This window comes from Aureimonas sp. OT7, from assembly GCF_014844055.1.
In the GTDB taxonomy this organism is placed as follows: domain Bacteria; phylum Pseudomonadota; class Alphaproteobacteria; order Rhizobiales; family Rhizobiaceae; genus Aureimonas; species Aureimonas altamirensis_A.
Map to the genome: position 1 here is coordinate 2685313 of NZ_CP062167.1, position 115063 is coordinate 2800375.

At 65.0% G+C, this 115063-nt stretch carries 107 protein-coding genes and 4 pseudogenes (2 of these 111 running past the window's edge); 40 read left to right on the plus strand and 71 right to left on the minus strand.

The features are described 5' to 3' along the window. A protein-coding gene (locus tag IGS74_RS12835) for a DUF6886 family protein (protein WP_192386616.1) crosses the window boundary here: on the plus strand, positions 1-6 show its final stretch. Its footprint begins 531 nt before the window's first position; 6 of the gene's 537 nt are visible here — the last part of the coding sequence; the start codon falls outside the window, past its left edge; its stop codon occupies positions 4-6. 30 nt (positions 7-36) lie between these two features. Here the strand turns inward: IGS74_RS12835 and IGS74_RS12840 are convergent, their stop codons facing one another. Then, on the minus strand, positions 37-1518 hold the full coding sequence (locus IGS74_RS12840; RefSeq protein WP_192386618.1) for a sensor domain-containing diguanylate cyclase: 1482 nt from the start codon (positions 1516-1518) through the stop codon (positions 37-39). 265 nt (positions 1519-1783) lie between these two features. Continuing rightward, the gene (locus tag IGS74_RS12845) at positions 1784-2332 is read right to left on the minus strand and encodes a cupin domain-containing protein (RefSeq protein WP_192386620.1); all 549 of its coding nucleotides are present in this window, start codon (positions 2330-2332) and stop codon (positions 1784-1786) included. Positions 2333-2470: 138 nt separating this feature from the next. On the opposite strand from IGS74_RS12845, the gene IGS74_RS12850 reads away from it, so the two are divergent. The 9 genes from IGS74_RS12850 (at position 2471) to IGS74_RS12890 (ending at position 11768) form a co-directional block, all read left to right on the plus strand. Then, positions 2471-3808, plus strand: coding sequence for an aspartate aminotransferase family protein (locus IGS74_RS12850; RefSeq protein WP_192386622.1), 1338 nt, complete (start codon positions 2471-2473; stop codon positions 3806-3808). A 59-nt stretch (positions 3809-3867) separates the two neighbouring features. After that, complete coding sequence (locus tag IGS74_RS12855) at positions 3868-4512, plus strand: hypothetical protein (RefSeq protein ID WP_192386624.1); 645 nt, start codon at positions 3868-3870, stop codon at positions 4510-4512. 30 nt (positions 4513-4542) lie between these two features. Further along, the gene (locus tag IGS74_RS12860) at positions 4543-5595 is read left to right on the plus strand and encodes an NAD(P)-dependent alcohol dehydrogenase (RefSeq protein WP_039193833.1); all 1053 of its coding nucleotides are present in this window, start codon (positions 4543-4545) and stop codon (positions 5593-5595) included. 150 nt (positions 5596-5745) lie between these two features. Beyond that, a complete protein-coding gene (locus tag IGS74_RS12865; protein WP_039193830.1) occupies positions 5746-6558 on the plus strand; it encodes a DUF3100 domain-containing protein in 813 nt (270 codons plus the stop codon). A gap of 10 nt (positions 6559-6568) precedes the next feature. Continuing rightward, on the plus strand, positions 6569-7081 hold the full coding sequence (locus IGS74_RS12870) for a hypothetical protein (protein ID WP_192386626.1): 513 nt from the start codon (positions 6569-6571) through the stop codon (positions 7079-7081). Positions 7082-7107: 26 nt separating this feature from the next. Then, on the plus strand, positions 7108-8268 hold the full coding sequence (locus tag IGS74_RS12875) for a M20 aminoacylase family protein (protein ID WP_192386628.1): 1161 nt from the start codon (positions 7108-7110) through the stop codon (positions 8266-8268). A gap of 12 nt (positions 8269-8280) precedes the next feature. Continuing rightward, positions 8281-9186: a LysR family transcriptional regulator gene (locus tag IGS74_RS12880; protein ID WP_192386630.1), complete on the plus strand. Its 906-nt coding sequence runs from the start codon at positions 8281-8283 to the stop codon at positions 9184-9186. A 148-nt stretch (positions 9187-9334) separates the two neighbouring features. Beyond that, entirely contained in the window at positions 9335-10237 is a 903-nt protein-coding gene (locus tag IGS74_RS12885; protein ID WP_192386632.1) for an NAD(P)-dependent oxidoreductase, read from the plus strand. Then, positions 10230-11768, plus strand: coding sequence for an aldehyde dehydrogenase family protein (locus tag IGS74_RS12890; RefSeq protein WP_039193816.1), 1539 nt, complete (start codon positions 10230-10232; stop codon positions 11766-11768). The genes IGS74_RS12885 and IGS74_RS12890 overlap by 8 nt, the downstream gene beginning before the upstream one ends. 41 nt (positions 11769-11809) lie before the next feature. Here the strand turns inward: IGS74_RS12890 and IGS74_RS12895 are convergent, their stop codons facing one another. Further along, a complete protein-coding gene (locus tag IGS74_RS12895) occupies positions 11810-13507 on the minus strand; it encodes an ATP-binding protein (RefSeq protein WP_246722549.1) in 1698 nt (565 codons plus the stop codon). Between the two features lie 91 nt (positions 13508-13598). Then, entirely contained in the window at positions 13599-14363 is a 765-nt protein-coding gene (locus tag IGS74_RS12900) for a glutaredoxin (protein WP_206688164.1), read from the minus strand. Positions 14364-14533: 170 nt separating this feature from the next. Between IGS74_RS12900 and IGS74_RS12905 the strand changes: the two genes are divergently transcribed. Beyond that, positions 14534-15238 carry an SDR family oxidoreductase gene (locus tag IGS74_RS12905; RefSeq protein WP_192386636.1) on the plus strand — a complete coding sequence of 235 codons (705 nt, stop codon included), beginning with the start codon at positions 14534-14536 and terminating at the stop codon, positions 15236-15238. 26 nt (positions 15239-15264) lie between these two features. Continuing rightward, positions 15265-16122 carry a nucleoside triphosphate pyrophosphohydrolase gene (gene mazG, locus IGS74_RS12910; protein ID WP_192386638.1) on the plus strand — a complete coding sequence of 286 codons (858 nt, stop codon included), beginning with the start codon at positions 15265-15267 and terminating at the stop codon, positions 16120-16122. Here mazG and IGS74_RS12915 read toward each other — a convergent pair. From IGS74_RS12915 to IGS74_RS12955, 9 genes are all read right to left on the minus strand, one after another. Next, entirely contained in the window at positions 16119-16817 is a 699-nt protein-coding gene (locus IGS74_RS12915; RefSeq protein ID WP_192386640.1) for an aspartate/glutamate racemase family protein, read from the minus strand. The two genes, mazG and IGS74_RS12915, sit on opposite strands and share 4 nt — an antisense overlap. After that, positions 16808-18244, minus strand: a complete 1437-nt coding sequence (gene hflX / locus IGS74_RS12920) for a GTPase HflX (protein ID WP_246722550.1) — start codon at positions 18242-18244, stop codon at positions 16808-16810. The genes IGS74_RS12915 and hflX overlap by 10 nt, the downstream gene beginning before the upstream one ends. 12 nt (positions 18245-18256) lie before the next feature. Next, positions 18257-18490 (minus strand): RNA chaperone Hfq, encoded by a 234-nt coding sequence (gene hfq / locus IGS74_RS12925; protein ID WP_039194400.1) that lies wholly within the window; start codon positions 18488-18490, stop codon positions 18257-18259. A gap of 187 nt (positions 18491-18677) precedes the next feature. After that, positions 18678-20054 carry a Trk system potassium transporter TrkA gene (gene trkA / locus IGS74_RS12930; protein WP_192386642.1) on the minus strand — a complete coding sequence of 459 codons (1377 nt, stop codon included), beginning with the start codon at positions 20052-20054 and terminating at the stop codon, positions 18678-18680. 10 nt (positions 20055-20064) lie between these two features. Further along, positions 20065-21426, minus strand: coding sequence for a sigma-54 dependent transcriptional regulator (locus IGS74_RS12935; protein WP_039193794.1), 1362 nt, complete (start codon positions 21424-21426; stop codon positions 20065-20067). Positions 21427-21432: 6 nt separating this feature from the next. Further along, positions 21433-23613 (minus strand): PAS domain-containing sensor histidine kinase, encoded by a 2181-nt coding sequence (locus IGS74_RS12940; RefSeq protein ID WP_245283038.1) that lies wholly within the window; start codon positions 23611-23613, stop codon positions 21433-21435. A 109-nt stretch (positions 23614-23722) separates the two neighbouring features. Beyond that, a complete protein-coding gene (gene ntrC, locus IGS74_RS12945; protein WP_039193787.1) occupies positions 23723-25171 on the minus strand; it encodes a nitrogen regulation protein NR(I) in 1449 nt (482 codons plus the stop codon). After that, positions 25171-26256: a nitrogen regulation protein NR(II) gene (locus tag IGS74_RS12950; protein WP_245283037.1), complete on the minus strand. Its 1086-nt coding sequence runs from the start codon at positions 26254-26256 to the stop codon at positions 25171-25173. Before IGS74_RS12950 ends, ntrC begins: the two co-directional genes overlap by 1 nt. Before the next feature lie 47 nt (positions 26257-26303). Beyond that, on the minus strand, positions 26304-27356 hold the full coding sequence (locus IGS74_RS12955; protein ID WP_192386644.1) for a tRNA-dihydrouridine synthase: 1053 nt from the start codon (positions 27354-27356) through the stop codon (positions 26304-26306). 227 nt (positions 27357-27583) lie between these two features. Here IGS74_RS12955 and IGS74_RS12960 point away from each other — a divergent pair, with 227 nt between their 5' ends. Together IGS74_RS12960 and IGS74_RS12965 are read left to right on the plus strand one after the other, a co-directional pair. Then, positions 27584-28780 carry a bifunctional 2-C-methyl-D-erythritol 4-phosphate cytidylyltransferase/2-C-methyl-D-erythritol 2,4-cyclodiphosphate synthase gene (locus IGS74_RS12960; RefSeq protein ID WP_192386646.1) on the plus strand — a complete coding sequence of 399 codons (1197 nt, stop codon included), beginning with the start codon at positions 27584-27586 and terminating at the stop codon, positions 28778-28780. Further along, positions 28770-29267: a CinA family protein gene (locus IGS74_RS12965; protein WP_192386648.1), complete on the plus strand. Its 498-nt coding sequence runs from the start codon at positions 28770-28772 to the stop codon at positions 29265-29267. The genes IGS74_RS12960 and IGS74_RS12965 overlap by 11 nt, the downstream gene beginning before the upstream one ends. A 3-nt stretch (positions 29268-29270) precedes the next feature. On the opposite strand, the pseudogene IGS74_RS12970 reads toward IGS74_RS12965, so the two are convergent. From IGS74_RS12970 to eno, 11 genes and pseudogenes are all read right to left on the minus strand, one after another. After that, a pseudogene (locus IGS74_RS12970) lies at positions 29271-29405 on the minus strand (type II toxin-antitoxin system RatA family toxin); the annotation flags it as partial. A 133-nt stretch (positions 29406-29538) separates the two neighbouring features. After that, a pseudogene (locus IGS74_RS12975) lies at positions 29539-29688 on the minus strand (type II toxin-antitoxin system RatA family toxin); the annotation flags it as partial. Positions 29689-29807: 119 nt separating this feature from the next. Continuing rightward, positions 29808-30263, minus strand: a complete 456-nt coding sequence (locus IGS74_RS12980) for a type II toxin-antitoxin system RatA family toxin (protein WP_192386650.1) — start codon at positions 30261-30263, stop codon at positions 29808-29810. Between the two features lie 6 nt (positions 30264-30269). Next, a complete protein-coding gene (lipA, locus tag IGS74_RS12985; protein WP_039193774.1) occupies positions 30270-31247 on the minus strand; it encodes a lipoyl synthase in 978 nt (325 codons plus the stop codon). A gap of 39 nt (positions 31248-31286) precedes the next feature. Next, positions 31287-31541: a GlsB/YeaQ/YmgE family stress response membrane protein gene (locus IGS74_RS12990; protein WP_039193770.1), complete on the minus strand. Its 255-nt coding sequence runs from the start codon at positions 31539-31541 to the stop codon at positions 31287-31289. A 104-nt stretch (positions 31542-31645) separates the two neighbouring features. Then, on the minus strand, positions 31646-33097 hold the full coding sequence (lpdA, locus tag IGS74_RS12995) for a dihydrolipoyl dehydrogenase (protein WP_192386652.1): 1452 nt from the start codon (positions 33095-33097) through the stop codon (positions 31646-31648). A 33-nt stretch (positions 33098-33130) separates the two neighbouring features. After that, on the minus strand, positions 33131-34522 hold the full coding sequence (locus IGS74_RS13000) for a pyruvate dehydrogenase complex dihydrolipoamide acetyltransferase (protein ID WP_192386654.1): 1392 nt from the start codon (positions 34520-34522) through the stop codon (positions 33131-33133). Between the two features lie 13 nt (positions 34523-34535). Then, positions 34536-35963, minus strand: coding sequence for a pyruvate dehydrogenase complex E1 component subunit beta (locus IGS74_RS13005; protein WP_192386656.1), 1428 nt, complete (start codon positions 35961-35963; stop codon positions 34536-34538). Positions 35964-35975: 12 nt separating this feature from the next. Then, on the minus strand, positions 35976-37064 hold the full coding sequence (gene pdhA / locus IGS74_RS13010) for a pyruvate dehydrogenase (acetyl-transferring) E1 component subunit alpha (protein ID WP_192386658.1): 1089 nt from the start codon (positions 37062-37064) through the stop codon (positions 35976-35978). 161 nt (positions 37065-37225) lie between these two features. Next, on the minus strand, positions 37226-37534 hold the full coding sequence (locus tag IGS74_RS13015) for a septum formation initiator family protein (protein ID WP_192386660.1): 309 nt from the start codon (positions 37532-37534) through the stop codon (positions 37226-37228). A gap of 54 nt (positions 37535-37588) precedes the next feature. Then, complete coding sequence (gene eno / locus IGS74_RS13020; protein ID WP_039193757.1) at positions 37589-38869, minus strand: phosphopyruvate hydratase; 1281 nt, start codon at positions 38867-38869, stop codon at positions 37589-37591. Positions 38870-39036: 167 nt separating this feature from the next. Here eno and IGS74_RS13025 point away from each other — a divergent pair, with 167 nt between their 5' ends. After that, on the plus strand, positions 39037-41763 hold the full coding sequence (locus tag IGS74_RS13025) for an FG-GAP repeat protein (protein ID WP_192386662.1): 2727 nt from the start codon (positions 39037-39039) through the stop codon (positions 41761-41763). 42 nt (positions 41764-41805) lie between these two features. Here IGS74_RS13025 and IGS74_RS13030 read toward each other — a convergent pair. Continuing rightward, positions 41806-42102: pseudogene (locus tag IGS74_RS13030) on the minus strand (3-deoxy-8-phosphooctulonate synthase); the annotation flags it as partial. Here IGS74_RS13030 and IGS74_RS13035 point away from each other — a divergent pair. Continuing rightward, entirely contained in the window at positions 42074-42238 is a 165-nt protein-coding gene (locus tag IGS74_RS13035; protein WP_192386664.1) for a hypothetical protein, read from the plus strand. The pseudogene IGS74_RS13030 and the gene IGS74_RS13035 overlap by 29 nt on opposite strands. Positions 42239-42280: 42 nt before the next feature. Here the strand turns inward: IGS74_RS13035 and kdsA are convergent, their stop codons facing one another. From kdsA to tpiA, 4 genes are all read right to left on the minus strand, one after another. Further along, positions 42281-43114, minus strand: coding sequence for a 3-deoxy-8-phosphooctulonate synthase (gene kdsA / locus IGS74_RS13040; RefSeq protein ID WP_192386666.1), 834 nt, complete (start codon positions 43112-43114; stop codon positions 42281-42283). 24 nt (positions 43115-43138) lie between these two features. Next, positions 43139-44767, minus strand: a complete 1629-nt coding sequence (locus IGS74_RS13045) for a CTP synthase (RefSeq protein WP_192386668.1) — start codon at positions 44765-44767, stop codon at positions 43139-43141. A gap of 111 nt (positions 44768-44878) precedes the next feature. Continuing rightward, a complete protein-coding gene (gene secG, locus IGS74_RS13050) occupies positions 44879-45424 on the minus strand; it encodes a preprotein translocase subunit SecG (protein WP_192386670.1) in 546 nt (181 codons plus the stop codon). Positions 45425-45510: 86 nt separating this feature from the next. Further along, complete coding sequence (gene tpiA, locus IGS74_RS13055; protein WP_192386672.1) at positions 45511-46269, minus strand: triose-phosphate isomerase; 759 nt, start codon at positions 46267-46269, stop codon at positions 45511-45513. Between the two features lie 147 nt (positions 46270-46416). On the opposite strand from tpiA, the gene IGS74_RS13060 reads away from it, so the two are divergent. The 6 genes from IGS74_RS13060 to lexA all read left to right on the plus strand — a co-directional run bounded on the left by IGS74_RS13060 (position 46417) and on the right by lexA (position 52656). Further along, on the plus strand, positions 46417-48309 hold the full coding sequence (locus tag IGS74_RS13060; RefSeq protein WP_192386674.1) for a peptidylprolyl isomerase: 1893 nt from the start codon (positions 46417-46419) through the stop codon (positions 48307-48309). Further along, entirely contained in the window at positions 48306-49340 is a 1035-nt protein-coding gene (gene trpD / locus IGS74_RS13065; RefSeq protein ID WP_192386676.1) for an anthranilate phosphoribosyltransferase, read from the plus strand. The genes IGS74_RS13060 and trpD overlap by 4 nt, the downstream gene beginning before the upstream one ends. Then, positions 49337-50149 (plus strand): indole-3-glycerol phosphate synthase TrpC, encoded by an 813-nt coding sequence (gene trpC, locus IGS74_RS13070; RefSeq protein ID WP_192386678.1) that lies wholly within the window; start codon positions 49337-49339, stop codon positions 50147-50149. Before trpD ends, trpC begins: the two co-directional genes overlap by 4 nt. Then, positions 50149-50640: a cyclic pyranopterin monophosphate synthase MoaC gene (gene moaC / locus IGS74_RS13075; RefSeq protein WP_039193727.1), complete on the plus strand. Its 492-nt coding sequence runs from the start codon at positions 50149-50151 to the stop codon at positions 50638-50640. Before trpC ends, moaC begins: the two co-directional genes overlap by 1 nt. A 5-nt stretch (positions 50641-50645) precedes the next feature. Beyond that, entirely contained in the window at positions 50646-51845 is a 1200-nt protein-coding gene (gene glp / locus IGS74_RS13080) for a gephyrin-like molybdotransferase Glp (protein WP_192391790.1), read from the plus strand. Positions 51846-51927: 82 nt separating this feature from the next. Further along, the gene (lexA, locus tag IGS74_RS13085; protein ID WP_192386680.1) at positions 51928-52656 is read left to right on the plus strand and encodes a transcriptional repressor LexA; all 729 of its coding nucleotides are present in this window, start codon (positions 51928-51930) and stop codon (positions 52654-52656) included. Here the strand turns inward: lexA and IGS74_RS13090 are convergent. Then, a complete protein-coding gene (locus tag IGS74_RS13090; protein WP_192386682.1) occupies positions 52598-54787 on the minus strand; it encodes a ComEC/Rec2 family competence protein in 2190 nt (729 codons plus the stop codon). The two genes, lexA and IGS74_RS13090, sit on opposite strands and share 59 nt — an antisense overlap. Positions 54788-54959: 172 nt before the next feature. Here IGS74_RS13090 and gltX point away from each other — a divergent pair, with 172 nt between their 5' ends. The 4 genes and pseudogenes from gltX to IGS74_RS13110 form a co-directional block, all read left to right on the plus strand. Continuing rightward, positions 54960-56378, plus strand: coding sequence for a glutamate--tRNA ligase (gltX, locus tag IGS74_RS13095; RefSeq protein WP_192386684.1), 1419 nt, complete (start codon positions 54960-54962; stop codon positions 56376-56378). A gap of 178 nt (positions 56379-56556) precedes the next feature. After that, positions 56557-57846 (plus strand): citrate synthase, encoded by a 1290-nt coding sequence (gltA, locus tag IGS74_RS13100; protein ID WP_039193712.1) that lies wholly within the window; start codon positions 56557-56559, stop codon positions 57844-57846. 159 nt (positions 57847-58005) lie between these two features. After that, on the plus strand, positions 58006-58272 hold the full coding sequence (locus IGS74_RS13105; RefSeq protein ID WP_192386686.1) for a transposase: 267 nt from the start codon (positions 58006-58008) through the stop codon (positions 58270-58272). Next, positions 58269-59183, plus strand: a pseudogene (locus IGS74_RS13110) (transposase); the annotation flags it as partial. The gene IGS74_RS13105 and the pseudogene IGS74_RS13110, both read left to right, overlap by 4 nt. A 5-nt stretch (positions 59184-59188) precedes the next feature. On the opposite strand, the gene lpxB reads toward IGS74_RS13110, so the two are convergent. The 14 genes from lpxB to IGS74_RS13180 all read right to left on the minus strand — a co-directional run bounded on the left by lpxB (position 59189) and on the right by IGS74_RS13180 (position 73474). Further along, positions 59189-60346, minus strand: a complete 1158-nt coding sequence (gene lpxB / locus IGS74_RS13115; protein ID WP_192386688.1) for a lipid-A-disaccharide synthase — start codon at positions 60344-60346, stop codon at positions 59189-59191. Continuing rightward, on the minus strand, positions 60343-61260 hold the full coding sequence (gene lpxI, locus IGS74_RS13120) for a UDP-2,3-diacylglucosamine diphosphatase LpxI (protein WP_192386690.1): 918 nt from the start codon (positions 61258-61260) through the stop codon (positions 60343-60345). Before lpxI ends, lpxB begins: the two co-directional genes overlap by 4 nt. Then, on the minus strand, positions 61230-62042 hold the full coding sequence (gene lpxA / locus IGS74_RS13125) for an acyl-ACP--UDP-N-acetylglucosamine O-acyltransferase (protein ID WP_192386692.1): 813 nt from the start codon (positions 62040-62042) through the stop codon (positions 61230-61232). Before lpxA ends, lpxI begins: the two co-directional genes overlap by 31 nt. Before the next feature lie 8 nt (positions 62043-62050). After that, positions 62051-62515, minus strand: coding sequence for a 3-hydroxyacyl-ACP dehydratase FabZ (gene fabZ / locus IGS74_RS13130; RefSeq protein WP_039193698.1), 465 nt, complete (start codon positions 62513-62515; stop codon positions 62051-62053). Further along, complete coding sequence (gene lpxD, locus IGS74_RS13135; RefSeq protein WP_192386694.1) at positions 62512-63567, minus strand: UDP-3-O-(3-hydroxymyristoyl)glucosamine N-acyltransferase; 1056 nt, start codon at positions 63565-63567, stop codon at positions 62512-62514. The genes fabZ and lpxD overlap by 4 nt, the downstream gene beginning before the upstream one ends. A 42-nt stretch (positions 63568-63609) precedes the next feature. Next, entirely contained in the window at positions 63610-66087 is a 2478-nt protein-coding gene (gene bamA / locus IGS74_RS13140; RefSeq protein WP_192386696.1) for an outer membrane protein assembly factor BamA, read from the minus strand. A 210-nt stretch (positions 66088-66297) separates the two neighbouring features. Beyond that, positions 66298-67437, minus strand: a complete 1140-nt coding sequence (rseP, locus tag IGS74_RS13145) for an RIP metalloprotease RseP (RefSeq protein WP_192386698.1) — start codon at positions 67435-67437, stop codon at positions 66298-66300. A gap of 36 nt (positions 67438-67473) precedes the next feature. Next, positions 67474-68325, minus strand: coding sequence for a phosphatidate cytidylyltransferase (locus IGS74_RS13150; RefSeq protein ID WP_192386699.1), 852 nt, complete (start codon positions 68323-68325; stop codon positions 67474-67476). A 3-nt stretch (positions 68326-68328) separates the two neighbouring features. After that, positions 68329-69045 carry an isoprenyl transferase gene (locus IGS74_RS13155; protein ID WP_192386701.1) on the minus strand — a complete coding sequence of 239 codons (717 nt, stop codon included), beginning with the start codon at positions 69043-69045 and terminating at the stop codon, positions 68329-68331. A gap of 38 nt (positions 69046-69083) precedes the next feature. Continuing rightward, positions 69084-69641 (minus strand): ribosome recycling factor, encoded by a 558-nt coding sequence (gene frr / locus IGS74_RS13160; protein WP_039193686.1) that lies wholly within the window; start codon positions 69639-69641, stop codon positions 69084-69086. A gap of 36 nt (positions 69642-69677) precedes the next feature. After that, positions 69678-70409, minus strand: a complete 732-nt coding sequence (gene pyrH, locus IGS74_RS13165) for a UMP kinase (protein ID WP_192386703.1) — start codon at positions 70407-70409, stop codon at positions 69678-69680. A 139-nt stretch (positions 70410-70548) separates the two neighbouring features. After that, the gene (gene tsf, locus IGS74_RS13170) at positions 70549-71475 is read right to left on the minus strand and encodes a translation elongation factor Ts (protein WP_192386705.1); all 927 of its coding nucleotides are present in this window, start codon (positions 71473-71475) and stop codon (positions 70549-70551) included. A gap of 208 nt (positions 71476-71683) precedes the next feature. Further along, a complete protein-coding gene (rpsB, locus tag IGS74_RS13175; RefSeq protein ID WP_192386707.1) occupies positions 71684-72472 on the minus strand; it encodes a 30S ribosomal protein S2 in 789 nt (262 codons plus the stop codon). Between the two features lie 189 nt (positions 72473-72661). Then, positions 72662-73474 carry a DUF1849 family protein gene (locus tag IGS74_RS13180; protein WP_192386709.1) on the minus strand — a complete coding sequence of 271 codons (813 nt, stop codon included), beginning with the start codon at positions 73472-73474 and terminating at the stop codon, positions 72662-72664. Between the two features lie 71 nt (positions 73475-73545). On the opposite strand from IGS74_RS13180, the gene IGS74_RS13185 reads away from it, so the two are divergent. The 4 genes from IGS74_RS13185 to IGS74_RS13200 are packed head-to-tail and all read left to right on the plus strand — an operon-like array spanning position 73546 to position 76434. After that, positions 73546-74013: a RidA family protein gene (locus IGS74_RS13185; RefSeq protein WP_192386711.1), complete on the plus strand. Its 468-nt coding sequence runs from the start codon at positions 73546-73548 to the stop codon at positions 74011-74013. Then, complete coding sequence (locus tag IGS74_RS13190) at positions 74006-74737, plus strand: glycerophosphodiester phosphodiesterase family protein (RefSeq protein WP_246722551.1); 732 nt, start codon at positions 74006-74008, stop codon at positions 74735-74737. Before IGS74_RS13185 ends, IGS74_RS13190 begins: the two co-directional genes overlap by 8 nt. A gap of 48 nt (positions 74738-74785) precedes the next feature. Continuing rightward, positions 74786-75973: a GNAT family N-acetyltransferase gene (locus IGS74_RS13195; protein WP_192386713.1), complete on the plus strand. Its 1188-nt coding sequence runs from the start codon at positions 74786-74788 to the stop codon at positions 75971-75973. Between the two features lie 35 nt (positions 75974-76008). Further along, a complete protein-coding gene (locus tag IGS74_RS13200) occupies positions 76009-76434 on the plus strand; it encodes an HIT family protein (protein ID WP_039194374.1) in 426 nt (141 codons plus the stop codon). On the opposite strand, the gene IGS74_RS13205 is transcribed toward IGS74_RS13200, so the two are convergent. The 5 genes from IGS74_RS13205 to IGS74_RS13225 form a co-directional block, all read right to left on the minus strand. Continuing rightward, positions 76427-76792, minus strand: coding sequence for an AzlD domain-containing protein (locus IGS74_RS13205; protein ID WP_192386715.1), 366 nt, complete (start codon positions 76790-76792; stop codon positions 76427-76429). The genes IGS74_RS13200 and IGS74_RS13205 overlap by 8 nt on opposite strands. Further along, positions 76785-77513 (minus strand): AzlC family ABC transporter permease, encoded by a 729-nt coding sequence (locus tag IGS74_RS13210; RefSeq protein ID WP_192386717.1) that lies wholly within the window; start codon positions 77511-77513, stop codon positions 76785-76787. Before IGS74_RS13210 ends, IGS74_RS13205 begins: the two co-directional genes overlap by 8 nt. Before the next feature lie 126 nt (positions 77514-77639). Next, positions 77640-80123: an ATP-dependent Clp protease ATP-binding subunit ClpA gene (clpA, locus tag IGS74_RS13215; RefSeq protein ID WP_039193665.1), complete on the minus strand. Its 2484-nt coding sequence runs from the start codon at positions 80121-80123 to the stop codon at positions 77640-77642. A gap of 8 nt (positions 80124-80131) precedes the next feature. Next, positions 80132-80464, minus strand: a complete 333-nt coding sequence (clpS, locus tag IGS74_RS13220) for an ATP-dependent Clp protease adapter ClpS (protein WP_039194371.1) — start codon at positions 80462-80464, stop codon at positions 80132-80134. Between the two features lie 292 nt (positions 80465-80756). Beyond that, the gene (locus tag IGS74_RS13225) at positions 80757-81104 is read right to left on the minus strand and encodes a phasin family protein (protein WP_192386719.1); all 348 of its coding nucleotides are present in this window, start codon (positions 81102-81104) and stop codon (positions 80757-80759) included. A 283-nt stretch (positions 81105-81387) separates the two neighbouring features. Here IGS74_RS13225 and IGS74_RS13230 point away from each other — a divergent pair, with 283 nt between their 5' ends. Next, positions 81388-82959, plus strand: a complete 1572-nt coding sequence (locus IGS74_RS13230) for a D-alanyl-D-alanine carboxypeptidase (protein WP_246722552.1) — start codon at positions 81388-81390, stop codon at positions 82957-82959. Between the two features lie 28 nt (positions 82960-82987). Then, entirely contained in the window at positions 82988-83263 is a 276-nt protein-coding gene (locus IGS74_RS13235; RefSeq protein ID WP_039193660.1) for a hypothetical protein, read from the plus strand. Between the two features lie 2 nt (positions 83264-83265). On the opposite strand, the gene IGS74_RS13240 is transcribed toward IGS74_RS13235, so the two are convergent. Then, the gene (locus IGS74_RS13240) at positions 83266-83703 is read right to left on the minus strand and encodes a DUF1489 domain-containing protein (RefSeq protein WP_039193657.1); all 438 of its coding nucleotides are present in this window, start codon (positions 83701-83703) and stop codon (positions 83266-83268) included. A gap of 80 nt (positions 83704-83783) precedes the next feature. Here IGS74_RS13240 and IGS74_RS13245 point away from each other — a divergent pair, with 80 nt between their 5' ends. Together IGS74_RS13245 and IGS74_RS13250 are read left to right on the plus strand one after the other, a co-directional pair. Next, positions 83784-84494, plus strand: coding sequence for a DUF599 family protein (locus tag IGS74_RS13245; RefSeq protein WP_039193655.1), 711 nt, complete (start codon positions 83784-83786; stop codon positions 84492-84494). Next, positions 84491-84778 carry a DUF3253 domain-containing protein gene (locus IGS74_RS13250; RefSeq protein WP_246722553.1) on the plus strand — a complete coding sequence of 96 codons (288 nt, stop codon included), beginning with the start codon at positions 84491-84493 and terminating at the stop codon, positions 84776-84778. Before IGS74_RS13245 ends, IGS74_RS13250 begins: the two co-directional genes overlap by 4 nt. On the opposite strand, the gene IGS74_RS13255 is transcribed toward IGS74_RS13250, so the two are convergent. Beyond that, the gene (locus IGS74_RS13255; protein ID WP_192386723.1) at positions 84764-85555 is read right to left on the minus strand and encodes a YdcF family protein; all 792 of its coding nucleotides are present in this window, start codon (positions 85553-85555) and stop codon (positions 84764-84766) included. The genes IGS74_RS13250 and IGS74_RS13255 overlap by 15 nt on opposite strands. A gap of 142 nt (positions 85556-85697) precedes the next feature. Here IGS74_RS13255 and IGS74_RS13260 point away from each other — a divergent pair, with 142 nt between their 5' ends. Beyond that, on the plus strand, positions 85698-86660 hold the full coding sequence (locus IGS74_RS13260) for a heparan-alpha-glucosaminide N-acetyltransferase (RefSeq protein ID WP_192386725.1): 963 nt from the start codon (positions 85698-85700) through the stop codon (positions 86658-86660). Between the two features lie 6 nt (positions 86661-86666). Here the strand turns inward: IGS74_RS13260 and IGS74_RS13265 are convergent, their stop codons facing one another. Then, a complete protein-coding gene (locus IGS74_RS13265) occupies positions 86667-87059 on the minus strand; it encodes a MerR family DNA-binding transcriptional regulator (RefSeq protein ID WP_039193646.1) in 393 nt (130 codons plus the stop codon). Positions 87060-87128: 69 nt separating this feature from the next. Then, entirely contained in the window at positions 87129-88532 is a 1404-nt protein-coding gene (gene mgtE, locus IGS74_RS13270) for a magnesium transporter (protein ID WP_192386727.1), read from the minus strand. Between the two features lie 154 nt (positions 88533-88686). On the opposite strand from mgtE, the gene IGS74_RS13275 reads away from it, so the two are divergent. Next, a complete protein-coding gene (locus tag IGS74_RS13275; protein ID WP_192386729.1) occupies positions 88687-89340 on the plus strand; it encodes a precorrin-8X methylmutase in 654 nt (217 codons plus the stop codon). Here IGS74_RS13275 and IGS74_RS13280 read toward each other — a convergent pair. Beyond that, a complete protein-coding gene (locus IGS74_RS13280) occupies positions 89323-90513 on the minus strand; it encodes a CaiB/BaiF CoA-transferase family protein (protein ID WP_192386731.1) in 1191 nt (396 codons plus the stop codon). The two genes, IGS74_RS13275 and IGS74_RS13280, sit on opposite strands and share 18 nt — an antisense overlap. A gap of 361 nt (positions 90514-90874) precedes the next feature. On the opposite strand from IGS74_RS13280, the gene IGS74_RS13285 reads away from it, so the two are divergent. Beyond that, positions 90875-91819: a crotonase/enoyl-CoA hydratase family protein gene (locus IGS74_RS13285; RefSeq protein ID WP_192386733.1), complete on the plus strand. Its 945-nt coding sequence runs from the start codon at positions 90875-90877 to the stop codon at positions 91817-91819. A gap of 5 nt (positions 91820-91824) precedes the next feature. Here IGS74_RS13285 and IGS74_RS13290 read toward each other — a convergent pair whose 3' ends face one another. The 15 genes from IGS74_RS13290 to IGS74_RS13360 all read right to left on the minus strand — a co-directional run bounded on the left by IGS74_RS13290 (position 91825) and on the right by IGS74_RS13360 (position 109727). Continuing rightward, positions 91825-94365, minus strand: a complete 2541-nt coding sequence (locus tag IGS74_RS13290; protein ID WP_192386735.1) for an ATP-binding protein — start codon at positions 94363-94365, stop codon at positions 91825-91827. A gap of 48 nt (positions 94366-94413) precedes the next feature. Beyond that, a complete protein-coding gene (locus tag IGS74_RS13295; protein WP_082016167.1) occupies positions 94414-96597 on the minus strand; it encodes an EAL domain-containing protein in 2184 nt (727 codons plus the stop codon). A 112-nt stretch (positions 96598-96709) separates the two neighbouring features. Next, entirely contained in the window at positions 96710-97885 is a 1176-nt protein-coding gene (locus tag IGS74_RS13300) for a GGDEF domain-containing protein (RefSeq protein ID WP_192386737.1), read from the minus strand. A gap of 79 nt (positions 97886-97964) precedes the next feature. Continuing rightward, complete coding sequence (locus IGS74_RS13305) at positions 97965-98522, minus strand: dual specificity protein phosphatase family protein (protein WP_192386739.1); 558 nt, start codon at positions 98520-98522, stop codon at positions 97965-97967. Between the two features lie 67 nt (positions 98523-98589). Continuing rightward, on the minus strand, positions 98590-99174 hold the full coding sequence (locus tag IGS74_RS13310) for an NAD(P)H-dependent oxidoreductase (RefSeq protein WP_192386741.1): 585 nt from the start codon (positions 99172-99174) through the stop codon (positions 98590-98592). Between the two features lie 100 nt (positions 99175-99274). Next, a complete protein-coding gene (locus IGS74_RS13315) occupies positions 99275-99874 on the minus strand; it encodes a DAK2 domain-containing protein (RefSeq protein WP_192386743.1) in 600 nt (199 codons plus the stop codon). Between the two features lie 14 nt (positions 99875-99888). Beyond that, positions 99889-100887, minus strand: a complete 999-nt coding sequence (locus tag IGS74_RS13320; protein ID WP_192386745.1) for a dihydroxyacetone kinase subunit DhaK — start codon at positions 100885-100887, stop codon at positions 99889-99891. 19 nt (positions 100888-100906) lie between these two features. Continuing rightward, positions 100907-101917 carry an ABC transporter permease gene (locus IGS74_RS13325; RefSeq protein ID WP_192386747.1) on the minus strand — a complete coding sequence of 337 codons (1011 nt, stop codon included), beginning with the start codon at positions 101915-101917 and terminating at the stop codon, positions 100907-100909. Continuing rightward, on the minus strand, positions 101917-103410 hold the full coding sequence (locus IGS74_RS13330) for a sugar ABC transporter ATP-binding protein (protein WP_206688167.1): 1494 nt from the start codon (positions 103408-103410) through the stop codon (positions 101917-101919). The genes IGS74_RS13325 and IGS74_RS13330 overlap by 1 nt, the downstream gene beginning before the upstream one ends. A gap of 65 nt (positions 103411-103475) precedes the next feature. Further along, entirely contained in the window at positions 103476-104474 is a 999-nt protein-coding gene (locus IGS74_RS13335) for an autoinducer 2 ABC transporter substrate-binding protein (RefSeq protein WP_192386749.1), read from the minus strand. 45 nt (positions 104475-104519) lie between these two features. Further along, positions 104520-106013, minus strand: a complete 1494-nt coding sequence (locus IGS74_RS13340; protein WP_192386751.1) for an FGGY-family carbohydrate kinase — start codon at positions 106011-106013, stop codon at positions 104520-104522. Next, positions 106010-107110 carry a M20/M25/M40 family metallo-hydrolase gene (locus tag IGS74_RS13345; protein WP_192386753.1) on the minus strand — a complete coding sequence of 367 codons (1101 nt, stop codon included), beginning with the start codon at positions 107108-107110 and terminating at the stop codon, positions 106010-106012. Before IGS74_RS13345 ends, IGS74_RS13340 begins: the two co-directional genes overlap by 4 nt. After that, positions 107107-108096, minus strand: a complete 990-nt coding sequence (locus IGS74_RS13350; protein ID WP_039193608.1) for an ABC transporter permease — start codon at positions 108094-108096, stop codon at positions 107107-107109. The genes IGS74_RS13345 and IGS74_RS13350 overlap by 4 nt, the downstream gene beginning before the upstream one ends. Before the next feature lie 22 nt (positions 108097-108118). Then, positions 108119-108928 (minus strand): BtpA/SgcQ family protein, encoded by an 810-nt coding sequence (locus tag IGS74_RS13355; protein WP_039193604.1) that lies wholly within the window; start codon positions 108926-108928, stop codon positions 108119-108121. A gap of 37 nt (positions 108929-108965) precedes the next feature. Then, positions 108966-109727: a DeoR/GlpR family DNA-binding transcription regulator gene (locus IGS74_RS13360; protein ID WP_192386755.1), complete on the minus strand. Its 762-nt coding sequence runs from the start codon at positions 109725-109727 to the stop codon at positions 108966-108968. Positions 109728-109936: 209 nt separating this feature from the next. Here IGS74_RS13360 and IGS74_RS13365 point away from each other — a divergent pair, with 209 nt between their 5' ends. Beyond that, positions 109937-111055: an HlyD family secretion protein gene (locus IGS74_RS13365; protein WP_192386757.1), complete on the plus strand. Its 1119-nt coding sequence runs from the start codon at positions 109937-109939 to the stop codon at positions 111053-111055. A gap of 9 nt (positions 111056-111064) precedes the next feature. Then, on the plus strand, positions 111065-112630 hold the full coding sequence (locus IGS74_RS13370; RefSeq protein ID WP_192386759.1) for a DHA2 family efflux MFS transporter permease subunit: 1566 nt from the start codon (positions 111065-111067) through the stop codon (positions 112628-112630). Positions 112631-112648: 18 nt separating this feature from the next. On the opposite strand, the gene IGS74_RS13375 is transcribed toward IGS74_RS13370, so the two are convergent. Both IGS74_RS13375 and IGS74_RS13380 read right to left on the minus strand, forming a co-directional pair. Beyond that, positions 112649-113002: a hypothetical protein gene (locus tag IGS74_RS13375; RefSeq protein ID WP_192386761.1), complete on the minus strand. Its 354-nt coding sequence runs from the start codon at positions 113000-113002 to the stop codon at positions 112649-112651. A 70-nt stretch (positions 113003-113072) separates the two neighbouring features. Beyond that, positions 113073-114716 carry a Na/Pi cotransporter family protein gene (locus IGS74_RS13380; protein WP_192386763.1) on the minus strand — a complete coding sequence of 548 codons (1644 nt, stop codon included), beginning with the start codon at positions 114714-114716 and terminating at the stop codon, positions 113073-113075. A gap of 180 nt (positions 114717-114896) precedes the next feature. On the opposite strand from IGS74_RS13380, the gene IGS74_RS13385 reads away from it, so the two are divergent. Next, positions 114897-115063, plus strand: partial view of an Rrf2 family transcriptional regulator gene (locus IGS74_RS13385; RefSeq protein WP_192386765.1) — the start only. 289 nt of this gene lie beyond the right edge of the window; the window shows 167 of its 456 coding nt (coding positions 1-167); its start codon is at positions 114897-114899; the stop codon falls past the right edge of the window.

A 115063-nucleotide genomic window follows, 5' to 3' on the forward strand; every position in this document is an offset into this window, starting at 1 on the left:
CCGTAAATCGGGCCGATCCGTTAACGAGTTTACAGCCTAGTTGCCCGCGCTCAACTTGCGATGATATTCGCGCTTGGCCTCATACATGGCGTTGTCGGCACGGCGCGCGGTTGCTTCCAGGCTTTCGCCGTCCCGGCTCGTGGCCAGCCCCGCCGACAGGCTCAATCGGGACGATGCCGTGGAATAGAACTGGTTGTTCAGGTCGCACAATCCGTCCAGATCCTTCAGGATCTTGCCGGCATGCACCTCGTCCAGCCCCGGCAGGGTAAGGGCGAATTCGTCGCCGCCGATGCGTGCCGCATGGCCCGGCGCTTCGACCAGCTTGCCCAGCACCTCGCCTGCCCGCCGCAGGAGATCGTCTCCGGCGGCATGGCCCAGCGAATCATTGACCTCTTTCAGGTTGTTGAGATCGATGATGATGATCGATATCGGCTCGGTGCCGTTGCGCTGCAGGCGGTTCAACTCGTCGATGTAGAAGGAGCGGTTGAACAGCTTGGTCAGGGCGTCGTGTTTCCCGAGGAACTCCAGATAGGCTTCGGCGGCCTTGCGCGCCGTGATGTCCGTCAGCGCCACCTGCACCAGGGACCAGTCGTCCTCTGCACCCGGCAGGACGGAAAACTGCAGCATCAGATGCAGTTCGCGGCCATCCAGTGCGTAATTGACCACCTCTCGCGTCTGGAACAAGTGGCCGTTCCAGAGGTCGATCAACTGCTCGCGGAAGGGCTGCACCATCTTGTCGCGGAAGATCCGCCCCAGGCTGTGCAGCAGCACGCGCTTGTCCGGCGCACCGAACAACTTGATCGTCGTATGGTTGATGTCGATGACGCGGATTTCGCTCATGCATCGGTTGACGAATTCAGGGTGCACATCGGTGAACACCCTGAAGTCCTGGATACCGCGAAAGCGAAGCTCGTCCAGCAACTTCTTGATCTCGGAAAAATCCTCGACCCAGAGCGACACCGGCGAATGCTCGAACAGGCCGCGTGCGAATTGTTCGCTGGCGGCCTGCGCGGCGCGCGCGCCTTCCCGCTCGGTCATGTCCTCGGTCACGACCAGAACGAGGCTCCAATCATGCTCGTGACCCGGCATGATCTTGCCGGACAGCTGGATGTCCAGCCTGTCGCCGGCAGCCGTGTAATTGACGGTATGGCTGAAGAACGTACGCTCGCCCTGCCACAGGGCAACCAGCTCCTGGGCGTGTGTCTTCATCATGTCGGCGCTGAATATGACGGAGAGGTTCTCCTCCAACTCGGCAAGGTCTGCGACCTTGTACAGTTGCAACACGCGCTCATTGACCTTCAGGACGCGTATGAGCGCGGAGCAGCGCCGCACGCGCTCCGGATCCTCGGCAAGATACGCAGCCAGATCGGACACACCGGCGTGCCGCCACTCGGCGAAGAGCGCTTTGACGCCGCTGTAATCCTCCAGCCACATGGGCGATGGCGACAAATCGAAGAAATCAGGATCGCGATCGATCTCGTTGTTCGAAGTGGACACCTGGCCCGGGGAGGTCTGCATTCCGATTACACCCGTCGATACGCGCTTGCCCCCTTCGAATAATTCAAGGTTGCGGTCTTTGACAGTCGTAATTTCATTGCTACCGCTATTCACGATCTTGATGGTGCTGTCGTGCATGCTGCGGGCCTCTCCCTGATGGAGGACGCACTTCCGCCCGAAAAGCAAAAGAAAGCGCCCGACCTCCTACCAGAAACTTCATGATATATGATAGCCTGTATCCTGTACTTATCATTTTTATATTTTTTATGTTTTTTAGAAATCATTTCTAGAATGTCGGGGGCGTACAGGCGCTGACCACTCGACAGGGGTTCGGGCCGACGCATCGGAAGCGGTGCGGCCGGCGGCTTTCGAAATAATAGGCGTCGCCGGGGCCAAGGATCCGCCTTTCCCCGTCCACCGTCACCTCCAGGCGGCCGCAAAGCACGATCCCACCCTCCTCGCCGTCGTGCACAAGCGGCACCTTCCCGGTATCGGAGCCGGGCTGATAGCATTCCTCCAGGATCTGGAGACTGCGGCCGAAGAGGTTGTCGCCAACCTGACGATAGGAAATCCCGCCCTTGCCGATCTCCTTGAGTTCATCCGCGCGGTAGAAGGCGCGGGCCGGCTGCTCCGGCTCGAAGGCGAAGAATTCGGCAAGGCCGATGGGGATGCCGTCGAGGATGCGTTTCAACGCGCCGACGGAAGGGTTCGTGCCATTGGATTCGATCAGCGATATGGTCGAATTCGTGACCCCGGCCTTCGATGCCAGTTGCCGCTGCGAGAGCTTATGCTTGAGCCGCAGGCTGCGCAGCCGTCCACCGATATCCACCGTCAAGCCGTTCACTCCGTTCGATATATCGAACATTTGCCTGATGGGCCCGCATAAAACAACAGCTTGGCGGCACCCAGAAAAGGACTTGTTGCGAAAGCGGTTCAAGGCTCCAATGGATGCTCACGCCCCCGGAGCCGATCCATGAACGTTCACGACCGCCCCAACGCCCCCCTCCTCGATAGCTACTGGATGCCGTTCACCGCCAATCGGCAGTTCAAGGCAGCGCCCCGCATGCTGACGGCGGCCGACGGCATGTACTATACCAGCGATGACGGGCGCCGGGTGCTGGACGGCACGGCCGGGCTTTGGTGCGTCAATGCCGGCCATGGCCGGCGCGGCATCGCGGCGGCTGTGGAACGGCAGCTTTCGACGCTCGATTTCGCCCCGTCGTTCCAGATGGGCCACCCCATCGCCTTCGAATTCGCGGAACGGCTTGCCGCCATCGCGCCGGGTCCGGACGGAAGCCGCCTCGACCGGGTGTTCTTTACCGGCTCCGGATCGGAATCGGTCGATACGGCGCTCAAGATCGCGATCGCCTACCAGAGGGCCATCGGCCAAGGCACCCGCACGCGCGTCATCGGGCGCGAACGCGGCTACCACGGCGTGGGCTTCGGCGGCATATCGGTGGGCGGCCTCGTCAACAACCGCCGTGTCTTCCCGCTTCTGCCCGGCGTCGACCACCTGCGGCATACGCACGATCTGGCCCTCAATGCCTTCGTCAGGGGCCAGCCCCGGCACGGGGCGGAACTGGCCGACGATCTGGAAAGGCTGGTTGCGCTGCACGGCGCGGAAACCATCGCTGCCTGCATCGTCGAGCCGGTTGCCGGCTCCACCGGCGTCCTCATTCCGCCGCAGGGCTACCTTCAGCGGCTGCGCGACATCTGCACCCGGCACGGCATCCTCCTGATCTTCGACGAAGTCATCACCGGGTTCGGCCGCCTCGGAGCGCCCTTTGCAACGGACTGGTTCGGCGTCGTGCCGGACATCGTCACCACGGCGAAGGGCCTGACCAACGGCACGATCCCCATGGGCGCCGTCTTCAGCAGCCGTGCAGTCCACGATGCCCTGATGCAGGGCCCGGAAGCGCAGATCGAGCTTTTCCACGGCTATACCTATTCCGGGCACCCGGTCGCCTGTGCCGCAGGCATCGCCACGCTGGACATCTATGCCGACGAGGGCCTCCTGACCCGCGCGTCGGAGCTGAGCGACCACTTCGCCGATGCCATGCACGCCCTGAAGGGCACGCAGAATGTCATGGATATTCGCACGATCGGGCTGGTGGCGGGCATCGAGCTGGCGTCGCTCGAGGGTGCGCCGGGCAAACGGGCCTACGACGTCTTCGTGGACTGCTTCGAAAAGGGGCTTTTGATCCGCGTCACCGGCGACATTATCGCGCTGTCGCCGCCGCTGATCGTCTCCGAAGACGAAATCTCCACGATGGCCGACATGGTGGGGGACGCCATCCGCCGCATCGGATGAGGATTGCACCCGCCGTCATTATTCAATAAGCCCCCGAGATAATTTCCCAGGGGCGCATTATGCAGGCGTTTTACCTTTCACGCGGCTTTGCCCTGCAAGGTCTCGTCATTGCCATCGCGATCCTGATGGCGACGCTCTTCCTGGTGGCTGGGCTGGGTGTCCACGATGCGGCCATCGAGGGCGGCCCGCTGGAGCGCGGGCAGGAAGTGGCGCTTGCGGCGGCGGCCCTGTTCTTCGGCATTTCGGCCGTCTACCAGCGCGGCGCCGGCCGCATGGCGGCCGTCGGCGCCAGCGTGCTGGCGGTGGTCTTCTTTCTGCGTGAGCTGGAACTGACCGGCCACGGCCCGATCGCCTCGATGTTCAATGCCCCACATTTCCGCATCTACGAGGCGGTGGCCATCTGTGCGGTCGCGTTGCCCTATATCGCCCTTCGCTGGCGTCTGATCGGCGAGCATATCGCCTATCTGAAAGAGCTGCGCGGATGGCCGTTCGTCTGCGTGGCGGTACTGCTCATAATCGGCGAAGCCTTTGACGGTCACGCCACCCTTGCGGGAATCGACTATCTGCCGATGTTGATCGAGGAGACCGTCGAAATCTTCGCCTACATCCTGTTTGCAGCCATCGGCCTGCATGTCCTGCGCAATGCCGTCGCGCTGCATCGCCACACCGAAATAGGCTCCGAAAGCCATCACAAGGCGCTATAAGAATCATCCGCACTAACGGGAGGTTGATTCATGGCGATGCAGAAGGCCCTTGTCCTCGAAGAGCAGCACAGGCTGGCGATACGCGACATCGACCTTCCCCTGGCGGTCGGGCCGAACGATGTGCGCATTCGTCTGCACACGGTGGGCATCTGCGGCTCCGACGTCCATTACTATACGCATGGCCGCATCGGCGGCTTCGTCGTCGAGGCGCCGATGGTTCTGGGGCATGAAGCTGCAGGAACGGTGGTGGAGATCGGCCCGGATGTGCGCCACCTCGCCGTCGGCGACCGCGTTTGCATGGAACCGGGCGTACCCGACCCGAACTCGCGCGCCGCGCGCCTCGGAATGTACAATGTCGATCCGGCTGTCACCTTCTGGGCGACGCCGCCGGTCCACGGGGTCCTGACGACCGAAGTCGTCCATCCAGCCAATTTCACCTTCCGGCTGCCGGACAATGTCAGCTTCGCGGAGGGAGCCATGGTTGAGCCCTTCGCGGTCGGGCTGCAGGCCGCGCAAAAGGCGAAGATCGCTCCCGGGGACGTCGGTGTCGTCATCGGCGCAGGCCCCATCGGCATCATGGTGGCGCTGGCCGCACTGGCCGGGGGCTGCGCCAGCGTGATCGTGGCCGACCTGATGGCCGAGAAGCTGGAGATCGCCGGGCGCTATCCGGGCATCGTCCCCGTCGATATCCGCGACGCCGACCTGAAAGCGGCCGTCGACGAAGCGACCGGCAATTGGGGCGCGGACGTCGTCTTCGAGGCGAGCGGCTCGCCGAAGGCGTGGGAAGGTCTTCTGGCCCTGCCAAGGCCCGGCGGCGCGGTGGTGGTGGTAGGGCTTCCCGTGCACCCGACGGCGATGGACTGGGCAACCGCTTCCACCAAGGAGCTGCGATTCGAGACGGTTTTCCGCTACGCGCACCAGTATCCGCGGGCGATCCAGATGATGGCGTCGGGCAAGGTGGACCTGAAGCCGTTGATATCCGCCACCCTGCCCTTCGACAGGTCGGTCGAGGCGTTCGAGCGCGCCGCCGAGGGCCGGCCGACCGATGTGAAGCTGCAGATCGCGATGCCACAGGACGGATAGAGGTCGTCGCGCCGCGGCATATTGCTTGCCGCGCAACGCTCCGTTGCGTAAACCGCCGCTACCGGACGCGCGACACGCCGCTAGGCTGCGTAAAAACTTGTCGGTTGCGGCAAGTGTCCACGGTTTGTGCAACGCAGCACGGGAGACTTCATGAGCCGCGTCCTTTCGAGGGATGCGATGGCATTGCACCTTACGGTGCTGGTCATCGTAATCATCGCCGACCTGATCGGCGTTATCCGGGTGCCGATCGGCATCGCCACCATCATTCTCCTGCCCATCCTGTACGCCTTCGCCATCGGCATTGCGCTCAACCCCACGATCTGCAAGCCGATGTCGCGCGTTCTGACGCCCCGCTCCACGAAGATCGCCGGTGGCATGATCGCCATTGCGATCATGCCCTTCATTGCCCGTTTCGGCACGACGGTCGGCCCTGAGATCGAGGCCATCATCGAGGCGGGCCCGGCCCTGGTGCTTCAGGAACTCGGCAATCTCGGCACCATCGTCGTGGCATTCCCGGTCGCCGTCTTCCTGCTGCGCATGGGCCGCGAGGCGATCGGCGCGAGTTATTCCATCGACCGCGAGCCGAACCTGGCGCTGATTGCAGAAAAATACGGCCTGAACAGCCCTGAGGGCGCCGGGGCCATGGGCGTCTACGCGACCGGCACGCTCATCGGCACATTCGTCTTCGCCATCATGCCGCCGCTGATCCACGCGCTGGGCGTCTTCGATATCCGCGCGCTGGCCATGTCCTGCGGCGTCGGCTCCGGGTCCATGCTGGCGGCCTGCACCGGCGGCCTCGTGGCGGTGGCGCCCGACCAGGAGCAGCTCATCCTGGCGCTCGCCGCCGCCAGCAACATCCTGACCTATGCGACGGGGCTTTATGTCGGCCTGTTCGTCGCGCTTCCGCTGACGGAGTGGCTGTACCGCAAGTCGCGCCCGCACGAATTCGCAACCGCAGCCTGAGGACACAGTCATGAGCAACGCAAGAGACAACAGCGTGCCCGACCTCAGGGACGTGATCGTGGAGGAAGACGAGCGCGCGCTGCCCCTCGCCGAGAAGATGGCGATGCTGGTCGTGGCGGGCATCATCGGCCTCGCCGCCAACTGGGCCGCCACGGGCACCACGGCCATCGAGGCGCTGCCCGGCATGCTGATCCTTCTCGCGGCATCCGCCCTGGGCCTCGTCATCGCCCAGGTGGTGCCGCTGAAGCTGCCTGCCGTGGCGTGGGTTTCGCTGATCGCCATCCTGATCACCATTCCCGGCCTGCCCGGCTCGGCCACGGTGCTGGACGCCGTCAGCCGGCTCAACTTCCTGGCATTGGCGACGCCGGCGCTGGCCTATGGCGGCCTCGCGCTGACGCAGACCGAGTTCCGCATTGCGCGCACATCGGGCTGGAAGATCGTCATCGTCGCCATCTGCGTGATGTTCGGCACCTATATCGGCTCGGTGCTCGTCGCAGACCTGACATTGCGGCTTTTCGGCTGACATCCGACTTGAAGGGGGGCGCTTCCATGTCCGCAATCCTGTCCGGCGATACGATCGCGGAAGCCGTCAACTGGCGCCGCGCCCTGCATCGCCGCCCCGAACTGGCATTCCGCGAAACCGAGACCGCCGACTTCATCGCAACCCGCCTCGAAAGCTTCGGCCTTGCCGTACGACGCGGCTATGGAACCACGGGGCTGGTGGCCACCCTGTCGCGCGGCACGTCCGGCCGCGTCATCGGCCTGCGTGCCGACATGGACGCCCTGCCGATCGTGGAGGCCAGCGGTGTTGCCCATGCCTCGCTTGTTCCGGGCGTCATGCATGCCTGCGGGCACGACGGCCATGTGACGATGCTGCTCGCCGCCGCGCGCGAGATCGCCGCCTTGCCCGATCTCGACGGCACGGTGCATTTCATCTTCCAGCCTGCGGAAGAGGTCGAGGGCGGCGCCCGGGAGATGATCGCCGACGGGCTGTTCCGCGACTTTCCGGTGGACGCGGTCTACGGCATACACAACTGGCCGGGCCTGAAGCCGGGTACGGTGGTGGCGCGCGACGGGGCGATGATGGCCGCTTTCGCGACATTCGAGATTTCCGTTACGGGCCGTGGTTCGCACGGCGCGATGCCGCATGAGGGCGCCGATCCGATCCTGGCTGCAAGCCAGATCGTGACCGCGCTGCAATCCATCGCGGCGCGCAACGTCTCGCCGCTGGAGGCGGCGGTCGTTTCCGCCACCCAGATCCATGGGGGCGACGCCTATAACGTCATTCCCGAATCCGTGGTGATCCGGGGCACGACGCGCTGGTTTGCGCCGGCCGTTGGCGACATGATCGAGGCGCGCCTCGGGGCGGTCGCCTCCATGGTGGCGCAGGCATTGGGCGCCCGCGCGACGGTCGACTACAAGCGCCTCTACCCGGCCACGATCAACACGCCGGCCGCGGCCGGCGAAATCCGCGCCATCGCCGGCGGCACAACCGGCCTGACGGTCGAGGACAGCGCCCCCAGCATGGCTGCGGAGGATTTCGCCTTCATGCTCGAGGAGCGGCCCGGAGCCTATATCTGGCTGGGCGCTGCCCGGGATGGCGACAATCCCGGCCTGCACTCGCCGCGCTTCGATTTCAACGACGCCATCATCGGAGACGGCATCCGCCTGTGGCGCGACATCGCCGCCGCACGCCTTGCCAGGGCGTGATATGACAGGTCCATGGATTTCATCGACGCCAAGGCCCTGCGCCACTTCCTGACCGTCGTGCGCCACGGTTCGTTCCGTGCCGCCGCCGAGCAGCTCAACGTGGCGCCTTCGGCCGTCAGCCGGCAGATCGCCGACCTCGAATACGAGATCGGCCTGCCCCTTTTCGAGCGTACGGCGCGCGGCGCCACGCTGACGCCGGCCGGGTCCCTGTTGCTGGAGCATGGACGCCGCCTGACCGAGGAAGGCGGCCTGCTTGCGGAAGAACTCGACCGGCTGAAAGGCGGTGAGCAGCGCCGTGTGGCCATCGTATGCGGCGAAGGCTTCGTCGGCGACCTGATCGACAACGGCCTGGCTTCCTTCTTCACCGTCTATCCGCACGTCCGCCACGCGCTGCAACTGGCCGGCACCGACGCCATCGTGGACACCATCGCCAATGGCGAGGCGGATATCGGCCTTGTGTACAACCCACCGGCCGAGACGCGGATCCGCTCCATCGCCATCAAGCGGCAACCGCTTTGCATGGTCACACGGACAGACGATGCCCTGCTGAACGCGGGCCGGTCCGACCTCGCCTCCGGCCTGCACCGGCCGCTGGCGCTGCTGACGGAAGGGCACGGCACCCGGCAACTCGTGGCACGGATGGCGGCGGATGCGGGACTTGCCATCGCCCCGGTGCTGGAAACCCAGTCGATAGACGCGCTGCGCCGCTTCGCCATGGCGGGCGGCGTAACCTTCCTGCCCCATTTCGCCGTGGCGAACGAGATCGCCGCAGGTCTGCTGGGCGCATCGGAGCTCGACGATCCGCTGGCGCTGCAAGCCAGTGCGCACCTGATCGTCCGGGCGCATCGCCGCCTGCCCGCCTCGGTGGACAACCTTGCCAGCCACCTGTCGCAGAACATGGCCGCGTTCCGGCTCTGAGACCGGTTTATCGCGGCTGCCGCCGAAGAGCCCCGCCTTACCTTCCGGTGCGTCCAGCGCAACGCTCCGTTCCGGGGTTGATGCCTATCGCCTGGCGGCTGCCCGTCTCACCCTGCATCCTGAAATTGCTGCATCAAGGGGATGATCCATGGACAGGAAAACGCGCGTCGGCGTCGTCGGCCTCGGGGCGATGGGGTTCGGAATGGCGGCCACGCTGGCCAAGGCCGGCTTCGTGGTGACGGGCTACGATCTGGACGCGGGCAAGGCCAAGGCGGCGGCAGAGGCAGGGTTCGGCTTCGTTTCCGAGCCGGGCGAGCTGTTCGCCACCAGTGAGCGGATCGTCTTTTCCCTCCCCACCGCCCAGGACGTAGCGGCGATGCTGGAAGCGCACGCCACCGTCGTCGGCACGCAGGCGGGGGGCCGGGTGATCCTGATCGACACGTCCACGTCCGAGCCGGACGTCAGCCGCGCCCTGGCACGGCGCCTGGCGGATGCGGGACACGGCTTTCTCGACGCGCCGGTCAGCGGCGGCCCTGCCGGCGCGGCATCCGGCAAGCTGACCATGATGATCGGCGGCGACGAGGCGGACCTGGCAGAGGCCCGCACCGTGGTCGAGGCGCTGGCGGCCAAGATCCTGCATGTCGGCCCGAGCGGCGCCGGCAACGTCGCCAAGCTGGTCAACAACCTGCTGGTCGCGGCGCATATGCTGACGACGCAGGAGGCGTTGAAGCTGGCGGTCGGCGCCGGGGTCGACGCCGAGTCGGTCCTGCGTGTTCTGAACGCTGCCACCGGCCGCAGCGCCATCAGCGAAATCCACTTCCCCAACTGGGTCATGTCCGGCCGCTTCGACAGCGGCTTCTCGATGGGGCTGATGCGCAAGGATGTGCGCCTGGCCGGCGCCATGGCCGACGAGTTCGGCGTCGATCTGCCGCTCTGCGGCCATGTGCGCGACATCTGGGCGGCAAGCACCGAGCGCCTCGCGGACGGGCAGGACTTCACACGGATGGGCGACTACGCAGACGATGACGAAAGGGCCAGGAACAATGGATAATCCGCACACCGCACCGGACCAGACCGACCGCATAGAAGAACTCGTCGCCGGCCTGATCCCCGGCGGACGCATCGGCAGCCTGGTCGACGGCGCGATCGAGGACGGCACGGGCGAAACGCTCCATCTGACCGATCCCGCCAACGGCCGGGTCTTCGCCAGTTTCCGCGATGCCGGGCAACCGTTGGTTGATGCGGCGATGGAGGCCGCCAAGCGCGCCCAGAAGCAGTGGTCTGCCCTCACCGGCTCGGCCCGTGGCCGCATCCTGTACGAGACGGGACGTCTCGTCCGCGCCAATGCCGATGCCATCGCCGAACTGGAATGCCGTTCCGCCGGTCGGCCGATCCGGGACATGCGCGGCGAAGCCGTCCGTGTCGCCGAGATGTTCGAGTATTATGCCGGCTGGTGCGACAAGCTGCATGGCGAAGTCATCCCCGTGCCCGGCAGCCACCTCAATTACACGCGGCGCGAGCCCATCGGCGTCGTTACCCAGATCACGCCCTGGAATGCACCGTTGTTCACCGGCGGATGGCAGATCGCGCCGGCGTTGGCGGCCGGCAATGGCGTCGTTATCAAGCCGTCCGAACTGACGCCGCTGTCCACCATCGTTCTCGGGCTCCTGTGCGAGATGGCCGGCGCCCCGCGCGGCCTGGTCAACGTCCTGGCCGGTGCCGGCGCAACCACAGGCGCAGCTGCCGTGGCGCACGACGCGACAGGGCTGGTCGTCTTCGTCGGCTCGGCGGCGGGCGGTGTCGCGGTCGCAACGGCAGCGGCCCGCAAGACGGTGCCGTGCATCCTCGAACTGGGTGGAAAGTCCGGGAATATCGTATTTCCCGATGCCGACATCGACCGGGCGATCCTCGGCGCGCAATCGGCCATCTTCGGGGGTGCCGGGCAAAGCTGCGTCGCCGGCTCGCGCCTGCTGGTGCATCGCTCCATCCACTCGGCGTTCGTCGAGCGGTATGCCAAGGCGGCGGAGAAAATCCCCTTCGGGCATCCGGCGTCCGCCGACACCCAGATCGGCCCGATCAACAATGGCCGTCAGTTCGACAAGATCGGCGAGATGGTCGCACGGGGCGTCGCCGATGGGGCAAGGCTCGCAACCGGCGGGCCTGCGGGCGGCGCACTGGCGCAAACCGGCGGCTATTTCTTCGCGCCCACGATCCTGGACGATGTTAAGCCGGACATGGAGATCGCCCGTGAGGAGGTGTTCGGACCGGTCGTAGCCGTCATCCCCTTCGATACCGAGGAAGAAGCCGTCGCGCTGGCCAACGCAACGCCCTACGGGCTGGCCGGAGCGGTCTGGACGGGCGATGTCGGGCGCGCGCATCGCGTCGCGGCGGCCGTGCGGGCCGGCACCTTCTGGATCAACGGCTACAAGACCATCAACGTCATGTCGCCCTTCGGCGGCTTCGGTCGCAGCGGCTATGGCCGCTCCAGCGGGCTGGAGGCCCTGCACGCCTACACGCAGGTCAAAAGCGTGTGGGTGGAGACGGCCGCAAACCCGCCCGTCGCCTTCGGCTATACGGGCTGACGGGCTATCTCCGGCGGGCACCCCTTGCCCGTCGTCGGTGCTCAGCCTTCGATCATGTCGCGGATGCGTATGGAAAGCGCCGCGATATCGAACGGCTTGGTGATGATCTGCATCCCCGGCGGCAGGCGATCGGTATCCCCCTGCACCGCGGTTTCGGCGTAGCCTGTGACGAACAGCACCTTCAACCCGGGTCTGAGGGCCCGGGCCTCATCGGCCAGTTGCCGCCCGTTCATGCCGCCGGGCAGGCCGATATCCGTGACCAGAAGATCGATGGTCGCATCGGACGACAGGATTTCCAGCGCCTCCGCACCGTCGCCGGCTTCCAGGCCGGAAAACCCGACCTCGGTAACGGCATCCACCAGCAGCATGCGCACCAGCGTCTCGTCGTCGACGACGAGGACCGTGCGCCCCGCTCCCGAAACGGGCGCGACTCCGCCTTGCGCGGCGGGGGCCTCGACGGCGGGCGCATCGCTGCTGCGCGGCAGATGCAGGCAGACGGTTGTCCCGCTGCCCGGATCGGATGTTATGCGCACCTGCCCACCCGACTGGCGCGCAAAGCCGTAGATCATCGACAGGCCGAGGCCGGTGCCGACGCCGATCGGTTTGGTGGTGAAAAACGGCTCGAATGCCTTGGCGATCACCTCCGGCGTCATGCCCATGCCGGTATCGGTAACGCACATCGTCACATAGTCGCCCACCGGCAGGGACAGCTCCCGCGCCGTCGCCTCGTCGACGCTCTGGTTGCGCGTTTCAATGGTGATCTGCCCGCCATCGGGCATTGCGTCCCGCGCGTTGATACACAGGTTCAACAAGGCGTTCTCAAGCTGGTTGGCGTCCACCAGCGTAGGCCAGAGGGCTGCTTCCGGGCGCGCCTCCAGGCCGATCGCCGGACCGACGGTCCGTTGGATCAGATCCTGCATTTCGCCGACAAGCCGGTTCACGTCCGTCGGCTGGGGGTCCAGCGTCTGGCGGCGGGAAAAGGCCAGCAGGCGATGCGTAAGCGCCGCGGCGCGCCGGGCTGCAGACTGGGCGCCCGTCATGTAGCGGTCGATGTCGTCGGTCCGGCCCTGCCGTATCCGCGCCTGCATCATCTCGAGGGATCCGGAGATCGCTGTCAGCAGATTGTTGAAATCATGCGCGATGCCGCCGGTCAGTTGCCCCACCGCCTCCATCTTCTGCGACTGGCGCAGCGCCTCCTCCGTGGTGACGAGATGGGCGGTCTGCTCCGCGACGCGCTGCTCGAGCGTCTCGGCCAGATCCCGCGCCATTTCCTCGCTGGCCTGGAGGGCGGCCTCTGCCTGCTTCCGGCCGGTGATATCGCGGAATAAAACGGAAACCTGCCTGAGGCTCGCTGGCTCCACGCGCGAGGCCGAAACCTCGATATGGCGCCCAACCTCCGCGAAGCGGCGCTCGAAGCGAATGGGCTGTCCGGTCCGCAGCACGGCGCCATACAGGGCCACCCACTCGGCACCCTCGTTCGGGGCCACGTCGTAAACCGACTTTCCCACGATGTCGGAAATACCGGTATGGCGTCCATAGCCGGAATTGGCCTCGACATGGATATAATCGCTGAGCGGCCCGCGCGGCCCGTCGACGAACTCGATGATGCAGAAACCATCGTCGATGGCTTCGAACAGGGCGCGGTATCGCGCCTGGGCCTGTGCCAGCGCATCGACCGGCGCAAGCCCGGTGTCTGCCTCGATTGCCCCGTCACGGGGCTGGAAGTGTATCTCGCTCACGCGGTCGCCCTGTGTCGCGCCATGGATCGGCAAGGAACTACTTGCATGAACTGCGATCAACCGAAAGGTTTCGTTGCCCTGGCAGTGACGGTCATTGTGCGAGGAGCCACGGCTTGAACAGCATCCACAGAGCCATCGCGACCATCATGACATTCTCGGTCAGCGAGACGAAGCCGAGCGGCACGTTGCTGTCGCCGCCCACACAGGCGCATTTCAAGGAGCGCTTGTCGATATAGACGGCCTTGTAGACGGATACCGCGCCGATCGTGCCGATGAACAGGGATACGGGAATGGCCAGCCACATGAGCGCCCCCGCGATCATCAGGACTCCGGCCAGGCCCTCGGCGAACGGATAGACATAGGCATAGGGAACGTACCGCCGCGCCAGAAGGTCGTAACCGAGGAACATGTTCGAGAAGCTTTCGACATCCCGCAGCTTCTGCACGGCCAGAAGACACATGGAGATGGCGATGAACCATTCCCCGGCGGCGATGGTGGCGAGCGACCCATAGGCCGCCCAGCTCGTTGCCAGAGCCATCAGTGCCGCCATGGCGAAGATGGCGATGACCGGCTTGTATGTGACGGCCTTCTTGTCCACGACCGCAAGGCCGAAATGCCGCCGAAGGTCATCGTAGCCGCCCACGCGCCGGCCCTCGATGAAAGTCTGCGGCGTCGTCTTCACGTCGTGCTGCTGCTTGAAGGCATCCGTTTCGGCCCGGTTGGTCAGCTTGTGATCTTCGACGTCGAAACCCTTGCGCTGCAGAAGGTCCAGCGCCTTGAGGCCAAACGGACAGACATGGTCGGGCGTGACCATGCGATACAGAACCGCTCTTTGCGCGCTTGTCGACGTCGTCATGTCTGCAACTCCAGATGCGTTGAACGGGCACAACGGCCCCGATCTTCCCAACCGTCAGATGGGGCTTCCCATGATTGGAAGGTCAAGTCCGGCCCACCATGATTATTTGCGCTTGAGCCAGAGAGCGCACAAACCTAATGCTGGAACAGTTTCCGAGAGGGCCCGTCCGCATGACAGAGTATCGCGTCGCCATCGTTACCGCAGCCGGCAGCGGCATGGGAGAAGCAGCCGCCCGCCGCCTCGCCGAGGACGGATTCAAGCTTGCCATCCTGTCTTCGTCGGGCCGGGGCGCGGCATTGGCCGAAGAGCTGGGCGGCTTCGGCGTCACCGGCTCCAACCAGTCCAACGACGACCTCAAGCGCCTCGTCGACGGTACGATGGAGCGTTGGGGGCGCATCGACGCGCTCGTCAACAGTGCAGGACATGGGCCGCGCGCACCGATCCTGGACCTGACCGACGAAGACTGGCACCGCGGCCTCGACGTCTACCTGATGAACGTGGTGCGGTCCGTGCGGCTGGTCGCCCCGGTCATGGTGCACCAGAAGGGTGGCGCCATCGTCAACATCTCCACCTTCGCCGCCTTCGAGCCCGATCCGGTCTTTCCGACATCCGGCGTCTTCCGTGCCGGCCTTGCATCCTACGCCAAGCTTTTCGCAGACCGGTATGCGGCCGACAATGTGCGGATGAACAACGTGCTTCCGGGCTTCATCGACAGTCTGGCCGAGAAGGCGGAGTTCCGCGAGCGCATTCCCATGGGCCGCTATGGCCGGGCCGAAGAAGTTGCCGCGACCATCTCTTTCCTCGTATCGCCGGGCGGCGGCTATATAACAGGGCAGAACATACGCGTCGACGGCGGCATCACCCGCGCCGTCTGACCACATTTCCAGGATCGGCCACTCTCATGCAGGCTTCACGCGATATCGGCAGGCTGGTGGACATCATGCGTGCCCTGCGCACGCCCCACACGGGCTGCCCTTGGGATCTGGAACAGAGTTTCGATTCCATCGTGCCGTACACGGTTGAAGAAACCTTCGAAGTCGTCGACGCCATCGAGCGGCGCGACGCGGAAGACTTGTGCGAGGAACTGGGCGACCTGCTCCTGCAGGTCGTCTACTACTGTCAGCTGGCCGAAGAAGAGGGGCTGTTCACCCTTGGAGACGTGGTCGAAGGGATCACCGGCAAGATGATCCGGCGCCACCCGCATGTCTTCGGCGACGCGGAAGCGCGTTCGGCCGGCAGCGCCAAGGGGCAGTGGAACCGAATCAAGGCGGAAGAAAAGGCACTACGAGCCGAACGCCGTGCTGCCCGCACCGCATCATCCGCCAGTGGCGAATGGGCCCCCAAACCCGTGCCGGAGACAGCCGGCCTTCTCGACGCCGTACCAGGTGCCCTTCCATCACTGGCTCTTGCCATGAAGGTTCAGGAAAAGGCGGCAAATGTCGGTTTCGACTGGAAAACGCCGGAGCCCATCATTGCCAAGATCCGCGAAGAGATCGCCGAATTCGAGGAGGCGCAGGACGCCGCCGATCCGATCGCTCAGGAGGACGAACTCGGCGATATCCTGTTCAGCGTCGTCAATCTGGCCCGCGCCACGCAGATCGACCCGGACGCCGCCCTGCGCCGCACGACCGCCAAATTCAGAAAGCGTTTTTCCTATGTGGAACAGGGTGTTGGCGGCTTTTCCTCAGAGTCTGGAAGATCTGCCACCCTGGAGCGGATGGAGGCTCTCTGGCAGGAGGCCAAGACCAAGGGGTCTTAAGCCGAGGCCAATGCGGCCTCGACCAGGGCGTCCACATGGATTGCTGTTGTATCGAACACCGGTACGGAACTGTCGTCAGGCCCCACCAGCAGCATGATTTCGGTGCAGCCCAGTATGATCGCCTGGGCGCCGGCTTCCACAAGGCGCGCAATCACCGCACGATAGGCCGAGCGCGATCCGTCGTCGACGATACCGGCAACCAGTTCTTCGTAGATGATGCGATGCACCGTCGCCCGGTCCTCCGCATCGGGGACGATGACGTCGAGCCCGAACCTGTCCGCCAGGCGTCCCTTGTAGAAGTCCTGCTCCATGGTGAAGGCAGTGCCCAGCAGCCCGACCTTATTGTAACCTGCACCTGCGATGCGTTGCCCCGTAGGGTCCGCAATGTGGATGAGCTTGCCCGGTACGGCGACCTCGATTTCGGGGGCAAGCCGGTGCATCGTGTTGGTGCAGAGGGCGATCACGTCCGCACCGGCACGGTCGAGCCGCTCGGCGGCATCGACCATAAGCGCGGCAAGCCCTTCCCAGTCGTCGGCATGCTGTCGCCGCTCTATCTCCGCGAAGTCGAACGACCAGAGGATGCATTGGGCCGACGCCGTCGGCCCCCTCGCGGCGCGAACGCCGCGATTGAGCAGGCGATAATATTCGGCCGAGCTTTCCCAGCTCATGCCGCCGATGAGGCCGATCACGTCCAAGGACGAATCGCCCCGTCGACCGCATCCTGGACGGGGTCGACTGTCTTGAGGCTCGCCCCGATCACCATGCCGGGATGCCGGCCAGCCAGGCGGCGCAGTTCGGCCCTTGCCTGGTCGGTCATGGCCAGGGTCAACGAAACGCCCCCATCCTCGCGGTCTTCGCGCTCCATCACGGTTGCATTGTCGTACAGCCATGGCAGCAGCGTCAGGCCGGATGCCGGCAACTCCAGATGCAGGGGTTGGGCGGCCCCGGCTATGCGTTCTTCGATATCGGCCATGAGTAGGCCGACGCCCTCGCCCGTCAAAGCCGACACCAGGTGCGCCGCATGACCGGGCGCGGACTCGGCAGCGGCGGACAAACGCTCGCGTGCGACCTCGTCCATCAGGTCGGCCTTGTTCCACACTTCGATCACCCGGTCCGTATCGTCGGGATCGACGTCGAGGCTGGACAGGATCTTGCGCACGTCCGACGCCTGCGCCGCCGCCTCGGGATGCGCCATATCGCGGACATGCAGCACGAGGTCCGCCTCGATCACCTCTTCCAGCGTGGCGCGAAAGGCCGCCACCAGGTGGGTGGGCAGGTCCGAGATGAAGCCCACCGTATCGGAGAAGATCACCGGCGTACCGTGCGCGAGCGTGATACGCCGCAACGTTGGGTCGAGCGTCGCGAACAGGAGATCCTTGGCCAGAATGTCCGCCCCGGTGATCGTATTGAACAGGGTGGACTTGCCGGCATTGGTATAGCCGACCAGCGCCACGGTGGGGTGCGGCGCCTTCTTGCGCTTGGCCCGATGCAGCGTGCGCGTCCGACGGACGGCGTCCAGCTCCTTTTCGAGCCGCTTGATCTTTTCCTGCAATTGCCGCCGGTCGGCCTCGATCTGGGTTTCACCGGGACCGCCGAGGAAGCCGGCACCGCCGCGCTGGCGTTCAAGGTGCGTCCACGAGCGCACGAGGCGGCCGCGCTGGTAGTTGAGGTGCGCCAGCTCGACCTGCAGCCGACCTTCACGCGTGCGGGCGCGCCGCCCGAAAATCTCCAGGATCAGGCCGGTGCGGTCCAGCACCTTGCAGTTCAGCTCCTTCTCGAGGTTGCGTTGCTGCACGGGGGTCAGCGGATGATCGACGATGACGAGGCCAATCTCTTCGGCGGCGACGAGCCCCTTGAGCTCGTCCACCTTGCCGGCGCCGATCAGCGTGGCGGGCCGTGCCTTGGCCACCTGCACCAGCTCGGCGGCCACGATGTCCAGGTCGATGGCGGCAGCAAGGCCCACTGCCTCGGCCAGCTTTTCCTCGCCGCCGCGGCGGGCGGCATCGGTGGGGTCGTCGACCGGGGCCGGCTTGCGGACGATCGGAACGATCACCGCCGCGCGGGTGGGTATACGCTTGTGTTCGATGGGCCCCTTGGCCCGTTCACTGGAAAATTCCGTCAATCGGTGTTCCCGTTATTCCTCACCATCGTACATCTGCACAGGCTGAGACGGCATGATGGTTGAGATTGCGTGCTTGTAGACCAGTTGCGAATGCCCGTCGCGGCGAAGAAGGACACAGAAATTGTCGAAGGAAGTGACGATCCCCGTCAGCTTCACGCCGTTGACCAGAAAGATCGTCAACGAAATTTTCTGCTTTCGAACTGCGTTTAGGAATACATCCTGGAGATTCTGCGAGCGCTCGGCCATCGCCTGTCCTGTCACTGTTTCTTTTTTTGTTGGCTGGCAGTCCGCAACCTTGCGATGCCAGCGGCTCGATTCATCATCGCATCCGACCATATAGGCGCTCCCGAACGCGGTTGCGAGAGGCCGGACCGGTTGAGTCTACGACATAGGGAAGCTACCAGCCGGCCTGCGACCGGCAAAGGTGGGCATATCAAAAATACTCCAGGCTGACGCGGAAGAACTGCTCCACCTTCTTCACCGCATGGCCGGCCGCAAACAGGACCACGCGGTCCCCCGGCTTGATGCGGACCTGCCCGTCCGGCCGGATGAACGCCTTGCCACGCCAGATGGCGCCGATCCGCAGGTCTTCGGGCAGGTTCAATTCGCGCAGGGGCGTGCCGACGAGCGGCGATGTTTCCAGCGCCTCCGCCTCGATGATCTCGGCGCGCCCGTCCAGAATGGAATGCACCGCCCGTATACGCCCGCGCCGGACATGCTGGAGGATGCGCGATATCGTGACCGAGCGCGGGTCCACATAGGCATCGATGCCCAATGGCCGGGTGAAGGTCTGGAAAGCCGGATCGTTGATCAGCGTCATGTTGGAACGGCAGCCGAGGCGCTTGGCCAGCACGCTGGTCAGGATGTTGGCCTGGTCGTCGTTGGTCAGCGCCACCGTCAGGTCGGCACGGTCCACATCGGCTTCCATCAACACCGAGCGCTTCAAAGAACTGCCGTTCAGGACCACGGTGCGGGCGAGCTTCTCGGCCACGAAGCGGGCGCGCTCCGCATTGGCCTCGACAAGGCTCAGTTGTGCGGCCAAGCGCCGCCGCTCCATCTCCTGCGCGACATAAAGGCCGATATTTCCGCCCCCGGCGATGATGATGCGCCCCGCTTCAGGCTCCTCGTGGCCGAACAGCAGCAGCGTACGCCTGATCTGCTTTTCGTCGGCGACGACATAGGCAAGGTCGCCCGCCAGGAGCTCGTCGCTGGTGGACGGGACGATCAGTTCGTCGTTGCGGACGACACCCACGACCGTAGCGCCAAGATCGGGGAACAGCTCCGTCAACTGGCCCAGAGGCTTGTTGATGACGGGGCAATCTTCCCGGCAGTCTATGGCGACCGTGACGACCGCCCCGTCCAGAAAGGGGATGACGTCCATTGCGCCCGGAAGGGCGATGCGCCGCAGCACCATCTCTCCCACCTCCCGCTCGGGCGAGATGATGACGTCGATCGGCATATGGTCGGTCGAGAACAGGTCCTGCAGGTCCGAGCGCAAATAGGACTGCGAGCGGATGCGCGCGATCTTCGTCGGCACCTCGAAGATGGAATGCGCGACCTGGCAGGCCACCATGTTGACTTCGTCGTACAAGGTAACGGCGATCAAGAGGTCGGCCTGCGCCGCGCCCGCTTCTTCCAGCACTTCCGGGTAGGCGCCATGGCCGACGATGCCGCGCGCATCGATGGTTTCGCGGATGGCCTGCACCAGTTCCGGGGACATATCGATGACGGATACGTCGTGCCGCTCTGCGGCAAGGCGCTCGGCGATGCCGTACCCAACCTGTCCCGCACCGCAGATGACGACCCGCATGGCCCCGCCCTTAGATGCCGAGGGATTTGAGCTTGCGGTGCAAAGCCGAACGCTCCATCCCGACGAACTCGGCCGTGCGCGAGATATTGCCGCCGAAGCGGTTGATCTGCGCCACGAGATACTCCTTCTCGAAGACCTCGCGGGCATCGCGCAGCGGCAATGCCAGGATGCGCCCATCCGACTGGCTCGGCGTGCGCGGCAGCATTTCGCTGACTTCGTGCGGCAGCATGTCGGCGGAAATCACCTCATTGTCGTCCTGGCGCGACAGGATCATCAGCCGCTCGATGTTGTTGCGCAGCTGGCGGATATTGCCGGGCCAGTCGCTGGATTGCAGCACGGCCAGGGCCTCGGGGCTCAGCTCCTTCGGCCTGATACCCGTCTGATCGCTGATCTGGCGCATGAAGGCGTCGATGAGCAAGGGTATGTCCGCCCGGCGCTCGGCCAAGGGCGGCACCGAGATCGGCACCACGGCCAGCCGATGATAGAGATCCTCGCGGAACGCCCCTTCCGACATCAGGCTTTCCAGGTTCTGCGCCGTGGACGAGATGATGCGCACGTCCACCTTGACCTTCTTGGCGCCGCCGACGCGCTCGAACGTCTGCTCGGTCAGGACGCGCAGGATCTTGTTCTGCGTCTCGCGCGGCATGTCGCCGACCTCGTCGAGATACAGGACGCCGCCATGCGCCTCCTCGAAGGCACCCACCTTGCGCTCCACCCCCGGGGGCGTGTCCGTGCCGAACAGTTCCACCTCCATCCGCTCCGGCGTAATGGTGGCGGCGTTCAGCGCCACGAAGGGCCCGCCCGAGCGGGCGGAGGCGGCATGGATGGCACGCGCAACCATCTCCTTGCCGGAGCCGGACGGGCCGAGGATCATGACGCGGCTGTTGGTGGGCGCCACACGCTCGATGGTGGTGCGCAACTGGTTCATTACATGGGATTTGCCGATAAGCTCCGGCGAGTCGTAGGTGCGGCGGCGCAACTCGAGCACCTCGCGCTTCAGCTTCGACGTCTCGAGGGCCCGTTCGGCGATCAGCACGAGGCGATCGGCCTTGAAAGGCTTCTCGATATAGTCGTAGGCACCGCGCTTGATGGCGGAAACCGCCGTCTCGATATTGCCGTGCCCGGAAATCATCACCACCGGAATTTCCGGATGCTGCGCCTTGATGGCCTCGAGGAGGTCCAGCCCGTCGAGCCGGCTTCCCTGCAACCATATGTCCAGGAATATCAATCGCGGCACGCGATCGGCAATCGAGGCCAGCGCCGCGTCGGAATTGCCCGCGATGCGCGTCTCGTGACCTTCGTCTTCGAGGATCCCCGCGACCAGGTCGCGGATATCGGCTTCGTCATCGACGATCAGGATGTCCGATGCCATCAGTTCTCACCACTTCGTCGTTTCGTTGCCCGCAGTTTCTTCTGCGGTTTCCTGCCTGAATGCGGGCAGGCGTATGCGCACCAGCGCCCCCTGCCCATCGGGAGCGTCGTCCAGCTCTATCGAGCCGCCGTGCTCCTCCACGATCTTCCTGACGATCGCCAGTCCAAGGCCGGTGCCTTTTTCCCGCGTCGTCATGTAGGGCTCGAGAAGCCGTTCTCGATGCTCCTTCGGAAATCCCTTGCCATTGTCGACGATCTCGACGGTGTGCCACTCGGGCCCCGGGGTCGCGCGCACGGTAATGCGCCGGCCTTGCTGCCCCGTCTCGTCGAAGGCTTCGACAGCGTTCTTCACGAGGTTTCCGAAGGCCTGGGACATCAACCGCCCGTCGAAATTGCCGATCATCGGCCGGTCGGAGATCTCGTTGGTGAAGTCGATGCCGTGATCGCCCATCTCGCGCATGAAGATGGCCTCCTTCAACGCCTCGCGCAGGTCCCGCCGCTCCATGGTGGGCTTGGGCATCCGGGCGAAGGACGAGAACTCGTCGACCATGCGGCCGATGTCCGACACCTGCCGGATGATCGTATCCACGCAGCGGTCGAAAATCTCGCGGTCCTCGACCACCAGCTTGCCGTAGCGCCGGCGGATGCGTTCCGCCGACAACTGGATCGGCGTCAGCGGGTTCTTGATCTCGTGGGCGATGCGGCGCGCCACATCGGCCCAGGCGGACGAGCGTTGCGCCTCCACAAGGTCGGTGATGTCGTCCAGCGTGACGACGCTGGACTGGTTGCCGTCGCTTCCGTCTTCCGAGGTGACGCGAACGTTCAGCACACGCTCGCGCTGCTGCACCTGCTCCTGAAACTCGTGCTTGCGCGAATGCGACGCCGCCTCATGGATGCCCGCGATGATGGGGAACAGGTCGGCAAGGCGCTGTCCGACGGCCTCGTCGGCCCTGATCTGCAGGATGCGCTCGGCAGACGGATTGAGCATCGATATGGCGCCCTTGGCCGTCACGCCGACGACGCCCGCGGTGACGCCCGACAACACCGCCTCGGTAAAGCGACGGCGCTCGTCGATCACGTCCTTGGCGTTGATCAGCTCTTCGCGCTGGCTGCGAAGTTGTCGGATCATGTTGTTGAACGTATTGGATAATGACCCGACATCCCCATCCGATGCACGCACCGGGACCGAGACCGTCAACTTACCTTCGCTGACTTCATCCGCCGCGCTGATCAACAGGCGGATCGGCCGCACGAGACGGTCGGCGACGCCGATGCCCGTCCAGATCGCCGACAGCAGCACGATCAGCGTGATGCCCAGATACAGCAGGGCGAAGGCCACCTGCAGGCCGAAGCGATTGGCCTCCAGCGCGGAATATTCGGCCGTCCGCTCTTCCATCATGCGCAGGGCGGCGATCACCTCCGGATCGACGACCCTTATGGTGTAAAGGTAGACATTGCCGAAATCGCGCAGTTGCATGACCGCGCCGACGAGGTTGGTGACCCCCGGCGGAATGAAGACGAGATTCCCATCGGCGGCCTGTTCCAGCGCATCGGTGGGCGGCGCGGGCAATGGCCTTTCCACAGGCACATCGGCCCGAAGGAAGGGCGAGCCGTCGCCGCGCAGCAGCTGCGCGCCCAGCAGCGAGCGGCCCTTGGCCTGCTCCGTCATCAACTGCGTGAAGCCCGTCCTGTCCAGGTCATACAGGCGGCGCTGCGCCTGCAGATCGTAAGCCATCGACAGGGTGGAACCCTGCAGGTTGCGCGCGTTCTCGTTGACATAGGCGCGCGCGACACTGATGGAGGAATCGACGATGGCGCGGGTTCGCATTTCGAACCAGCGATCCAAGCCCAGGTCCAGCGTAATGCCCGCCACGATGGCCACGAGAAGCGCCGGCGTGGCGGCGACGATGGAAAACAGGACCACGATGCGGACATGCAGGCGGGATGCAGCCTTGCCCTGCCGCCGGGCGCGCACCATGCGCAGGACCTCGCGCCCGATAAGGCCGCAGAGCAGAAGCACGAACAGGCCGTTCACGGCGCTGCAGATCTTCACCACCGTATCGGTGGGCGCGATCGGGGTCAGCCCCATCAGCACCACGAAGGACACCGCACCGGTGATCAGCGCCCCCAGAACCGCCAGGATACCGGGAACCAGCATGAAGCGGCGCCGCTCGCGGAGAAGCGACATGCCATCGTCCGTTTGAGTTGCCTGAGCAGTCATTGAGTCGCCACACCTGCCATCTCGTGGCAGTTTTGCAACGTAATGTGTTCAGATTGCAACGAGGACGTTGAGAATTTCAACGGATCGATCGGACGACCATGACATCCAGATCGCGGATTTTTTTCCTCAACGTGTTGCGATTGACGCCCAGAAGATCGGCCGCCTTCACCTGATTGCCGCGGGTTGCGGCCAGCGCCGCCGCGATGAGCGGATACTCCACCTCCCGCAGGATGCGCCCATGAAGGCCGGGGGGCGGCAAATCGTCGCCGAAGGAATTGAAGTAGTCCGCCAGGTAGCGCTCGACGGATGCGGAGAGATCGATCGCCTTGCCGTTTTCCCCGTCGACGCTGCTGGACTTGGCCATTTCGTTGGCTAATTCATGCTCGACCAGTTCGGCCGTGATCTCATCCTGCGGATAGAGGGCCGACAGCCGGCGCACGAGGTTTTCCAGCTCACGCACGTTTCCCGGCCAGGCGTATCGACGCATGACATCCAGGGCGCCCTGGCTCAGCGTCTTGCGAGGCAGCCCCTCCTTCTGCACTTCGGCGAAGAAGTGGCGGGCCAGATCGCCCAGATCCTCTATGCGCTCGCGCAGCGGCGGCAGGCGCAGCGGCACGACGTTGAGGCGGTAGAACAGGTCTTCGCGAAACTGGCCGCGCTGGATCAGCTGACGCAGATCCTTGTTGGTGGCCGCGACGATCCGCACATCGGTCGCGATGGGCGTCCGACCGCCGACAACCGTGTACTCGCCCTGCTGCAGCACGCGCAGCAGCCGCGTCTGCGCTTCCATCGGCATGTCGCCGATCTCGTCCAGGAACAGCGTGCCGCCCTCTGCCTGTTCGAAGCGGCCGCTGGCGCGGGCCTGCGCCCCCGTGAAGGCGCCCTTCTCGTGGCCGAACAACTCCGACTCGATCAGATCGCGGGGGATGGCTGCCATGTTGATGGCGACGAAGGGCCCCTTCCGGCGGCGTCCATAATCATGCAATGCGCGGGCGACCAGTTCCTTGCCTGTTCCGGATTCGCCGGTGATCAGCACCGTCAGGTCGGTCTGCATCATGCGCGCCAGCGCGCGGTAGATATCCTGCATGGCGGGAGAGCGGCCCACCAGCGGCATCGACTCCCCGGCATTCTCGCCGCCATCGGCGCGCGCATTGTTCTTCGGCTCGGCCAGGGCACGCCGCACGATGCCGACAAGCTCGGACAGGTCGAATGGCTTGGGCACATAATCGTAGGCGCCGCGCTCCGACGCCTTGATGGCCGTCATGAACGTGTTCTGGGCGCTCATGACGATGACCGGAAGATCCGGCCGGGTATTACGGATGCGCGGCAGCGTATCGAAGACGTCGCCGTCCGGCATCAGCACATCGGTAATCACGAGGTCGCCGTCGCCGGCCGCCACCCAGCGCCACAAAGTGGCGATGTTGGAGGTCACGCGCACCTCATAGCCGGCACGCAGCAGGGCCTGCGACAATACGGTGCGGATTGCCGCATCGTCGTCGGCAACGAGAATCTGGGCCGGTGCCATCAGTCGGTACTCCTCGGGGAGGTCGTTATCTTGTCCATCGCCTCTGTCCACGCCGGCATGAGAACGCGAAACGCCGTGTGGCCCGGCTGTGAGTCGCACTCGATGACGCCGCCGTGGTCGCCCACGATCTTGGCCACCAGCGCGAGGCCAAGGCCGGTTCCGCTGGGCTTGGTCGTCACGAACGGGTCGAAGATGTTTTCGCGGATATCCTCCGGCACGCCGGGGCCGTTATCCTCGACGGTGAATTCCAGAGGCAGCGTCACGCGAGCGCGGCTTCCCGGCACGGAAAGGCGCACGCCCGGCCGAAACGCCGTCGTCAGGCGAATTTCCGGATCGGCAAGCGAAGATACGGCTTCGCTGGCATTCTTGATGAGGTTCAGGAACACCTGGACGAGCTGGTCGCGGTTGGCGAAAACGGGCGGCAGGGACGGATCGTAGACTTCGCTGATCCGCACATTGCGGGCAAAGCCGCTGCGCGCCAGCGTCTTCACATGCTCCAGGACCGAATGGATGTTGACGGCCGACCGCTCCACCGGCCGCTGGTCGGAAAACACTTCCATCCTGTCGACCAGCTTGCCGATACGCTCGCTTTCCTCCTGGATCAGGCGCGTCAGTACCCGATCCTCGTCGGAGGCCGCTGTTTCCAGGAGCTGCGCCGCCCCGCGAATTCCCGACAAGGGGTTGCGGATCTCGTGCGCCAGCATCGACGCCAGCCCCGTCACGCTGCGCGCTGCGGAACGGTGGGTCAGCTGCCTGTCCATCTTGTCGGCGATGGACCTAAGCTGGATCATCACGACGACGAGGCCCTTGCTGTCCGGGATGGACGAGACATAAAGATCCACCAGCCGCTCGCCGCCGAGCCGCGGCGAAGACAGGTCCACCCGATATTCGCTGATGCGCGATCCCTGCGCGCGCACCTGGTCGATCAGCATGAACAGGGGGCTGTCGCCGGGCACGAAATCGGCTAGCCGCCGTTTCGACAGGTAACTTGCCCCCGCCGAGAAGAACTGCTCCGCGTCGGAATTGGCGAAGGAAAAATAGCCTTCCGCATCCACCACGACGACGGGATGCGGAATGGCGTTCAAGACCTGGAAGGTATCGATAGGAGGTGTCGTTGCCCGTGTCACGTCGCTTACGCAGCCTTTTCCAGATGCATGGAGTGGGTCGACTCGAGATCGGCCAGGCGGATGCCGCCGAAAATATCCCCGATAAGGCGCAGGGCAGCAGACGCCTCGCTGGCGCTCATCAGCGCCGCCCGCTCCGTTGCCAGGGCGCCGCCCTGCCGGATGACAAGCCTGCCCAGATACCAGCCGAGATGCTTGCGCGCATGACGTACGCCGATCGCCTCACCGTAATGATCGATCATCGCCTCGTAGTGCCCGGCGACCAGCTCATCCAGCGCCAGCGCCTTCAGATCGTGCGGTGTCAGCGCGCCCGTCATCAGGCCGATCAGCCAAGGGCGGCCGCACAAAGCCCGCCCCACCATCACCGCATCGGCGCCGCTGGCCGCACGCGCACGGCCGATATCGGCAAAGGTTTCGATATCGCCGTTCACCACGAGCGGCAGGTCGATGGCTTGCCGGACCGGGCCCACGGCCGCCCAATCGGCGTAGCCTTCGTAGAACTGGTCGCGCGTGCGTCCATGCACCGTGACCATGGAAAGCCCGATGGAAGCCGCCGAACGGGCAATCTCGACCGCATTCAGGCTATCGCGGCTCCAGCCGAGGCGCATCTTGACCGAGACGGGCACGGAGCCCGCGCCCTCCAGCGTCGCAGCCATCAGCCGCGCGGCCAATTCCGGCTCACGCATCAGCGCCGAGCCGCACTGGCCCCCCACGACCTTCTTGGCCGGGCAACCGAAGTTGATGTCGATCAGGTCGGCGCCCTCGCCGGCTAGCCGTTCGGCCGCCGCACGCATCATGGCAGGGTCCCGCCCCGCCAGTTGCACGGCGCGCAGCCCGGCGCCATCGGCCATGACCCGCAGCAGGCTTTCACGCGTACCGCGCATCAACTCGCCACTGGCGACCATCTCGGAAAAGACCAGGCCGGCCCCCAGCCGACGCAGCAGACGGCGGAAGGGAACATCCGTTATCCCGGACAAGGGCGCGCACAGGACAGGCGCTCCGAAGTCCCGTCCGCCCAGCGACAAATGCGCCACACCCGTGCGGGCACCAGCGGGAATCATCGGTTTGCGTGCATCGTCAAATCGGTTCGCGGCCATGGCTGATCTATATATGGACATGCCCAAATCGCAAGCATATCCGTTCTGTATGCGTATCTTTCCGCTGCAGTGCAACCAATTTGTGCGGCGATGACGAGAGGAATGCGGGGAATGCAGGCAGGCCGCCCAAGCCTTGCGCGCAGCGCTCCTTTATGGTCCCTCCGTGACAGGATCATGATGGAGACTGAACAATGGAAGAGCCGCGCCGCGCCGCTGCCATCATCGTCGCCGCGGGTCGTGGAGAGCGGGCCGGCGCCGAGGGCGGGCCGAAGCAGTACCGCCGGCTCGGCGGCCGGGCGCTGGTCGCCCATGCGCTGGATTGCTTTCCGGCGGAACTGTTCAACAACGTGGTCGTGGTGATCCACGCCGATGACGAAGCGCTCTATGCGGCGGCGGCTCCGGCCCTGCCCCATGTGCGCACGGTGACCGGCGGCGCGACGCGGCAGCAATCCGTTCTCAACGGCCTGAACGCGCTGGAAGAATGCGCCCCCGATATCGTGCTGATCCACGATGCCGCGCGCCCGCTGGCCGGCGCCGTCGTCCGCCGCGTACGGGATGCCGTAACGCAGGGCATCGGGGCGCTGCCCGTGCTGCCGGTATCCGATACTCTGAAGCACAGCCATGACGGCCATCATGTGGACCACACGGTGGCGCGGGAAAACCTCTTCGCGGCCCAGACGCCGCAAGGCTTTCCGTTCAGCACCATATTGTCGGCGCACCGTGCCGCCGCGGCCAGCGGGCGCGCCGATTTCACCGATGATTCCTCCATCGCCGAATGGGCGGGCCTCCGCGTCCGCCTGGTTGCCGGCGCCCCCGAAAACCAGAAGATCACCTATGCCGCCGACCTTGCCCGGGCCGCCGCGCATCTGACGAAGGACGATACCTCCATGCTCGATGTCAGGGTCGGCAACGGATACGACGTGCATCAACTGGTTGCCGGCGACCATGTCACGCTCTGCGGCGTCCGCATTCCGCACGATCAGGCGCTGTCCGGCCACTCGGATGCCGACGTCGGGCTTCACGCGCTGACCGATGCGCTGCTGGCCACCTGCGGGGCCGGCGATATCGGCGATCATTTTCCGCCATCCGATCCGCAATGGAGGGGCGCCGCGTCGCGCATCTTCCTGGCCCATGCCGCCGACATCGTCCACCGCCGTGGCGGGCGGATCTGCAATGCCGATATCAGCCTGATCTGCGAGGCACCGAAGATCGCACCGCACCGTCTGGCCATGCGCGCCGCCATAGCCGATACTCTCGGCATCGACGTCGAGCGCGTGTCCGTCAAGGCGACGACCAACGAAACCATCGGCTTCGTGGGCCGCAGGGAAGGCATAGCCGCCATCGCAACGGCGAGCGTCGTTTTCGGGGGAGTTGGCGATGCAGGATGACGCAGGGCTTATCGAGGAGGCGCAGAGGCTGATCGCGGAGGCGACAGCCGGCGGCATCCGCATCGTGACCGCGGAATCCTGCACGGGCGGCCTCATTGCAGGATACCTCACCGAGGTTCCGGGCTCATCGGCCGTGGTGGACCGCGGCTACGTCACCTATTCCAATGCGGCCAAGACGGAGGTGCTGCACGTCGACGACGCGGCCCTGCAGGCATTTGGCGCGGTATCGGGCGAGGTGGCGCGCGCCATGGCGCTGGGGGCGCTGGCCGCATCCCATGCCGACATCGCCGTTTCCGTCACCGGCGTTGCCGGCCCCGGCGGTGGTAGCGCCGAAAAGCCGGTCGGGCTGGTTCATTTTGCCGCCGCACGCGGCGACCGGCTGGTTCATCGCAAGGAAATGTTCGGCGATATCGGGCGTCGGCGGATCCGCCTCATGAGCGTCGCCATCGCCTTCGACCTCATCGACCAGATGATGCGCCAGGACTGAGCGTCAGATGCCAGGCGCGCCATAGACCTTGGCGGCGCGCTCTTCGAAGGCCACGGCGAAACGCCGGAAGGCATAGTCGAACATCGAGCCCATCACCATGCCCAGCGCACGGTTCCTGAACTCGTATTCGATGAAGAACACCGCCTTGCAGCCCTCGGGATCGTCTTCATCGCAAGGAAATGTTCGGCATATCGGGCGTCGGCGGATCCGCCTCATGAGCGTCGCCATCGCCTTCGACCTCATCGACCAGATGATGCGCCAGGACTGAGCGTCAGATGCCAGGTGCGCCATAGACCTTGGCGGCGCGCTCTTCGAAGGCCACGGCGAAACGCCGGAAGGCATAGTCGAACATCGAGCCCATCACCATGCCCAGCGCACGGTTCTTGAACTCGTATTCGATGAAGAACACCACCTTGCAGCCCTCGGGATCGTCTTCATCGCAAGGAAATGTTCGGCGATATCGGGCGTCGGCGGATCCGCCTCATGAGCGTCGCCATCGCCTTCGACCTCATCGACCAGATGATGCGCCAGGACTGAGCGTCAGATGCCAGGTGCGCCATAGACCTTGGCGGCGCGCTCTTCGAAGGCCACGGCGAAACGCCGGAAGGCATAGTCGAACATCGAGCCCATCACCATGCCCAGCGCACGGTTCTTGAACTCGTATTCGATGAAGAACACCACCTTGCAGCCCTCGGGATCGTCTTCGAAGCGCCATTGGTTGCGCAGGAAGCGAAAGGGCCCGTCGATATACTCGACATCGATCTGCCGCTTGTCCGGATCCAGCAGAACCTGCGTGGCGAAACTTTCGCGGATCATCTTGTAGGCAACCGTCATGTCGGCGACGAGAAGCGTCGTTCCCTCCCGCTCGCGGCGGGTGCGGATGGTCAGGCGCTCGCACAGCGGTACGAACTCCGGGTAACGTTCCACGTCGGCCACGAGGTCGAACATCTGGCGCGGCGTAAAGGCGACGATACGCTTACTTTCGAATTTCGGCATCGTGCGTCAGGCCGCCTCGGAGGTCTGGCGCGCCAGACGCGCCTTGCGCAGCCGCTCGAAATCTTCTCCGGCGTGATGCGACGAGCGGGTCAGCGGGCTGGCCGCCACCACCAGGAATCCCTTGGTATAGGCAACCGTCTCCAGCGACTTGAACTCCTCCGGCGGTACGTAGCGGATGACGGCATGGTGCTTGCGTGTCGGCTGAAGATACTGGCCGATGGTAATGAAATCGACGTCGGCGGACCGCAGGTCGTCCATCAATTGCAGGATCTCGTTCCGCTCTTCCCCCAGGCCGACCATGATGCCGGACTTGGTGAAGATGGACGGGTCCAGCTCCTTGACGCGCTGCAGCAGTCGCACCGAATGGAAATAGCGTGCTCCGGGACGCACGGTCAGGTAGTTGGACGGCACCGTTTCAAGGTTGTGATTGAAGACGTCCGGCCTGGCGGCCACCACAACCTCCAAAGCCCCCGGCTTGCGCAGGAAGTCGGGTGTCAGGATTTCGATCGTCGTGCCCGGCGCGGCGGCGCGGATCGCGCGGATGGTGCGCGCGAAATGCTCGGCGCCACCATCGGCAAGATCATCGCGGTCGACGGAGGTGATCACCACGTGGTGAAGGCCCATCTTGGCCACGGCGCGCGCGACGCTTTCGGGCTCTCCATCGTCGAGCGCGTGCGGCTTGCCCGTCGCGACATTGCAGAAGCTGCAGGCGCGCGTGCAGATGCCGCCCATGATCATGAAGGTCGCGTGCTTCTTTTCCCAGCAGCCGCCGATGTTCGGGCAGCCCGCCTCCTCGCACACCGTGACGAGGTTTTCCGCCTTTACGATCTCGCGCGTTTCCGCGTAGCCGCGCGACACCGGCGCCTTTACGCGGATCCAGTCTGGCTTGGGCAGCACCGGCGTATCGGGCCGGTGCGCCTTTTCGGGGTGACGTGGCCGGGGTTTATCCCCGGCCCGCGACAAAGTATCGAGAACGGTGACCATGGCTCGTTATTTAACTCCTGCCACGGCCTGCAACAAGGCTCAGGCCCGGCCGCGGATCGCCCGCCAGAGAAAGATCAGCAGGCAGGCGCCCACGATCGCGACGATGAACTGCACCAGATAGGTTTCGGCGGTGAAGATGCCGAAGAGGCTGAGGATGAAGTTGAGCAAAAGCGCTCCGACGATCCCCAGGATGATGTTCGTGAGAAGGCCGATATTGGCCCCCATGATCTTTTCCGCAATCCATCCGGCGAGCCCGCCGAGAATGATGGACATGATGATGCCGACGCCGTTCATGCAACCCACTCCTGTCTGACCTGCGGCGGATTGTGCCGCATGTCAGGTTAGATGGGCGCGGGTGGGGTCGGTCAACCCCGCATGATACGGTACCGGGCCGCCTGTCACATATGGATGACTCGTCCATAGGCGTCCAGGACGCTCTCATGCATCGTCTCAGACAAGGTCGGATGTGGGAACACCGCATGCATGAGTTCCTCTTCGGTGGTCTCGAGGCCCATGGCGATGACGAAGCCCTGGATCAGCTCCGTCACCTCGGCACCCACCATGTGTGCGCCCAGAAGCTCGCCCGTCTTCGCATCGAAGATCGTCTTCACCATGCCTTCCGGCTCGCCCAGGGCGATGGCCTTGCCGTTGCCGATGAACTTGAACCGGCCCACCTTGACCTCGCGCCCGGCTTCCTTTGCCTTCGCCTCGGTCAGCCCGACGCTGGCCACCTGCGGCTGGCAGTAGGTGCAGCCGGGGATCTGGGTGCGGATCATCGGATGCGCGTCCAGGCCCTTGATCTTCTCGACGCAGATGGTGCCCTCATGCTCGGCCTTGTGGGCCAGCATCGGCGCGCCGGCCACGTCGCCGATGGCGTAGACGCCCTCGACATTGGTGCGGCCGTAGGCATCCACCTTGATGATGCCGCGCTCGATCTCGACACCGATGCCCTCGAGGTTCAGGCCCTCAATATTGCCCTGCACGCCAACGGCGGAAATCAGCCGCTCGGCTTTCAGGGTCTGGCTCTTGCCGCCCTGCTCCACCGTCACCTCGACGCCATCCGCACCCCTGGTGACCTTGGCCACCTTGGCGTCGGACAGGATCTTCATGCCCTGCCTCTCGAACTGCTTGCGCGCGATGGCGGCGATTTCGCCATCCTCGACCGGCAGGATCTGCGGCAGCAGTTCCACGACGGTCACCTCGGCGCCCATCGTGCGATAGAAGGAGGCGAACTCGATGCCGATGGCGCCGGATCCCATGACGATCAGGGATTTCGGCATCGCCTTCGGCTTCATCGCCTCGAAATAGGTCCAGATGCGGTCGCCGTCCGGCTCGATGCCCGGCAGCACGCGCGGACGCGCACCCGTAGCGACGATCACATGCTTCGCCTTGTAGGTGCCATGGCCCAGCACCGTCTTGGGCACAGGGTTCTGCGGCTCCACCGCCGGCTTGGTCGCTTCCCCGACCTCGACCTCGACGGGGCCGCCCTTGCCCGCCTTGGCGATGCGGGCCTGACCCCAGATCACATCCACCTTGTTTTTCTTGAGCAGCATGCCGACGCCGCCGTTGAGCTGCGCGGATACCCCGCGCGAGCGCTTGACCACCGCGCCTATGTCGAAATCCGGCTTCTCGATCTTCAGGCCGTAGCTGTCTGCGTGCTCGGCGTAGTGGAAGATCTCGGCCGAGCGCAGCAGCGCCTTGGTCGGGATGCAGCCCCAGTTGAGGCAGATGCCGCCCAGATGCTCGCGCTCGACGACCGCCGTGCGGAAGCCGAGTTGCGCGGCGCGGATGGCGGCCACATAGCCGCCGGGTCCGCCGCCGATGATCAGGATGTCGTAGGTTTCAGCCATGTCAGCGTCCTTACCCTGCCTGTCCGAAGCCGATCAGACCAGCATACCCATCGGATTTTCGATGTATTCGCGGAAGGCCGAGATGAGCTCGGCGCCCAACGCGCCGTCCACGGCCCGGTGGTCCGTCGACAGGGTGACCGTCATGATGTTGGCCACCTTGATCTCACCGTTCCGGACGACGGCCCGCTCCTCGCCGGCGCCAATGGCCAGGATGGTGGCGTGCGGCGGGTTGATGACGGCGGCAAAGTCGCGGATGCCGAACATGCCGAGGTTGGACACGGCGGTGGTGCCGCCCTGATATTCCTCGGGCTTCAGCTTGCGGGCCCGGGCGCGCTTGGCCAGGTCCTTCATCTCGTTGGAGATGACCGACAGGGTCTTTTCGTCGGCACGCCGCACGATGGGGGTAATGAGCCCGCCTTCGATGGACACCGCCACGCCGACATCGGCGTTGCGATGCTTCAGCATCGCGCTGTCCGTCCACGAGACGTTGGCGTCGGGCACCGCCTTCAGCGCGCAGGCCATGGCCTTGATGATCATGTCGTTGACCGACAGCTTGTAGGCGGGCTTCTCGCCCGCTTCCGTGCGGATCATCGGCGCGGCTTCGTTGAGCTGCTTGCGCAACGCCAGCAGCGCGTCGATCTCGCAATCCACCGTCAGGTAGAAATGCGGAACCGTCTGCTTGGATTCCACCAGCCGCTTGGCGATGGTCTTGCGCATGCCGTCATGCGGGATCTCTTCGAAGGACCCGGCCGGGAAGAGCTTGCGGACGGTCTCGTCGCTCATGCCGCGCGCCGGCGCAGCAGCGGCAGGCGCCGGTGCGGCCCTGGCCTCGCCGGCCGGCTGACCGGCAGACGCGGCGGCGGCGGCGGGCTTGGCTCCGCCCTTGGACGCCGCTTCGACATCCGCCTTGACGATACGGCCCTGCGGGCCGGAACCGGTGACGGACGACAGGTCGATGCCGGCCTCCCTGGCGATCCGCCGCGCCAGCGGCGAGGCGAAGACGCGGTCGCCCTTGGGCGCCGTCTCGGCCCTGGCCGGTGCCGACGACGACTGGGCAGGCGCCGAAGACGGCTGGGCAGCGCCGGCTGGCTCCGCCTTGGCTTCCTCGACGCTCGTCTGCACCGGCGCATCGGCCTTCACATCCGCTGCCTGCGCGCCGTCCGACGCGGCGTCGGCGCTGTCACCGTCGGCCGTCAGAACGGCGATGGTCGCATTCACCTTCACGCCCTCGGTGCCGGCGGCAACGAGGATCTTGGCAACGGTGCCCTCGTCCACGGCCTCGACTTCCATCGTGGCCTTGTCCGTCTCGATCTCGGCGATCACGTCGCCAGGCGAGACCTTGTCACCTTCCTTGACCAGCCACTTGGCCAGCGTGCCCTCTTCCATGGTCGGCGAAAGCGCCGGCATCGTCACATTGATCGGCATCGGTCAACACTCCTCAAGCGCGATAGGTCACGGCCTTCACGGCCTCGACGACTTCCTTGGCGGAAGGCAGGGCCAGTTTTTCCAGATTGGCCGCGTAGGGCATCGGAACATCCTTGCCGCAGACCTTGAGAACCGGCGCATCGAGATGGTCGAATGCGCGGACCATGAGTTCGGACGCGATATGCGATCCGACGGACCCCTGCGGCCAGCCCTCCTCCACCGTCACGCAACGGTTGGTCTTGCGGACCGACCGGACAACCGTGTCGATGTCGAGCGGGCGGATGGTGCGCAGGTCGATCACCTCCGCGTCGATACCCTCGGAGGCAAGCTGCTCGGCGGCGGCGACGGCATAGGTCATGCCGATGCCGAACGAGACGATGGTGACGTCCTTGCCCTTGCGGTGAATGCGCGCCTTGCCGATCGGCACCGTCCAGTCGTCCAGCTTCGGAACGTCGAAGCTGTGGCCGTAGAGAATCTCGTTCTCCAGGAAGATCACCGGGTTCGGATCGCGGATCGCCGACTTCAAAAGGCCCTTGGCATCGGCTGCCGTGTAGGGCTGCACCACTTTCAGGCCCGGTATATGCCCGTACCAGGCGGCGTAGTCCTGGCTGTGCTGCGCCGCCACGCGCGCCGCCGCACCGTTGGGCCCGCGGAACACGATGGGGCAACCCATCTGGCCACCGGCCATGTACAGCGTCTTCGCCGCCGAATTGACGATCTGGTCGATCGCCTGCATGGCGAAGTTGAACGTCATGAACTCGACGATCGGGCGCAGGCCGGCAAAGGCCGCACCGACGGCAAGGCCGGTAAAACCATGCTCGGTGATCGGCGTATCGACAACGCGGCGCGCGCCGAACTCGTCCAGCAGGCCCTGGCTGATCTTGTAGGCGCCCTGATACTCAGCGACTTCCTCGCCCATCAGGAAAACGGTGTCGTCCCGGCGCATCTCTTCGGCCATGGCATCGCGAAGCGCCTCGCGGACGGTCGTCTTGACCATTTCGGTACCGGCCGGCACCTCTTCGGCCAGATCGCCATCGACGTCTTCGGGCTCGGGATGCGACAGGCCGGAGGCCGGAACCGGCTTGCCGGCGTTCTTCCCGGCAGCCTCGGCCGCGCCGTCCTCGGCCGGCTTCGGATCGTTCGTGGAACGGCCCGTCGGCTGTTCCTGCTTCCTGGGGGCAGCGTCGTCCACGCTTTCGCCATCGGCAATCAGGATGGCGATGGGCGCATTCACCTTGACGCCCTCCGTGCCGGCGGGCACCAGGATCTTGCCAAGCTTTCCTTCGTCCACGGCCTCGACTTCCATCGTGGCCTTGTCGGTCTCGATCTCGGCGATCACGTCACCCGGCGCAACGTCGTCGCCTTCCTGCTTGATCCACTTGGACAGGGTGCCCTCCTCCATCGTGGGGGAAAGGGCGGGCATCAGAATCTCTGTCGGCATGAGTGCGCCCTCTCAGTTCGCGGACTGCGGTACGGAATCGGCGTAGACGTCGGTCCACAATTCCGAAGCATCGGGCTCGGGGTCGTTCTGGGCGAAATCGGCGGCGTCGGCCACGATGTCGCGAACTTCCCGGTCGATGCCCTTCAATTCGTCCTCGCCGACGTTGAACCGCTCGATCAGGCGCTGGCGCACCTGCTCGATCGGATCGGATTCGGAGCGCATCTTCTGCACCTCCTCACGCGTGCGGTACTTCGCCGGGTCGGACATGGAGTGACCGCGGTAGCGATAGGTCATCATCTCCAGGATGATCGGGCCGTTGCCGCCCCGGCAATGCTCGACCGCAAGGTCCGCGGCCGCCTTGACGGCGCGCACATCCATGCCGTCGACCTGGATGCCCGGAATCTTGAACGAGAGACCGCGATGGGCGAAGTTGGTTTCGGCCGAGGCGCGGCTGACAGCCGTGCCCATGGCGTAGCGGTTGTTCTCGATGACGTAGATCACCGGGAGCTTCCACAGGGACGCCATGTTGAAGGCCTCGTAGACCTGACCCTGGTTGGCCGCGCCGTCGCCGAAATAAGTGACCGAGACCGAATCGTTGCCGCGATAGGCATTGGCGAAGGCCAGGCCGGTGCCGATCGGCACCTGGGCGCCGACGATGCCGTGGCCACCGTAGAAATTCTTCTCTTTCGAGAACATGTGCATCGAGCCGCCCTTGCCGCGCGAGTAACCGCTGCGGCGTCCGGTCAGCTCGGCCATGACGCCCCGTGCCTCCATCCCGGTCGCCAGCATGTGGGCATGGTCGCGGTAGGCGGTGATGATCTGGTCGCCGTCCTTGAGCGCGGCCTGCACACCCACGACAACGGCCTCCTGGCCGATATAGAGGTGGCAGAAGCCGCCGATGACGCCCATGCCGTAGAGCTGGCCGGCCTTCTCCTCGAAGCGGCGCATCAACAGCATTTCACGGTAGGCCGCGAGATCGTCTTCCTTGGTGAAGTCGGCGGGGGCCGGCGTGTCGAAGTGCTCGAGCGTCTTGACGATTTCGGAGCTGGAGGCGGTCGCCCCCTTGCCCTGGACGCTGCTCTTTTGCTTGCCAGAAGCCATAAGCGCCTTCCCTCTGTTAAAGCCCCGCGGGGCGTGTCGGGAAAACGCACTACACGCAATTCAGATGCATCGGCAAGAAGGCGACACAATCTTGCCTCGATTTCGGTTAAATGCCGCAATGCAGCATGATTTAACCGAAATCCAGTTATTACCCGCCGCAGTCAGCGCAGGATGACGATCTCATCTTCATTGCCCATATTGAGGGCACGACGGGCCCTCTCGTCAACCATGTCACGCTGGAGCGAGCCGTCCCGCAGAGATTGAACACGGGTTTCGAGCGCGGCGCGCTCCTTGGCGAAGGCTGCGAGCTGGGCCTCGCGCTGCACGAGCAGCTCGGCCATCTCCTTGCGGGAGTCGACGCCGTAGCGCCCTTCCTGGGATTGGAGCGCAAAGTAGGCCAGCACCGTCATGGTGATGACGGGCACGACAAAAGGTCCAAGTTTGGATCTGCGCTTCTGCTTGGTCCGCATGGGGAACATCTCTCCGCTCGGCGGCAGGATGCTCCCCACACGCTTAATTTTGCATTAATCGCGGCGCTTCAGGATGGAGCGTCCGGCATAGACGGCCTGGTCGCCAAGCTCTTCCTCGATCCGCAGAAGCTGGTTGTATTTGGCCAGCCGGTCGGACCGGGCGAGCGATCCCGTCTTGATCTGCCCGCAATTGGTGGCGACCGCCAGATCGGCGATCGTCGCATCCTCCGTCTCGCCCGAGCGGTGCGACATGACGGCGGTGTAGCCTGCGCGCTGCGCCACGCTGACGGCATCGAGCGTCTCGGTCAACGTGCCGATCTGGTTGACCTTGACGAGGATCGAGTTGGCGACGCCCTTCTCGATGCCCTCGCGCAGGCGCACCGAATTGGTGACGAACAGATCGTCGCCCACAAGCTGGACGCGGTCGCCGACCTTGTCGGTCAGAAGCTTCCAGCCATCCCAGTCGTCTTCGGCCATGCCGTCTTCAATGGAGATGATGGGATAGGCGTCGCACAGCTCGGCCAGGTAGTCGGCAAACTCGGCGGCGGACAGCTTGCGCCCCTCGCCCTCCAGGTCGTAGACGCCGCCCTTGTAGAATTCGGTCGAGGCGCAATCGAGCGCCAGGAACATGTCCTCGCCCGGCTTGTAGCCGGCCTTCTCGATGGACTGGACGATGAAGTCCAACGCCTCGCGCGGGGAGCCGAGATTGGGCGCGAATCCGCCCTCGTCACCGACATTGGTGTTGTGGCCGGCCTCCTTAAGGCTCTTCTTCAGTGTGTGGAAGACTTCCGCACCCATGCGCAGTGCCTCCGAGAAGCTCTCGGCGCCGACCGGCATGATCATGAATTCCTGGAAGTCGATGGGGTTGTCGGCGTGGGCGCCGCCGTTGATGATGTTCATCATCGGCACGGGCAGCACATGCGCGCTGGCGCCGCCGACATACCGGTAGAGCGGCAGGTCAGCCGCTTCGGCAGCCGCCTTGGCCACGGCCAGGGACACGCCCAGTATGGCATTGGCGCCGAGCCGGCTTTTGTTCGGCGTGCCGTCGAGCGCCTTCAAGACGGAGTCGATGCGGATCTGATTCTCCGCCTCGAAGCCGGCGATGGCCTCCAGGATGTCGGTATTGACGCCGGACACGGCCTCCTGCACGCCCTTGCCGCCATAGCGCTCGTCGCCGTCACGCAACTCCACCGCCTCGTGCGCGCCGGTCGATGCGCCGGAAGGCACCGCCGCACGGCCCATCGAGCCGTCTTCCAGCACCACGTCCACCTCGACGGTCGGGTTGCCCCGGCTGTCGAGAATCTCACGCCCGATGATGTCGATGATTGCCGTCATGGCGAGACCCCCTGAATTCGATAGCCAAGGGCCTTTTAGTGGCTCGGACGGCAAGTTGGAACTGCCGTCCGCAATGAAATCTCGACCAGAGGCCGCCACCCCGTCTTTCATTGTCATTTTAGATATGCAGGATATCTTATGCCGATTTTCACATCAGGGATATTTAGATGGCCCAGGCCGCACCCACCTACATCCTCAGCGACGGCGTATCGCAGCGCGTGATCCAGCCCGGCCAACGCGCGACGGTGCAGGCAGTCGCGGGGCGTCGCTACAAGCTCGTGCGCATGGACGCAGCGGGCGCGAAGCCGGTAGCGGATGTCATCGCCGTTGCGGAAGGCGGCACGGACGACGGCCATCTCCACCTCATGACGGGCGACCATACGGAAATCGTCATACGCGACTTCTTCAAGGCACCGGACACCCGGATCGACATTCCACGCCCCGAAGGGGATACGCTGACCCTCGACAAGTCGACGTCTCCCCTGTCACGCGGAGCGGACGGCAGCGACCTCATCGGCATGGCCGGAACGCGAAGTGGCCTCGGCCCGCTCGCCCAGGAGTTTGCCGGGCACTTCGACGTTCTGTCGGCAGACCGGTTCGCAACGGCGCTTGCCTGGAGCGGCGCTCTGGAAAGCGCCGCACCCGCCGCGGCGTCAACCCTGGGCGGCATTCTCGGATCGGCGGTCGGGAGCGCCGGAACGGCAGCCGCCTTCGGTTCGTCCGGCCTTTCGGTGGGCGCCGGTGCGCTGGCGGGTGTGGGCGCCGTCATTGCCGGCGTGGCCGGGGCTTCGGGCTCCAGCAGTTCATCGAACACCAGCACCGATTCCAACACGAATACCACGACGACCACGGATCCGTTGGCCCCGTTGATCTCTATCGAGCCGATCTCCGACGACTACCGGATCAACGCTACAGACTACGAGGCGATCGTCGGAGATAATGATACTGCCGGTGCAGGCCTGACCGTGTCGGGAACGACGGCGCGGGTCGAAAACGGAAACATCCTTACCGTGAAATGGGCCGGATTGGAGAAACAGGTTGCCGTTGTCGACGGGAAGTGGAGCGTCACTTTCTCACCGGAGGAGATTCCGACAACCGACGGCGACTATTCGATCTCGGTCCACGTCAAGAACGCGGCAGGAAAGGAAAAGACCGAGACGCACGGGTTGCCGATTGATCGCACGGCTTCTATCGAAATCGACCCGGTTACCGGCGATGGTGTCATAAGCGCGTCGGAATTGAACGGCGGCATCACGCTGACCGGGAGCACGGACTTCGAGGACGGCCGGTCGATTTCCATCACCGTCGGCGATACCAAGAAGACGGTAACGGCCGCCGGCGGCCGGTGGAGCGCGGCATTCTCCAAGTCCGAACTACCCACCCAGTCCGGAGGGCTAGTCCTCCTGGAGGGTAAGGATACCGCCGGCAACCAGGCGATGATGTTTGCAAACCTTTCCTACGACCTGACGGCATCCATCAGTATCGGCACGATCGGCGGTAACGACCTGCTTAATGCAACGGAGATCGACTCCGGCACCATCGTGGTCAGCGGAACATCCAGCAGCATCGAAGACGGTGGCAAGGTAATGGTTACCTGGGGCGAGGTCAGCCGTGAAGCGACCATTACCTCCAACACCTGGTCGGTAAGCTTTACCGCGGCGGATGTGCCGGCCGACGGAGTATCCAGCATCTCGGCTGCCGCCACCGACAAGGCGGGCAATCCGGCTTCGGCAAGCCACAACCTGACCATAGACCGCGTCGCACCGACGATCGCCATAAACGCGATCGCGACGGATGATCGCGTCAACGCGGCTGAGGCGGCCGCCACCGTCGCTATCACCGGCACGACGAACGCCGCCAATGGAGCCACCGTAACGGTCATCTGGAACGATGTGAGCCAACAAGGCACCGTCACGAACGGTGCCTGGACAGTCGCGTTTCCGACGGGGCAGGTGCCCGGGAACAGTTCCTACCCCATCACGGCAACCGTCAACGACGCGGCAGGCAACCAGGGCTCGGCAACCCGCACGATCGTCGTTGCGAAAGACCAGATGCTGCAAACCATCAGCGCCACTGCCGGCTACCGGATCGATGGAGAATCGGGGGGCGACGACTTCGCCTACAGCATCTCCCATCTGGGCGACGTCAATGGCGACGGCCTGTCCGACCTGATCGTCGGCGCACCGGCAACGTCGGGCGGGGTCGGCGCCGCCTATATCCTGTTCGGCTCCACATCCGGAGGGTTCGGCCAAACCTTCTTCGATCAGGTCGGCGGCAACGGTGCCGACAGCATGGACGATGATGGAACGGCCAAGAGCCTCGCCGGCGGAGGGGGCGACGATGTCATCCGGCTGTCCGCCGCCAGCGTAGCCTACGGCGGCGCCGGGAACGACACGTTCGAAATTGCCAATCAGGCGGTCATCACCGCGCTGGCCTCCAGCTTCGGAAACGCTGGCAACACCACGCAATTGGCGCATATCGACGGCGGCGGTGGCATCGATACGCTGAAGCTGACTGGCAGCGGACTGAACCTCGATCTCGGCAGCATCACCAACCGCAGCGGCGGGACGGCGGTGAACGGCCTGGACAGGTTATCGTCCATCGAGATCGTCGACATCACCGGAAGCGGCGATAACACGCTGACGCTTTCGCTCCAGGATGTGCTGGATCTGGCCGGAAGCAACATCTTCAACGACAGCAATGGGGCAGACTTCGGCGCGTCGGCGTCCAGGCATCAGATGATCGTGAAATCCGATGCCGGCGATCACGTCATCCTGAGTGACCAGGCCGACTGGTTTTCCGCCGGTACCGTGACATGGGGCGGAACGACCTACACAGCCTATATGGGGCTGAATGCCTACGCGGCGATCTACCTGGAGCAGCCAATCGTCTAGTGACAGGCGGGCGACCGGGCAGGACACTGCCCGGTCGCTTCCTCAGAGGGCTTTCGTCAGCCTGTCGATATCGCGCAGGCGCTTCAACATATCTTCCATCCGATCCAGCGGAACCATGTTCGGCCCGTCGGATGGCGCGTTGTCGGGGTCTTCATGCGTTTCGATGAACAGCCCGGCGACGCCCACCGCCACCGCGGCGCGCGCGAGCGTTTCCACGAAGCGGCGCTCGCCGCCGGATGAAGCGCCCTGCCCGCCTGGCTGCTGCACCGAATGGGTTGCATCGAACACGACCGGCGAGCCGGTCTCGGCCATGATCGGCAGCGCCCGGAAATCCGATACCGACGATCACGTCATCCTGAGTGACCGGGCCGACTGGTTTTCCGCCGGTACCGTGACATGGGGCGGAACGACCTACACAGCCTATATGGGGCTGAATGCCTACGCGGCGATCTACCTGGAGCAGCCAATCGTCTAGTGACGGGCGGGCGACCGGGCAGGACACTGCCCGGTCGCTTCCTCAGAGGGCTTTCGTCAGCCTGTCGATATCGCGCAGGCGCTTCAGCATGTCTTCCATCCGATCCAGCGGAACCATGTTCGGCCCGTCGGATGGCGCGTTGTCGGGGTCTTCATGCGTTTCGATGAACAGCCCGGCGACGCCCACCGCCACCGCGGCGCGCGCGAGCGTTTCCACGAAGCGGCGCTCGCCGCCGGATGAAGCGCCCTGCCCGCCTGGCTGCTGCACCGAATGGGTTGCATCGAACACGACCGGCGAGCCGGTCTCGGCCATGATCGGCAGCGCCCGGAAATCCGACACCAGCGTATTGTAACCGAAGGATGCGCCGCGCTCCGTCAACAGCACGTTCGGGTTGCCGCTTTCGGTAACCTTGGCGGCAACGTTGCGCATGTCCCACGGCGCAAGGAACTGCCCCTTCTTGATGTTGACGACGCGGCCGGTCTGGGCGGCGGCGATCAGAAGGTCGGTCTGCCGGCACAGGAAGGCCGGTATCTGCAGGATATCGCAGACGGCACCCACTTCCGCGCACTGTGCCTCGGTGTGAACGTCGGTCAGCACCGGCACGTCGAACTGGCGCGACACCTCCTCGAACACGGGCAGCGCGCCGGTCAGCCCGATGCCTCGCCGGCCGGACAGGCTGGTGCGGTTTGCCTTGTCGAAGCTGGCCTTGAAGACATAGCCGATGCCGAGATCCGAAGTCAGGCGCACCATGCGCTCGGCGATCATCATCGCATGATCGCGGCTTTCCATCTGGCAAGGGCCTGCGATCAGGGTGAAAGGCAGCTTCTGCGAAAAGGAAACCTTGCGCAGCGTCACCGTTTCATTGGCGTGCGACATGGCAGGATATCTCCAACTCTGGCATCAGACGAGGCGCGACCGCTCCACGGCAGCCTGCACGAAGGACGCAAACAGCGGATGCGGCTCGAAGGGCCTCGACTTCAATTCCGGGTGGTACTGCACGCCGATAAACCAGGGGTGATCCTGAAGCTCGACCGTTTCCGGAAGGAGACCATCGGGCGACATCCCGCTGAAATCCATGCCGGCCGCCTCCAGCCGCTCGCGGTAGGCCCGGTTGACCTCGTAGCGATGGCGATGACGCTCGCTGATCTCGGTCGTCCCGTAGATATCGGCGATCCGCGATCCCGGCTTCAGCGACGCCGTATAGGCGCCCAGGCGCATCGTGCCTCCAAGATCGCCCTGTGACGCGCGCGTCTCCAGCTCGTTGCCCTTCAACCATTCGGTCATGATGCCGACCACGGGCTCGGCCGCAGGCCCGAACTCGGTCGAACCGGCATTCTCGACACCCGCCAGCGAACGGGCCGCCTCGATGACAGCCATCTGCATGCCGAAGCAGATCCCGAAATAGGGCACCTTGTGCTCGCGCGCGAAACGCGCGGCCAGGATCTTGCCTTCCGAGCCCCGCTCGCCGAAGCCTCCCGGCACGAGGATGCCGCTGACCCGGTCGAGATAGGGGGTCGGATCTTCCTTCTCGAAGATTTCAGACTCGATCCAGTCGAGCTTGACGCGTACCCGGTTGGAAATGCCGCCGTGCTGCAACGCTTCTATCAGGGATTTGTAGGCGTCCTTCAGGCCCGTGTACTTGCCCACGATGGCGATGGTGACTTCGCCTTCCGGGCTGCGGATGCCGTTGACGACCTGGTGCCAGCGCTCGAGCTTGGGCGCGGGCGCCGGATCGATCCCGAACGCGGCCAGGACCTCGGTGTCCAGCCCTTCCTTGTGATAGGCGATGGGGACATCGTAGATCGTCGCGACATCCAGGGCCTGGATAACGGCGGATTCCCGCACGTTGCAGAACAGGCTCATCTTGCGGCGCTCTTCGCCGGGGATGGGCCTGTCGGCGCGGACCAGCAGGATATCCGGCTGTATGCCGATGGATCGCAGCTCCTTCACCGAATGCTGGGTGGGCTTGGTCTTCAACTCCCCCGCGCTCGGAATATAGGGCATCAGCGTCAGGTGGATGTACACGGCGCCGCCGCGCGGCAGCTCGTTGCCGAGCTGGCGGATCGCCTCGAAGAAGGGCAGCGCCTCGATATCGCCGACCGTGCCGCCGATTTCGACCAGGACGAAATCGACATCCTCGTTGCCGTCCAGCACGAAAGCCTTGATGGCGTCCGTCACGTGCGGAATCACCTGTACGGTGGCGCCCAGATAATCGCCGCGGCGTTCCTTGGCGATGATCTCCTTGTAGATCCGACCGGTGGTGATGTTGTCCATCCTGGTCGCCGGGCGGCCGGTGAACCGCTCGTAATGGCCAAGGTCCAGATCGGTCTCGGCGCCGTCGTCGGTCACGAAGACCTCGCCGTGCTGGGTCGGGCTCATCGTGCCCGGATCGACGTTCAGATAGGGGTCGAGCTTGCGAAGCCGCACACGGTATCCCCTGGCCTGGAGCAATGCGCCCAGTGCCGATGAGGCTATGCCTTTGCCAAGGGAGGAAACCACGCCGCCGGTGATGAATATATATCGCGCCATGGGCCTTCTCGATAACCGCTCACAGGAAAATACGCCAGAGAAAATTTCCGGCTGAATGGAAACGGGGCGCGATGAGCGCCCCGCCTGGCATGTCTTGCAGATGGAGGCCCGTTACTGGGCCTGGCCTTGCGGCGCCGCATCCTGCGGCGTCGTGCCGGGAACCGGCTGCTCCACCGGAGGCACAGTCGGCGCATCCGATGCATTGGGCGCTTCCGGCGCCGGATTGGCAGGCACCTGCTGGGCCGGGGCAGACGGCGTCGCGCCGAAGGGCACGCCCGTCTCGGGCTCGGCCGGGGCGGCGGCGGGCGCTTCGCCCGGCTGCTGGTCGGGCAGGCCGCCAAGCTGATCGAGCAGCGATCCGCCCTCGCCCTCGACTGCGCCGGGCACGCTCTGCCCGGCCGGGACGCGGTCGAAGACATTGGTGGGAGTGCCGCCATAGCGGGCCAGAATCGCCAGAGCCAGGGATGTCGCGAAGAAGCACGCCGCGAGAATCGCCGTCGTCCGCGTCAGGGCGTTGGCCGCGCCGCGCGCCGTCATCAGGCCGCCACCGCCGCCACCGCCCATGCCGAGCGCGCCCCCCTCGGACCGCTGGAGCAGGACCACGACGACCAGCGCCAGAACGACGAGCAGGTGAATGACGATCAGAACGGTTTGCATGGGCGTGTGTCTGCGGCTTTCATCTTCGGAATTGCGGCGTGTCTTATAGGACGAGGCCGAAAATGCCAATCGTTTTAGGCAAACGCCTAGGCGAGCGTCCGCACGCCGTCGCATATCGCGACGATATCGGCCGATTTCAAGCTGGCGCCGCCGACCAGGGCTCCGTCGACATTGTCGACGGCCAGAAGCGTGGCGCAATTGCCGGGCTTTACCGAGCCGCCATACAGAAGCCGCATGGCGCGGCCCGCCTCTCCGAACCTCTCGTACAGGCGGGCGCGGATGAAACCATGGGCCTCGGCCACATCATCCAGGGTCGGCGTCCTGCCGGTGCCGATGGCCCAGACCGGCTCGTAGGCGACGACGACCTGCTCCGCCGTGGCGCCGTCCGGCACCGAGCCGGCAAGCTGGCGGCCGAGCACGTCCAGCGTCTGCCCGGCTTCCCGCTCGCCCTCGGTCTCGCCGATGCATATGACGGCCGTCAGGCCCGCCGCGCGCGCGGCCTCCGCCTTGGCCCGGACGAGCGCGTCGGTCTCGCCATGCAGCGTGCGGCGCTCCGAATGGCCGACGATGACATGGGTGGCCCCCGCATCCGCCAGCATCGTCGCGGAGATGTTTCCGGTAAAGGCGCCCTCCTGGCGCTCGTGGCAATCCTGCCCGCCGACCGGAAAGGCATCGCCTACGGTCTGCGCCGCAGCGGCGACGAGGGTGGCGGGCGTGCAGATCAACAGATCGACATGAGCGAGGTGTCCGTCGGCCACGGCGTCGCGCATGGCGCGCAGCTCTTCCAGGCTGGCCATCAGCCCGTTCATCTTCCAGTTGCCGGCGATCAGCTTGCGTGCGGACATTCCTGCTCTCCCCTAATACGTCGACCGACCGGATAGCCGCAGCGTGGCGCAAAATCAAACCATGCGGCTTGCACGCGCCGCCCACTCCTTCCTATTAGGGGGCGAACCGGCCTATTAGAGGCAAACGGAACAGGAGAACGCCGTCCAATGATGAACCAGATGCGGAAGGGTGTGGGCGGTTTCACCGCCAAGCTTCTGTTGGGCCTTCTGGTGCTCAGCTTCGTCGTCTGGGGCATCGCGGACGGCTTCAACATGGCCGGCAGCCCCAACACCGTCATCTCGGCCGGTGGCACCGATGTCTCCACCCGCGAGTACCAGCAGGCCTACGGGCAGGCGATCAACCGCGTCAGCGCGCAGTTGCAGCGCCGTCCGACGCCCGAAGAGCAGGCCGCCCTGAATATCGACCAGCAGGTTCTGTCGCAGCTCACCAGCGTCGCCCTTCTGGACGAGGAAGCCCGGCGGCTTGGCCTTTCCCTTTCGGACGAGGGCCTGGCGCGCCGCATCGCGAACGAGCCCGCCTTCCGCGATTCGTCGGGCAATTACTCGGCCAACACCGCACGACTGGTCCTGCAGCGGGCCAACCTGACCGAAGAGCAATACGCCGCTGAGGAGCGCAAGATGTCGCGCCGTGTCCAGGTCATGGATGCGGTAACGGGCGGCATGGCCCTGCCCGCCGCCTTCGCCGATGCGATGGGCACCTACAATGGCGAGCGGCGCACCATTGCCGCGATCACGATTCCGCCCATTCCCGCATCCGAAATCCCCGAGCCGGACGAGGCGGCCATACAGACGCTGTACGACGACACCTCCGAGGATTACGCAATCCCCGAGCTGCGCTCCTATTCCTATGTCGCACTGGTGCCCGAGCAGCTCTTCGACCCGGCCTCCATCACCGAGGACGAGATCGAAGCCGAGTACACCGGCAACATCGCAGACTTCACCACCCCCGAACGGCGCCGCGTGCAGCAGATCGTCTTCCCCGACCGGGCAGCGGCAGACGCGGCGGCGGCGGCCATCGCCGGTGGCCAGAGCTTTGCGGATGCGGCGCGCGCCGCCGGCCGCAGCGATGCCGACGTGGAGCTGGGGCTGCGCACGGCCGACCAAATCCCCGATACGGTGGTGCGGGATGCGGCCTTCGGCCTCCAGCCGAACCAGCCGAGCGGCGTCGTGGAAGGGCTGTTCGGGCCCGTCATCGTGCAGGTTACCGAAATCCAGCCGGCCGAGGTCCGCAGCCTCGATGCCGTGCGCGACGAAATCCGGCAGCAGCTTGCCGCGCTGCGTGCCAATGCCCGCGCCACGGAAGCCTACACCGCCATCCAGGATTCGCTCGGCTCGGGTGCGACGCTTGCCGAAGCCGCGGAAGCCGCCGGACTTGAGCTGACCTCCGTCCAGGGCATCGACCAGAAGGGCCGCAATGCCGACGGACAGGAAATCGAGAACCTTGTCGGCGGCAGCGACCTGTTGACCGCCCTTTTCCTGGCCCAGCCCGGAACGGCGACGGAGCCGGTCAATTTCGCGCCCGGCTCCTATGTCTTCTTCGACCTGACGGACGTCGAGGAGGCGCAGGAGCGGCCGCTCGACGAGGTCCGCGACCGCGTCGTCGCGGACTGGAAGACCGACGAGGGCGACCGCCTCCAGGAAGAGCGCGCCAAGGCGATGGTGGAGCGCGCCAGGGCCGGAACCAGCCTCGCCGACATCGCGGCCGAGGCGGGCCTTTCGGTCCAGACGATATCCGGCCTGACGCGCGCCAGCGGCCCGTCGCAGATCGGGCAGCCGGCTACGATGGCCGCGTTCGAGGGGCCGCAGAGCCACGTTGCCGACGCCCCCGCATCCACGGACGGCGCCTGGATGGTTCTGCAGGTCACCGAGACATCCCTGCCGGCAGACCCGCGTGCGAGCGTGCAGGCCGGGCTTGTGGACCAGATGAACGACATGGCCGACAACGACCTGTTGCAAGGCTTCGTGGCGCGCCTGCAGCGCGATATCCCGGTCGAATATCATCAGCAGGCGATGGACCAGGTGCGCGGGGTGCTGCAGTGACAGCGGGGCTGAAGCCGCTTCTCGCCAAGGTCGCCGACCGTCAGGTGCTGACGCGCGAGGAGGCCCGCGCGGCCTTCTCGGTGCTGATGTCGGGGGATGCGACGCCCTCGCAGATCGGCGGCTTCCTGATGGCCCTGCGCGTTCGCGGCGAGGCGGTGGACGAGATCGCCGGTGCGGTCGACGTCCTGCGCGCCCATATGGCGCGCGTCGAGGGCGTGGACGAGGACGCGGTGGACATCGTCGGCACCGGCGGCGACCATGCGGGCACGCTCAACATTTCCACCTGCACGGCCTTCGTCGTCGCCGGCTGCGGCGTTACGGTCGCCAAGCACGGTAACCGCGCCCTTTCGTCCAAATCCGGCGCGGCCGACGTCCTGGCGGCGCTTGGCGTCGATGTCGACCTGCCGCCTGAGGCCATCGGCCCGGTGATCGCAAAGGCCGGCATCGGATTCATGTTCGCGCCGACGCACCACTCGGCCATGCGCTTCGTAGGTCCGAGCCGTGTCGAGCTCGGCACCCGCACCATCTTCAACATGCTGGGTCCGCTGGCCAACCCCGCGGGCGTGCGCCGCATGCTGCTGGGCGTCTACGATCCGCAATGGCTGCTCCCCTTGGCCCAGAGCCTTGACGCCCTTGGCATGGAACGGGCCTTCGTCGTGCATGGCGACGGGCTGGACGAGATCACCGTCTGCGGGCCAACCGAGATCGCCGTGCTCCGCAACGGCGCGATCAGCGGTTTCACGATCACGCCGGAGGAGTTCGGCCTGAAACGCCGGCAGCTCGACGAGATCCGCGGCGGCGACGGCGCGGCCAATGCCGTGGCCCTTCGACGGGTGCTCGAAGGCGAGTTCGGGGCCTATCGCGATATCGTGCTGTTGAATGCGGCGGCGGCCCTGTGCGTCGCCGGCCGGGCGGACGACATCGGCGAGGGGCTGGTGCAGGCGGCCCGCGCCATCGACGACGGCTCCGCGCTGCATAGCCTCGATACGCTCGTGGCGACTACACGCGAAAGCAGGAAGGCCATCGCATGAGCGACATTCTGGCAAAGATCGAAGCCTACAAGCTGGAAGAGATCGCTGCGGCGAAGGCAAAAACCTCGCTCGGCGAACTCGAGGCCCGCGCCCGCGCCCAGTCGGCGCCACGCGGCTTTGCCGATGCCCTCGCCCGGGCACAGGCAGCGGGCGGTTACGGCCTGATCGCCGAGGTCAAGAAAGCGAGCCCATCCAGGGGAGTGATCCGGCCCGACTTCGAGCCGGCGCTTCTGGCACAGGCTTATCAGGCGGGCGGCGCCGCCTGCCTCAGCGTCCTGACCGACGGGCCGAGTTTCCAGGGCGCGCCGTCCTTCCTGACGGCGGCGCGGGAAGCGACACATCTGCCCGCCCTGCGCAAGGACTTCATGTTCGACACCTATCAGGTGGCGGAGGCGCGCGCCTGGGGCGCGGACGCGATCCTGATCATCATGGCCAGCCTGGACGACGCCAAGGCCGCCGAAATCGAAGATGCGGCGATCCATCATGGCATGGATTGCCTGATCGAGGTGCATGACGAAACCGAGATGGAGCGCGCGCTGAAGCTCAGATCGCCGCTCGTCGGAATCAACAACCGCAACCTCAGAACCTTCGAGACAGACCTCGCGGTAGCCGAGCGGCTTGCCCCGATGGTGTCCGAGGGGCGCATACTCGTGGGGGAAAGCGGCATCTTCACCCATGCCGACTGCGAGCGCCTGGCACGATCCGGTATCCAATCCTTCCTGGTCGGCGAAAGCCTGATGCGGCAGGACGACGTTGCCGCCGCCACGCGCCGCCTGCTGGGCCTGCCCATCCATGGAGAGGCGGTTTGATGGCGGGTACCCTCACCCATCTCGACGCGACGGGCGCGGCGAGCATGGTGGATGTCGGCGACAAGCCGGCCACACGGCGCGAGGCAATGGCCGAAGGGCTTGTCATGATGCGTCCGGAGACGCTGGCGCTGATCGTGGACAATGCCGTGCGCAAGGGCGACGTCGTCGCCATAGCGCGGATCGCCGGCATCATGGGTGCCAAGAAAACCAGCGAACTCATCCCCCTGTGCCACCCGCTGATGCTCGACAAGGTGTCCGTGGATATCGCACCGGAACCGGCCCTGCCCGGCCTGCGCGTCACGGCCACGGCACGCGTCTCCGGCCCGACCGGCGTGGAGATGGAAGCGCTCACGGCGGTGTCCGTGGCCTGCCTCACCATCTACGACATGGCCAAGGGCGTGGACCGGGACATGGCGATCTCCGGTATCCGCCTGCTGGCCAAGTCGGGCGGCCGTTCCGGCGACTGGCGGGCGGAAGGATCGCCGTCTTGAGCCTGATGCCGGTGGAGGAAGCCCTCTCCCGGCTTCTGCGCGGGGTGGACCCCATTCCGGAAACGGAAACCGTCGCGCTGCGCGCCGCCGCGGGGCGCGTCCTTGCCGACGATATTACCGCCCTGCGGACGCAGCCGCCATTCGACGCTTCCGCAATGGACGGCTACGCCGTGCGGGCCGCCGATGCCTTCAAGGGCGCGGTCCTTCGGGTTATCGGCATTTCGGCCGCAGGCGCGGCATTTGCCGGCACCGTCGAGCCCGGAGCCGCCGTGCGCATCTTCACCGGTGCGCCCCTGCCGGCGGGCGCGGACACGGTGCTGATCCAGGAAAACGCGACGCTCGAAGCGCCGGACGCGTTGCGTGTCGATGTCGCGGCGGAACCGGCCCGTCATATCAGAAAAGCCGGGCTCGACTTCGCGCAAGGGGCCGTGCTGCTGCGGGCGGGCCTGCATCTGCGTGCAGGCCACGTCGCGCTTGCCGCCAGCGCCGGCCACCCGCAACTTCCCGTCCGGCGTCGGCCGCGCGTTGCGATCCTGGCCACCGGCGACGAACTGGTGATGCCGGGCGAAAGCACCGGCCCCGACCAGATCGTGGCCTCCAACGGGTTCGGCCTTGCCGCGATGGTGGAGGCCCATGGAGGCGAGGTGCTGGACCTCGGCATTGCCCCGGACGACCAGGCCGTGCTGGAGGCCCGGCTTGCGGAAGCAGAGGATGGCCGCGCGGATGTCGTCGTGACCATCGGCGGCGCCTCCGTCGGCGACCGGGACCTCGTCGCTCCTGCCCTTCGGGCGCGCGGCGTGGATCTGGATTTCTGGAAAGTCGCCATGCGCCCGGGAAAGCCGGTCATGGCCGGGCGCAAGGGCGCGCTGCGGGTTATCGGGCTGCCGGGCAACCCGGCATCCACGATGGTGGCCGCAACCCTGTTCCTGCGGCCCCTCGTCCGCTGTCTCGCGGGGCTCGGCGCCGATCCGGGTTTCCAGCACGGCGTCCTGTCGGCGGCCATGCCGCAGGGCGGCGAGCGTGCCGACTTCGTCCGCGCCCGGCTGCACCACACGGCAGAGGGCCTGCCGCAGGTAGAAGCCTTGCCACGGCAGGACTCCTCCCTTCTTTCCATCTACGCCCTTGCGGATGCGCTGCTGTACCGCCCGCTCGCCGCCCCCGCCGCGCAGGCCGGCCAGGAATGCCTGTTCATTCCCCTCGATTGAGGCGCCATGAAAGCTTGCAGAACACAACTGGAACAGCTAGGTTTGTTCTGGTTTTGTTTTTGATCGATTCCGGGGGCGGCACGTGCTAACGCGCAAACAGCATGATCTCTTGATGTTCATTCACGAGAGGCTGCAATCCGCCGGCGTCCCGCCTTCCTTCGACGAGATGAAGGACGCGCTCGACCTTCGGTCGAAATCCGGCATCCACCGCCTGATCACGGCCCTCGAGGAGCGTGGTTTCATCCGCCGCCTGCCCAATCGGGCGCGGGCGCTGGAAGTCGTCAGGCTACCCGAGTCGATGGCACGCGGCGGCCGGGCCGCCGCGTCTGCCCCGGCCCCTTCCAACGTCGTTTCGCTTGCCGAGCAGTCTGCTGCATCGGGTCTCGCCGCGCGCCGCCGGGTTGCCCCCGCCGCAAACGATGCCGATGCCGGCATCAGCGTCCCCGTCATGGGCCGGATCGCGGCCGGCGTACCTATATCCGCAATCCAGAACAACACCCATAGCCTGACACTGCCACCGGACATGATCGGCCCCGGCGAACATTATGCGCTGGAGGTTTCCGGCGATTCGATGGTGGAAGCCGGGATTCTGGATGGGGATACGGTCGTGATCCGCCGGGTGGATACGGCAACGCCGGGCGATATCGTGGTCGCGCTGGTGGATGACGAGGAGGCAACCCTCAAGCGGTTCCGCCGCAAGGGAACCGCCATCGCCCTGGAAGCAGCCAACCCCGCATACGAAACCCGGATATTCAGTTCGGACCGTGTGCAGGTGCAGGGGCGGCTGGTGGGTCTGATACGGCGTTACTGACAGTATTTTCCGCCGTCCCGTCGGTTTGCGCTTCGCCACCCTTCTTCCAGTATTCCGGCCATGCCGCCAGTCTGTGCACGTTCCATTCCTGCGGATCGGCCGGGATGGACGGCGTCAGCACGAGCTTGCCCCCATCACCGCGGGATATTGCAAGGGAGCCGGTCCGGCGCAGGCTGCGCAAGGTGACCAGCGTTGCGCCGCCGTTCGGACACCGTCCACGGCGAAGCGCCCGCGCCACAATCACAAGGTCTGCCTGCGCGCAGAGCCTGTCCGTCTCCTCTATGGAGTCGGTCCACGCCAGCCGGATGCCGGATGCGGTGGCAAGCTGGCAGGCAGGCGGTTCGCATGGTATCGGCCCATCCGCGTCGGGCGGACCGTAGCGGCGTTCCCACTGGTCGGCGATGAACCGGCCTGGACGCTTGCCTAGATGGGCAAGCCCCCCGGGCGCAACCAGCGCGACCTTCATGCCATCCTCGAAGATCAGGATATCCGGCGGGGCTTGCCCACCCACGGCAAGGTAGCCGCCCACGATAGCCGCCGGCAACGCCAGCCAACGCAGCGCGCTGGCCATGAAGCACGCAAGAAACAACGCAAGCGAGAGGGCTATCAGTGACGCTGCGGGCAAGGCCATGCCGCCCTGGTCGGGGAAGGTCTCGGCCAGAAAGCGCGTGACGACGAAGACCATGGACAGCCCCCATCCCATGACATGGAGGAATAGCGCGTCGAGGCCGAACGGCATTGTGAGCGCCGAGGCAAGGGCCGCCGGCATGACCCAGAAGCTGAACAGGGGCATGGTCGCCACATTGGCGAGGATGCCGTACGGCGCCAGCCTTTGAAAATGATACAGGCCGTAAGGGGCGGTCGCGGCCCCGGCCACCGCCGATGCGATGCAGGCGACGGCAAGCCACGCAAAGGGGCGCAGGCGCCTCTCTTCGCCGTGTGGCGTCTGCCACCGCCGCGTCAGCACAGCGGCCAAGCCAACCAGTGCGGCGGTTGCGGCAAAGGACATCTGAAAACTGGCCGTCAGGGCCGCATGGGGCGCGATCGCCAGGACGGCGATGGCCGCAAGCGTGACATTGCGCAGCGTCAGCGCCGGCTTCTCTGCAAGGACGGCAGCCAGCATGATCGCGATCATGATGTAGGAGCGCTCCGTCGCGACATTCGGTCCGGCGATCGCCATGTAGCTCGTCGTTGCCATCAGCGCCGCGACGGCACCCGCCTTGCGCGGCGGGACCAGCAGGAGGTTCGGTGGCACGAGAACGAGCAGGCTGCGCACGGCCGCCATCACGAACCCGGCCACGAGCACCATGTGAAAGCCCGAAATGGACAGGACATGCGACAGGCCGGTGATGCGGAAGATGGCGTCGATGTCGTCGGGTATGCCAGTGCGCTCGCCCGATATCAGCGCGGCGGCGACCGCCCCCTCCGCGCCCGGCAGGACCGCCCTGATTCTTTGGGACATGTCGACGCGAAGGCCGACGAGCCATTCGGCGAAACGCTCCGATAGCGACGATGGCGTTTCGCGAGGGACCGTGTCCGGCGGGCCCAGCGAGAAGCCGTAGGCTCCGACGCCGTCGAAGAAGGCGCCGAAGGCGAAATCGTATCCATCCGGGAAGGCCGGTCCGCTGGGCGGCCCCAGGCGCACCAGGCCGCGATAAATGCCGCCAATGGGGATAGGCTCGTGACGGCTGGAGACGGCGATGCGTATGCGTTGGGGCGGGCGCGACAGCACCGGCCTTTCCGTTGCCGCCAAAACCACGACGTAGCGCATCTTCCCGTTTTCATCGGCTTCACGCATCGCAACGCGCCCCGTCACGTAGACGGTGGCGCTGCCCGACAGGATCGTGGTCGGCGTCCGGGCGAGTTCCAAGTGGCAGAGAAGCTGGCCGGAGGCAAATGTGCACACCAGCGCCAGCAATGCCCTCAGGGCGCCGCGCGTCAGCGGCGAAGCCCTGTTCGCGACATGCAGTGCCGCCAGGGCGGCAACGCAGATGCCCAGGCAGTATGGCGGCGAAATCCGCAGGTCGGCCGCATAGAAGAACGCGATGGCGACGATGAGACCCGGTGGAACGAAGTGGATCGAGGTGCGTGCCGATGCCTCGCGCTCGAGTGCTGAACGCAGTCGACTCATTCTCCGTATCATCCCCCCGCAACAGGCTGCTTGCCTGGCCCCTCTCCTATGATACACAGCGCCATGATCGGCACGGATTGCCGCGACCCGAATTGGCTGCCAAGCCTCGCGTTATCCAAAGCTTGCGCCGTTTGAGCGCGCAAACCGGCCGTCCAAGACAACTGGAGTTTTCATGACCAAGACCGTGGTCACCCGCTTCGCGCCCTCGCCCACCGGATATCTTCATATCGGCGGAGCCCGGACAGCGCTGTTCAACTGGCTTTATGCCCGCCATCACGGCGGCAAGATGCTGCTGCGCATCGAGGATACGGATCGCGAACGCTCCACCGAAGCGGCGGTGACGGCCATCATCGACGGGTTGTCGTGGCTCGGTCTCGATGCCGATGAGCCGCCGATCTCGCAGTTCGAGCGCGTCGCGCGCCATCGCGAGGTGGCCGAGGAGATGGTCCGGCGCGGCAACGCCTATTTCTGCTATGCCACGCCCCAGGAGCTGGAAGAGATGCGGGAGAAGGCGCGCGCCGAAAAGCGGCCGCCGCGCTATGATGGCCGCTGGCGCGACCGCGATCCGTCCGAAGCGCCCGCCGATGTGAAGCCCGTTATCCGGCTGCGCGCCCCGCTGGACGGCGAGACCCTGGTGCGCGACCAGGTGCAGGGCGACGTGCGCTTTCCCAACAAGGATCTGGACGACCTCGTGCTGCTGCGGTCCGACGGCACGCCGACCTATATGCTGGCCGTGGTGGTGGACGACCATGACATGGGCGTAACCCATATCATCCGGGGCGATGACCACCTCACCAACGCCGCACGGCAGACGTTGATCTTCCAGGCCATGGACTGGGACGTTCCGGTCATGGCCCATATCCCGCTGATCCACGGCGCGGATGGCGCCAAGCTTTCCAAGCGCCACGGCGCGTTGGGCGTCGAGGCCTATCGCGCGCTGGGATATCTGCCCGTCGGCTTGAAGAACTATCTCGTACGACTGGGTTGGAGCCACGGCGACGACGAGATCATGTCGATCGAGGACATGATCCGCTGGTTCGACATAGCAGACGTCAACAAGGGCGCGGCGCGCTTCGATTTCGCCAAGCTCGAAGCCGTCAACGGCTACTGGATGCGCCACAGCGACGACGCGGAACTGGCCCGCACCCTCATGGGGGAGCGCGATTATCTACCGAATGGCTCCATCCTCCGGCAGAAGGGCGACGTCGAGACGCTCGATCTTCTCACACGCGCCATGCCCGGCCTGAAGGAGCGCGCCAAGACGCTCGTCGAACTTGCGGACAGCGCAGCCTACCTGTTCGCCACCCGCCCTCTCCCGCTGGAGGAGAAGGCTGCCGAAACCTTGGGCAATGGGGGGCGCGAGATCGTCGCAGGCCTGCTGCCGGCCCTCTCCGCGGTATCGGAATGGACGGTCCCCAACCTGGAGGCTGTCGTGCGCGAACATGCCGAGAAGGAAGGGCTGAAGCTCGGCAAGGTTGCGCAGCCGTTGCGCGCTGCGCTGACGGGCCGCACCACATCTCCGGGCGTCTTCGACGTTCTGGAAGTTCTAGGCCGCGAGGAATCCCTCGCGCGCCTGGCAGACCAGTCTTGAAGGGGGCTGTACATCTTTTGATTGGCAGTGCGGCATAAATCGCTGCTTTGCAGAAAAAAGTAAGTGCCGAAAACTTGTTCGCGGGACGCGGACAAGTTAGGCATGAGCTCCGAAATCGACCTATGCGCCGCCGGCCACCGCATCAGCGATCCGGCGGCTTTCGAAGAAGGGAACGCGCATGAGTGAAGCCGCCAAGCTTTCGCTGGACGGAAAGGAAGCCAATTTCGGCGTCCGCCACGGCACCATCGGCCCCGATGTCGTGGACATCGGTTCTCTCTACAAGGAAACCGGCGCGTTCACCTACGATCCGGGCTTTACCTCCACCGCCTCCTGCGAGTCGAAGATCACGTTCATCGATGGCGATGAAGGCATCCTCCTGCACCGGGGCTACCCTATCGAGCAGCTGGCCGAGGAAGGCGACTTCCTCGAAGTCTGCTACCTGCTTCTCTACGGCGAATTGCCCACCGCCCAGGAAAAGGAAGACTTCACCTATCGCGTCACGCGCCACACGATGGTGCATGAGCAGATGACGAAGTTCTTTTCCGGCTTCCGGCGCGACGCGCACCCGATGGCCGTGATGGTCGGCTCGGTAGGCGCGCTGTCGGCCTTCTATCACGACTCGACCGACATAACGGATCCGCATCAGCGCATGGTGGCGTCCATCCGCATGGTCGCCAAGATCCCCACCCTGGCGGCGATGGCCTACAAGTACCATATCGGCCAGCCGTTCGTGTATCCGCGCAACGACCTGTCCTACGCCGAAAACTTCCTGCACATGTGCTTTGCCGTCCCGTGCGAGCCGTACAAGATCAACCCGGTTCTCGCCCGCGCGATGGACCGCATCTTCATTCTCCACGCCGACCACGAGCAGAATGCATCCACCTCCACGGTGCGGCTGGCCGGTTCGTCCGGCGCAAATCCCTTCGCCTGCATTGCCGCCGGCGTCGCATGCCTGTGGGGTCCGGCGCATGGCGGCGCCAACGAGGCTGCGCTCAACATGCTGTCGGAGATCGGTAGCAAGGATCGTATCCCCGAATTCGTTGCACGCGCCAAGGACAAGAACGATCCGTTCCGCCTGATGGGCTTCGGCCACCGCGTGTACAAGAACTACGATCCGCGCGCCAAGATCATGCAGAAAACCTGCCATGAGGTGCTGGACGAGCTTGGCCTGAAGGACGATCCGCTTCTCGAAGTGGCGATGGAACTGGAGCACATCGCGCTGAACGACGAGTATTTCATCGAGAAGAAGCTCTACCCGAACGTCGATTTCTATTCGGGTATCACGCTCAAGGCCCTCGGCTTCCCGACCACGATGTTCACCGTGCTGTTCGCCCTCGCGCGGACTGTCGGCTGGATCGCCCAGTGGAAGGAAATGATCGAAGACCCGCAGCAGCGCATCGGACGCCCGCGCCAGCTTTATACGGGCTCGCCGCAGCGCGACTATCTGGCGCTCGACAAGCGCAGCTGACACTTTTTCGCAGCCGAACCAAAAAAGGCGCGCTCCCGGCCCGGAGCGCGCCTTTTGCATTTGGACGCCTGAAGGCCGCCGCCTAGGTCACATACCCGTAAACGGAAGTCCGTTGTGCGGTGGGTTCCGATTCACTGACCGCCTTTGCGGAGTTTAGCGATGGCTCGTTTCGATCTGACGGATTTCGAGTGGTCTGCGATCGAGCCACTGCTGCCGACGAAGGTTCGCGGGGTGCCGCGCGCCGATGACCGCAAGGTTCTGAACGGCATCTTCCGGCGGCGCACCGGGGCGCCATGGGCCGACATTCCCGCCCGCTACGGCCGCACACAACCTGTGTCAACCGCTTCAACCGGTGGCGCAGAGCAGGCCACTGAGCGCGCATTCTTCAAGCCGTGTCAGCTACTTACGATGGCGACGTGCAGATGATCAGTAGTTCCTCGATCCGCGTGCATCAGCACGCCGCCAACGGCCCAAAAAAAGACGAGCGATCCCGTTGCATGGGTCGCTCGCGCGGCGGCGTGACCACCAAGATCCATGCGCTGGTCGCTGCCGAGTGCCGGCCGATCCACCTCAAGCTGACCGAGCGCCAGGCACACGACGTGCGCTCGGCCGCCGATATGTTCGACACCGTCGAGGCCGGGCACATCCTGCTCGCCGGCCGCGCCTATGACGGCGACGCCCTGCGTGCCGCGATGGCCGAGCGAGGCGCGTGGGCCAAGATCAGTCCGGCGCGACATCGTAGCCCGGTATCGATTCCATCTTGTCCAGCGTGCCGCCGGTATGCCCCAGCCCGCGCCCGGAGATCATCGGCACCACCGCCCCGCAGGCAGCGACGATGGGCGCAAGCATCAGCGAAACATTGTCGCCGACGCCGCCCGTCGAATGCTTGTCGACGATGGGCCGGTCGATGCCGCTCCAGTCGAGTACGTCACCGGAATCGCGCATGCTGGTCGCAAGGCCACGGTCTCGTCGCGGTCGAGGCCGTTGAAAAAGACCGCCATGGCGAATGCGGCGGCCTGCCCCTCGGTAACGCGTTCATCGGCGAAACCCGCGATGAAATCCCGGATGTCGCCGGCACCGAGCACGCCACCATCGCGCGGCGGATGGTTTCCTGCGGCAGTCCGCCATCAATACCCCTCCCGGCTTTCGACGGAGGGCTTCGCCTGCGCAACCGCGCCAGAACCTTCCCGTTCAGCGCATGGGTCTATCGCCAGCGCAGCGCGGTCGAGCGCTTCTTCAGCAAACTCAAGCACTTCAGGGCCATCGCCACCCGCTACGACAAGAGAGACGACAACTTCCTCGCCTCCGTCCAGCTCGCTTCAATACGAATCTGGCTGCGGAGTTATGAGTCGATCACCTGGTGTTCGGCCTGCTGCAGGATGATGGCGGCGGCGGCTTCGCCGGGGCTCCGGTCCACGGTCATCAGACGGTGAATTTCGGCAAAGCCCTCCATCTGGGCGCGTCGCTCGGCCGTATCCTTCAGCAGGCGCTCCAGCCTGCGCGACAACAGTTGCGGGCGCACGAACTCGTGGAAATGCTCCGGCACGAGCGGATGGTCCACGATATAGTTGGGCAATACCGCCGTCCAACCCGTGATGAGACGGCGCAACTGGTAGGACAGCGGGTCCAGCCGGTAGGCGATGACCATCGGCGTCCCGGCAAGGGCCAGCTCAAGCGCGACGGTGCCCGAGGCAGCCAGCGCCGCATCGGCCTGTGCGAATGCATGCCACTTCGCCTCTTCCCCCTCCACGACTTCGGGCTTGTCCGGCCATGCCGACAGCTTGTCCCGGATCAGGGAGGCCACGCGCGGCACGACAGGCAATACGCCGCGCAAGTCAGGCATCCGTGTTTTCAGTTCCGTGAAGGTCGCGCCGAAATCGTCCATCAGGCGGTTCACCTCGCCGCGCCGGGATCCGGGGAGGATCAGAAGCGTCGGCGGTTCGCCGATCGGCTTTTCCACGCCTCCGTGCTCTTTCCAGATCGCGTTCAGATGCGGCTCGCTCATGATGGGGTGGCCGACATAGCTGGCCGGCGGGCCTCCGGCTGCGGCGATATAGGCCGGCTCGAAAGGGAACAGGCACACGGTGCGGTCCACCGCGGCGGCCAGCGCCTTGGCCCGCTCGGGCCGGTACGCCCAGATTGCCGGCGGCACGACGTTGACGATTTTCAGGTCGGGCCGCGCCTTCCGCAACCGCGCAGCGACGCGGTTGGTAAAGGTGAAACTGTCGATGGTGACGACGATGTCCGGGCGCGCGTCGAGCAGGCCGTCGACGGTCTGAGACAGCCGCCGCATGAGCTGAGGCAGCCGCGCCACGATTGCACCCACGCCGATGATCGACAGTTCCTCGATGTCGAAGAAACTGCGCAGGCCTTCCGCCTGCATGGCCGGTCCGCCGAGTCCCACAGGCTCGATGGTTGCCCCGAGGCCGCGTAAGCCCCGAATGATTTCCGCCCCGATCCTGTCGGCGGAGTGCTCGCCGACCACGAAACCGACCTTCATGGATGCCTCCCCTCGGCAACGCCGACGACGAACAGGCCGCGGCGTGCCGCCGCCTCGGCAAGTGCGTCGATATCGATGACGAGCGAAGCGCCCGAAGAAACCCCGATCCCGCAAAGACCGGCCTCCGCCGCCTGCTCGATCGTCTCCGCGCCGATGCTGGGCAGGTCCAGCCGTCGATCCTGCTGCGGCTTGACCGCCTTGAACAGGACCGTTCGCTCGGAGCGCCCGATGCGGCCCTGGCGGCGCAGTTCGGCAACGCGCTTCAGCATGTCGCGCGTGCCCTCGATGCCTTCCAGTGCGATGACCCGCTCGGCCGAGGCAACCGCCGCCTGCCCGATATCGAGATGGCCAAGCGCCCGCGCCGCTTCCGCGGCCCGCGCGATGGCCCTGGCCTCCGCCTGGTCCGGCGCGCGGCCTGCAAGCAGCCCTTCGGGCGCGAGCAGACCCGGAATGACCTCCTGCACCCCGTGCAGTTCGAAGCCGCGCCGCTCGAAGGCGCGGGATACGGCACGCAGCATCGTATCGTCGCCGCCGCGCATGATGGAGAATATTTCCGGAAGCAACCGCAAGGTCTGCAGTGAAGGAATCATCGAGCGGTAATCGGGCCGGATCGAGATCGTGCCGCAGAAGACGATGTGCCGGGCACCCACCTTGCGCAGGTAGGGGAAGATATCCCCCGTCTGGGACCATTTCAGCGGCCGATTGCGATAGCCCGACCAGTCTTCCAGCCACCCATCGCCGACCGGCACGACGACCGGCGTGAAGCCTGCGCCCTTCAACGTGTCCGCGATCATCTTCGGCAGGACGCCGCCCCCGGCAACGATGCCGAACGCCTCGCCGGGCGTGGCGGGCACCAGGCCCGCCGGCGCCGGCAAGCCGGCGTTCAAGCCGGTCGGACCGACCGGGGGAAGCATAAAGCCCTGTCCCCGCCGGCCTTGATGAAGCCGAGCAGGTCCTGGACAAGTGGGTCCTCCGGATACTCGGCCTCCACCTCTTCCATGTTTTCCTTGAAGGTCAGATCGTCGGAGAACAGCATCCGGTAGGCCTTGCGCACATTGCGGATGGCCTCACGGTTGAAACCGGCGCGCTTCATGCCGATCACGTTGAGACCGGCAAGGTAAGCGCGGTTACCGATGACCATGCCGAAGGGAATGACGTCCCCTTCCACGGCGGCGAGGCCGCCGATATAGGCGTGATGACCGACCCGCGTGAACTGATGGATGGCAGAGCCGCCGGCGAAGGTGGCATAATCCCCGATCGTGCAATGTCCGGCCAGCATCACATTGTTGATGATGGTCACGTTGTTGCCGAGGATGCAGTCGTGCGCCACATGCGCCCCGGTGAAGAAGGCGCAATTGTCGCCGATGGTCGTTTCCGAGCGCCCCTGCACCGTGCCGGGGTTCATGGTGACGCTTTCCCGGATCAGGCAGTTGGACCCGATCACGAGTCGCGTATCTTCGCCCCGATATTTCAGGTGCTGCGGCGCATGCCCCAGGGACGCGAAGGGAAATATCTGCGCATTGTGGCCGATGCGGGTGTTGCCCGCCAGAACGACATGCGAATGAAGCCTGGAGTTGGCCCCCAGCACCACGCGCGGACCGATATGGCAGAACGGGCCGATCTCGCAACCGGCTCCGATGACAGCCCCGTCTTCGACGATTGCCGTGGGATGTAGGGTGTAATCGTGCGATGACATGGACGTGCTCAGGCGGCCTCCGCCTGCGCGACCATGGCGCTGACGGTGGCCTCGGCAACCTTTACGCCATCGACCTTGGCGACGCAGTCGAAGCGCCAGATGTTGCCGCGCTTCTTGACCTGCGACACATGATATTCAAGCCTGTCGCCCGGCACCACGGGCTTGCGGAACTTCGCATTGTCCACCGTCATGAGGTAGACGAGCGCCGGCATGCCGCCGAGGCCGCGCGTGCAGATGGCTCCGGCGGTCTGCGCCATGCCCTCGATGATCAGGACGCCCGGCATGACCGGGTTGCCAGGGAAATGCCCCTGGAACTGAGGCTCGCTTGCCGTGACATTCTTGATGCCGATGGCGCTTCTGTCCCCGTCGATCTCGATGATCCGGTCCACCAGAAGAAAAGGGTAGCGGTGGGGTAACAGCGCCATGATCTCCATGACGTCCATTTTTTCCAGCACCGGCTTCTCTTCGCTCATTCCTGTCCTCCTGTCGTGCGCCTGGCGCGCGCCATCTCCCGGAGCCATGTCACCTCGCGCAGCCAGTCGCGTACCGGACGCGCTGGCGTGCCTCCCCACCGTGCGCCGGGCGGCACGTCGCCCGCAACCGTGCTGACGGCAGCGATCTGCGCGCCGTCGCCGATGGTCACATGACCGTTGACACCGGATTGCCCCCCAATAGCGACATTGTCACCGATTGTCGCGCTTCCGGCTATGCCGACTTGCGACACGATGACGCAATTGCGTCCGATACGGACATTGTGGGCGATCTGCACCTGATTATCGATCTTGGTATTCTCACCGATGACGGTATCGCGGACGGCGCCGCGATCCACCGTCGAGTTGGCGCCGATTTCGACGTTGTCCTGAACGATCACGCGGCCGATCTGCACCTGCTTCAGAATGCCTTCACGGCCGATCGCGTAGCCGAATCCGTCCTGGCCGACGCGAACGCCCGGATGCAGGATCACCCGGTTTCCCAGCAGTGCATGTTGCACGCTGACGCCGGCGCCGATGGCGCAGTCACGGCCGATGCGGCATCCGCCACCGATGGCGGCGCCGGCACCGATAACCGTACCGGATCCGATCTCGACGTCCGGGCCGACCACGGCGAACGGCTCGATCGTCGCGCCGTCCTCTATCCGGGCCGTGGCGTGGATGCTGGCCTGCGGGGATATGCCCTCCCCGCCACCAATGGCCGAAGGCAACATCGCGGCCGGAAACAGTACCGCGCCGACCTTGGCGAAAGCCGCCTGCGTATCCGCCACGACAAGCCGGGCGATACCGGCCGGAACAAGTTTGGAATAGCGCTCGACCACGATGATGGCGCCGGCACGCGTAACCGCCAGCTCATGCTCGTAGTTGGGATTGTCGAAAAAGCTGATATCCGTGGGGCCTGCCCGCTCGAGCGTCGCGATGCCGTCGATCGGCAAATCGCCTGCTTCCGCCTGCTCCAGCACTCCACTGCAAAGCGCCGCAAGCGAGCCGAGTGTCTTCGGCTCGCCGCGGCTGAAAAACGAGGTTTCGTTCATCGTTCCATTCCGGGCCGAGTTGGCTTTACCCGGCCCGTGGTATCAGAAGCGCGAGGAGAAGCCGAACGAGAACTCCTGCGTCCGGTCATAATCTTCCTTGGCGATCGGATAGGCGTAGTTCACGCGGATCGGACCGAAGGGCGATGCCCAGATCAGGCCGACACCCGCCGAAGCGCGGATGTTGAAATCGTCGCCCACGACACCCGGCTGGTCGGCATACTCCGTGCCCCACAGCGAGCCGGCATCGGCGAAGGCCGCGCCACGGAAGCCGAGATCGCGCGAGACCAGCGGCAGCGGGAAGGTAACTTCGGCGCTGGCATTGGCATAGTTCTCGCCGCCGATGGCGACACCATTCCCCGCAGGATTTCCGGAAGCATCAAGCGTGAACTGGCGCGGCCCGAGGCCCTGGTATTTAAAGCCGCGGACGATGTCCTGGCCCTTGAAGAAGTTGTCGAAGACGCGCAGGTCGTCGCCGAGAGCGGTGACGTTGCCCGCCCCGCCGCTCAACTGACCGATGATGTCATATTCTTCATTCAACAGCGAGAACCACGAGGCCTTACCCGTCGTACGCAGGAACTCGGCGTCGCCGCCCAGGCCCGCAACTTCCTGTCCAGCCTGGATGAAGAAGCCGTCGCGCGGATCGGTACTGCTGTCCAGCGTATTGTAGGTCAGCGCATAGGACACCGACGACGTCGTGTACGGGCTGTCGCAGATCGCCTGGTTGATGATGGCCGAGTTGGTGTAACGCGGCGCATATTGACCAATGAAGGTAGCCGGCGTACCCGCAGCCGCTGCAATCGCAGCAGCGTTATCGCCATCCGCGCAGGTGGTGTAGAAGATATTACCGGCCGCGTCATACTGGCCGACGCCCGTATCGTCGCCGAAGCGCTCTTCCTTGTAGTTATAAGCGAGCTGCGCGGTCAGCTTCTGCGTCAGAGGCGCCGCGATACGCAGCGTGCCACCGGTGCGCTCGATATCGTAATCGGACGAGCTGTTCTCGGTCCGGTAGATATCGAAGCCGGCTGCAAGACGGCGCCCGAGGAAATAGGGCTCGGTGAACGACAAATTGTAGTTGCGTGTATCCTCGCCGAAGCCGGCGGAAACGCGCACGAACTGGCCGCGACCGAGGAAGTTGCGCTCGGTGATGCCGACTTCCGCGACGGGACCGGGGTTTTCGCCGCCGGTCGTGTAGCCGCCGCCGACTGAGAACTCGCCCGTGGACTGCTCGACCACCTGGACGACGACGACGACGCGATCGGGCTCGCTGCCCGGAGCGGTCGAGACGTTGACGGTCTGGAAGAAGCGCAGCGCTTCGAGACGCTGGCGCGCGCGCTGGACGAGCACCTGGTTGAAGGCGTCGCCTTCGGAAACGTCGAACTCGCGGCGGATGACGTAGTCGCGCGTCTTGGTGTTGCCACGGATCTCGATGCGCTCGACATAAGCGCGCGGACCCTGGTCGATCACGTATTCGACGCCGATCGTGTTGTTGGTGAAGTCGCGGTCGCCACGCGGCGTGACCTGGGCGAAAGCATAACCCTGGGCGGCCACGGCGTTGGTGAGGTTGACGAGCGTATCCTCGACCTTCTCGGCGCTGTAGACGTTGCCCGGCCTGGTTTCAAGTTCACCCTGCAGGGCCGCGGCGTCGATGCCGGGCACGGTGGAGTCGATGTTGACGTTGCCGAAGGTGTAACGCTCACCCTCTTCCACGGTGATCGTGACGAAATATTCGTTCTTCGCGGCATCGAGTTCGGCAACCGAGGAGACGATACGGAAGTCGGCGAAACCACGGTTGTAGTAGAAGCGACGGAGCGTTTCCTCGTCGGCGCGCAGGCGATCCTCGTCGTAGATGTCACTCTTCTGGAGGAAGCCGAACAAGCCGGTCTCACGCAGCGAGATCACCTCTTTCAGGCGGCGGTCGCCAAAGGCGTTATTGCCGACGAAGTTGATCTGGGCGATGCGGGTGCGATCGCCCTCGACGATTTCGAACACCACGTTGACGCGGTTGCCATCCGCCGGAAGCGTACGCACCGACACCTGGGCGTCGCTGCGGCCCACGCGGGAATACACGCTGCGGATGGCATCCACATCGGCCTGCGCGGTAGACGCGTTGTAGGCCGCGCGCGGCGCCGTCTGCACGACGGACTCGAGCTGCTCGTTCTTGACCTTGGAGTTGCCCTGGAAGACGACTTCGTTGACGATCTGGTTCTCGTCGACCTGGACGATCAGTGTGCCGCCCGACTGGCTGACCCGGACGTCCGAGAACAGGCCGGTCGCGAACAGCCGCGTGACCACCTGGTCCATTTCTGCCGGGGTCACGTTCTGCCCCGGGCGGATCTGGCTGAGGTTGCGGACCGTGTCGGCATCGACGCGCGATGTGCCGCGCACTTCGATCCGGTTGACGACGGCCGCGTGCGCAGCGCTCATGACCCCGAGTTGGATACCGACAGTGGACGCCGTAAGGATCGTCGAGGAAAGCGCCGCCGCCGACAAGGCGTTGAGAAGCTTCGAACCAGCCGTCATAGGCCTAACCACCTTTTATACTTCTGCCGAGCAGGACGCGTGACAGGATACGTCACATGCCTTGTATCGGCTTTGCGGATGCGTTCAACCAGACTGGGCCTGAATCCGTTTAGGATTCACGAAAGCGTTGCGAAATCGACACGGCAACGGCCCCGTATGGTTAACGATCGGCAAACCCCCTGATGTCCCCTGACCCCTTGCGGCGCGGCTTCAGCCGAGCCGCAGGAGATCGTTCGAGAATGCGAATACCATGAGCCCCATTACAAGGACCAGCCCGATTCGGAAACCGATCTCCTGCGTGCGTTCGCTCAACGGCTTTCCCCGGATCGCCTCGGCCGCGTAGAACAGCAGATGCCCCCCATCCAGAATGGGGATCGGCAGGAGGTTCAGGAGGCCGATGGAGATGGAAAGCAATGCCGCCATGTTGAGAAGGGTGGCAAAGCCGAGGGTGGCGGCCTGACTCGACATCTGCGCGATGCGGATCGGCCCGCCGATCTGGTCCACCGGCTGCGCCCCTCTGAACAGACCGCCGATGAAGTCCACCGTGCGCTCGGTCACGAACCATGTTTGCGAGACGCCGAACTGCAGCGACTGCAGGACGCTCAGATCCTCGACCCGAAAGGATGACGCGGCATCCGTCGCGACGATGCCGACGACCGGCATGGTATATTCGTTACCGAACGGATCGGTCTGCGTCCGCTCCTGCGGGGTTACGGTCAGCGGCACTTGCGAGCCGCCGCGGTCCACGACGATCGCGATCGGGATATTGGCGCGCGAGGCCACGTGACGCTGGAAATCGCCGAAATAGGCGATATCCTGGCCGTCGGCGCTGATGATCCTGTCACCCGGCAGGATACCGGCTGTAGCCGCCGGCGAGTCCGCCTGCACTTCCGCCACCACCGGATCGCCCACGACGCGCCCGTTGACATAGGCGACGGCCGCGAAGATGGCGATGGCCAGGATGAAGTTGGCGACCGGGCCCGCCGCCACCGTCAAGGCGCGTCGCCAGACGCTTTTCGCGTGGAACGCGCCACGGCGCTCGGCTTCATCCATACGCTCCAGCGCATCCCTGTCCGGCATGCTGCCTGCGTTTTCGTCGCCAAGGAACTTCACGTAGCCGCCCAGCGGGATCATGCAGAGCTTCCAGCGGGTGCCGTGCCGATCCGTGAAGCCGACCAGTTCCTTTCCAAAGCCGACCGAGAAGGCCAGGATGCGGATGCCGCACCACCGGCCCACCAGGTAATGGCCGAGTTCGTGGAAGAAGACGATGACCGTCAGGACGAAAAGAAACGGAACGACCTTGACGAGAGCGCTGTCCCAGATCGCACCGAGTGCGCCCGCTGCATCCATGACGTGCCAATCTCCAGATGAGGATGTACGAAAAACCTAAAGGTGAAATATGGCGCGGGCGGGTTCTTCAAGCTCGCTTGCGAACAGGCCGGTAAGCCATAGCACGGCCGTGGCGAAGATGAGAGCGTCGATCCTGTCCATCAGGCCGCCATGGCCCGGGATCAGGCGGCCGGAATCCTTGACGCCGAAACGACGCTTGATCCAGGATTCGTAGAGATCTCCCGCCTGCCCCACCGCCGACAGAACGGCTGAAAGCAACAGGATGCCGACACTGATATCGCCGCTGACGAGATAGGTGTAGAGCCACCCGGCCAACACGCCGGCGACGAGGCCGCCGACCGCGCCCGAGATCGTCTTCTTGGGTGAGACCAGCGGCATCAGCTTCGGCCCGCCGAACGTCCGCCCGCTGAAATAGGCGGCAATGTCGGTAGACCAGACGACGCAGATGACCAGACCCAGAGCCGCCAACCCCTCTACGTCATCCCCCCGCACCATACCCGGCGCAAGCCCGGCAATCGCGGCATAGACGAGGCCGCCGGCCACCCAGTCGGCGCGTTTCTCGCGTCGGTCCACGAAGGCGATGAAGATCGCAACGCATGCCACGATGGCGAGCGCCAGAAGCTCGAAATGGAACAGGAAAGCCAGAAGCGACAGGGCCAGCGCGTTCCGCGCGACGTCGAACAACGGGCCGGCACGCTTGGCCCCGGTGATGCGCGCCCATTCGTCGAAGACGATGAAACCGGTCACGACGCAGAGGATGCGGAAGGGCAGCCCCCCCAGAATGGCGAGTGACAGCACCGCCAGGCCCAGGATCACAGCGGAAATCAGGCGCGGCTTGAGATCGCCCCAGGATTTCGCACGCAGGAACCGTCCGATCTCCAGGCCCATCGATCAGGACGCGATCTCTTGCGACACGGCGCCGAAGCGGCGATCACGCGAGGCATATTCATCGAGCGCGGCCTGCAGGGCGGCGCGATCGAAGTCGGGCCACAGGCATGGCAGGAAAACCAGTTCGGCATAGGCCGACTGCCAGAGCAGGAAGTTGGACAGCCTTTGCTCGCCGCTGGTGCGGATGATGAGGTCGAGCTCGGGCAGCCCCGCCGTATCCATGTGAGCGTCCATCGCCGAAGCGTCGATGTCCTCGCTGCGCAACTCGCCTGCCGCGACGCGCTCGGCGATACGCCGCGCGGCCCGCGCGATCTCGTCGCGCGCGCCGTAATTGAAGGCGATCACCAGCGTCGTCCCGGTATTGCCGCGCGTCAGGCTTTCGGCCTCTTCGAGAAGGCCGAGGATATCGCCGGGCAGATTGTCGCGGGCGCCGATGATGCGCACGCGAACGCCCTCGCGATGCAGTTCCGCAAGATCCCGCCGGATGAATATCTTGAGCAGCGACATCAATTCGCTGACTTCGTCCTGTGGCCGGCGCCAGTTCTCGGACGAGAAGGCGAACAGGGTCAGGACCTCGATACCGAGTTGACCGACCGCGCGCACGGCATCGCGCAGCGCCTCCACCCCGCGGCGGTGCCCCATGGTCCGGGGCAGGCCACGGGCCTTCGCCCAGCGGCCGTTGCCATCCATGATGATCGCGATATGTCGGGGGTGCCGCACGTCGACCTGCCTTCCCTTCGAACCCAGCCGGCGCCCGGTCAGACCTGCATGATCTCGCCTTCCTTGGCGGCCAGCAGCTTATCGATCTCCGACACGGTGTCATCGGTCATCTTCTGGACCTTGTCGGACGTCTGGCGGCTGTCATCCTGCCCGATGTCGCCGTCCTTCTCCATCTTCTTCAGGGTTTCCATCCCGTCGCGGCGCACGTGGCGCGCAGCCACGCGGGCGTTTTCGGCATACTGGTGGGCCACCTTGACCAGTTCCTTGCGGCGCTGCTCGTTGAGCTCGGGCAACGGGATCCGCAGGGTGGTCCCGTCGGTGATCGGGTTGAGGCCCAGATTGCTTTCGCGGATGGCGCGCTCCACCGCGCCCACCATCGACTTGTCCCATACGGACACGGCGATCATGCGCGATTCCGGCACGGTGACGTTGGCGACCTGGTTGAGCGGCATGGAGGACCCATAGGCATCGACCGTGATGGGATCGAGAAGATTCGCGGAGGCCCGCCCCGTCCGAAGTCCGGCAAGATCGCTTTTGAAGGCGCTTACGGCGCCATCCATGCGGCGCTTGATTTCATTGACGTCGAAGTCGGCCATGTTCTGTCCTCTTTTGATTATGTGTGTGGCGGCGCGTCAGTCGGACACGATCGTCGCGCGCCCCTGCCCGGATACGATCCGGGCAAACTCGCCGCCTTCGTGGATGGAGAAGACCACGATGGGGATATGGTTTTCGCGCGCCAGCGCAACCGCCGCGATGTCCATCACGGCAAGGCCCTTCTGCAGGATTTCATCGTGCGTCAGCGTCTCGTAGCGCTCTGCATCGGGATAGAGTTTGGGGTCGGCGCTGTAGATGCCATCGACCTGCGTGCCCTTGAACAGCGCCTCCACTCCCATCTCGGCGGCGCGCAGGGCGGCGGCGGAATCGGTGGTGAAGAAGGGATTGCCCGTACCGCCGGCAAAGATGACGACCCGGCCGGCCTGCGCATGGGCCAGGGCCGCCCTCTGCGAAAAGCTTTCGCAGATTTCGGGCATGGCGATAGCCGACAGCACGATGGCGTCGACGCCGATCTTGGTAAGGGATGTCCGCAACGCGAGGGCGTTGATGACGGTGGCGAGCATGCCCATGTGGTCGCCGGTGACGCGGTCTCCGCCCTTGGACGCCACGGCGACGCCGCGGAAGATATTGCCGCCGCCGATGACGACGGAGATCCTGACGCCGAGTTCGCGCACCTGGTGGATATCGGCTGCGATCCGGTCCGCGACGGCGACGTCGATGCCGAAGCCCTGCGCGCCCATGAGCGCTTCGCCGGATACTTTCAGAAGTACGCTTTTGTAACGCAAAGTCAGTCTTCCCTGTCGAGCCATGGTCCGACCGTCACGGACCGTCGGCGGAAAGCGATTTCCGGCCCGGACCTGACAGCGCGACGTAACGTCGGCTTGCGATACAGGAAGGGCGCCCGCTTGCCAAGCGGACGCCCTTCCAATCCACATTCGTGACGATCGATTACTTCTTGCCGGCGGCAGCGGCGACTTCGGCGGCGAAGTCGCTTTCTTCACGCTCGATGCCCTCGCCCAGGGCGAAGCGGACGAAGCCGGTGATGCGCGCCGGGGCGCCGAACGATCCTTCGGCCTGCTTGAGCGCGGCGCCGACGGTGAGCTCGGGGTTGACGACGAACGCCTGGCTCGTCAGCACGACCTCTTCGAAGAACTTGCGCATGCGGCCTTCGACCATCTTCTCGATGATGTTCTCGGGCTTGCCGGACTGACGCGACTGATCGATGAAGATCGCGCGCTCGCGCTCCACCGTCGCGCTGTCGACTTCGTCGTTGCTGAGGGCAAGCGGGTTCGTCGCGGCGACATGCATCGCCACCTGGCGGCCGAACTGCGTCAGCGCGGCCTTGTCGCCGTCCGACTCGATGGCCACGAGCACGCCGAGCTTGCCGAGGCCGTCTGCAACCTGGTTGTGGATGTAGGTCGCCACGACGCCGTTGGATACGCTCAGCATGGCGGTGCGGCGCAGGCCGAGATTCTCACCGATGGTGGCGACCGCATCCTTGACCGTGTCGGAGACCGACTTGCCGCTGCCCGGCATCGTCGCGGAAGCGACCGCATCGGTGGAACCATCGGTGGCAAGGCCGACCTCGGCGATGTCGCGCACCAGCGCCTGGAAGGCGTCGTTGCGGGCGACGAAGTCCGTCTCGGAGTTGACCTCGACGACGATGGCCTTGTTGTCGCCGGCGGCAACGCCGATCAGGCCCTCGGCGGCCGTGCGGCCGGCCTTCTTGTCGGCCTTGGCGATGCCCTTGGCGCGCAGCCAGTCGATGGCGGCTTCCATGTCGCCATTCGTCTCGGCAAGAGCGGTCTTGCAGTCCATCATGCCCGCGCCGGTCTTCTCGCGCAGTTCCTTCACCATCGAAGCGGTAATTGTCATGGATAGGCCTTTGGGCTGGGCAGGTTCTGCGGCGCCGTGTTCGGGATGCCGGATCCTGCTTCTATTGTATGAATTGGAGGGAGCGGATGCCCGGCATGCCACCCCCCGGAAACAAACGGGCGCACCGGTCCGGGGGAAAGGTGCGCCACGAAGATGACGCCCGAATTACGGGCGCCACCGATCTGGAAAGGCTTGCGGCCGGCTGGCCTCAGGCCGCGGCGCTCTGTTCGCCGGCCTCGGTCTCCTCGGTGGCGGCCGCCTCTTCAGGAGCGGTCTCCATTGCACCGACATCGACGCCCATGGCGCCCTGCTGACGCGCGATACCGTCGACCGCCGCGCGGGCAATGAGGTCGCAATACAGAGCGATGGCACGCGATGCGTCGTCATTGCCCGGGATGGGGAAGTCGATGCGGGAAGGATCGCTGTTCGAATCGACGACGGCGACGACCGGGATGTTGAGGCGCTTGGCCTCGTCGATCGCGATCGCTTCCTTGTTGGTGTCGACGATGAAGATCAGGTCGGGAACGCCGCCCATGTCCTTGATGCCGCCCAGCGCACGGTCGAGCTTGTCGCGCTCGCGCTGCAGGGTCAGGCGCTCCTTCTTGGTGAAGCCCTGGGCTTCGCCGGACAGGATCTCGTCGAGCTTGCGCAGACGCTGGATGGAGTTGGAGATCGTCTTCCAGTTGGTCAGCATGCCGCCGAGCCAACGCGCGTTGACGTAGTACTGGGCCGAACGGTTGGCCGCATCGGCCACCAGCTCGGACGCCTGGCGCTTGGTGCCGACGAACAGCACGCGGCCACCGCGGGCGACGGTGTCGGACACCGTCTGCAGCGCCTTGTGCAGCATCGGAACCGTCTGCGACAGATCCATGATGTGGATGTTGTTGCGCGCACCGAAGATGTACGGCGCCATGCGCGGGTTCCAGCGGTGGGTCTGGTGCCCGAAATGAACGCCGGCTTCGAGAAGCTGGCGCATGGAATAATCTGGCAGAGCCATATCGATCTATCCTTTTGACCGGTTTAACCTCCACGGATAGAAGCGGTCGAACCGCCACCGGTGGGAGCCGCCGCCTCGCGACAGAACCCGATATCCGTGTGTGGAATAGCGCGGCGCATACAACATGACGGCTGCGAAGGCAAGCCGGACGACACGGTCACCGCGAATGGTACGAAGCCGGACCTGTGTCTATTCGCAGTCCGGCGACGTCAGATATTTAAGGTTTGCGAGGTCGCCTTTCAACTCGTAGGCACCGAAATCCAGCAGCATCTGATCCGACACGCCGTTTTCGTAAAGCCGGTAGCGGGCGCGGAAAACAGGTTGGCCGTCCTCGTCTGAATCGCTGTTGAAGTAGGATTCGTCGATCATCCAGGATCTGAGCCCGGCCAGCTCTTCACCCGTCCGGCCGCCCTCCGCCGCCGGCGTGCCGTCCTTGACGGGCAGGATGACGGATGTCGTCGTCAGAAGCTTCTCGGCCTCCGGGTCGCCATCGAACAGGCGCGCTTCGAAGAAGCGGGTTCCCTTTCGCCCCTGGGTGATGAGCTCTTCCGTGTGGCTCAGCGGAAAACGCGACAGCGGAAGCTTGAAATCGCGGCTGACCGGCTCCTGAAGCGTGACATCGGTGCTGTCCGAGGCGTTGACGGCCGCACCCTTTACCGCCCCCTGGTCGAGCCCGTCGACGAAGGTCGTCGTCTCGAACGAGAATTCCTTCCCATGGGCGCGTTCCGTGGACCGCGTCCGCTGGTCGGTCAGCGTCATCTCTCCGTCCTTGTGGAACCGCGCCGCAAAACGATAATCCAGGTCGTAATCGCCGCACGCCCTGGCGTTGAGCGTGAAGGCGATGCGCCCCTCGACGGCAAGGATATCCTCCGTCTGCCCGGCGAGCGACAGGTCGTAGACCGCCTGATGCGGGCGCAGCGGCGCGGCTGCCGCCGGCAGGCTGCCCGCAGCAAGGCCAAAGGCCACGATGGCGAGAAGGGTTCTGGTGTCGATGCTCGGCAAAACCTTCGATCCCCTTGCCTTATTGGACGCGTCGTTGGACATTCGGCCCGTAACATGCAGTCGGAGTATCCATGACAGATTCCCTTGAAAGCCGCCTTGCCGCGAAGGGCCTCAAGCTTCCCGCCGCGGCGGCGCCGGCGGCCAATTATGTCGCTTATGTCACCTATGGCAACATCCTCCAGACCTCCGGCCAGCTGCCGATGGCCGATGGTGGCCTTGCGGTCACGGGTACGCTGGGCGACAACGTAAGCCTGGAGAAGGGGCAGGAAGCCGCCCGCCATTGTGCGTTGAACATCCTGGCCCAGGCCAAGGCCGCCCTCGGCGGAGACCTGACGCGGATTCGCCGCCTGTTGAAGCTGACCGTCTTCGTGGCCAGTGCGCCCTCCTTCACCGACCAGCACAAGGTTGCCAACGGGGCATCCGACCTGTTGGTCGAGCTTCTGGGCGATATCGGCAAACATTCGCGTTCCGCAGTCGGCGTCCCGGCGCTTCCGATGGGAGCCGCGGTCGAGATCGAGGCGGTGTTCGAGATTGCCTGACAGCCCCCTATCCGCGATCGACTGGCTGACGCGGCGCCCCATCGCCCATCGCGGCCTGCACGACGGCAATCAGACGATCGCTGAAAACTCCATGGCGGCGTTCCGCGCCGCCATGGAGGCAGGCTACGCCATCGAATGCGACATCCACATCGCGGCCGACGGTGTTCCGGTCGTGTTCCACGATGGCGATCTTTTTCGCATGGCGGGCCTTGAGAAGGACGTATCGAGCCTCGGCTCGGCCGAACTGGGTGCGCTACGGCTGGCCGGCACGCAGGATGGCGTGCCGACGCTCGCCGCCCTCATGGAACTCGTCGCAGGGCGTGTTCCACTGGTGGTCGAGATGAAGGGCACCAGCCCGGCGCTGGACGCCGGATTCGTGCAGGCCCTGACACCGACGATCGACGCCTATGACGGCCCGCTCGCGCTCATGTCCTTCGACGACTGGCTGCTTGCCGATGCCTTGCCGTTGCGGCGCAAGGTGCCGCTGGGGCTGACCGCCGAGGGCACGCGCGACGAGAAGCTGGCCGCGCACCGCGCCATCGTGGAACGGGGCTGCGACTTCGTTTCCTACAATGTGCACCACCTGCCCAATCCCTTCGTTGAATGGGTGCGGCAGGAACTCCATCTACCCGTCATAAGCTGGACGGTGCGCACGCCGGACGATGTGGAGCGCAGCCGCACCTATGTCGATCAGATGACGTTCGAGGGCTTCCTCCCGCGATAGGTCTTCGGCCTGTCGTTTCCGGCGGCCCGCGACAGGTCGGGAGATTCCATGACCGTCAACACAGATGAGAACCGTTCCGGCGGCGCGTCGAGCGGGCTTACCCTCCGCGTGGCCGACCGTGTCACCGCGTTGGATGCGGACCGCTGGAACGCACTTGCCGCACCGGACGGGCGTGGCAATCCCTTTCTGTGCCACGCCTTCCTCGATGCGCTGGAGCGGTCGGGCAGTGTCGGCGAGGATACCGGGTGGCTGCCCCAGCACCTGCTGCTCGAACGCGATGGCGCCCTGATCGGCGCGGTTCCCGCCTATCTGAAGCTGCACAGCCAGGGCGAGTATGTCTTCGACCATGGCTGGGCGGACGCCTTCGAACGCGCCGGCGGCAACTATTATCCCAAGCTCCAGATCGCCGTCCCGTTCACGCCCGCCACCGGCCCGCGCCTATTGGCGGGCAACGGTGACAACGCCGCACGCGAACTTCTGGCGCAGTCCATCATCGCCTATGTCGGCCAGACCGCCTTGTCCTCGGCCCATGCGACGTTCGTCGTCGATCACGATGCCGCCGCCTTAGCTGAAGCCGGGCTGCTGGAGCGTCTCGACATTCAGTATCACTTTTTCAATCGCGGTTATGCGTCGTATGAGGACTTCCTTGCAAACCTTTCATCCCGTAAAAGAAAGTCTCTCAAGCGCGAACGCCGGGACGCGTTGGCCGAGGGCATCGAGGTCGAATGGCTCAGCGGCTCTGCGCTGACGGAAGAGGCGCTGGACGCCATGTTCGCCTTCTACATGGACACCGGCAGCCGCAAATGGGGGCGCCCCTATTTGAACAGGCACTTTTTTCGCCTGATCGCCGAAACGATGGCGGATGAGATCCTGCTCGTGATGGCGCGCCGCGACGGGCGTTACATTGCCGGCGCGATGAACGTCATCGGCCCGGATCGGCTCTATGGGCGCTACTGGGGCTGTATCGAGGACCACCCCTTCCTGCATTTCGAGCTTTGCTATAACCAGGCGATCGACTACGCGCTGGCGCACGGGCTGGCCGTCGTGGAAGCCGGCGCACAGGGCGATCACAAGATTGCCCGGGGGTATGAGCCGGTGCTCACGCGGTCCTACCACTACATTGCACATCGGGGGCTGCGGCGGGCCGTTGAGGAGCATCTCGTGCGCGAGCGGCGCGCCATGATCGCCGAGCAGGTATCCCTTGCGACGGAGACACCGTTCCGCAAGGGTGAATGACAACGACGACCGGACATCAGGGACAGGGTTCGAGCATGACGACCGCGTATCAGGACGACAATATCTTCGCACGCATCCTCAAGGGTGAGATCCCATGCGTCAAACTGTTCGACCTGCCCGAGGCCATCGGGATCATGGACGTCATGCCGCAATCGCCCGGCCACTGCCTCGTGCTGCCAAAGGCGCCATCGCGCAACCTGCTCGACGCCGAAGACGAGACCCTGGCGCAGCTTCTGCCCATCGTTGCCCGGCTGGCCCGGGCCGTAAAGGAGGGCATGGGCGCCGATGGAATCGTGGTGTCCCAGTTCAACGAGGCGGCCGGCGGGCAAACGGTGTTCCACCTCCATATCCATGTCGTTCCCCGCTACGACGGCGTGGAATTGAAGGCGCACGCCTCCGGCATGGCCGATAGCGGCCTTCTCGAGGAACAGGCGCGCAGGATCCGCGCCGCGTTCAGATGAGCCCTTCCTGCCAGGCGCCCGTCAGCAACACGGCCTGCGAGGCCAGGATGCCGGCAACGATGCTATGCCGGGTTGCGAGGTAAACCCCGAACCCGATGCAGACCGCGCCGACGCGCCATGCCATCGCGATCTCCTCCAGCGTGCCGCCGGGATAGAGGACCAGCCGGGCGATCACGGCCGCCACCAGGGCCGTGGCCACGGCACGCACCAACGCGACAGCGGGCGAGCGTTCCGACATGCGGCCGGCCGACAGCACGCCGAGAAAGCGCCAGATGTCGGTTGGCAGCCATCCTGCGAGAAGGATGAAGAGATAGGGCCACCACGGCTGCTGCAGCCCGAAGAATGTCAGTTCAGCCATGTCGGGCCTCCATCCGGCCGATGGCGAAGGCGATGAGCCCGCCGACGATGCCCGCGATCAGGATGTCGAAACCCGGGGCAAGCCAGTGCGCGACAGGCAGGAGTGCCATGCCGACGAAGAGGCCGTAGCGGCCCGAGGCCTCCCGCGCCGATCCGAAGAGAGACAACAGGAAATAGACCGGCGTCAGAAACGCCAGGGCGCCGGCCACCAGCGGTGGGAAATGGCCCATCAGATTGAACGCGATGGCCACCACCATCGTATTGATCAGCGTCAGCGTTACCGCGAACCCGGCAAAGAATACGGGCCGCCTGTCGCGGGGAACCGCGTGCAGATGCTCCATCGCGAAGACCCAGCAGGTGATCGCCACGAAATGCGACAGGAACAGCATGCTCCAGCGGCTGCTGCGCGGCGCCCGCAGTTCGGGCATGAGCGCCACGACCATCGGCATGAGGCGAACCGACGACAGGGCTACGGCAAGCGCCGCGGCAGGCAGGGAAAGACCTGCGGTGATGGCGCCGACCACGATGATCTTGGCCGGCAGAGCCCAGATGGCGAACGTCATGAAGGTTGCGTGGAGCCAGTCAATGCCCGCCTCGCGGGCCAGCCCCGCGAATCCGACCATCGATACGGTCAGGATCAACGCCGGCACCGAGAGGATGCCGCGCATTCCCCGCAGGAACCAAGCGGCTCCGGACGCATCTCCCCCCGGCACAGTCACCATCGGCACGGCCCCTCCAAGACGGTCATCACCTACACTTGGTAAGGGTGACTTGCTACCCGAAATAGCACCGAACACGAAGAAGGGGCCGCAAGGCCCCTTCCCGATCCACGTCGCAAGGACGGGCTGCTACTTGTTGCGCGGCACCTTCGGCACCGTGCCGCTGCGCCGTGCCTCGGACTGCTTCGCGTCGGGCCGCGAGGCGGCTTTCGGCGGGGATGCGACGGCGACATCGCCGCCATCGTAGTCATCCTGCTCTTCCTCGACGCGGGCCTGGCGGCGGTTGCGACTCTCGGTGGCCTTGCGGCGCGCCGGTGCATCGTCGGCGATCGCCTCCAGCTTGAGCTCCCGTCCATCGGCGCCATCGGCAACGGACACCTTCACGGTGCCGCCACGCTTCAGCTTTCCGAACAGGACCTCGTCCGCCAGCGGCGTCTTGATGTATTTCTGGATCACCCGCCCAAGCGGCCGCGCACCCATGTTCTCGTCGTAGCCCTTTTCCGCAAGCCACACGATGGCTTCCGGCTCGAGCTCGAAGGTCACGCCACGATCGGAAAGCTGAGCCTCGAGCTGCATGACGAACTTCTGGACGACCTCATGGATCACCGGCGTCGGCAGCGGCGCAAACGGAATGATCGCGTCCAGACGGTTGCGGAACTCCGGCGTAAACAGCCGGTTGATCGCTTCCATATCGTCCCCTGTCCGCTTGGCGGAGGTGAAGCCGATGGACGCCTTCTGCAGATCCGCCGCACCGGCATTCGTGGTCATGATCAGAATGACGTTGCGGAAATCGATGCGCTTGCCGTTGTGATCCGTCAGCTTTCCATGGTCCATGACCTGCAGAAGGATGTTGAACAGGTCGGGATGCGCCTTCTCTATCTCGTCCAGCAGCAGCACGCAGTGCGGATGCTGGTCGACGCCGTCGGTCAGAAGCCCGCCCTGGTCGAAACCGACATATCCGGGAGGTGCCCCGATAAGCCGCGAAACCGTGTGCCGCTCCATATATTCCGACATGTCGAAGCGCAGGAGCTCGATGCCGAGCGAGGCGGCAAGCTGTTTTGCCACTTCCGTCTTTCCGACGCCGGTGGGGCCCGAGAACAGATAGCTGCCGATCGGCTTCTCGGGCTCGCGCAGGCCGGCCCGCGACAGCTTGATCGCCGCCGTCAACATGTCGATGGCCGTATCCTGCCCGTATACGACACGCTTCAGCTGCGCATCGAGATTGGCCAGCACCGCCTCGTCATCCTTGGAAACCGATTTAGGCGGTATCCGCGCCATGGTAGCGACGGTGGCCTCAATCTCCTTGACACCGATCTGCTTCTTGCGCCGGGATTCCGGAAGGAGCATCTGGGACGCACCCGTTTCGTCGATGACGTCGATCGCCTTGTCGGGCAACTTGCGGTCATTGATGTAGCGGGCCGACAGTTCCACGGCAGAGCGGATCGCCTCATTGGTGAACCTGACGTGGTGGAACTCTTCGAAATAAGGCTTCAACCCCTTCAGGATCGAAACAGCGTCGTCGATGCTCGGCTCCTTGACGTCGATCTTCTGGAAGCGGCGCACCAGCGCCCGGTCCTTCTCGAAGAACTGGCGGTACTCCTTGTAAGTGGTTGATCCGATGCACCGGATCGCCCCGGAGGACAGGGCCGGCTTCAACAGGTTGGACGCGTCCATCGCGCCGCCCGAGGTGGCGCCCGCACCGATGACGGTGTGGATCTCGTCGATGAAGAGGACGGCACCGGGGTAATCCTCCAGTTCCTTTACGACCTGCTTGAGCCGCTCCTCGAAGTCACCGCGATAGCGCGTGCCGGCAAGCAGCGTTCCCATATCCAGCGAGAAGATGGTGGCGTCGGCCAGCACCTCGGGTACGTCGCCCTCCACGATCCGCTTGGCCAGGCCCTCGGCGATCGCGGTTTTGCCCACGCCCGGATCGCCCACATAAAGCGGGTTGTTCTTTGAGCGGCGGCACAGCACCTGGATGGTGCGGTTGATCTCGTCGGCGCGGCCGATCAGCGGATCGATCCGCCCCGTGCGCGCTTTTTCGTTCAGGTTGACGCAGTAGGCGCTGAGCGCATCCTGCTTCTCCTTGCGGCGTCCTTCTTCCTCGTGCGACTGCCCCATGGTCGATTGCTCGTCCTCAGCTCCGCGAACGGATCGGCTTTCGGCGCCACCGGGTCGCTTGGAAATTCCGTGGGAAATGAAATTAACGGCATCGTATCGCGTCATCTCCTGCTCCTGCAGGAAGAAGGCGGCATGGCTTTCCCGTTCGGCGAAGATGGCGACCAGGACATTGGCGCCCGTCACCTCCTCGCGGCCGGAGGACTGGACATGGATGACGGCCCGCTGGATGACCCGGTGGAAACCGGCCGTCGGTTTGGAATCCTCGTCGCTGCCGGTGACGAGGTTGGCGAGTTCGGTGTCGATGTACTCGACCAGGGCTCCGCGCAGCGTGTCGATATCGACACTGCAGCCACGAAGCACGGCCGCGGCGTCCCCGTCCTCCAGCAACGCCAGGAGAAGATGCTCCAGGGTGGCGAATTCCTGGTGACGCTCATTGGCGAATGTCAGCGCCTGATGGAGCGACCGTTCGAGACTGGGAGAAAATGTAGGCAAGCTTCACCTCAATTCTTTTCCATCACGCATTGCAGCGGATGTTGGTGCTGACGGGCGAAATCCATGACCTGCGTGACCTTCGTCTCCGCGACCTCGTATGTGTAAACTCCGCACTCACCGACACCATGCTTATGCACATGCAGCATGATCTGGGTGGCTGCTTCCCTGTCCTTCTGGAAGAAGCGTTCGAGAACATGAACGACGAACTCCATCGGAGTGTAATCGTCGTTGAGGAGAAGGACCCTGTAAAGGCTCGGCCGTTTGGTCTTCGTCTTGGTACGCGTGATGACCGACGTGCCGCGATCCGAGTCGTCGCCATTGCCCGCCTGTCCCGCTTGCATGAATATTACCGATTGCGCCTCGACCAAGTCCGTGTCTCTCAATGCCACCATCGTCATGGATCGATATGTAAGCATTAGCGCCGCCATTTTAAGGCGCCCGCCGATGCGATATGTCGATGCCATGGCCTCAACCAACAAACGGATGGTCGCCCCGTTTCGCAGCGCGCGCAAGGGGCGCGGTTGCCGCTTGCCGCTGCATCGGCCGAGACGGACAAAAAAAAACCGCGCCCGTTGCCTGACGCGGTTTGCAACATGTGTCGGGCGGTGCGCGTGGTGCGCACCCGCCGGATGGTCAGGCCTTGAAGGCCTGCGGCTTCGGGACGCTGTTCATGACGCCTTCGAAGGGCTTGTAGCTTTCGCGCGCCATGTCCGAGCAGATTTCGCCCATCTTCGTCGCCTGCGAAACCCAGGCTTCGTAAGCTGCCTTGGCGTAATCGGCCTGCAGCTCGAACATTTTGTCCAGGGTACGAACCTGCGTCATCTTCTCCACCAGCTCGGTGGACTGCTCGTAGGAGCGCTTGGTGTAGTCACCGGTCTCCGATGCCAGCATCTGAAGTCCGCGCGTCATGGCCGAAACCGACTTCAGCGCGCCGTCCATGGCATCCTTCCCGAACCGGCTGGTGTCGTCATAAACCGTCATAATCCACTCCCTTCGATCGATGTGCTGCAATGCAACAATACCAGCCCTTTATATTGCATTGCACAATGAAACGCAATGTATTGTGCGTTGCGGTCGATCGAGGAATCGCCGACCCTCAAGGCATGTCATACAGTGGCCACGGGAATTCGGTGGAAGTTGCAAACGAACCTTCAACCATAAACGGATTGGTAAGGCTGCTTCTCTACGGTTGGACGGTGACAGTTGCAGAAATGCCCCGGCGACTCGCCGCGGGGGCGCCACCCGAAGCAAGAGAGCCTCGAACGTGCTAGTCTTCCGTACACGTCTGAAAGCCGCCCTGACCGGTCTGGCGCGCACCTGCGCGGTGGCCCTGGTGGGAACCGGCATCGTCCTGTCCGCGACCGCGGGCAAGGCATCGGCGAACGAGAAATATGCCGCTTTCGTCGTCGATGCGAACAACGGCAAGGTTCTCTTCAACCGCTTCGGCGACGATCTGCGTTACCCGGCGTCCCTCACCAAGATGATGACGCTCTATCTGATGTTCGAGGCGCTGGAGACCGGGCGCGCCAAGCTTTCGACGCCGATGAAGGTGTCGGCCTACGCCTCGTCCCGGCCGCCGACGAAGCTCGGCGTGCGCGCCGGTGGCACCCTGACGGTGGAAGAAGCCATCTACGGCCTCATCACCCGTTCGGCCAACGATGCCTCCATGGTGATCGCCGAGTATCTGGGCGGGACCGAAACCCGCTTTGCCGAGATGATGACATCCAAGGCCCGAGGCCTCGGAATGTCGCGCACCACGTTCCGCAATCCGCACGGCCTGCCCAATGCCGGCCAGCAAACCACGGCGCGCGACATGGCGACGCTCGGCATCGCCCTCCGGGAGCATTTCCCGCAATATTACAAGTACTTCTCGACCCGCTCCTTTAATTTCCGCGGGCAGACGATCAATGGCCACAACCGGCTGCTCGGCCGGATCGAAGGGGTGGACGGCATCAAGACCGGCTACATCAACGCTTCGGGCTACAACCTCGTCAGCTCTGTCGCCACCGGCAACAAGAAGCTCGTCGCCGTGGTGATGGGCGGTCGCACCGGCGCCTCCCGCGACGCGCACATGGCCGAGCTCATCAAGACGTACCTGCCGCAGGCCAGCGGCCGCTCCGGCGGGCCACTCGTCGCATCCTGGTCGCCCACGGGTCGCAGCGCGGCGCCGGGCGCGGTTGCGTCCGCCTCCCGTGTCGCAGACCTTCCGAAGACGGGGCCTCTCCCGACCCTTCGTTCCGAATCGATCGACAGCCGCGTCGCGACCGCCTACGGCACCAATGCCGCCGGCGCGGTGGCCGACGCCATCGCGACGCCGTCGGGCCGCCCCTCGATGGGGCGGGATGCCCTTCGTGCCGCCATGGCCGAGCGCAGCCAGGCCCAGCGCTTGTCGGTTCCGACCGCCAACGCCCTCGCGGCCGAGCCGAGCCGCCCTGCCCGTGCCACCCGCCCGCTGGAAGCGCCGCAGATGGCGCCGGTACGCAGCGGCATGCCGGGTGCTCCGGTTCCCCGGGCGCCGATCCCGTCGGCATCGATCGACCACTCGCCCACCGGCTCCATCGCCTCTCCCGTTGCGGAAGCGGTCAAGTCCCGCAGCTGGGTCGTGCAGATTGCCGCGACGCCCGCCCGCGAAACAGCGGACGCCATGCTCGACGAGGCGCGGCTGATTGCCGGCGCGGCCCTGGCGAACGCCCGCCCGGTCACCGAGATCGTCGCCAACGGCAATGACAAGCTCTACCGCGCCCGCTTCGCCGGCTTCGACTCCAAGGAGGAAGCCGACGCGGCCTGCAGCGCGCTGCAGACCCGCTCCTACCCCTGCTACGCAGTCGCCAACTGACCCAGACGAGACGAGACGAAGGTGCACCATGCTGACGGCTGAACCCGAATCCAAGGCCACCGAAACGGCCGCGAATGCGCGCCCGGCTATGGGAGGCACCTTCATCGGCGACGCCGCCGCACATCTGTCGGACCTGCGCGATGGCCGCTCGCGGCTGCGCGCCAAGGACCTCGTCAGCCTGCTGCTGTGCCATGGCGCACGCGCCTGGCGGTCGTCTCAGCCGGCCACGCGGGTCCGCATACGGGTCGGCTCGCCGCTCGGCGGACGGGCGTTGTCGTTGCGCATGGGTGGCGCCAAGGGCTGAAGCTACAGCAGGCCGAGCGCGGCGAGTTCCCGCCTGAGTTCGGGCGGCAGGGCCGCAATCGAGGCGTCGTCCGCCCCAAGGTCCGGTGGCGCATCCTCGACGGTCAGATAGCGCCAGCCTTGAAAGGCGCGGCGCGGCTGCCAGGCCGTCCGCTGGAAGACGGGTTCCAGCACGATATGACAGCGCTCTATGCCGTCGGCTTCGGTGACGGCGTCGAAACGGCGGATTGGCTGTCGCAGCTGGACATTGCCCTTGATGACCCAGTACAGCGAGCCGCCGCCCAGTATCTCGTCGGCGCGCTTGGGCCTGACGCGGGTACGATGCGTCTGCTCGGCCGGAAGGCCGGCCGCGCGGGCGGCGGCAAGCCGCATGGCGACGTGGCTTTCCAGATCCTCGACGGTGTCGACGCCGACGCACAGCTTAATCATGTTGAGCACCATGGCAGCGTCTTGCCGCCGGACGTGATCGCGGTCAAGACAGGGTTTCGCGAAAGGACCCATCCGACAGAAGGTATTCCCAGATGAGCTTCCTCGACGCCTTCGATACGCTCAACCGGATCGCCTTCCTGGTCTTCATCGGCGGCTGGATCGTCTACAGCTACATTGCCGACCGCAGCCCGCTGAGCCGCCGGGGTCTGACCGCCCGAATGAACGAGCAGCGCTCGGTCTGGATGGAGACCATGTTGCGGCGCGACCTCCGGATGATCGACACCGCCATCATGGCCGGCCTGCAGCAGGGCACGGCCTTCTTCGCATCGAGTTGCATTTTCGCCATCGGCGGTTGCTTCGCGCTTATGGGCTCGGCGGAGCAGATCGCCGTCATCGCGCAGGACCTTCCCTTGTCGGGCCTTGCGGACAGGGCGCAGGTCGAGTTGAAGCTTTTGGGCGTCATGGTCATCTTCGCCCTGGCATTCTTCCAGTTCGGCTGGGCCTATCGCCTGTTCAATTATTGCACCATCCTGGTCGGCGCGGTTCCCATGCGCATGGAAGCGGATGCCGATCCCGACGCCGCCACCATGGCGCTGGAACGCGCCACGCGGATGAACATAATCGCCGGCCGGCATTTCAACACCGGGCTGCGGACCATCTTCTTCGGGGTCGCCTATCTCGGCTGGTTTCTGGGCCCCGTCGTTCTCATGGCCACGACCATCGGCCTTTCCGTCATCCTGTTTCGCCGCCAGTATTTTTCCGACGCGCGTCGCGCCCTTGCCCCTTCAGGACCAAACCATTGATCCAGCATATCGCCTCGCATTCCCAAATCCGCGATACCGTCCTGCGTATGCTGGATGAACGCGAGCCCCCCAAGACCGTCTGCCCGTCCGAGGTCGCGCGGGGGTTGGCCGGGTCCGACGAAAAGGTCTGGCGGCTCCTGATGCAGCCCGTTCGGCGGGCCGTCGTGGAACTGGCGGGGGAAGGCCGTGTCGGCGTCTATCGCAAGGGACGGCTGGTCGACCCGCAGGATTTCAAGGGCATCTACCGTATCGGACGCCCGAGCGGCGGCTCAGGCTCCGGGTAGCAAGACGTCCGTGCGGCCGGACATCCAGTATGCCGCAAGGCCGATATACTCGCGAATTGCGAAGTGCACCTTTTCGACGTTTCGGATATTGGCGGCCGATGGGCGCCAGATGGCCGCGCCGGCCGGCGTGCGATAATCCACCGGCCACGGGACCACGTCGAAGCCGGCCACCCGGAAGCAGCCGACGGCACGCGGCATGTGAAATGCGGATGTGACGAGAAGCCACACTTCGCCGGGTTTCGGCTGGGCCATCTGACGGGTGTACACGGCGTTTTCGAAGGTATCGCGGGAGCGATCCTCCAGCTCGATCCGGCTCGGCTCCACGCCGAGGCTTTCCATCAGGCGCCCGGCGACGCCCGCCTCGCTGATGTCGTCGAACAGCACGGCGGCCGTGCCGCCTGAGAAGATCAGCCGTGCCTCCGGAAAGCGACGTGCAAGGGCGACACCCTCGGTCACACGGTCCGCCGCGTCGTTGAGTTCGGGCTCGCCGCGCGTGCCTGCGACACGGGTATCGAGCGATCCGCCGAGCACGATGATTCCATCCACCTTCCCAGGCAGGGGTGGCCGCTGGATACGGTTTTCCAACCCGCTCATCATCAGGAGGCCAAGCGGCGAAAGACCGATCAGCAGCAGCATCGCAAGGCCCGTGCCCGAAACCCAGGCAGCCGTCCTGCGCCAGCCTGCAATGCCTGCGACGAAGCCGAGGGCGATCACGATCATCACCACGGACAGGGGCTGGACGACGAACCAGAAAATTTTGGAAAGGTAGAAGAACATGTGCGTTGGTACCCGCCCGATGGATGGATGCCGTCCCGGATAACAGACAAGCCTGTTGCGAGCGTGCCCTCTCCCCGCGATGCCCGACTTGCGGAACGGGTCGAAAGGTTACAAACAGCGTCTGGTGGAACGAGGGGTAGCGATGACGGCGAAAGCGGGCAGGAAACGAGGCCGTATCGAAATCCTGGATCTTCTGCGCGGCGTCGCGCTGATCGCCATGGCGGTCTACCACTTCACCTGGGATCTCGAATTTTTCGGCTACATTGCGCGTGGCACAGCCAATAGCGGCGGCTGGCGGCTGTTCGCGCGGGGTATCGCTTCCAGTTTCCTGTTCCTGGTCGGCCTGTCCCTGGTGCTGGCGCATCTGCGCGGCATACGTTGGCAGCCCTTCCTGACAAGGCTGGCGCAGATCGCCGCCGGCGCGGCGGCTATCACGGTCGCGACTCTTCTGTTTACGCCCGGCAGCTTCGTCTTCTTCGGCATCCTGCACCAGATCGCCGTCGGCAGCCTGATCGGCCTTGCCTTCGTGCGCCGCTCCACCTGGTTGGCCGTGGCGGCCGGCATCGCCGTCATCGCGCTGCCCAACCTGTTCACCACGCCCGTGATGAACCCGCGCTATCTGGCGTGGATCGGTTTTGCGTCGCAGGAGCCGATGTCCAACGACATCGTACCGATCTTTCCGTGGACCGGCATCATCCTGCTGGGCATCGGCTGCGGCCTCTGGCTGGCGCGCAACGATGGTTGGCTGAAGCTGAAATTGCTCAATCCGGCCATCCTGTCGACGCCATTGACGGCTCCGCTCCGATACATAGGCCGCCATTCGCTGGCGTTCTACCTGATCCACCAGCCGGTCAACCTCGCAGTGATCGCGACCTATTCCTATGTCATGCCGCCTGACCTGACGGCCGTCTTCCGGCAGGAATGCATCGCTGCCTGCTCGGCACAGCAGTCTGCCGAGACCTGCGAAGGCTATTGCGGCTGCGTGCAGACGGAATTGTCGGATGCCGGACTGATGGAGCCTTATCTTGCCAACCGACTGACCGAGGACCAGACGAACGATTTCCAGGACAGGATCGTCATGTGCACCGCACGGACCCTGCCCTGACGGCTTTCAGCCGTTGGGGGCGATACCCAGCTCCGCCATCCTGGTCAGGCATGCCTCTTCCGCCTGATCCAGTTCGGCCAGAAGCTCCTGGATGTCGCGGCGCTTCTGCTCCAGCTCGGCGCGTCGCTCGTTGATACGGCGCACGATGGCGCGCAGCTGCCCGGACTCGCCCGGCGGAGAGCGATACATCCCGATGATCTCGCGGATCTCGGCAATCGAAAAGCCCAGCCGCTTGCCGCGAAGGACGTTCTTCAGGAGCTGCCGGTCCGAATGGCGGAACAGCCGCGTCCGGCCGCGTCGGATCGGCGACAGGAGCCCCTCATCCTCGTAGAAGCGGATCGTACGTGTGGAAATGTCGAACTCGCGCGTCAGCTCGGTGATGGTGTAATAGTCGCGCATCGAATTCTCCAGCGTAATCCCGGGTTCTTTCTTATCAGATTTACGTAAAAGTCAATTGCCGGCCAGCCATCATCGCGCCAGGCCGAACCACCACGTGGACAGCCCGAGAAAACCGAAGAAGCCGACGACGTCGGTAACTGCCGTCACGAAGACGGCGGAGGCGATTGCAGGGTCCGCGCCGGCGCGGTTCAGCAGCAGCGGGATCAGGATGCCGGCCAGCGCCGCCGCGAGCATGTTGATGACCATGGCGACCGCAATCACGATGCCAAGGCTCATCTCGCCGAACCACAGCATAACGACCAGCCCGATCAGGAAGGCTATGGCCGTGCCGTTGAGAAGGCCCACCAGGACCTCGCGCCGCAGGATACGCCCGGAATTATGAATGTTGATGTCGCGCGTGGCGATGGCGCGCACGGTCACCGTCATCGTCTGTGCCGCAGCGTTTCCGCCCATCGAGGCCACGATCGGCATCAGCGCGGCCAGCGCCACCATCTGCTGGATGGTCCCGTCGAAAAGCCCGATGACGGACGCGGCCAGAAAGGCCGTGAACAGGTTCAGGAACAGCCAGGCGAACCGGGAGCGTGCCGCCGTCAGGACGGTATCGGATATCTCTTCGTCGCCGACGCCGCCGAGGCGACGGAAATCTTCCTCCGCCTCTTCCTGGATGACGTCGACGATATCGTCGATCGTCAGCACGCCGACGAGCCTTTCGTTCTCGTCCACGACGGCCGCCGACAGCAGATCGTACTGCTCGAAGATCTGCGCGGCCTCCTCCTGGTCCATTTCGGCCGGGATGGCGTGGCGCGTCGGATGCATGACGGATTCGATCTTCTCGGGCCGCTTGGCCCGGAGAATCTCGTGCAATGCCACCGCTCCGCGCAGCTTGAACGAGGGGTCCACCACGAAGACCTCGGAAAAGGTCTCGGGCAGATCGTCGTCCTCCCGCATGTAGTCGATGGTCTGGCCGACGGTCCAGAAGGGCGGTACCGCTACGAACTCGGTCTGCATGCGACGACCGGCGGATTCTTCCGGATACTCCAGCGCCCGGCGGAGGCGAAGCCTCTCGCGGAAGGGCAGCCGCCTGAGGATTTCGTCGCGGTCTTCGGCGTCGAGATCTTCCAGGATGTAGACGGCATCGTCCGATGCGAGCTCCGATACTGCGACGGCGACCTGTTCGGGCGGCATGGCATGGATCATCTCGAGGCGGATGGCCTCGTCCACCTCGGTCAGCGCGGTATAGTCGAAATCCTCCCCCATGAGGCGGACCAGAGCCTGGCGCTGCTCGGTCGTCAGATAGCCGAGGACTTCGCCAAGTTCCGTCTCGTGCAGGCCGCCGATCGCGTTGCGCAGGTCGATCGCGTCGTCGTGGGCCAGCGCCTCGCGGACACGGTCCATGAACGCGTGAAGGATATTGCCCTCATCATCGTAGATGCCGGAAGCGACCGGGGCTTCACCCTCGGGGATTTCCTTCATGTCGCCCTCGGCCAACGGCACCCCCTGTGAAACGAACCGGATAACAACGCACCTACATTTCCGCACCGCATGTTGCACCCCTTAAACGCGCGGTTTACCCCATGCAGAGACGAAGAGCGCCCCGGCGACGCGGCACTGCAACACATGGCGGACCATGAGCGGTTTCAAAGAGCGGCACTACGACTATCTGAGGGATCCGGAGGCGATCTACGCACGCTCCTTCGACACCATCCGGACGGAAGCGGACCTGTCGCGCTTCACCGCAGATGAGGCCGATGTCGCCACCCGCATCATCCACGCCTGCGGCATGGTGGATATCGCTGCGGACATCGGTTTCACGCCGGGTGCCGTTGCTGCGGGCATGGAGGCCCTGCGGGCCGGGCGCGCCATCTTCTGCGATGTCCAGATGGTGGCGCGCGGCATCATCCCGCGGCTGCTGCCGAACGGCGTGGACATCGTCTGCACCCTCGACGATGCCGGGGTGGCGGACCGCGCCAGGGCCTTGCGGACGACGCGCAGCGCCGCCGCGGTGGACATCTGGGCCGAGCGCATCGACGGCGCCATCCTGGTGTTCGGCAATGCGCCCACGGCACTGTTCCGGCTCCTGGAATGCGTGTCGCAGGCCGATGCCCGGCCGGCGCTGGTGGTCGGCATGCCGGTCGGCTTCGTGGGCGCGGTCGAATCCAAGCAGGCGCTGGCCGAGCGCCCGGAGCTGGCATCCATTATCGTCCACGGACGACGCGGCGGCAGCGCGATGGCCGCCGCGACCCTCAACGCAATCGCCATCCTGTCACGCGCCGCTTCGTGAGGCGGCGCCGAGGCCGATCTCGGCCAGTATTTCCTGCGTGTGCTGCCCAAGCCGTGGCGAAGGCCGCGACAGGGCCAGGTCCGCGTCGGAAAAGCGGATTGGTGTCCTGACGCCGGGCACGGTGCCGCCAAGCGCGGCGTCCTCCGCCATGGCGATCCGCATGCCGCGCGCGATGACCTGCGGATCTGCGAAGACATCGGACACGCTGTTGATCGGCCCGGCAGGAACCCCGGTAGCCTCCATCATCGCCAGGAAGTCATCGCGCCCGTAGGCGGCGATCAGGGGCGCCAGCAGTCCGGTGAGCCGGTCCCGCGATCCGACACGGGCGGCGTTGGTGGCAAAGTCCGGTTCGGCGGCAAGGCCGGGTTGGCCCAGGGCCTGGCACAATCGCGCAAACTGACCGTCGTTTCCGACGGCAAGGATGACATGGCCATCGGCGACGGCGAAGACCTGATAGGGCGCGATGTTGGGATGGGCATTGCCCATGCGGTGCGGGCTGACGCCGGAAACAAGGTAGTTGAGCGCCTGGTTGGCCAGAACGCCGGTCATGCAGTCCAGAAGGGCCATGTCGATATGCTGCCCCCTGCCCGTCCTTTCGCGTTGGGCAAGGGCCGCCTGGATGGCGATGACGCCGTAGAGACCGGTGAAGATATCGGCGAAGGCGACGCCGATCTTCTGCGGCTCTCCGTGCGGATCGCCGGTCAGGTCCATGATGCCGCCAAGCCCTTGCACGATGTAATCGTAGCCGGCGCGGTGCGCATATGGCCCATCCTGGCCGAAGCCGGTAATGGAACAATAGACGAGCCGGGGGTTCAGCGCCGAGAGGCTCTCATAGTCGAGCCCGTATTTTCGAAGGCCGCCGAGCTTGAAGTTTTCGATGACGACGTCGGCGCCGGCCGCAAGGCGGCGGGCGGCATCGCGCCCATGTTCCGTCGAAAAGTCCAGCACGACCGAGCGTTTGCCGCGGTTGCACGCATGAAAATAAGCCGCACTGAGGTGGTCGCCGTCGATGCCGGGCACGAATGGGGGGCCCCAGCTGCGGGTGTCGTCACCGCCCGGCGCCTCCACCTTGACCACGTCCGCCCCCAGGTCGGCGAGCGTCTGGCCGATCCAGGGCCCGGCAAGAATCCTGGCAAATTCGACGACCCGGAGGCCGGCAACCGGTGCTTGCATGGCGTGCGCAATCCCAAAATCGTTTCGGCGGCCCCGGTGTGACACGGGGCCGAACATGGGGCAAGCGCAACGAATCAATTGCAAGTTTTTGTTTACAGGATAACTGTTTTTCTCCTTCGGAGGGCCACGCCCTCCGGCTTCGATACCGGCGCGCCAGGACGGCCTGCAGCCTGCCCTGTCCGCGGCAGAAATTCGATCATGCAGAGTCGTTCGGACAGCAGCATCAAAGGAAGTGACTCAGTTGCAACTATTTGTCGTCCGAAGGGCATTGATGCACTTCCGCGTTACAACACAATAAGGGCGGTGTACTATCGTCCGGACAAGTCCCAGTAAATCCTCCCATCGCACCAGGAGCCTCCCGATGACCTTCCAGTTCTCGACCCCTTCCCAGACCTCCCTCCTCTCCACGGCCGGCATCGGCCTGCCCGACCGCGACGCCTGGACGCCGCTATACTCTGACGTCGATCTGTCGCTCGACCGCGACGCCGGCATCTACTGGTGTCACCTGCAGCCGCAGTCGCGGCCCAGCGTCACTCCGGAACTGCTTCGCGACGTGACATCGATGCAGTCTTTCCTGCGCAACCGCATGGCGCAGACGCCCGAAAACGAACTGCCATTCAAGTATTTCGTCGTCGCTTCGCGGTCCACCGGCATCTTCAACCTCGGTGGCGATCTTCGCCTCTTCGCCAACGCGGTTCGCAAGGGGCAGAAGCTTCTGCTCCAGAAGTATGCCCATTCCTGCGTCGATATCGTCTGGAACAACGTGGTCAGCTACGACCAGCCGGTCGTCACCATGGCGCTCGTGCAGGGTGATGCCTTGGGCGGCGGCTTCGAGACGGCTTTGTCCTGCAACGTCATCGTGGCCGAGCGCAGCGCCCGTTTCGGCCTGCCGGAAGTCCTGTTCAACCTCTTCCCGGGCATGGGCGCCTACAGCCTGATCGCCCGGCGCATCGGCGCCGTGGAAGCGGAGCGCATGATCCTCAGCGGCCGCATCTACACCGCGGAAGAACTGCACCGCATCGGGCTCGTCGACGTTCTGGCCGAAGACGGTGAAGGCGAGGCGGCGTTGCGCGCGTGGTGCGCACGGCAGTCGCGCAGCCACAACGCCATGCAGGCGGTGTTCCGCACTCGCAACCGGGTGGCCGGCATCTCGCTCCAGGAGCTGCGCGATGTCGTCGACATCTGGGTCGATGCCGCGATGCGTCTTGCGCCGTCCGATCTGAAGAAGATGGAGCGCCTTGCCGCCGCCCAGGATCGTCGCTGCAACATAGCCCGCGAGCAGGACGCGCTGATTGCGGCTGAATGAGGCGGTCAGGCGCCCTGATCGCGGTCGGAGATCAGAAGCGGCCGACGCGCATGCTGACGCAACAGGATCGAGCGGGCGGTTTCAAACTCCTGCTCGATCCTTTCCACGACGCCGGGCCCGGTCTTGACCAGTTCCTGCGACGATTGCGGACGCCAGTTGCGGCACGATTCCGCCACGCGGAGCACACCGATATTGCCCGCGCCGCTCTGAAGCGCGTGCGCCTTCTCCGCATACCCGGCGACATCGCCGGCCGCGACAACCTCCCGCAGCTCCAGCAGCAGCGCGCTGCCATCCGTCAGGAAGTCGGAAATAACCGCTGCAACGAAGGCCGGGCCGCCTAGGGTCTCGAGGTTCTTCAACATCGCCGTGTCGACATGCTGGTCACCTTCGCCGGCGCGTGCCGACGGCACCTCCGTCTCGCTGACGAGCTTCAGGTCCGCCACCGGCCTTCGATTTTCTTCCAGGGCGGCACCGTCGCCGTGCTCGGCGAACAAAAGGTCGATCTTGTCGAGCAAGGCAGGCCCGTTGACGGGCTTCGTCAGGCAGGCGTCCATGCCGGCTCCCACCGCGCGGTCGCTTGCCGCCCTGGTGGCGTCGGCGGTCAGGCCGACGATCGGCAGATGTGGCCGGCCAAGCGACATCATGCGAAACAGCTTGGTGGATTCCACGCCGTCCATGCCCGGCATGTTCAGGTCCATCAGCACGAAATCGACACCGCCCGCCTCCATGGCGTCGAGGGCCGCCTCGCCGTCGCCGACGACCTTGACGTGGTGCCCACCCGCTTCGAGTATCCGGCTGATGACCTTCTGGTTGACGCGGTTGTCGTCGGCCAGAAGGATGCGCAACCCCTTTTCGCGGCGCACGATGGTAGAATGGCTACCCGATGCGGCTTCCGTAGCGCGCCTTACCAGTCGCATCGCGTGCATGAGATCCTCCCCGAAGCGTTCCTCGCCGACGATGCAGGGAACGATGTGCCTGACAGCCGCCGCCGGGAGCCCGTTGGACCGGCGGGATATACCGAATATGCCTGTCGGAGCGGCCGTCTTGAGATGTGAAACGAACTGCGCCGGATCGGCCTGTTCCGGCCAGCCGTCCTCCATCTCGACAAGCAGCACCACGCGATGCCGGATTTCGTCCGGGGCCGGCAGCACGATCTGCGTTACGGCCTGCTCCACCGTCCCGGCCAGTACGGCGATACCGCTGTCGCGCTGTATCACGGGCGGCACGACGCCGCCATAGACATCCGACGGATCGAGAAGGATCACCTTCGTCTCGGACAGGAGCGAGCCGACGGGCGCTTCCGCTTCCGTGGCCTTGCGCACGGGGATACGCACGCGGAACAGGCTGCCCGTGCCCAGGCTGCTGCTGACCTCGATCTCGCCGCGCTGCAGCTCCACCAGTTCCCGCACGATGGCAAGGCCGAGCCCCGTGCCGCCGAAGCGGTTGAGAATGGTCGCGTTGGCCTGCGTGAACCGCTTGAAGATGACCTGCTGCTCCTCATCGGTCATGCCGATGCCGGTATCCTCGACCTCGAACAGCAGCGACGGCCCGCCCTTGCCCTCGACATAGTCGACGGACAGGGTCACGGACCCGGTTTCGGTGAACTTGATCGCATTGCCGACGAGGTTGATGAGAACTTCCCGCATGCGCCGCTCGTCGGCGGTCAGCAGCGACGGCGTGCGTGCGGTCGCGAACAGGTGGAACGCGATGTCCTTCGCCCGCGCCTGCACGGCTCCGACGTCGCGCACACCCGCCAGAAGCTCCAGCGGATCGAAGGTCACGGGCGTCAGTCGCAGACGGCCGGATTCGATGCTGGACAGATCGAGAAGGTCGTTGATCTGCGACAGGAGCGCGCTCGAGGCGACGCGGATCGTATCCACCATGTCGCGCTGATCGCGCCGGAGCGTGGTGTCCACGAGCAGGTCCGTCGATCCCATGATGGCGTTGAGCGGGGTTCGCAATTCGTGGCTGACGCTGGTGAGGAAGGCGGATTTCGCCCGGTTTGCCTGCTCGGCGGCCTCCTTGGCGCGTGAGAGGCTGCGGATCAGCGTTGCGGCATAGAGCGGCAGGATGACGATGCCGCCGAGAAGGCCACCCGACAGGAGCGGCTGGCTCTGCCAGTAGGGCGAGCTGAGGATGACCGCCAGGAAGCCGAGCGTACCGGCCACCGTTGCGGAATAAAGATAGGCTTCGCCATAGCGGAAGCCGTTGCCGAGGATGATCCAGTAATAGAACGGGTAGAGTATGGCGACGGAGCCCTGCCCGATGGCAAGGCCGAACGACAGGAGCACGAGGTCGACGGCCATCGCGACGATGCGACGGACAGTGGATATCCCCGGTCGCCATAGCAGATGCGCCAGAAGAAGCGTGGCCGAGATCAGGTAAAGCACGGCGATCAGGCGCGCCGCGAAGGCGGTTTCCCCCCGGGGCATGAAGAACAGCGTGAAGATCAAAATCGCGAGAGAGATGACGGCACGGTTGAGCGTGATCTCGTGTTCGCGATCTGGGCGCCTGCGAAACCAGGCCGCCCATTCTTTGATAATCACACTCAAAGCTCGTTCTGATCCGCCGTTAAGCCGTTCTCGTTTGTTGTCTTATGCGGCGTTGCCGACCGCCTGCCTGTTGTCGAGCAGCGCCCGCAGACAGGCGTCGGCGGCCACCGGACGTCCGAGATAGAAACCCTGCGCCAGTTCGCATTTTTCCTCTTTGAGGAAGGCGAGCTGCTCGGCGGTTTCCACACCTTCGGCCACCACGTGCAGCTTCAGCCCATGAGCCAGCCTGATGATCGCACGCACGATGGCGGCGTCCGCCTCGCTGCCCGGGATTGCCTCCAGAAACCCGCGATCGATCTTGATTGCGTCGATGGGCAGCATCTTGACCCGGAGCAGCGACGAATATCCCGTTCCGAAATCGTCGAGTGTCAGCCGGATGCCCATGTTGTGCAGTACGGCCAGGCGCGGGGTCGGGTTCTGTACCGGATCGAAGAACGTGTTCTCCGTCAGCTCCAGTTCCAGATTGGACGATGGCAGGCCGGTGTCGGCCAGCACACGCGACACCATCTTCGGAATGTCGTCGTAATTGAACTGAACCGGCGCCAGATTGACGGCCATGGTGAGGCTTTCGAAGCCCATGGACCGCCATTCCTGCGCCTGCCGGCATGCTTCTCGCAGGACCCAGTCGGAAATGGGCGCGATCAGCCCCGTCTCTTCGGCGACGCTCAGGAACTCTGCCGGCGACAGCAGCCCGCGTTGCGGATGCTGCCAGCGTATCAACGCCTCCACGCCGGAGATCCGGCGCGTGGCGATATCCACCTGCGGCTGGTAATGCAGCACGAACTCGCCCCGCGCCAGTGCATCGCGCATGGCCGCCTCCAGCAGGGAGGATTCCTTGATGCGGGCCCGCAGGTCGGCGGCGAAGACGCTGTATCGGTTGCGGCCTTCGGATTTGGCCTGGTACATCGCCAGATCGGCATTCTTGAGAATTTCGTTGACGTCCTGGCCATGCGGGCCGATCAACGCGATGCCGAGGCTTGCCGTGGCGTTGACCCTGTGGCGGGCGACGTCGATCGGGTCGGACAGGGTGGATACGATCCGGCGGGCCAGCGATTCCGCTTCCGAAACGTCGGAGATCCCCTCCTGCAGAAAAGCGAACTCGTCGCCGCCCAGGCGGGACAGGGTCGTGTTCTCGTCGATCAGCAGCTTCAACCGCTGGGCGATCGACTGCAGGAGCTGATCGCCGACATAATGGCCGAGCGTATCGTTGACGGTCTTGAAGCGGTCGATGTCCAGAAGGTGCAGCGCATGCATGCGCCCCGGCCGGGCCGGCTCCAGCAGAAGCGACTGGACGCGGTTCGACAGATAGGTCCGGTTGGGCAGGCCGGTCAGCCCGTCATGAAGGGCCAACTCGCGCAGGCGCTCGTGCGCCATCTTCTGCTCGCTGACATCGAGCGACGAAGTCAGCACGCCGACGACCTTGCTGTTGGCATCCATCAGCGGCGACTTCGTCGTCAGGAAGTAGCGTTCGCTCCCCTCGGGAGACTGGATCGCTTCCTCGTAGGCAGGGTGCGGCAGGCCCCGGGTCAGGACGCTGCGCTCCACCTGGCGAAGCCGCGCAACGTCCGTCCCCGCCAGAAGCGTTTCCGCGGGAAGGCCGACGCAGGCGGCCGGATCGCGGCCCGAATAGACGGCAAACATCGCATTCACGAAGACGCATCGGCCATCGCGATCGGTGGCGCTGATGAGCGCCGGCACCGTATCGATGACCTGCGCCAGTTGCTCGCGACTGTCGCGCACGGCGATCTGGCGGAAATACTCGCTGTCCAGCAATCGGCGCTCCAGCGCCTGCGCCTTCAGCTTGACGCTCTGCTGCTGGCGGCGGAACTTCAGGAAGTTGCGCGCCCGGCTGACGAACTCTTCGTGGTTGACGGGCGTCTGCAGAAAGTCCGTGGCGCCGGCCTCGAGCGCCATGAGCCGAAAACTGAGATCCTCGTAGGCCGTCAGCACGATGATGGGAACGTCGGCGGAGTTGGGCATGTCGCGCAGCCGACGGGTCAACTGGGCGCCGTCCATGCCCGGCATCTTGTAGTCCGTAATGATGAGGTCCGGCTCGCCTTCTTCGAGCCAGTCGAGCATCCGGAACGGGCTTGCGAAGGTTTTGACGTTGACGTCCTCTCCCGCGAGCTTCGACAGGCGAGAGTATATCCTTTGGTTGCTGCCTTGATCATCAACAACGACTATCAATGACATGAGTGCGAACGCCTTGTTTAAACGCTCCGACATCCGGAGTGCTGTTTCGGCACCGGTAAACGGGCCAAGTAAAAACTTACTTTACCGTTTCGGCCAAAGGAAGGAAAACGGAATTACAACCGGCATGGCATGCTGTGGAACGCTCTTACACGGGGTCCGTGGCCCTCGTAAACTTGCCCTTGCCGCTCCTTTTGGCCGCATAGAGCGCGCTGTCGGCCGCGCGCAGCAGTGGCTTGAGATCGACCTGCCCGGCTGTATCGGGCTCGGCGAAGGCGATGCCGATGCTGACGCCGATGAAGTGGATGTCGACGCCCGCGACATCGTAGGGCGCCCGCAGATCCTGCATCAGGCGCAGCGCCATCCTGTCGGCCGATGCCTCGTCGTCGCACAGGCAGATGAAGACGAATTCGTCGCCGCCGATGCGCGCCGCTCCCGCCTCGGCGGAACAATGCTCCTGGAGGCGGTCGGCGGCGGCGCTCAGAACGGCGTCGCCGACGTCGTGGCCGAAATCGTCATTGACCGCCTTGAAGCCGTCGAGGTCCATGTACATGAAGGCGACCAGCCGTTCGGACCCCGCCGCCCTGGCGGCGATACGACGCAGTTCCGCAGCAAGCCCGACCCGGTTGAGCAGGCCCGTCAGCGCGTCGTGGCGGGATAGGAGAGCGTGCTGGCGCTCGGCTATCATCGTCGCGACGAGGATCGATTTCAAGACATAGGCAGCGCGGCACATGCTGAGGATATAAAAGGGTATCTGCACCAACCCGAGCAGCAGCAACGGCTCACCGGTGAAGGGCAGCGCAAAGCAGGCGGGGCCGAAGGCCAGCACCATCATGGCCGATGCCAGGCGCGGCGTGCCGAAATTGCGGATGCAGATTCCGCCGATCATGGCGGCCGACGACATCATGGCCATGGTGGACGCCACCCAATCGCCGGACAGGAGGCATATGAAGCTGCCGTAACCGACGCCGGCCGCCCAGGCGAGCGACAGCATCATCATGCCATCCGTATGGGTGTCGCGGCCAAGCCGCGCCAGACGCCTGGAACGGATAAGCAGATAGACGCGGGCCAGGCAGATGGCGATTTCGAGGCATACCCAGACGTAGAAGCGGGGAGCGTCGATGCGGATCGCGATGAACGCCGAGACGAGGACGGTGTTGGCCACCCCGCCCAAGAAGATCGGGATGGTGCCATAGAGGCCGCCCAGAAGGCGGTCCCTGACCTCCAGGGGCGCATCCTCCGAAATATGGCCCAGCCATCGGCCCGCTGCCGTCTTCGGAAGGGAGTGGCCCTTGAAGGCAGTTGAAGCCCGGTTGTTCTTCAAGCGGCTCCCCGATCCAGCGACGCGTACGCCATCCATACCGCAATCGGGGCTCGCCTACCAACTGGTAAGAAACGGATCGTCAGAAACCGATAGTTTCCTCGAACCGGTCCCAGGAGCTGTACATCTCATACCGTCCGATCCCCGGGATCGGAACGTGCCCGTAGAAGGGGGAAAGCTGGAATTCGGCAAGCAACTCGCTTCTGCCGGCGACGGCACCGACATAGACCGCCGACGCAAGCCCGGTCCGGTTGGCACCATGCTCGCAATGGATCAGCAAGGGCTTTTCCGCGTCCCGCATGATGGCAGCCAGTTGCTGCAATGTTTCGACGGGCACTTCATGCGCCGAGCTGATCGGGAAATCGACCATCTCGACACCGTTGCGCGCGGCCGCCGAACCGGCCTCCGCGTACCAGCTTTCGCGTGCCTCGTCGCGCAGGTTGATGATGGTGCGCACACCGTGAACGCGCACCATCTCGTCGATGTCCTCCCCGTCGGGCTGGGCCGAACGATACAGTTGCCCCGGGAGGACCTCGTGGAAATTGCCGGTCATCTGGCCGAGCGCCATATGAATACCCGTCATGGCAGGTATGGCCAGCACCGCAAGACCTGCGATGGTGAACCGTCTAGGCTTGGCCATGGGACATCCCTGATACTCGAACTCATCGAACGCGCCGTCCACGCACCCTGTGCCGTCAATCCGGCGATTATCGGGCCGGACCGGCCTGATCCTGCGTCTTGCGCTCCGACGTCCGCTCGATCCAGGCGGTGAACCGGTCCACCCAGGCGGTCAGGAACGTACGCGTGGAGGCGTCCACCACCGCACCGTCGGCGCCGAACAGCTCCTGCTTGTAGGTGAAGTACACTTCAGGCTGCCCCATCAGGACCGTGTCGACGACCGTCAGAAGGCCTTTCAGCGAGTTCTGCGCCGCTGCCGTACCTGTGGCCCCGGGCGTGGTGCCGATGACGGCGGAGGGCTTGGCACTCCAGGAATTCTTGCCATAGGGCCGCGAAGCCCAGTCGATCACGTTCTTGATGGCGGGCGTGTAGGCACGGTTGTACTCGGGCGTGACGAACAGCACCGCGTCGGCAGCCTCGATCTCGGCTTTCACGCGGGCGACCGAAGCGGGCACCCCATCGGCCAAAAGGTCGTCGTTGTAGAGGGGCAGGTCGCCGATCTCGACAAAGCGGAACTCGAGCTTACCGGACGCAAGCAGGGCGATGCTTTCGGCAAATTTGCGATTGATGGATTCCTTGCGCAGGGATCCGTTGAAAACTGCAACGCGCTTCATGGCCGCTCCATTGGAAATGTCACCTGCGGAGGTGTTGAGGCGAGAGGCCCGGCCCGTCAATCGAAGCCTTGGCGACACAGCGTCTTTCCACAATGAACAGTCAGGACAATCCGCGCACGATATGCAGCAGCGCGAGTTGCCCGGGATCGTCCAGCATGGCGCTCTTATCAGCGAACATGCGCGCCCGCCCCAGCCTGCAGGGCCGCCCCTTGAACGCGTCGAGGGTGCCCTCCACCGCCTCAACCGCCCGGCGACGCATCCCGCCGCCATCCACCCCCGCCAGGGCCAGGGCGATGGCGTCGAGACCATCGAGAACGGTCTTGTCGCCCAGTTGCCCCTTGCCGCGCGCCATCATCGCATCGCGCGCCGCCGCGACGAGCTCTGGCACGTCAGCGGCGGCGATATCGGTGCGCCCCTTCGTCGCCTTCCCCGCCGCCATGAACCCGGTGGCGACCAGCGTGCCGTAGGACGAGGAGGACACACGCTGGAATGCCTTGGCGCATTCCAGGAATGCCTGGCCGATATCGTCCGGCAGATCCGCGGCTGCCGCAGCCGCGAAGCCTTTCGAGACGGTGATGCCAAGGTCTCCGTCTCCCAGGGCCCCATCGGCCGCATTCAACTCCGGCGCGGCGGTCTCCGCGGCGGCGGCAACCCGGACGAGCGCGTCGTGCAGCGCGGCGGTGTCGATTCGATCGGTCATCGCTGCACTCTCCTTCAACCGACACGCCAATAGGCGCATTCGGCCGGCGCATGCAGGAGAGCCTCCAGCTCGGTGTCGAGCGCCAGCGTCGTGATGGTGGCGCCCGTCATTTCCATCGATGTCGCGTAGCGGCCCACCAGCGGCATGACGATCTCGATACCCTCGCCGTCGAGGCGCTGCTTCACGCGGCGATACATGATGTACAGCTCTTCCAGCGGGGTCGCGCCAAGAGAGTTGACGAGAACCGAGACCCTGTCGCCGCGCCCGAGCGACTGGTCGGCAAGCAGCCGGTCCACCATCTCGTCCACGATGGCATCCGCCGGCTTCAAGGCGTCTCGCCAGATGCCGGGCTCGCCATGAATGCCCATGCCCATCTCCATCTCGTCCGGCCCCAGCTCGAAGGTCGGCTTGCCGGCCTGGGGCACGATGCAGGGCGTCAAAGCCATGCCGATGGAGCGGCAGGCGTCCGCCGCCTTCCGGGCGACGCGCGTCACCTCGCCAAGGTCTGCCATGGCTTCTGCCGCAGCGCCCGCAATCTTGAACGCATAGACCATGCCGGCGACGCCCCGGCGCTTGTCTGCCTCTTCCTTCGGGGCGGACACGATGTCGTCGGCAAGCAGCACCGTCGTCGTGGCGATGTCGTGCTCCATCTCCACCATCTCGCCCGCCATGTCGAAATTCATGACGTCGCCGCCGTAATTGCCGTACAGGCGAAGCACGCCCGCCCCGCCATCCGCCAGGCGGATGGCGCTGGCCATCTGTTCGGCCGATGGGCTGGCGAAGACGTCGCCGATCGCGCATGCCGTCAGGAACCCGCGGCCGACATAGCCGGTAAACACCGGCAAATGGCCGGAGCCCCCGCCGGTGACGATGCCGACGCGCCCTTCCGACGCGCCGTCGGCCCGAAGGATCACGCGGGGTTCGGGTTGGGCATAATACTGCGGATGCGCCGCGACGAAGCCATCGAGCATCTCGTCGACATAGGCCCCCGGCGCGTTCAGGATCTTCTTCAAGGATGGCCTCCCCTTTTTCTCAGCCGGCCCGCGCCAGCCTTTCATGATGCTTGCGATAGGACTCGATCAGGATCGGCAGGCTCGTGCCGACGATGATGAGGATGCCGATCACCACCTTCTGCCAGTAGGACGGCACGCCGGCGCTGAGCAGCGACGTATTGATCATGGTGATGACGAGCGCACCGATCAGCGTGCCCGTGACGGTGCCGTGGCCGCCTTGTATGCGCGCGCCGCCCAACACCACCGCCGCGATCACGTCGAGCTCCGAGCCGACGAGGTCGAACGGGTTGGCCATCCGCGACAGGGTCATGTGCGTCATCCCGGCAAGGCCCGCGATGCCGCCGGCAATGACGTAGATCAGCAGTTTGACGCGGGCGACGTCGATTCCGATGCGCCGCGCGCCTTCCTCCGAGCCACCGATCGCGTAGATCTTTCTGCCGAACAAAGTGACGTTCATCAGGATGGCGACGAACAGTGCGACGACGACGAGGACCACGAAGGACAGCGGCAGCGAAACGAGCTGCCCGACGGCGTTCTCCAGCCGCAGGATCACCGTGCGCGCGAAACCGATCACCTCGCGCGGGACGTTGGTGATGTAGGTCGTGCCGACGAAGGTCAGCAGCGCGCCCCGGATCAGGCTGAGCGTGCCCAACGTCACGATCAGCGTCGGCAGGCCGAGACCGCCGATCAGGATGCCGTTGACGAGGCCCAGCGCGGCGCCGATCAGGGCGCTGACGACGAAATAGCCGATGATGGGAATGTCGAGGTCGACGCCCATGATCAGGACGGTCGTCGTGTACATTGCGAAGGCGCCGATGGCGGTGAAGGATACGTCGATGCCGCCGGATGCCAGGATCATCATGACGCCCAGAGCGAAGATGCCCGTGACGATCGAATTGCGCAGAAGGTCGACGATGGTGGCCGCCGACAGGAAACCGGGATTGATCGCGCCGACGCAAAGCGCGAACAGCAATGCGAAAACCAGCACGATGCCCTGCGGCGAAGCGAGAAGCCGGACTGCACGCCGCATCAGCGCCCTCCTTCCTGTGTGACGGCCGCGTATATGGCCTCGTCATCGACGGACTCGGGGTCGTAGGGGCCGGTCATGCGGCCCTTCACCATCACCATGATGCGGTCGGAGATCGCCGTGGCCTCCCCTATGTCGTCGGTCACCACCATCAGCGCCGTACCGTCGCGGCGGAGCGCAAGAAGCAGTTCGTGGATTTCGCGCTTGGAGCCGATGTCGACGCCGACCGTCGGCCCGTTGAGGATCATCAGCCGGGGCGCGCGCTCCATCCAGCGCGCCAGCACGACACGCTGCTGGTTGCCGCCCGACAGGGTCGCGACCGCCGGCTCGATCCCCGGCGTCTTGATGCGCAGCCGCTTGACGGCGCCGCGTGCGCGTTCGGCCAGCGACCGTCGGTTGAGAAGGCCGCCGGAATGCGAAACGTCCAGGCTGGAAACGAGGATGTTGTCGGCAATGGTCTGGTCCAGGAAAAGCCCTTCGGTCAGCCTGTCCTCGGGCACATAGGCGATACCGGCTTCCACCGCCGAAACGGCGCTCGAAAGCTGCGCCGGCCGGCCGCCGATCTCGATCGTTCCCGCGTCGGGCTGCATCATGCCGAACAGCGTCAGCGCCAGTTCGGTCCGGCCGGAGCCGAGAAGGCCGACGATGGAGACGATCTCGCCGGGGTGGAGGTCGAGGCTGATATCCTCGTATTCGCCGCGACGCGACAGGCTCCGCGTGCTCAGGAATGGAGCGGCGGGTATCACGGGCGGGCGGTCCAGCCGCTGGCTGTCCACGCTGCGGCCCGTCATCTCCCGCCCCAGCCGTTCGGCGTCGAAGTCCGAGGCGGGTCCTTCGGCGACGACGCGTCCGTCACGCAGCACGGTGACCGTGTCGGAAAAGGCGAAGACTTCTTCCGTCTTGTGGCTGACGAACAGAAACGAGACGCCATCCGCCTTCAGCGTGCCGACGATCTCGGCCAGCCGCCGCACCTCGCTCCGGGTCAGCGCCGTCGTCGGCTCGTCCATGACGATGATGCGCGCATCGTTGGCCAGGGCCCGGGCAATGGCCACGAGTTGCTTGGAGGCGACCGGCAGGAGCTCCACCAGCATCGAAGGGTCCAGCTTGACGCCCATGCGCTCCAGCACCGCTTCGCCAAGCCTTTTCTGCGCCCGGCCCCGGTGCAGGCGCGCACCGGACGACACCGCCTGAAGCATCGCGATGTTTTCAGCCACGCCGAGATTGGGGAACAGCGAGAAATCCTGGTAGATGACGGCCAGCCCGGCATCGATGGCGGCACGCGCATCGCCGGCCATCGGGCGCCCTCCGATCGCGACCCGGCCCGCATCCGCTGCCACGACGCCGGACAGGATCTTGATCAGCGTGGACTTGCCGGAGCCGTTCTCGCCCGCAAGGCAGCGCACTTCGCCTGGCTCGAGCGCCAGGCTGACATCTTCCAGGACGCGCACCGGCCCATAGGATTTTCGAATGCCGGACATGGACATCGTTTCGGCCAAGCGCGTGTCTCCGTTCCGGTTGAGATGGCGGGGCGGCCGGGCGGCCGCCCCACTTGCGGTGCGTATCAGAAGTCGTACTGGTCCATGTTCTCGGCGGTCACGTCCACCCAGGCCTGGCCATAGATCACCTTGCCGTCCAGCTTGACCTTTTCGTAGCCCTCGACGCCAAGGTCGGCGCCGTCCGCGATGGTTTCCCCGTTCAGCACCTTCGCCGCCACTACGTTCATGGCGTAGCCGGCCTTGGCCGGATCCCAGAAGGAGATCATGGCGATCTCGCCGGATTCCAGATAGGGGCCCGAGACGGAAGGCAGGCTGGTGCCGACGATCTTGACCTTGCCGGACAGGCCGGCCTCTTCCACGGCGATGGCCGCCCCGACGACGTCTTCGCCGGCAGAGCCCTGGATGCCCTTCAGGTTCGGATGGGTACGAAGCAGCTCGCGGGTTTTCTGGTAGGCCGTCTGCTGCTGCTCTTCGGATTCCAGCTTGTCCACGACAAGCGTCATGTTGGGGTATTTCTCTTTCTGGTAGGCGATGGCGGCATCCACCCACTGATTATGCGTATTGGAGGTCAGGTAGCCGACGAAGACGGCATACTCGCCCTCGCCGCCCATCTCCGTCGCCAACCGCTCCATCAGATGCTCGCCATAGGCGGCGTTGTCGAATGCCTCGATATCGTAGGTGATGTTCTGGAGGTCGGCGCCCTCGTGGCCGACGACGACGATATCGTTGTCCAGCGCCCGTTTCAGCACCGGCTCAAGCGCCTGCGGGGAATTGGGAACAACAGTGATTGCGTCCACGCCCCGCGCGATCAGGTCTTCGATAAGCTGGATCTGCAACGCCGCATCGGCGGTCGCCGCGCCGACCTGCGTCGCATCGTTGCCGGTATCGGCGGCAAACTCCTTGACGCCCTCCTCCATGCGGTTGAACCAGGCGATGCCCGAAAGCTTCACCACGGTCACGATGGTATGTTTGGCGTCCTGCGCCCCGGCAACGCCGGCCGCCCCCGCCAGAAGCGCCGTGCCCAGAAGCGCGCCGGCGACGATTGTCCTGAACCTGCCCTGCATATGCCTTCTCCCTCTGCTTCAGGCGCGCCTTGCGCCGGTTATGGTTTAGCCTGCCCGCATCAGCTCCCTGGTGCGGGCATAAAGTTGCCGATAGGTGCCGGACCCCGCGTCGTAGAGCGACGAGAGGGACGCATCCGGCTGGATCTCACGGGCCACCGGGTTCCAGGTATCGATGTCGCCGGCATCCGCATCGCCGACGCCCACCGCCGCCAGGAAGGCATTGCCGTAGCTTGCCCCGAAAGAATTGTGCCGCACCGCCTGGGCGCGTCCGGTGATGTCGGACACCGCCTGCAGCCAGACCGGGTTGTGTGTTCCGCCGCCCACCGCCGTCACGCTTTCAGGATTTGCCCCGGCGTCATCGTAGGTTTCGAGAATGTGCCGGACCCCATAGGCGATCCCCTCGATCAGGGCGCGATAGACGTCTCCCCGCCCGTGGGTGAGGTCGAGCCCGAAGATCATGCCCTTGGCATGCGGATCGTGCAGCGGGGTCCGCTCGCCCGAAAAATAGGGAAGTACGACCAGCCCGCGCGCGCCGGGCGGCGACGCCGCGGCCTCCCGCACCAGCACGCCCATGGCCTCGTGCGGGTCCAGTTCGCGGGCGAAGTTGTCGATGAACCAGCGCGTCAGCGTGCCGCTCGTCGCCAGCCCCGACATGGAGGCATGCTGGCCGGCGAACAGCCAGGGCGCGTACCAGAGGCGCGGATCCTGCACCGGCTCGGCCGTCACCTCTATGCCGAAGATGGTGGAGCCATACATCAGCATCATCTGCCCCGGACGCCGGACACCCACGCTAACCGCCTCCGCCGCAGCGTCGATCGTACCCGCGATGACGGGTGTTCCTTCGGCAAGGCCGGTGCGGCGGGCCGCTTCCGCCGTCACGCCGCCGACGATTTCGGTGGTCCAGGCCAGCCGCGCCAGCCTGTCACGGCCGCAGATCAGCGCGTCGTAGCCATCCACCCAATCCATCCGCGCGATATCGTAAAGGGGGCTGAAACCGGCGGCGGAATAATGGTCGATCACCGTTTCTCCGGTCAGCCGCCGCACCAGGAAGGATGTGGAGTTGAGGAAGTAAGCCGCCCGCTCGAAGACATCCGGCCGGTTGCGGCGAAGCCACAGGATCTTCGGGCCCACCGACTGCGAGGTCAGCGCGTTGCCGCCGGTGGCAAGCAGCGTATCGGCCCCGATCAGCGCCGTCAGTTCCTCGATCTCGGCGGCGGCCCGCGTGTCGACGCCATAGAGCACCGCGTTCATCAGCGGTCTGCCGTCCGCGTCCACCGGCAGCATGCAGGGGCCGATGCCACTCGCGCCGACGGCCCGTACGTCGCCGGGCTGAAGGCCACCCGTCTGGATCATCTCGGCGCAGATATCGGCGAACTCGCCCCACCAGTCGCGCTCGGCGTCATGCTCGGCATGGCCCGGCTGAGGCACCTGCATGCGGTGGGCACGGCGCGCCTCGGTCAAGACCGCGCCCTCGGCCGTCACGATGACGCCCTTGGTCTCGTAGGTGCCGACGTCTATCCCGAGATAATGGCCGCTCACGTGTAGAGGTCCCGGTTCAGCTCGAAACCGCGCCCCATGCGCCGGATGCCGCCGCAGACGAGCCGCGTCAGCCCTTCCAGGTCACGCAGATCGCACAGTTCCAGCGCGGTGTGCGTGTAGCGGCTGGGGAAACACAGGTCGACAACGGCAACGCCCTCGCCCACAAGCTGGACATAGGACGAGTCCGTCAGTGCACCCACATGCGCGGTGCGCTGCAAGGGCAGCCCGTCTTCCGACGCCGTCGTCTCGAAAAGCCGCGTCAGGGCCGGATGCGGAATGGTTCCGTTCAGCGTTCCGCGTCCATGGAACGAGTAGAGCGCCATGGCCGGCCCCGCCCCCATGGCGACCTCGCCGCGATGGGCCATGTCGGGCGTGTCGGACGTCAGCGCCAGATCGAGCTGCACGGCGATATCCGGCTGCAGCGATTGCGCCGCCACCATCGCGCCGCGCAGGTTGAACTCCTCCAGGACGGCGAAGACGTAATGCACGGTCGGCAGGCCCGGCGCGCCCTGCAGCTCCAGCGCCGCCTGCAGGACGACGGCGCAGCCGGCCCTGTCGTCTACGGAGGTGCCGGCCACGCGATCCTCGTTCAGGTGGATCACCCTCGGTTGATATACGACCGGCGTTCCGATCTCGATGCCCAGCGCACGCGTCGCCTCGGCGCTGTCCGTTCCGACATCGATGAACAGGTCCTGGTAGGGCGTCACCTTGTATTTTTCATCCGCCGGCGTGGCGTGATGGCTTTTGTTGGCGACCACGCCGTGCACGTCGCGGCCTTCGCCGACACAAAAGAGCACGGCCTGCGCGGGCAGCGCCTTTTCGGGGATGCCGCCCAGCCGCTCCACGCGCACCAGCCCATTCGGCTCGATCTTGCGGGTGATGAAGCCGAGCTGGTCGGTATGGGCGAACAGCATCACGGACGGCGCTTCGGGGTCGCCCTCCACCGTGGCGATGAGGTTGCCGAGCCTGTCCGTGCGGCTGGCGATGCCGGCGGCATCCAGCCGCCCCTTGATGGCCCGGCGGACACGGTCTTCATGGCCGGACAACCCCGGCAGCATCATCAGCTCGCTCAAGGTCTGGCGCAGCTTGTCTTTCATGGTCGTGGTTTCCCGAAGCGCAAACGCGGCAACAGCCCGCGCTCCAGCAACGCCCTCGCCGACATGACGACGACGAGCAGCCCGCCGAAGAAGAGGTCGCGTGCGAAGGCCGTGAAGGCGAGGAAGTTGAGGCCGCTGGAGATGAGTTGGAGGGTGACGACCGCCAGCACGACGCCCAGCGTGGAGCCGAAGCCGCCGAACGGGCTGACGCCGGCAAGGATGTTGATGAGAATGACGAGCAGCAGGTACGAGCCGCCATAGTCGGCATTGGCCGAATTGGTACGCGCCAGGATCACCAGCCCGGCCAGCGCCGCCACAAAACCGGCGATGGAATAGATGCGAATGATCAGGCGCGGCTCGCGCATGCCGGCAAAGCGGGCGGCCAGCGGATTGGCACCGTAAAGCCGAAGCCGTACCCCCGTCGCGGTGAAGCGCATGAGCGCGCCGAGCGCCATCGCGACCAGCGCGAACACGATCAGGGGAACCGGCACCAGGCCCGCAAGCGAAGCGTTGAAGGTCTCGCCATACCAGCCGGGAAGACCGGTTATGGCCGGTCCGCGCGTAATGACGATGCCGAGGCCCCCATAGAGCTGGAGCGTGCCGAGCGTCGCCAGGATGGGCGGCAGCCTCAGATAGGCGATCAGCACACCGTTGAAGGCGCCGCACGCAAGCCCCGTCAGCAGTGCCGCCGGAATGGCCAGAACGGCCAGTTCGGGCCCGGCGCGCATCATGACCGCGGCAACGATGGAGGCCAGGTTTGCCGTCGCGACGACCGAAAGGTCGATGCCGCCGGAAACCATGGTCGGCAGCACGGCAAGCGCCAGCAGTCCGAATTCGGGGAATTGCGAACCCATGGACACGAGGTTGGCGCGGCTGAGGAAATGCGGTGAGGCAAGCGCCAGCGCGACGAAGATGGCCACCGCCAGAACGGCGAGGCTGGCGACATAGGGTCTTGTCGTATCCTGCCGTCTCGCCGATCCCGCCATGCCGGCCGCCCTCCCTTTTCGATTATTCGCCGCGCGCCGCCTTCGCCAGCCGCATGAATTCGGCGGCGCGCGCAGCGTCGACGGGTTTCCAGGTATCGCCATCCACCTTGAGCGAGGAGCCGACCACGCATCCATCGGCGACGCGCAGGACATCGGCCACCGTGTTGTGCCGAACGCCCGTATTGGCCAGCACCGGCGTATGCGGCAACGCGGCCTTGACGGACTGGAGGTCCCCCATCTCCGCCGCCTCGCCCGTGATGGCGCCTGAGACCAGGATTGCGTCCGGGATCGACGAGAAGACCGCCGAGCGCGCCCGGTCCGCCAGCTCCCGGCGGTCGAGCGACCAGGCGAATTCGGCCGAGACATTGGCAAGCATCGCCACGTCGGGCCGCCTCAGTCGATGCAGGTAGCGCATCGCCTCTCCGGCATTCGGCGTCCAGGGCCCCATGTCGGACGCATAGGTCCCCGTCAGGATTTCCCGCAGGAACGACGCGCCCGTGGCCGCGGCCAGGGCCACGGTGGACATCGGATCCCAGAGGACGTTGACGCCGAAGGGCTTGGCGATGTCGCCGCGCAGCTGGCCGATGACGTAAGCCATGGTTGCCGTGGAGGCCGTGTCGACGCTCAGTTCGTAGGGACGGTCGTTCTCGTTGCCGAACATCACCGCATCCACGTCGGCGTCCTGCAATGCCTTGAGGTCCTTGCGCGCCGCGTCGACGATGGCATCGATGCCACCCTCGGCGTCGTAAAGGGGCGTGCCGGGCAGCGGCAGCAGATGGACCATGGCGATCACCGGCTTCCTATCACCGAATACAGACCGGAAATTCTTCATGTCAGCACGCGTCTTTCCTTGATAGGACAATGATAATTCAGCATATTTCTATGTCCTGGATGCGCTCCCGGTAGGGTGCGATCGCCTTTGCCGCGCCCGTGTCGGCGATCAGCCGGGAAATGCTTTCCAGCGGACACACCGGCACCACGGCACGGCGGTTGAGCTTGGTATGGTCGGCAAGAAGGATGGTTCGCCGGGCCCGCGAGATGGCCGCCAGCTTGACGTCCGCCTCGTCGCGGGTGGAATTGGAGACGCCGTCGAGGTCGATGGCATCGGCGGCCATGAAGAAAAGGTCGAATGTTGAGCCGGTGATCGTCTCGATGGCCGGCGCGCCGACGATGGAGAAATAGCCGTTGCGCACCTGGCCCGCCGGCATGTGCACCTGGGTCGCGCCCACTGCCGCTGCTTCGGCGACCTTGAGATCGAGCGCGACGATGCTGATGGCGCGCCCGGCCAGTTCCTGCGCCAGCGCCAGCATGGTCGTGCCGGAATCCAGCAATATGCTCTCCTGGGCACCCACATGGGCGGCGGCAGCACGGCCGATCCGCTTCTTGGCACCCTGCTGGACGCGCAGCTTTTCCAGAAACAGCGGCTCGATGGCCTCGCCCTTGCGCGGCGCCACCACGCCGCCATGGGTGCGCGCCGCAAGCCCGGCCTGCTCCAACAGAGCCAGATCCCGGCGGATCGTGGGTTCCGAAGCGTCGAAGTGACGGGCGAGTTGCGCAACCGTAAGGCTGCCTCGCTCTGCAATCAGATCGGCCATGCGCCGCTGACGCTGCTGCGGAAAACGCTGCTGCATGCCCCCTCCGTCCAGGAGGATGATGATTAGTGATCGTTTCGACGGTGTCAATCACAGATTGCAGATTCAGAAAATGCCGGGCATCGCCGCCGGCGGAGGGACCCGGAAGGCATGATCTTGCGACGGTAGGCAAAGCTTACCATTTAGCTTGCATCTGGCCGCGGGGCGCAATACGGCGTTTGCATTATCCCCCCGCCGAGGGTCTGGCGATGCTCAAGAAAGTTTCGGATACGGACACGCTTCCCCGCGACGCGGATGCAATGGCCGGGAAGCCTGCACCCTCGCGCAAGAGGCTCGTCCTTCCCCTGCTCGCGCTGCTGTTCGTTGCGGCGGGCGCCGCCTTCGGCGTCTACTGGTGGACAGAAGGCCGTTTTCTCATCGAAACGGACGACGCGTACATCGCCGCCGACATGGCGGTGCTGACCGCGCGTGTGAACGGCTACGTGACGTCACTGCCCGTTGCGGAGAACCAGCATGTCAAGGCGGGCCAGCCCGTCGTCGAGATCGACCCCGGCGACCTGCAGCTCGACCTGGATGCGGCCGAGGCGCGGATGGCGACCCAGGAGGCCGCCATCGATCGCATCGACGCGCAGCGTCGGGCCGGCGCTGCGGCACTCGTCCAGGCACAGGCGCAGCTCGAGGCACTTCAGGCGGCCGAAACCGAGGCCAAACGCAATTTCGACCGTGCGGCCGATCTGGCCCGCACCGGTGCCGGCGCGCAGGCGGCGCTGGACACGGCTCGCAACACACTTGCCGAAGCCTCCGCATCCGTACGCGGCGGAAGCGCGGCCGTCGACAGCGCCAGGGCCAACGTTTCGGTTCTGGATGCCCAGATCGCCGAGGCCCGGCGCAACCTCGCCGAGCTTGGTGTCGCCCGCGACAGCGCCGCCCGCAACCTGACCTTCACCACCGTTCGGGCGCCCTATGACGGCGTTATCGGAAATCTGTCGGTGCAGCCGGGCGATCTCGTCTCGCCCAGCCGCCGGCTGGCGTCCATCGTCCCGCTGGACAGGGTCTATATCGACGCCAACTTCAAGGAAACGCAGATCGGCGGGATAGCCCCCGGGGCATCCGCCAGCATCGAGGTCGATGCCCTGCCCGGCGTGGAATTGAAGGGTACGGTCGAATCCTTCGCACCGGCGTCCGGGTCCGTCTTCTCGCTGCTGCCGGCAGACAACGCCACCGGCAATTTCACCAAGATCGTCCAGCGCGTGCCCGTTCGTATCCGGATCGACAACCCTCAGGCAGCCGACGGCAAGCTGCGGCCCGGACTGTCCGCCGTGGTCACCGTCGACAGGCGGACGGCCACGACCGGCGACGTCGAGTAGCACCGCGCCATGTCTGCCGTTGCCGCAGGTGCGGACGAGGCGGTCCCCGCCCGTCGAATTGCCGCCTTCATGGTCATGGTGCTCGGCATGTTCATGGCGATCCTGGACATCCAGATCGTCTCCGCATCGCTGGCCGAGATACAGGCCGGGCTTTCCGCGTCGGCCGACGAGATTCCCTGGGTGCAGACGGCCTATCTGATCGCCGAGGTGATCATGATCCCGCTGTCCGGCATGCTCGGCCGCATCCTGTCCACGCGGGTCCTTTTCACCCTGGCGGCCGGCGGCTTCACCGTCTCCTCGGTCCTGTGCGCCACGGCCACCTCCATCGACCAGATGATCGTCTATCGCGCGATCCAGGGCTTCCTGGGCGGCGGCATGATCCCCAGCGTCTTCGCGGCCGCCTTCACGCTGTTTCCTCCGTCGAAGCGCGCGGTCGTTTCCCCCATGATCGGGCTGGTGGCGACACTGGCGCCCACCATCGGCCCCACCATCGGCGGCTATCTCAGCCATGCCATGTCATGGCACTGGCTGTTTTTGATCAACCTGCCGGTCGGCCTCGTCGTCACCGTCGCCGCGTGGAACCTGATCGACTTCGACAAGCCGGACTGGTCGCTGCTGCCGCACTTCGACTGGTACGGGCTTGCCGCCATGGCGGCCTTCCTGGGCGCGCTCGAGTACGTGCTCGAGGAGGGCCCGCAGAACGACTGGCTCGACGACAGGGCCGTCGCGGCGATGGTGTGCGTCACGCTGGCCGGGGCGGTGATGTTCTTCTATCGATGCTTCACCGCACGAGAACCGATCGTGGACCTGTCGGCCTTCGCCAACCGCAACTTCGCGCTAGGCAGCCTGTTCTCCTTCGTCATGGGCGTCGGCCTTTACGGCCTCACCTATCTCTACCCGGTCTACCTGTCAGCCATTCGGGGATACGACTCGCTGATGATCGGCGAGACCATGTTCGTGTCGGGCCTCGCCATGTTCTTTACGGCGCCGCTGGCGGGCATTCTTTCGGCCCGCATGGACCTGCGGGTGATGATGGTCATCGGCTTCGTCAGTTTCGGTATCGGCACGTGGATGATGAGCGGCATCACCCATGACTGGGACTTCCATGAACTGTTCATACCGCAGGTCTTGCGCGGCTTCGGTCTGATGCTGTCCATGGTGCCGATCAACAATATCGCACTGGGCACCTTGCCACCCCAGAAGATGAAAGGCGCATCGGGCCTCTACAATCTGACGCGCAACCTTGGCGGCGCGGTCGGGCTGGCCATCATCAACACGATGCTGACGGACCGCACGACCCTGCATTACCAGCGGCTTGCCGAGCATGTGTCCTGGGGCAACCCGATCGCCGAGGAGCGGATGAGTTCCATGGCGCAGAGCCTCGACGCGGCCGGCCTCGACGGACAGGCGGCGGCCGTGGCAAACATGGTGCGCATCGTAACCCGGGAGGCGCATGTGATGGCCTTTGCCGATGTGTTCCTTGTGCTTACCGCACTTTTCGGCGCGCTGGCGATGCTCGCGATCTTCATCGACAAGCCGCAGGCCCGCCCCGCAGGCGGGGGCGGCGGACACTGACCAGGCCGGCAGGCGTACTCAAAGGCGGTACATCTCGGCCCGCCCGGTGATCGTGTGCCAGCAGCGGCTCCACTTCGTGACTCCCATGCGATAACCGATGACGCGCACGGCGTTGCCACCGCGCCTCTGCGCCTCCGCCTTCATGCCGTTCAGTATGGTCACCTCCGGCGTCGGATACTCCGACAGATCATTGCGGCACCGCGTGACACGGACGGTGCCGAGCGACTGCGCACCGGCCGGCGGGTCGACGACCACCCGCACATCCATCAAGGTCTGCTGCGGAACCGATGGAAGGTTCGAGACCGTCGTGGGCGAGCAGGCGGACAGAACCACCACGACCGGCGCGAGAACGGTCAGTTTGCGAAGTGTCATGAAACCCCCTGCTGCGACACACCGATAACTACCTAGGGTAGATTTCGCGGTCGGGAAAGCATGGCGCGCCTCATGCCAGGCGGCTGCTCTTCAAATCGCCGGTGCGCTCCAGCAGCGGATATACGGTCGCGGCGATATGAGCCTCGATCCGCTTGAGGTCGCGGACGACATCCAGATAGCGGTTTGCCGACTGCCCCTTCGGCAACTGGCCTGACAGGATCTGTCGGAACTGCTCTTCGTTGGCGGCACGCTCATAGTCGCGGAAGCGCTCCTTCTCCGCCACCAACTGCCGCGCCGATGTCGCGTCTCCGTCGATCAGCACGCTGACCGCCAGGCGCAGATGGGCTATGAGCCTTTCGTGCATTTCGCCGATGCGGACCATTTCCTCCTCGTTGAGGATCTGCCGATCGTCGATGCGCTGGGCTGCGATCGCCATCAGATTGGCGTCCACGATATCGCCGACATGTTCGATATTGACGGCGAAGTCGAGGATTTCGAACAGGCGCCGCTTGTCGGCTTCCGTAAGGTCGCCTTGCGAGATCCGGGACAGATAACGCCGCACGGCGCCGTAGAGGCGGTCGATCTCGTCATCCGTGCGCCGGATCCGCGACAGGGCGATCGGATCCGCGTCACGGAACACCTTGCGCGACCCGTCAAGCATCGCCTCGGCGATGTCGGCCATCCGCAGGACCTCGCGTGCTGCGTTGGCCAGCGCCACCTTCGGCCTGTCCAGGCTTGCCGTGTCCAGGTACAGCGGCCTGCCCGCATCCTCGGGTCTGGCGTCCTCGGGAAACAGCCGCGTAAGCAGTCGGGCGGCGGCAGGCAGCAAGGGCACGGATACCAGCGCCATCACCAGATTGAAGACCAGATGAAAATCCGGCGCCAGGCGTTGCCCCGGCACGCCGAACCGTTCGGCGGCGGCTGATATCGGCGCCAGAAGAAGCATGGTCATGACACCGCCGGCGAGGCGGTTGGCCAGATTGCCGACCGGCAGGCGCAGATGGCTGCGATCCCCTCCCGAGGCAGCGATCAGCGGATTGATGGCGCTGCCGATATTGGCGCCGACCACCATGGCTATGGTGGACGGCGCCGACAGGATACCGATCTGCGCCAGCGACATGATGAACAGGATCGCCCCGACGCTCGAATGCGCCAGAACGGTGAACAGCACGGCCAGCAGCATGGCAAGGACCGGGTCCTGCACGATCAGCGTCATGACCTGCCGTACGTCCGGAGCATCTTCCAGCGGAACCACGAGCGCCGACAGGAGCTCGAGCGACAGGAGGATGACCCCCAGTCCAAGCAGGATGCGGCCGACCTCGGACAGCCGTGGATTGGCACGCCGCCGCTGCAGGACATAGCCGGTGAAGATCAGCAGCGGATAGACGAGACCGAGATCGAACGACAGGGCCTGCACGATCAGCGCCGTGCCGAGATTGGCGCCGAGCATGACCGAAAGGGCCGGCACCAGGGCAACCAGGCCGCCTGCCGTGAAGGATGTGACCATCATGGCGGTCGCCGTACTGCTTTGCAGCGCCATGGTGACGAGCGTACCGCCCACGATGGCGGCAAGCCGGTTATCGAGGCGGGTTGCCAATGTCTGCCGCAAGGATGGGCCGAAGCCGGACATGACGCCCGCGCTGACCAGCCCGACGCCCCATAGCAGCAACGCGACAATGCCCAGGAGGCTGACGATAACCTGCGTTGCCGTCATGATGGTTTCCCGGCCACGCCCTTCATCCGATCATCGAAACCCATGTTACCCCCCACCTCGCAAATGATGGGGCCGGGCAGCGCCGAGGCAAGTGGCCGTGCGGGATGGAAATCCCCGACTGAGCCGGTTATATCCAGACCATATCCTTCCCTACCCGTTCGAAAGCAGCGTTTCCTTCCAATGTTGACGATGAAAGGCAAATACGGTCTCAAGGCGATGCTGCACCTTGCAGGCCAGCCCCCCGAGCGGCTGACCCAATCCGAAGAGATCGCAACGGCGCACGGCATTTCGAAGAAGTTCCTCGACGCCATCCTGGGCGACCTGCGCGGCGCCGGCTTCGTCGATGC

Excerpts from the sequence above, each read along its gene's own strand:
- IGS74_RS12840 (WP_192386618.1), bottom strand. The coding sequence starts at position 1,518 with ATGCAGACCTCCCCGGGCCAGGTGTCCACTTCGAACAACGAGATCGAT.
- IGS74_RS12850 (WP_192386622.1), top strand. The coding sequence starts at position 2,471 with ATGAACGTTCACGACCGCCCCAACGCCCCCCTCCTCGATAGCTACTGG.
- IGS74_RS12855 (WP_192386624.1), top strand. The coding sequence starts at position 3,868 with ATGCAGGCGTTTTACCTTTCACGCGGCTTTGCCCTGCAAGGTCTCGTC.
- IGS74_RS12860 (WP_039193833.1), top strand. The coding sequence starts at position 4,543 with ATGGCGATGCAGAAGGCCCTTGTCCTCGAAGAGCAGCACAGGCTGGCG.
- IGS74_RS12865 (WP_039193830.1), top strand. The coding sequence starts at position 5,746 with ATGAGCCGCGTCCTTTCGAGGGATGCGATGGCATTGCACCTTACGGTG.
- IGS74_RS12870 (WP_192386626.1), top strand. The coding sequence starts at position 6,569 with ATGAGCAACGCAAGAGACAACAGCGTGCCCGACCTCAGGGACGTGATC.
- IGS74_RS12875 (WP_192386628.1), top strand. The coding sequence starts at position 7,108 with ATGTCCGCAATCCTGTCCGGCGATACGATCGCGGAAGCCGTCAACTGG.
- IGS74_RS12880 (WP_192386630.1), top strand. The coding sequence starts at position 8,281 with ATGGATTTCATCGACGCCAAGGCCCTGCGCCACTTCCTGACCGTCGTG.
- IGS74_RS12885 (WP_192386632.1), top strand. The coding sequence starts at position 9,335 with ATGGACAGGAAAACGCGCGTCGGCGTCGTCGGCCTCGGGGCGATGGGG.
- IGS74_RS12890 (WP_039193816.1), top strand. The coding sequence starts at position 10,230 with ATGGATAATCCGCACACCGCACCGGACCAGACCGACCGCATAGAAGAA.
- IGS74_RS12900 (WP_206688164.1), bottom strand. The coding sequence starts at position 14,363 with ATGACGACGTCGACAAGCGCGCAAAGAGCGGTTCTGTATCGCATGGTC.
- IGS74_RS12905 (WP_192386636.1), top strand. The coding sequence starts at position 14,534 with ATGACAGAGTATCGCGTCGCCATCGTTACCGCAGCCGGCAGCGGCATG.
- mazG (WP_192386638.1), top strand. The coding sequence starts at position 15,265 with ATGCAGGCTTCACGCGATATCGGCAGGCTGGTGGACATCATGCGTGCC.
- hfq (WP_039194400.1), bottom strand. The coding sequence starts at position 18,490 with ATGGCCGAGCGCTCGCAGAATCTCCAGGATGTATTCCTAAACGCAGTT.
- trkA (WP_192386642.1), bottom strand. The coding sequence starts at position 20,054 with ATGCGGGTCGTCATCTGCGGTGCGGGACAGGTTGGGTACGGCATCGCC.
- IGS74_RS12935 (WP_039193794.1), bottom strand. The coding sequence starts at position 21,426 with ATGGCATCGGACATCCTGATCGTCGATGACGAAGCCGATATCCGCGAC.
- IGS74_RS12940 (WP_245283038.1), bottom strand. The coding sequence starts at position 23,613 with ATGTCGCTTCTCCGCGAGCGGCGCCGCTTCATGCTGGTTCCCGGTATC.
- ntrC (WP_039193787.1), bottom strand. The coding sequence starts at position 25,171 with ATGGCACCGGCCCAGATTCTCGTTGCCGACGACGATGCGGCAATCCGC.
- IGS74_RS12955 (WP_192386644.1), bottom strand. The coding sequence starts at position 27,356 with ATGATTCCCGCTGGTGCCCGCACGGGTGTGGCGCATTTGTCGCTGGGC.
- IGS74_RS12960 (WP_192386646.1), top strand. The coding sequence starts at position 27,584 with ATGGAAGAGCCGCGCCGCGCCGCTGCCATCATCGTCGCCGCGGGTCGT.
- IGS74_RS12965 (WP_192386648.1), top strand. The coding sequence starts at position 28,770 with ATGCAGGATGACGCAGGGCTTATCGAGGAGGCGCAGAGGCTGATCGCG.
- IGS74_RS12980 (WP_192386650.1), bottom strand. The coding sequence starts at position 30,263 with ATGCCGAAATTCGAAAGTAAGCGTATCGTCGCCTTTACGCCGCGCCAG.
- lipA (WP_039193774.1), bottom strand. The coding sequence starts at position 31,247 with ATGGTCACCGTTCTCGATACTTTGTCGCGGGCCGGGGATAAACCCCGG.
- IGS74_RS12990 (WP_039193770.1), bottom strand. The coding sequence starts at position 31,541 with ATGAACGGCGTCGGCATCATCATGTCCATCATTCTCGGCGGGCTCGCC.
- lpdA (WP_192386652.1), bottom strand. The coding sequence starts at position 33,097 with ATGGCTGAAACCTACGACATCCTGATCATCGGCGGCGGACCCGGCGGC.
- IGS74_RS13000 (WP_192386654.1), bottom strand. The coding sequence starts at position 34,522 with ATGCCGATCAATGTGACGATGCCGGCGCTTTCGCCGACCATGGAAGAG.
- IGS74_RS13005 (WP_192386656.1), bottom strand. The coding sequence starts at position 35,963 with ATGCCGACAGAGATTCTGATGCCCGCCCTTTCCCCCACGATGGAGGAG.
- pdhA (WP_192386658.1), bottom strand. The coding sequence starts at position 37,064 with ATGGCTTCTGGCAAGCAAAAGAGCAGCGTCCAGGGCAAGGGGGCGACC.
- IGS74_RS13015 (WP_192386660.1), bottom strand. The coding sequence starts at position 37,534 with ATGCGGACCAAGCAGAAGCGCAGATCCAAACTTGGACCTTTTGTCGTG.
- eno (WP_039193757.1), bottom strand. The coding sequence starts at position 38,869 with ATGACGGCAATCATCGACATCATCGGGCGTGAGATTCTCGACAGCCGG.
- IGS74_RS13025 (WP_192386662.1), top strand. The coding sequence starts at position 39,037 with ATGGCCCAGGCCGCACCCACCTACATCCTCAGCGACGGCGTATCGCAG.
- IGS74_RS13035 (WP_192386664.1), top strand. The coding sequence starts at position 42,074 with ATGATCGGCAGCGCCCGGAAATCCGATACCGACGATCACGTCATCCTG.
- kdsA (WP_192386666.1), bottom strand. The coding sequence starts at position 43,114 with ATGTCGCACGCCAATGAAACGGTGACGCTGCGCAAGGTTTCCTTTTCG.
- IGS74_RS13045 (WP_192386668.1), bottom strand. The coding sequence starts at position 44,767 with ATGGCGCGATATATATTCATCACCGGCGGCGTGGTTTCCTCCCTTGGC.
- secG (WP_192386670.1), bottom strand. The coding sequence starts at position 45,424 with ATGCAAACCGTTCTGATCGTCATTCACCTGCTCGTCGTTCTGGCGCTG.
- tpiA (WP_192386672.1), bottom strand. The coding sequence starts at position 46,269 with ATGTCCGCACGCAAGCTGATCGCCGGCAACTGGAAGATGAACGGGCTG.
- IGS74_RS13060 (WP_192386674.1), top strand. The coding sequence starts at position 46,417 with ATGATGAACCAGATGCGGAAGGGTGTGGGCGGTTTCACCGCCAAGCTT.
- trpC (WP_192386678.1), top strand. The coding sequence starts at position 49,337 with ATGAGCGACATTCTGGCAAAGATCGAAGCCTACAAGCTGGAAGAGATC.
- moaC (WP_039193727.1), top strand. The coding sequence starts at position 50,149 with ATGGCGGGTACCCTCACCCATCTCGACGCGACGGGCGCGGCGAGCATG.
- glp (WP_192391790.1), top strand. The coding sequence starts at position 50,646 with ATGCCGGTGGAGGAAGCCCTCTCCCGGCTTCTGCGCGGGGTGGACCCC.
- IGS74_RS13090 (WP_192386682.1), bottom strand. The coding sequence starts at position 54,787 with ATGAGTCGACTGCGTTCAGCACTCGAGCGCGAGGCATCGGCACGCACC.
- gltX (WP_192386684.1), top strand. The coding sequence starts at position 54,960 with ATGACCAAGACCGTGGTCACCCGCTTCGCGCCCTCGCCCACCGGATAT.
- gltA (WP_039193712.1), top strand. The coding sequence starts at position 56,557 with ATGAGTGAAGCCGCCAAGCTTTCGCTGGACGGAAAGGAAGCCAATTTC.
- IGS74_RS13105 (WP_192386686.1), top strand. The coding sequence starts at position 58,006 with ATGGCTCGTTTCGATCTGACGGATTTCGAGTGGTCTGCGATCGAGCCA.
- lpxB (WP_192386688.1), bottom strand. The coding sequence starts at position 60,346 with ATGAAGGTCGGTTTCGTGGTCGGCGAGCACTCCGCCGACAGGATCGGG.
- lpxI (WP_192386690.1), bottom strand. The coding sequence starts at position 61,260 with ATGCTTCCCCCGGTCGGTCCGACCGGCTTGAACGCCGGCTTGCCGGCG.
- lpxA (WP_192386692.1), bottom strand. The coding sequence starts at position 62,042 with ATGTCATCGCACGATTACACCCTACATCCCACGGCAATCGTCGAAGAC.
- fabZ (WP_039193698.1), bottom strand. The coding sequence starts at position 62,515 with ATGAGCGAAGAGAAGCCGGTGCTGGAAAAAATGGACGTCATGGAGATC.
- lpxD (WP_192386694.1), bottom strand. The coding sequence starts at position 63,567 with ATGAACGAAACCTCGTTTTTCAGCCGCGGCGAGCCGAAGACACTCGGC.
- bamA (WP_192386696.1), bottom strand. The coding sequence starts at position 66,087 with ATGACGGCTGGTTCGAAGCTTCTCAACGCCTTGTCGGCGGCGGCGCTT.
- rseP (WP_192386698.1), bottom strand. The coding sequence starts at position 67,437 with ATGGATGCAGCGGGCGCACTCGGTGCGATCTGGGACAGCGCTCTCGTC.
- IGS74_RS13150 (WP_192386699.1), bottom strand. The coding sequence starts at position 68,325 with ATGGGCCTGGAGATCGGACGGTTCCTGCGTGCGAAATCCTGGGGCGAT.
- frr (WP_039193686.1), bottom strand. The coding sequence starts at position 69,641 with ATGGCCGACTTCGACGTCAATGAAATCAAGCGCCGCATGGATGGCGCC.
- pyrH (WP_192386703.1), bottom strand. The coding sequence starts at position 70,409 with ATGGCTCGACAGGGAAGACTGACTTTGCGTTACAAAAGCGTACTTCTG.
- tsf (WP_192386705.1), bottom strand. The coding sequence starts at position 71,475 with ATGACAATTACCGCTTCGATGGTGAAGGAACTGCGCGAGAAGACCGGC.
- rpsB (WP_192386707.1), bottom strand. The coding sequence starts at position 72,472 with ATGGCTCTGCCAGATTATTCCATGCGCCAGCTTCTCGAAGCCGGCGTT.
- IGS74_RS13185 (WP_192386711.1), top strand. The coding sequence starts at position 73,546 with ATGACAGATTCCCTTGAAAGCCGCCTTGCCGCGAAGGGCCTCAAGCTT.
- IGS74_RS13195 (WP_192386713.1), top strand. The coding sequence starts at position 74,786 with ATGACCGTCAACACAGATGAGAACCGTTCCGGCGGCGCGTCGAGCGGG.
- IGS74_RS13200 (WP_039194374.1), top strand. The coding sequence starts at position 76,009 with ATGACGACCGCGTATCAGGACGACAATATCTTCGCACGCATCCTCAAG.
- IGS74_RS13205 (WP_192386715.1), bottom strand. The coding sequence starts at position 76,792 with ATGGCTGAACTGACATTCTTCGGGCTGCAGCAGCCGTGGTGGCCCTAT.
- IGS74_RS13210 (WP_192386717.1), bottom strand. The coding sequence starts at position 77,513 with ATGGTGACTGTGCCGGGGGGAGATGCGTCCGGAGCCGCTTGGTTCCTG.
- clpS (WP_039194371.1), bottom strand. The coding sequence starts at position 80,464 with ATGCAAGCGGGACAGGCGGGCAATGGCGACGACTCGGATCGCGGCACG.
- IGS74_RS13225 (WP_192386719.1), bottom strand. The coding sequence starts at position 81,104 with ATGACGGTTTATGACGACACCAGCCGGTTCGGGAAGGATGCCATGGAC.
- IGS74_RS13235 (WP_039193660.1), top strand. The coding sequence starts at position 82,988 with ATGCTGACGGCTGAACCCGAATCCAAGGCCACCGAAACGGCCGCGAAT.
- IGS74_RS13240 (WP_039193657.1), bottom strand. The coding sequence starts at position 83,703 with ATGGTGCTCAACATGATTAAGCTGTGCGTCGGCGTCGACACCGTCGAG.
- IGS74_RS13245 (WP_039193655.1), top strand. The coding sequence starts at position 83,784 with ATGAGCTTCCTCGACGCCTTCGATACGCTCAACCGGATCGCCTTCCTG.
- IGS74_RS13255 (WP_192386723.1), bottom strand. The coding sequence starts at position 85,555 with ATGTTCTTCTACCTTTCCAAAATTTTCTGGTTCGTCGTCCAGCCCCTG.
- IGS74_RS13260 (WP_192386725.1), top strand. The coding sequence starts at position 85,698 with ATGACGGCGAAAGCGGGCAGGAAACGAGGCCGTATCGAAATCCTGGAT.
- IGS74_RS13265 (WP_039193646.1), bottom strand. The coding sequence starts at position 87,059 with ATGCGCGACTATTACACCATCACCGAGCTGACGCGCGAGTTCGACATT.
- mgtE (WP_192386727.1), bottom strand. The coding sequence starts at position 88,532 with ATGAAGGAAATCCCCGAGGGTGAAGCCCCGGTCGCTTCCGGCATCTAC.
- IGS74_RS13275 (WP_192386729.1), top strand. The coding sequence starts at position 88,687 with ATGAGCGGTTTCAAAGAGCGGCACTACGACTATCTGAGGGATCCGGAG.
- IGS74_RS13280 (WP_192386731.1), bottom strand. The coding sequence starts at position 90,513 with ATGCAAGCACCGGTTGCCGGCCTCCGGGTCGTCGAATTTGCCAGGATT.
- IGS74_RS13285 (WP_192386733.1), top strand. The coding sequence starts at position 90,875 with ATGACCTTCCAGTTCTCGACCCCTTCCCAGACCTCCCTCCTCTCCACG.
- IGS74_RS13295 (WP_082016167.1), bottom strand. The coding sequence starts at position 96,597 with ATGTCGGAGCGTTTAAACAAGGCGTTCGCACTCATGTCATTGATAGTC.
- IGS74_RS13305 (WP_192386739.1), bottom strand. The coding sequence starts at position 98,522 with ATGGCCAAGCCTAGACGGTTCACCATCGCAGGTCTTGCGGTGCTGGCC.
- IGS74_RS13310 (WP_192386741.1), bottom strand. The coding sequence starts at position 99,174 with ATGAAGCGCGTTGCAGTTTTCAACGGATCCCTGCGCAAGGAATCCATC.
- IGS74_RS13315 (WP_192386743.1), bottom strand. The coding sequence starts at position 99,874 with ATGACCGATCGAATCGACACCGCCGCGCTGCACGACGCGCTCGTCCGG.
- IGS74_RS13325 (WP_192386747.1), bottom strand. The coding sequence starts at position 101,917 with ATGCGGCGTGCAGTCCGGCTTCTCGCTTCGCCGCAGGGCATCGTGCTG.
- IGS74_RS13335 (WP_192386749.1), bottom strand. The coding sequence starts at position 104,474 with ATGCAGGGCAGGTTCAGGACAATCGTCGCCGGCGCGCTTCTGGGCACG.
- IGS74_RS13345 (WP_192386753.1), bottom strand. The coding sequence starts at position 107,110 with ATGAAAGACAAGCTGCGCCAGACCTTGAGCGAGCTGATGATGCTGCCG.
- IGS74_RS13350 (WP_039193608.1), bottom strand. The coding sequence starts at position 108,096 with ATGGCGGGATCGGCGAGACGGCAGGATACGACAAGACCCTATGTCGCC.
- IGS74_RS13355 (WP_039193604.1), bottom strand. The coding sequence starts at position 108,928 with ATGAAGAATTTCCGGTCTGTATTCGGTGATAGGAAGCCGGTGATCGCC.
- IGS74_RS13360 (WP_192386755.1), bottom strand. The coding sequence starts at position 109,727 with ATGCAGCAGCGTTTTCCGCAGCAGCGTCAGCGGCGCATGGCCGATCTG.
- IGS74_RS13365 (WP_192386757.1), top strand. The coding sequence starts at position 109,937 with ATGCTCAAGAAAGTTTCGGATACGGACACGCTTCCCCGCGACGCGGAT.
- IGS74_RS13370 (WP_192386759.1), top strand. The coding sequence starts at position 111,065 with ATGTCTGCCGTTGCCGCAGGTGCGGACGAGGCGGTCCCCGCCCGTCGA.
- IGS74_RS13375 (WP_192386761.1), bottom strand. The coding sequence starts at position 113,002 with ATGACACTTCGCAAACTGACCGTTCTCGCGCCGGTCGTGGTGGTTCTG.
- IGS74_RS13380 (WP_192386763.1), bottom strand. The coding sequence starts at position 114,716 with ATGACGGCAACGCAGGTTATCGTCAGCCTCCTGGGCATTGTCGCGTTG.